We start from the raw sequence: 113395 nt of genomic DNA on the forward strand, positions 1-113395 counted from the left end.
CACACACACCTCTTCGCCCCTGAACTCGCAGTGACTCAAACCCTCAGCCACCTTGAGCACGGCCCCGCGTATCCCTCCGTCCCTCACCAGAAGGTTGGAACCGCGCCCGATTACACTCCAAGGAATTTCATGACGATGGATCATTTGCAAAGCTGCCTGCAAGGAGTCTTTATCCTTGGGCTGGATTAACAAGTCAGCAGGACCCCCGATCCGCCAAGTCGTATGATTGGCGAGAGGTTCATCGGTCCACACTTTGTCGATACCCGCTTGCAACAGCTCATCTGCGATTTGTTTCATCTGTGAACCTCCTGATACACATGCTTGCTAGGTCGGACCTAGTTCTTATCACGTGTTTGCTCCATACTATGCGCCCGCCCAGAGCGGCGTGACAATCGCCCATCTGTTCATTTTTTTCGAGCGATTGAACGCAGTTGTTCGACGATATCTGTTGCTGCTTTCGGCATCCCGAGTGACAAGGAGCTTTTTCGCATCTCTTCCCAGCGCTTTTGGTTATTCAAGAGCTCTGTCAACGCCTGGAGCAGAGATTGCCCATTCAGGTCACGCTCGACGATCACTTGCGCAGCCCCTGCACGTTCAAGTCCGCGCGCGTTCTTTTCCTGGTGGTTGTTGGTCACGTACGGGGACGGAATCAGAATCGAAGGTACCCCGAGCGCCGTTACCTCTGCCAGTGTCGACGCGCCTGCGCGGCTTACCAGCACATGCGTCGCTGCCAAAACATCCGGCATATTGTGGACGAAAGAAAGAACGGAAAGGTTGCCGGGAAGGCTTTCCATTTCCTTCAAGGAAGTCGAGATTTTTTCGTAATGAACGTCCCCCGTCACATACACGAAATGCGTATCGGGAAAAGCAGACATGTGCTCGACCATGGCCAATACGGCCTCATTGATGGCACGAGCCCCCCGACTGCCGCCGAAGATCAGCACGATTTTTTTGCTGGCATCCACACCTAAAAAGCGGCGTCCAGCCTCTGCGTTCCCATGCATGACCTCTGTCGCGCGAGGATTTCCCGTCAGCACGGTTTTCCCAGCAGGAAAGAAGGCGAGTGACTCGGAGAACGACACGGCAACCTTGCTTGCTGATCGAGACAAAAATTTGTTCGTCAATCCGGGAACCACGTTTTGCTCGTGAACGAGTGTAGGAATCCCCAGCTTGGCTGCAGCATAAACGACCGGCCCGCAGACGTAGCCGCCCGTACCGATGACGACATCCGGCTGGAACTCGCGAAGCATGCGCTTGGCGTCTGAAACCGCGCGGATAAACTTCCATACGGTTTTCACATTATCGAGACTGAGCTTTCTTTTCAGCCCACTGATTTCGACAGATTGAAAAGGAATATCAGCCCTCGGAACCAACTGGGCTTCCAACCCTTGCTTACTACCGATATACAAAAAGGCAGCCTGCGGATTTTGGCGAGAAACCTCCCTCGCCACCGCAAGCGCCGGATAAATATGTCCACCTGTGCCACCGCCTGTTAGGACGACGCGCATATCTACTCACATCCTTATCTAGAAAAACGGGAAATGTTCAACAGGACTCCCACGCCTGTCAGCATCAACGTAAGAGAGGAACCCCCGTAGCTTAAAAATGGTAGTGTAATTCCGGTAACGGGAAACATCCCTGTCACAACGCCGATGTTGATGATTACCTGGATGGCGATCATTCCGATGATCCCCAGTGCCAGCAAGCTGCCGAACAAATCTGGTGCCGTAATGGCTGTTCTCATTCCTCTCCACAAGAGCAAGAGGAACAGCAGCAGAATCAGTGTCCCGCCAATAAAGCCCAATTCTTCTGCCACGATGGAGAAGATGAAATCGTTGTAAGGCTCAGGGAGGTACAAGTGCTTTTGTCTGCTTTGTCCCAGCCCCAGTCCGAGCAGACCACCAGGTCCAATCGCGTAGAGGGACTGGATGATTTGATAGCCTGTATTCAATGGGTCGGACCAAGGATCCAGGAAGGAAGTGATCCGCTTGATCCGGTAAGGGGCTGAAAGGATCAACCCGATGAATCCAGCTACGCCAACCATCCCAAGTGCTGCAAAATGACTGATTCTTGCACCAGCTGCAAAAATCATGACGATCGCAGTGCCGGTCAAAACCGTACCTGTCCCCAAGTCAGGCTGCAGCATGATCAATCCGAAGCAAGCCATCGGGATAGCCAGCGCTGGAACGAGACCTTTTCGGAACAAGACAATCTGCTTTTGGTTGTCCGAGAGCCAGCGGGCCAAAAATGCGACGACACCCAGCTTGGCAAACTCTCCGGGCTGAATACCGAACGCGCCAAATCCAAGCCAGCTCTTGGAACCGTTGACCTCAATCCCTATGATCAATACGAGAATGAGCAAGCCGATGCTTGCATAGAATCCCGGCTTGGCCCATTGCTTCCAGACCCAGTAATCGATATTCATCGTGACATACATGGCTGTGATACCGAGCAGCGCAAAAATCAGCTGCCGTTTGGCAAAGAAGTAAGGGTCGTTGAATGGCGCTTTTTGCGCGACTATCGCACTCGCACTATACACCATCACGATGCCAATTCCTAATAAAAAAAGTGTTGCAAAAATAATTACGAAGTCGGGAGCTGAGCGAACCTTGCTCATAGTGCCAGGTCATCCTTTCTCACGCGTCCCGCTCTTCGCTTTCCGTTCTACCTGTTGTGCGGGGACGATATGCTAGGCTTGTTTACAGTCTATGCACGCCGTCCTTAAACATGCTCCCCCGCACTTCAAACGAAGGAAACATGTCCCAGCTCGCACACGCCGGGCTGAGCAAAACCACATCTCCCGCGTCAGCAAACTGCGAAGCAGCAAGAACGGCTGCCTCCACAGTATCGACACGGATTCCCTCGTTAATCCCTGCTTCTTTCGCTCGCTCGAGCAAAATTGGCGCCGTCTCCCCTAGAGCAACTACCGCTTTCACGCGGCCGCGGATGACAGGAACCAGCTCCTGAAAATCGATTCCCCGATCCAGCCCTCCGCAGATCCAGACAATCGGCTCCTTGCACGCCTGCAGCGCTCTGGATGCCGCTTCCGGATTCGTCGCCTTGGAATCGTTAAAGTACTTTACCCCGTTTTTGACAGCGACAAACTCCATCCGATGCTCCACGCCAGGGAACGTGGAAAGAACCTGCGCGATGGATTGCTTGTCCGCACCCGCCAGCATCGTCACGATGACTGCCGCCAGGGCATTGTCCACATGAGGTACGGTTATGTCATCGGCTGCGATGATTTCTTCCCGATTCCCTTCACCATCCACGAAGACGATCATGCCTTGATCCACAAACGCTCCGCGCGGCACCTCCGACGTCTTGCTAAAGTAGTACGTGCGTGCACTGGGATTGCATTTCTCCCGCACTTCCAGTTGATCATAAGGCAAAATCGCTGCATCCTCTGCTGTTTGATTGGCAAACAGCTTACCTTTAGCCGCGAGGTATTCATCCATCGTGTGGTGGTAATCCAGATGGGCAGGGTACAGGTTCAGCAGGACGCCGATGCGCGGTCGAAACTCCCGGGTCCCCATCAATTGAAAGCTGCTCAGCTCCGCAACCAGCCATTGATCGGGCTCGGCCACTTCGGCCAATCCGCACAGGACGGTGCCGATGTTCCCCCCTACCATTGCGTCAATCCCAGCTTCTTTCAGGATCAGTCCAACCAGCGTCGTGGTGGTCGTCTTCCCGTTGGAACCGGTAATCCCAATGATCGGAGCCTTGGCGATTTGATAGGCCAGCTCGACCTCGGTTACGACCGGAATGCCAAGCTCCACTGCTTTGGCTACCGGAGGAGCCTCGTAGGGAATGCCCGGATTTTTGACGACCAGAGATACCCCGGAATGAATCAGATCATCGGGGTGGTATCCACAAATGACAGGAATTCCGAGCGCCTCCAGCTCCTCTGCACCCGAAGCCTCTTCCCTTGGCTTTTTATCATTCACGACGACATTCGCACCAAAGCGGTGGAGCAGTTTTGCCACTGCCACACCGCTTTTCGCCATTCCTATTACTACCACATGTTTATGCTGATAGCGATTCATCTGATTGTCACCACCTCGAGGTATACACCCAGTCCGGCAAAGAACATGCCTACGAGCCAGAACGTCACGACTACTCGCCACTCTGACCAGCCTGTCAGTTCAAAGTGGTGGTGAAGCGGACTCATCCGGAAAATGCGTTTGCCTCTGGTTTTAAAGGAAACGACTTGCATGATGACGGAGAGCGTCTCGACGACGAAGACTCCGCCGATGATCGCGAGCAACAGCTCTGTTTTTGTCATGATGGCGATCCCCGCCAAGGCACCGCCCAATCCCAGCGATCCCGTATCCCCCATGAATACGCGCGCAGGGTGAGCATTGAAAACGAGGAAGCCGAGAACAGCGCCGACGACAGCTGCGCTGAAGATGGCGGTGTCATAGTCCTGACCGAACCAAGCGATGATGGCATACGCACCAAACGCGATGGCTCCCGTGCCTGCCAAGAGGCCGTCCAGCCCGTCTGTCAGGTTGACGGCATTCGTCGTTCCCACCAGCAGGAACAAGAGGAACGGGAAGTAGAAGTAGCCAAGCTCCAGCTTCCAAGGAGTTCCTGGCAAATGCAAGGAAGTATCATGCCCCATAAGAATCAGCAGGATGTACGCCCCTACCGCCAGGAGAATTTGCCCTGCAAACTTTTGCCTTGCAGTCAGTCCCAAATTTCGCTTCTTTTTGATTTTGATAAAGTCATCCAGGAAACCAATCAGTCCGTATCCAAGCGTCACCAGTAAGAGGAAGTAAATTTCCATGTTAGCATTGGCAAACTTTAACACGGTAAAAATGAGTGCCAAAAGAATGATGGTTCCGCCCATGGTAGGGGTACCCGCCTTCTTTTGATGGGAATTCGGCCCTTCTTCCCGAATCGCCTGCCCAAATTTGAGGCGGCGAAGTACCGGGATAAAGAGCGGACCAATGAGTACGGCAATGAGAAACGCGGCGACGATCGTGACGATGAGTACGTTGTCAGCGAACATGCCCGAACCTCCTTTCTCCGATGCTACTTAATCGCATCTGTCTCTATTCTTGGTTGTACGTGGCGATCGCTTCCCGCGCAACTTCACGGTCGTCAAACGGCAGTACTTGATCTTTGATGATTTGATACGTTTCGTGTCCTTTTCCTGCGATCAGTATGACATCGCCTGGTTTTGCCTCTGAAACCGCGTAGTTGATGGCTTCACGCCTGTCAGCTATGGCGATATAGCGATCTTTTGACACTGCTGCGAGGCCGGCAAGCATGTCATCCAGGATGGCTTGCGGCTCCTCGGAGCGTGGGTTATCTGACGTTAAGACGGTCCGATCTGCATATCTCGTTGCAATCTGAGCCATAATCGGGCGCTTGGTCCGATCCCGGTCCCCGCCGCAGCCCACGATGCAAAAAGTACGCTGCTTCGCAAATTCCTTTACCGTCATGAGCGCATTTTCCAGACTGTCTGGTGTATGCGAATAATCGACGAGAACGGCAAACGGCTGTCCCGCATCTACAGCTTCGAAGCGTCCGTTTACCCCTGCGACTTCCTCCAGGCTGTTTTTAATTTCTTCCAGCGAAATACCTTCCGCCAGCGCTACCGCTGTCGCAGCCAGCGCATTGTACACGTTGAACTTGCCCATCAGCTTGAGGTTCATCCGGACATTGCCCGCAAAGGTCTCCACGGTAAAAGAGGTCCCTCTGCTGGTGATTTCGATGTCCGTCGCATGAACGTCTGCCGCACGATCGATTCCGTAAGTCAGGATTCGAGCGGGGGTCACCGTCGCGTACAGCTCGGAAGCTTCGTCATCTGCATTCAAAACTGCCGTTTTCAGCCGATCCGGTTCATAGCTATTGCCCAATTGGGAAAACAGCAGGGATTTGGCATAGCGGTAGTTTTCCATCGTCTTGTGATAGTCCAGATGATCTTGCGTCAAATTGGTGAAGACTGCGGTATGTACATTGCAGCCACGTACGCGCCCCATTTCCAGCGCGTGGGAAGAAACCTCGATGATCGCGTATTCCGTATTTACATCACGCATCCGGCGAAAGCTCTTCTGCAGATCCAGCGCATCGGGCGTCGTGTTTTTGACGTCTTCTGTGACATCGCCGATCCGCATGTGAATCGTGCCGATCAGTCCGGTCTGCTTGCTTTGGTCGCGCAAAATCTTGTCGATCAAGTGCGTGGTGGTTGTCTTGCCGTTCGTCCCCGTCACACCGATCAGCTTCAGTTCACGCGTGGGAGAGCCGTAAAAACGGTCAGCCAGCATGGCCATTGCCCTCCGGGTATCCGGAACTTTGACAATAGTCGCTGGCACGTCCAAATCTTTTTCGGATAGTACGGCAACGGCTCCTCTTTGAACCGCTTGGGCCGCAAACGAATGTCCATCCACGGTATATCCAGTCAGACAAACAAACAAATAGCCGGGTTTTACCTGGCGCGAGTCTGCTGTCAAACCTGTAATCTCCATGCTGTCATCCCCTGCAATCGTAACCGGCAGCAGAGGCATGAGCAGATCCCGTAGAAACATGAAACAGGCACCCCATTCTCCAACTAGTATAGACAAAAATTTGGTGATTTGTACAAAGGCGGAGGCAGAGTGCTCGTAGTGAAGCCTACTCCCCTCCGCCTTCGAAATCTCATTTTATAGCTAATTGCTCAATTTGTCACCAAGGTAGATGCGAATTTTTCCGCCGTCATCGATTTTCACACCAGGTGCCGGTGACTGCTGGATGACGTACTTTCCTTTGCCTGAAACAACTAGTGGCAAGGTCTCATAAGTGGTCGCGACATCCTGCATCGTTTGACCTACCATGTTAGGCACCTCAATCGGACTTTTTTCACCTAGAGCCTTGTTGAGTTCTTTTGGAATCCCATCTTTTCGTTTCGGAACCCCCAAATGCTGCAGCGACGATTCGATAATGCTCCTCACGCTCGGCGCTGCAATCAGACCGCCGAATGCCAAGGCTTTGGGGTTGTCGACCGCGAAGTACACGACGATTTGCGGATCGTCTGCCGGAGCAAACCCGATGAAGGATACGATGTACTCTCCATCCATGTAACGCCCGTCCTTGACCTTTTGGGCTGTCCCTGTCTTTCCGCCTACCCTGTATCCTTCGATGTACGCCTTGTTCCCCGTCCCCTGTGCCACGACACTCTCCAGCGCATAACGGACTTTTGCGGAAGTCTCCGGTGTAATGACTTGGCGGACCTCAGTCGGGAGCGTCCTGCCCACTACATCATGGGTCACGCTGTCCCGCCATTCTTTGGCAACGTAGGGCTTCATCAGTTTGCCGCCGTTGATCGCAGCGGAGACTGCCGCCATTTGCTGGATGGGCGTAACCGATACGCCCTGGCCAAATGAAGTCGTCCCCAGCTCAACAGGACCTACCCGATTGAGGTTGAACAGCAGGCCGTTCTCCTCACCGATCAAATCCACGCCAGTCTTTTGCCCGAAGCCGAATTTCTTGATGTAATCAAACAGTCTCTCTTTTTGCAGCCTCTGACCCATCGTCACAAACCCGGGGTTGCAGGAGTTCTCCACGACTTCCAGCATCGTTTCCTGGCCGTGCCCCTGGCGCTTCCAGCAGCGCAGACGTTTTCCGGCAACGGTGATGTAGCCCGGATCGTAAAACCCTTCATTCAGGTTGACTACCCCTTCATTGAGCGCTGCTGCCAGAGTAACAATCTTGAAAGTGGACCCTGGCTCGTATGTTTTCCAGATGGGAAGATTGCGGTTGTACACCTCGGATGGGTAGTCCCTGTACTGGTCAGGCTGAAACGTCGGCCTGCTTCCCATCCCTAATATTTCTCCCGTTTTTGGATTCATCGCAATAGCCAAGACGTCATCCGGCTGATAGGCGACTACTGCCTGATCCAGCTCTCTTTCGATAAACGATTGGATGCCGCTGTCCAGTGTCAGATACATGTCCATTCCATTCACCGGTGCCACATATTCCTCTGATCCGCCAGGCATCACTCGGCCCTTTGCATCAGAAGGGAAGGAAATATGTCCCTCCGTTCCTTTCAAAAAGGGATCGTAGATGCGCTCCAGCCCTGTCAGCCCTTGATTATCAATCCCCGTGAAGCCGAGGATGTGCGCTGCCATCGTCCCGTTCGGATAAAAGCGCTTGGTATCTCCTGCCAAGTATATGCCTGGCAAATTCAACTCTTGAACCTTCTTGGCCTTTTCCGGTGAAATCTTTTTGCCGCCAGGGATCTGGTCATTGCTCATCCCTTTTTTCGTGATCGCTTTAAAGACTGCTTCTTCCGGCTGCTCTAAAATGACCGCAAGCTTCTTGGCTGTCTCACGCGGATCCTTCAGCTGTGCCGGAACAGCAACGATCGTAGGTACGCTGACATTGGTGACAAGCTCGTTTCCTTCGCGGTCGAGAATCCGTCCCCGATTTGGCTTGAACTTGATTTCGCGATCCAATAAATTGTCTGCCATCTGCGCCAGCTTGGGACCCTCTATCAATTGCACATACCCGAGTCGGGTGATAAGAGCGCAGTACATCACGATGCCGATAATCAGTGCGACGAAGATACGACGACGAACAGTTGCATTGGATACCCGCAAAGCGAGTCCCCCCTCGAATAGGTTGTCTCTTTTACCCTATTCGTCGGGGGGACGACTTAGAACTATGGACTTGTACTCGCACCGGACTGGCTAGATTGGTTAGACTGGTAGGATTCGCCAGTCTGTCCCATTCCGTTGTCATTCGGAGTTCCTGTCGGATTTACAGGCGTGGAAGATCCTCCAGTCGTTCCTGCTCCTCCGGAAGCCCCTCCCGCGGGGGTGTTTGCGGTTGTCCCTGCTGGGTTCGTAGTGCCAGGGGGCACCATGCCTCCCTGCCCCTCCCCCGTACCCGATTGGCTTGTGGATGATGCAGGCGGCTCTGATTCGGAACGCAGGGTAACTTGCAGTTTTTCTGATCCTGTGAGGACTGTCCCTGCCGGAATGCTCTGCGAGGCGACGAAGCCTGCACCTGTTGCTCTGACCGGGATGTTCACCAGCGAGCTGAATTCCATCACATCACGCAGCGACTTGCCTGTGAAATCCGGCATTTTGGAGCCTTTGACGCGATCCGTCACCAGAACGACCTGACTTCCTGACACTACCTTTTCATAGGGAGCCGGGTATTGCTCGACAATTTTGGTTCCCGTACCGATGACAGACACGGTCAGCTTGTCCTGCTTCGCCCGGAGTTGAGCTGCCGTATTGGACATCCCCACAAACTTCGGCAGGGTCACTTCCTGAACGGGTTGCGATGCCTGTGCTGCTACTTGCGCTTTTCCTTTATTCGACGATGCCGATTTGGCAGCTTGAATGTCCGGCTGCTGCTGCAGGTACTGCAGACTGCGCTCCATGACGGATTTGAAGATCGGAGCGATGATCGTTTTCCCCCAAGTCCCGTACCATTCATCGGTTGTCGGGTCATCCACCACAACGTAAACCAGCAGTCTCGGATTGTCTTTCGGAGCGAAACCGATAAAGGAAGCGAGGTAATGACCTTCCATGATCTTGCCCGTATTGGGGTCGTATTTTTGCGCGGTACCCGTTTTCCCCGCCACATGATAACCCTCGATCTGGTAGGATTTCCCTGTACCGGCATCCCCTGATACGACTGTCTCCAGAATGTCCCGCGTCTGCTTGGCGGTCGCTTCGCTTACAACGCGGCGCACTACCTCACGTTCTGTTCGTTTTACGACGGCGCCGGTATGCGGATCGCGCAATTCTTTCACAATGTGAGGCTTGAGCAGTTCACCGCCATTTGCGATCGCCCCTACTGCCGCAATCTGCTGAATGGCCGTCACGGTTACACCCTGTCCGAACGTAGTAACCGCCCAGTCACGCGGAGACTGCGGTTTTTCGAGGTTGATCAGGTTTCCTTTTTTCTCGTAAGGAAGCTCGATGCCCGTCAAAGCCCCAATTCCAAATTTTGAGAAGTATTCCTTTAGCTTCTCAAGCTTTAATTTTTCGTAACCGAGAATCACAAAGATAACGTTACTGGAGCGCTGCACGCCTTCCAGGTAGCTGATGCGGCCCCACCCTTGCCCATTGTTGTGGTCACGGATCGGAATCTGCCCTTTGATCGTGTATGTACCGGAATTGTACGTATCATTCGGATTGAACAAGCCTTCTTCGATCGCCGCGGCCAGCGTGATGATCTTAAAGGTCGAACCCGGCTCAAACATCGACGTAACGGCGTGGTTCGTATAGTTCGTAATCCCGTTGTAGTACGTATTCGGATTGAACTGGGAGCGGTTGCCCATCGCCAAGATCTCACCCGTCTGCGGATCGGACACCACGACCGTCAGTCCTTTTGGCTTGAAATCTCGCTCTGCTTTGTCCAGCGCTTGCTCTACGTAATCCTGGATCTGGCGGTCAATGGTCAGATAGACGTTATCGCCATCCTTTGCCGGCTTGTACTTCCTCTCGCCATCTGGCAGCTGGTAGCCTGCACCGTCCGTCATGACCTCCATCTCCCCTTTTTCACCGCGCAATTCCTTGTCTAGCTGAAGCTCGATCCCCATTTTCGGCTGTTCATCCAAGTCCAGGTAACCGAGAACATGTGCGGCGAAGCTGTTGTTGGGATAGAAGCGGCGAGTCGTTTCCGTCAAGTAAATCCCCGGCAGCTGATTGTTTTCCACCTGTTCCCCGCTTGGAAGCTTCGGAAACTGAGCATCCTGAATCAGCTTTTTCTGCTCTTCCGTAATCTTGCTGCCGTATCGGCCGAGCAGTACCACTTTGGAGTTTTGCTTGGTCAGCGGCTTCAGCAGCTCGTCTACGGGAGCATTCAAAATTTTGGCCAAGGTTGTAGCCGTATAATAAGGATCTTTCACAAAATCCTGATCCTTATCATTTTGCGGCTTTAGCCGTGCGTTCACGGTATACGCCTTACCTTCGTAGGCGAGAATTTCACCATTGCGGTCCATGATGGCTCCGCGCTTAGGCTTGAGCGTTTTGGCCCAATCCCACTGCCCGCTCGCGTAATCCATGATCTTGGCTGCATCTACAGTCTGGATCCACCAGACGCGAAAGCTCAACCCGGAGAATACCAGGATCAAACACAGGGCAAAGATGAGAATTCGCCAGTTCACGCGTCGTTTCGCTTCCATGCTACCTCACTCCATCACGACTATGATCGTCGCTCATTGCTTGCGACTTCACTTCTTTAACTATCATCGGTAAATATGCCCTTCCCGATGGAGGGGATAGTAAGAAAAAATGTTACCGCGATTGACGCTAGTAACATTATGGTAATGGTTGTTTCGATTGTGTAGAAGGAAGGGAGCTCGCTTTCACTTTTTCCCCACTCTTGGCCTGGCCGATGACGTGGACGGCATCAGGATTGAACACCATCCCTTGTCGTTCCGCCTCGCTCTGAATGCGATCCCGATTGCTCATTTGCTCAATTTGCAGCTTCACCGCCGCATTTTTTTCTCCCAAAAGCCGATTCTCTTTTTTCGTACTCTGAATGTCGTAGTTGTATTGAGAAATTTGGGAGTAACGCACTCCCACCAGACCCAGACCAATGACAGTCAATGAGATAAAGAGCAAATACAACAGCTTTTCTCCCGTCGGAATCGTCGGCTTGATCCGGATGGTTCGTTTGGTTTTCGTTACGGTTCGCGATTTCTGTTCCAATTCCACAGCAAGATTACCGCGGTAGTAATAGCTCATCGCCTTTTCTCTCTCCTTTTCCCGTTAGTGCCGCCTGCTTATAGCTTTTCCGCTACTCGTAGCTTTGCGGATCGCGCACGCGGGTTCGCTTCCAGCTCTTCTTCTGAAGGCAAAATTGGCTTGCGTGTAATGACTTTCACTGTGGCCTCATTTCCGCACGCGCAGATCGGAAAGGACGGCGGGCAAGTGCAGCCTTTGGACAGTTCCTGATAGACTTGCTTGCAGATCCGGTCTTCTAATGAATGGAAGGTGATGACGCTCACTCTGCCTTCCGGACGGAGAACACTGATGGCATCAGCGACCGCTTCCTTGAAAGCATTCAATTCATCATTCACTGCGATACGGATCGCTTGAAAAGTTCGTTTGGCAGGATGAGGTCCTGTGCGCCGCGCAGCCGCAGGAATTCCTTCCTTGATCAGCTCTACCAGCTCACCCGTTGTCTCAACAGGCTTTTTGGCACGGTATTGAACGATTTGCCGGGCAATTCGCCGGGAAAATTTCTCTTCACCGTACTCCCAGATGATCTTGGCAATCTCTTCTTCGTCCCATTCATTGATGATGTCGTAGGCGGTCAGTGGAGCCTGCTGATCCATTCGCATGTCCAGCGGTGCATCGGCATTGTAGCTGAATCCACGCTCTCCCTCATCCAGCTGCGGGGAAGAAACACCCAAGTCAAACAGGATCCCGTCTACTCCATCCAATCCCAAATCACTAACGATATCCTTGATATGGCGAAAATTGCTCTTCACCAGCGTGACTCTATCCATCACAGAAGACAAGCGATCGCGTGCGTTGTTCAAAGCCCAATCGTCCTGATCGATCGCAATCAGTCTTCCGCCTTCCGTCAGTTGGGAAGCGATCAGGCTGCTGTGCCCTGCTCCACCCAACGTACAATCCACGTATATTCCGCCTGGCCGAATGTTCAGTCCGGCGACAGCTTCGTCCCGTAATACGGTTACATGATGAAACGACAAGATCGTCACTCCCGTTCTTCTAGCTGCTACAAATCAAAATCAACCAGCTTCTCGGCAATATCGCCGAAAGAGCCCTCAGACTGGGCGAAGTAATCCTCCCAGCGCTCTTTGCTCCATACCTCCACACGATTGGATACCCCGATGACGACGCATTCCTTTTGCACGCCAGCGTGATCGCGCAGATTCTGTGGTATATTTACCCTTCCCTGCTTGTCCCACTCGCATTCGGTCGCACCAGAAAAGAAGAAACGTGTGAAAGCACGTGCATCCGCCTTGGTAAAGGGAAGTGTTTTGAGTCGTTCCTCGAGCTGCTTCCATTCTTCCATAGGGTAGGCAAACAAACACTGGTCCAAACCGCGGGTCATCACGAAGGTAGTTCCAAGCCCTTCACGGAATTTGGCTGGGATCGTCAGGCGGCCTTTTTCGTCGATGCTATGCTGGTATTCCCCCATGAACACGCCCTAGTCCCCCACTTTCCTACCGAGTGGCTCCACTTTCCCCCACTTTTCCCCACTTTGATGCCTACTTGTTATTATAAAAAAAAATCCTGCATTTGTAAGCAGGATTTTTTCGTTTATTTTTTTTCCGGGAAAGGACGGTTTTCGCGGTCTATTCGACCCAGCTGTCCAGGTACGCTTTTTGTTCGTCGGTCAATTTGTCGATGCCGATTCCAAGCGCTTCCAGTTTGTATTGTGCCACCATCGCATCCAGCTCGTACGGCACATTCAGAACTTGCTTCCCGATTGCTTTGTATTGCTCGTTCACATAAGCCAAGGAAACGGCTTGCAGGGCAAACGTCATATCCATGATTTCAGCAGGGTGACCGTCGCCAGCAGCCAGGTTAACCAGGCGGCCTTCTGCCAGGAGGTACACTTTTCGACCATCTGCCATGACAAATTCTTCGATGTCTTTGCGCACGATTCGGCGGGATGTCGACAAAGCTTCGAGTTCCACTTTGTTTACTTCGACATCAAAGTGGCCAGCATTGGACAGGATCGCACCATCTTTCATGACTTCAAAGTGCTCTTTGCGGATCACGTCGCGGTTTCCGGTAACCGTCACAAAGTAGTCGCCGTGTTTTGCCGCTTCGCTCATCGGCATGACTTCAAAGCCGTCCATGTATGCTTCTACCGCTTTGATCGCGTCGATCTCGGTAACGATGACTTTCGCTCCCAGACCTTTTGCACGCATAGCTACACCCTTACCGCACCAGCCGTATCCAACCACGACAACGGTTTTTCCGGCTACTACCAGGTTTGTTGTGCGGTTGATGCCATCCCATACGGATTGGCCAGTACCGTAGCGGTTGTCAAACAAGTATTTGCAGAACGCATCGTTTACGGCGACCATCGGGAATTCCAGCTTGCCTTCTTTTTCCAAAGCTTTCAAGCGCAGAATGCCGGTTGTCGTTTCTTCTGCCCCGCCACGAACTTGGGAGAGCAGGTCGCGACGCTCGCTGTGGAGGATCGTTACCAGATCGCCGCCGTCATCGATGATCAGGTCAGGACGGGTTTCCAAGGTTTTGATCATGTGCTCTTTGTATTCAGCAGGATCCGGGTTGTACTTCGCGAATACGCGGATGCCATCTTCCACGAGCGCTGCGCACACATCATCCTGTGTAGACAGCGGATTGGAGCCTGTAATGGTTACTTCTGCGCCGCCCGCTTGCACGACTTTCGCCAAGTAAGCTGTTTTAGCTTCCAGGTGAAGGGAGATCGCCACTTTCAGACCAGCAAACGGCTGCTCTTTTTCAAAGCGCTCACGGATGCGGTTTAGCACAGGCATGTGCTCTTTTACCCAGTCAATTTTCAGATGGCCGTTGTGAGCCAACGCCATATCTTTTACGATGCTTTCAGAAACCATGTTCATGTACGGATGGACCTCCTTCATCTTTAGAAAAACTTGGCATACACCCAAGTCCTCATTGCGAAAGCCTTATTTTTTCTTGTACTTTCATCTTCTTTCTCGGAATGAGAAAGTACAGAAAAACCACTCAGACTTCATCATATCATACGCAAGTACAACCATCATCTGTTTTTCCTGTTCAACCCATATTCTCTACATTTTGAGCCTTCCATTCCTTATTTTTTTCGTAATTGTCGTTTGTCAGCAGCTCCAAAAAATGGAGCAGGGCTTGCGACATCCACTTCTTTTTATGATAAATCAGCTGTCGATAAACGCGTACTTCCGGATGGGAGAAGGGCAAAATGGCCAGCGTTCCGTTTTTTGCTTCCTCCGCGACCGCAATGTAGGGAACGAGCGCAATGCCGAGCCCGTAGGCGACACACTGCTTGATCGCTTCGAGGCTGCCGAACTCCAGAGCCATGTCGATCGTCGCCTCCGCATCTCGCAAGACCGCTTCCATCATCGATCGATAGCTGCAGCCCGCCTCGGTGAAAATCCAGCTTTCTCCAGAAAAGTCTTTCGCCTCGACTCTCTTCTTTTTCGTCAATGGATGATGGGGCGCGGCGACAACCACCACTTTTTCTTCGCCGAGATTGACGCTGGTCAGGTCAGGGTGATCCTGCAGCCAATCGAGTACGAACGCAAAATCGTACTTGCCTTCCTTAACTCCCAGACGCAGATCATGGCAGATGCCGGGATGCAGCTGCATCCGCATCCGCGGATGTTCTCTGCGGAACTTTTGCAAATGCGGCGGCAAATAAAAAGCCGCCAACGACTCTACCGTCCCGATGCTGAGCGTCCCAGCCATTTGCGCTTGCTCGGACAGATTGCCTTTGGCTTCCTCCAGAATCGCCAGGACCTGATCACTGTATGCCAAGAGCGACTCTCCGGCGTGCGTTAGCCTGATTTTTCTTCCCCACCGCTCAAAGAGAGTGACCCCAAACTCCGTCTCCAAATTCTGAATCTGCGTCGTCACACTGGATTGCGCATATCCCAACACTTCCGCCGCTCTGGTAAAGCTTTGGCATTTGGCCACCTCACGAAAAGTCTGCAGATAGCGGGTATCCATTCTCCCATCCCCTTTTCAATCGTTTTTTCCGATTTCCTTTATCTAATATTATAGATAACTCCGATCATTAAGTCTATGCTACACTACCCCTATCACATTATTTGCTTGCATAAAGAGAGGGATTTTTCATGGGGAAAATAACAGCTCGGCCGCATGGTCTTCACAAAACCTTGGGATTGCCGCAAATCGTCGCCTTATACGTAGGGGCAGTAATCGGATCGGGTGTTTTGCTCATCCCCGGACTGGCTGCTGAAAAAGCGGGGCCCGCTTCCATCCTGGCTTGGCTCCTGATGTCCATCCTGGTCGTTCCGATGGCCATTACGATGGGGCTGTTGTCCGCCCGCTATCCTAGCGCGGGAGGCGTGTCTACGTTTGTGCGAAATGCGTACGGCGATCGGTTCGGGAATATGGTGGGCTGGTTTTTTCTCTTATCCGTGCCGATGGGTGCTCCGATCTTGAGTGTAACCGGAGCCAATTATCTCGCTGTCCTGATGAACTGGGGCGATACCCAGACGTATGCTGCAGCTGCCCTCATTCTCATTACGGTTCTGTCCATGAATGTACTCGGCATGCATGTCGCAGCGCGTGTCCAAACAGTTGTCGTATCTTTGATCATTACCATATTAATACTCGCTGTAGTGGCTGCCATGCCGCATGCTTCTACCGCCAGCTTTGTGCCTTTTGCACCTAACGGCTGGCTCAGTGTCATACAGGCTGCCGGCTTGCTGTTTTGGTGTTTTATCGGCTGGGAGGCTGTGACCCATTTGTCGGAAGAGTTTGTGGATCCCGCCAAAAATGCCGTCCGCGGAGTCCTTTGGAGTGCGGGTATTGTCGCTCTTCTCTACTTTTCCGTAGCCTTCATGACGGTGGCTACGCACAGTTACGGCATCGGTATCTCGGCCGCTTCTCTGAGCGTCATGATCCAGCTGACGCTTGGCCCCGTCGGCGGATGGATCGTCGCGGTTACCGCCCTGTTCATTTGCATCGCGGCAGCCAATGCGTACGTCGGAGCAGCATCAAGGATTGCGTACGCTCTCGCGCAGGAGGGTGTCGCGCCTCGCTGGTTTGGGATCCTGCACCCCAAATACCGCACCCCAGTCGGAGGACTTCTCTTTTTAGCCATTTGCTTCACGGTGGTCCTCGGCATCCTGTATTTCGGCTGGATTGATCTGTCCCGACTCATCGAACTGCCAAACGCCTCCTTTATCGCCACTTACATCGGCGGATGTTTGGCAGGGGTTCGACTCCTCCGCGACAGCAGGATCGGACGGATCGCATCCTGGACTTCCCTGCTTTTCACCATGGGTCTTTACCCGTTTCTCGGATGGTCCGCACTCTACCCCGTCGTGATTGTCGGAATCTCTCTCTTATGGGAGCGCCGCAAGAGTGCAACAGCTGCCAAAGGATAATAAGGAAGGCAGGTCCACCCCTTTCATGAGGAGGTGCCTGTCTTTTTTATTTCAAGGAACGGGAAAAAAGCAGCCTACAGTTTACTTGTTGTCATAACCAGCTTCTATCTGCTAGAATTGGCGCAATACCAATCATCCGATGTTTGGAGGTTTACGATATGTCTTTGCAAAAAACGGTTCGTTCCTCGCTGGTCAAACAGATCGTCGAGCAACTGGCCAAGCGGATTGAAGCCGGCGATTGGAAGGTAGGCGAACGCATACCTCCTGAGCCCGAGCTCGTAGAGCAGCTCGGCGTCAGTCGCAACACTCTGCGAGAAGCCGTCCAGGCGTTGACTCATACAGGAATGCTCGAGGCGCGCCAAGGAGACGGCACGTACGTCCGCTCTTCCAGTGAATTCGGCGCTGCCATGCATCGCCGTCTGCAACGGTCTGCGGTCATGGAAATCTTGGAGGTGCGGTACGGACTTGAGCGAGAGGTGGCCCGTCTGGCTGCACAGCGGCGCACGATGGAGGATTTGATCCATATTCGCGAGAAGCTGGAGTATGCCTATCGCGTGTGCAAGGATCCCAAATCGTATACAGAAGCCGACGTAGCCTTTCATATGGCCATCGTGGAAGCAACCAAAAACAGTGTCATGATCGATCTGTACAAGCACATGACAGAATCGGTTCTCTACTCCGTAACGAGTACGCTGGATATTTCCGGCCTCAAGGACACACAGTACAAAACCCATGCCGAGCTGGTAGAAGCGATCGCAAACCAAGATTGCGATTCGGCAGAAACGGCTGTGAGCAAAATGATTGAGGCCAGCAAATCGGCCTTAGCCCAGTTGATTCAGGAAGGAGGCAGCCCATCATGACTAATCCCGTACTCGCTGCCGCAAAGACAAAGGCGGAGCCGGTCACTCCGAACCCTCTTCTCATCATCGCGGGGATCATTCTCATTACGTTTGCCATGCGCTCACCCTTGACCTCCGTTGGCCCTCTCGTCGGAGACATACGGGCTGATCTCGGGCTCTCTAATGGAATGTCGGGGATGTTGACCACTGTTCCACTGCTCGCATTTGCCTTGTTTTCTCCCATGATCCCATCCCTCGGTTACCGCTTCGGCGTGGAACGAACCTTGTTTGCCGGACTTTTGATCCTGCTGATCGGAATTCCCCTGCGCTCGACCGGGATGATCTTCACCCTGTTTGCAGGGACAGCGCTGATTGGAGCTGGCATCGCGATATTCAACGTCCTGCTGCCTGGTTTGGTCAAACAACGCTTTCCCCAAAAAGCCGGACTCATGACCAGCGTGTATACCACCGCCATGTCTTTATGCGCAGCGCTGGCCTCAGGGGTAAGCATCCCGCTTGCTCATGGGGCAGCGTTTGGCTGGAAGGGCTCCCTCGCTTTCTGGACCATCATGGTCGTCGTCGCTCTCGTCTGCTGGATTCCGCAGCTGCGTGCACAAGCGAATACCACTGTGGCAGCTGCATCAAAGCCATCCACAAACAAGCTGTGGCGCTCAGCGCTTGCTTGGCAAGTCACCTTTTTCATGGGCCTGCAATCCTTTATCTTTTACTGCACCATATCTTGGCTGCCCGCCATTTTGCAGCAGCACGGCGTCGATCTCGCGACGGCAGGCTGGCTTTTGTCTCTCGTGCAGGTAATCAGTCTTCCTGCCAGCTTCTTCGCTCCTGTCCTGGCTGGTCGATTCACTGATCAACGCCTCATGACAGTCGTCATCGGAACCATCTCCGTCCTTGGGTTTGCCGGCCTGCTCATGGGTGGAGATCTCCCCTTGATGCTCAGCAGCCTGTTCCTTTTGGGAATTGCGCAAGGGGCCAGCATCAGCCTCGCTCTCACCTTGATCGTGATCCGTGCTTCCCACGTTCAGGAGGCAGCCAAATTGTCAGGCATGGCGCAGTCCGTCGGTTATTTGCTGGCAGCCATCGGTCCCATGTTCATCGGGTTTCTCTTTGATCTGACGCACTCTTGGACCATTCCTATATGGACGCTGATCATCGTCAGTATCTTGATGATCGGCTCCGGTCTAGGTGCAGGACGCAATCGGACCGTATGAGACTCCTGCGGATCGTAAAAAGGCGTGCCCACTTGTGGCTCGCCTTTTCTTTTGCTTCTATTCATCTTTTCCAATCAATCGGAACGTTTTGCCATCGGCGGACGACAGGTAAAAGGTCTTATCGACGCTCCCCCCAGCTCACCGGAGTAATATTGCACGGTCATCCGATATTTGCTGCTGCCGATTTTCGCGTAATAGGTCAACTCATTGAAACGCGGGAAGCGAATATAATCGTATACCTCGTATTGCATAAACGAAAAGTGCTCACGTAGGAACGATTCCGTCACGGGCGATTCATTCTTTTTCACATAAGCAAGCAGCTCGTCATAGCGACGAATTTTCTCCTTATCCATCACATTCCCAATGAACGTAGAGACAGCTTGTGCCATCGCTTTTTTCTCAGCGTCCGTGACCGCCCCCGGATACAGCTCCAGGATTTGTTTCTCCAGACGATTCAAAAGCACGACAGCCTGTGCCCGGCTGATTTTCTCTGCAGGACGGAAGGTTCCGTCCGGAAATCCCGCCATGATCCCCATTTTGTAAGCAGGGTAGGCAATCATTACCTGTGATTCGTTATCGGTAGAAAGATCTGAAAAAAAACGAGCTTTCGTTCCCCGGTATTTTTCGCCCTCTGACTGATGCCCCAAAGCTGCCAGCAGGATCCTAGTAGCCTCCAGGCGCGTCATCGGATCAGTCGGCTTACCCGTCGGCATGATTCCTGCTGCAGCCAGATGCGTGTATGTTTTTTCGGACCAGCGCCCCGCTGCTTTCGATAAATACGAGTCTCGAATAAAGGCATCGGGTTCATGACCCGGAAAGGATGGCAGCACCCGCTCGATCAATGACAAAAATTGCTCTTGTGTGACGGTTTGTTCCGGTTGAAAGCTCCCATCTGGAAAGCCTTGGATCAACCCGCTTTTCGCTGCCGTCGCAATCTCTTTTGCCGCCCAATGGCCTGTCGTGTCTGTGAACGAAACGGTAGTCGGTACTTCCCCTTCTCGTGCGTCCGCCTGCTGAACACCCAAACCGCAAGTGGCTGTGCCCGTTATGACAAAGGTCAGGGCGAGCGCCATCGCAGCAGATTTTTTTCTCCATTGTCGCAAATAGTCCTGCATCTAAGTGACCACCTTTCTACCACGCACTTGCCTTATTCGTATGACGCAAAATTTGTCGGAAATGTTTCGGCATATTCGCAAGAAATGATTTCCAGCAATCAAACCAAATCTGGGGGAACAAGGAAAAAGCCAAACGATCGACATTCCCCCGATCATTTGGCTTTCGACATTTTTGCTTTCTTTTCCTGTCAAACGTAATAAATCTGATGAGTACCGTCATGGGCAAAAGGAGCTTCGACCAGACGATCCAGAAGTCCCAAGCCATATTTGTTGGCAAACGGCAAAAACGTGAGCTTTCTTTCCTGCAAGCCACCCTCTGGCAGGAGGAACGCCTCGATACGGCGCAAACGCGTGTGCGCAACATCGTCTCGCTGCTGAAGTGCGCGAACCAGGCGCTTTTCAAGAAACGCTACCTGGGCAAGTAACAGCTCGGCATTTTTGTCCGCCAGATGCCGCAATCCTGCGTCCAGTCGTACCACCTCTTCTACCAGTGGACGATACGCCGTCTGAATGGTCTCACGTGCCTGGGCGAATTGCTGTTGCAAGGGATGAGGTTCTTGCCGCTCCATCCACTCTTCCTTCCAGGTCCCAAATCGCGTCAAAACATCCTCGACAGTAAGCTCAAACTCCTCCAGAAGCCTTTCTTTTGCCCCCTCCATCAACGTGATGGACATCCGCGGCAGCACGATTGGCATCCGCATTCCAAACAGCTCGAAGACCTCCCGATAATACGCCCAATACGCGACTTCGCCCGGTCCTCCGATGAAAGCGAGGGAAGGGAAAAGATGCTCTTGCATCAAACCGCGCGTCACGACATTCGCACTGAAGCGCTCCGGATGCTCTGCTGCTAATTTCAACAGCTCCTCACGACTGTAGGCGGCTTTTCGGTTCACAAAGCGGTCTTTTTGCCGCTCCAACAGCAATCGGTCTTTTCCTTCGTACAAAAAGAGGTTCGCCTGGTGCTCTTCTACCTGCAGCTGCAAAGGATAACCCGCCGTAGCAATGCGATCCGCTGCCTTCAGCAAAAGATCCGCGATTTGCTCGTTCTTTTCGATCACCGTGTGGAAAATCGGGCTTTCCAGCTCTCTTACAAACGGCAGTGAAGATTCCACCAAAATCAGTCCATGCTTGCCAAACAGCTGCGCCATCAGGCGAGCGAACCACTCTGCAACATTTTCTGATGCAGCGGCTGTCGTTTCGACCAGCTCGCGAATCGACGCTGTTTCCCCTGTCTCCGTTTGTCCGTGGAAAAACTGCGCGAGAAACTGTTGACAGGCTTCCTCGTCCAACGGCAGACTGCTGGCAGACATGCGTCCTTTTTTATTCAAGTTCAGCCGTTCCTTGTGCAGGCGAGTCTCTCTGTCAGCCAGCCAATAGACGTGGTCGATTTCATCGATGTCGTGGTCTTCTCCTGCGATCCAGAAGACTGGCACGACATTCACATTCAGTTCCTGGGACAGCTTTTTAGCCGATTGAATCAAATGAATCGCTTTGTGGATGGTATAAAGAGGCCCAGTCAATACGCCTGCCTGCTGTCCGCCGATGACGACATACGTATCCGGACGTCTGAGCAGCTCAATCTGACTCAGCGCCTCCTCCTTATTCCCGATCTTTTTATTATACGTATATAAGCCTTCCGTCAACTTTTCCCGATGCTGGATGCTACGACCGCGAAGCCACTCCAAACGTTCCTGATACGCCTGCATCTCATATGGATGATAAGCAAAAAATTGCAGCGCGGAAGCATTCCCCTGCTGGTATTCGTGCGCCAGCCGATTCGCCAACGGAAGCGCTAGACATTCAACATTCATGCAAGCTCACCTTTCTTAGGGCCATGGTCACTGCAAATTATACCATGCTCCTCTCCTACAAAAAACAAGACAACCCGCATTTATGGGTTGTCAAAGTGTAGGGACGAGTTTTTCCGACCGAATCGGATCGGAAAACCTTCGCTGGATCTATACTCTCATGCGCGTGTTGACCATTCGAAGTCGCTTTAAAATTGTGGGGGGTAACGGTCCAGATGAGCAAAGCTTCATCCTCACCGGTATTTTCAACCGAATGATTCTTGCTGCTGTCGAAAGAGATGCTATCTCCTTGCTCCAGCAAGTGCTCCTCATCATTAAACCGAGCAGTCACTTTGCCGGTGACGACAGTGAAGCATTCTTCCCCTCAGACTGGACAAATTTGTCCACCACCATTTCACCTGGTGCGAGGCGAACCTCCAGCATGCCGAGCTTTGCGCTTCCCCCATCGAAAGCAGCGAGTACGTGCCTGTCGATTCAGGAAAAACCAATTGACGACGTTTTTGCAAGCGAGTCACGTGCACCTGTTTCTGATCGATATCTTCAAAAAAATGAATGATGGGTGATTCCAGCGCTTTGGTAATTTTCCACAGGGAATCCAGTGACGGCTGTGAAATTCCGCGCTCTACCTGACTGAGCAGCCCTTTACTGAGTCCTGTCTTGCTGGCCATGATCTCCAGAGTAAAGCCGCGCTCTTTCCGAATCATTCTAATCTTATGGCCGATGGTCTCGATGGGAAGTCGCATAGTTCCAACCTTCTTTCTTATCGGAATAAATACGATATGTATCAACAGCGCTCTATACGACACCCATCGTCTTGACTATACCGGTCGTAAACAGCACTATGTAGACAATTCCAAACCAGAGAAACGACAGACGCCATGCAGAAAATCCAACCTTTTTCAGGGAAAGCCTTCCTCTAAACTTCACTTGTACCCATCCGAGCAAAGCGATCGTGACGAGGAAGAAGCAAACCACCCACCACCAGGCTGACAACGCCTGCGGCCAGATGACACTATAAGCGGCTACGACTGAACGAATCAACAAAAAATTCGTGATATTCACCGCCCAACGGCCCGCCAAACGCTTGTCCCGCTTCCATCCATACACAATCAGAAAAGCAAGCGGAAAACCGAGAAATGGCACAACCGTCAGCGTACCCCAAAAATAGGCCCAGACATTTGCGAGCATGGTCATTTCCTGTCGCCCCCCTCCTTCCCTATTCCCACGTCTGTTTTCAGAAGAACCAGGCGGAGCAGCACGTCATGCAAAGGGGTGGGAATCCCGGCTTCTCGCCCTCTTTTGACGAGGTAACCGTTGATTGCTTCCACTTCCGTTTGCTTCTGCCGCTTCACATCCTGCAGCATGGAGGAAAGATTTCGGGAAGTATTTCGGCATATGGTGACAATTTCCTGCCAATCTGTCTCCTTCATTTTTTGTCCGTGTGCAGATGCGACTGCAGATGCTTCTAAAAAGAGCTCTCGCATTAGCTGCAACGTTTGCGGATTCTCGAGGAGCGCACCATTGGGGATGTCAAAAAGTGCCGTCAAAGGGTTAATCAATGCGTTTGCCATGAGCTTGCGCCAAGCGTAGGGCTTGATCGATGCTTCGAGCTGAGCGTTCACGCCTGCCTCCTGCAAGGCATCCACGAATGCCTGCATCACAGCATCGGCTTGCATTCCACTCTCCCAAGGACCCATCCGCAAAAGGCCGCTGCCCGTATGCATCACTTCTGTCGCAGACAACCTTCTCGCCCCTTCTGTATTGATCGCGAAAAAGCATTGTCGCTGCGGCAAAATTTGTGCGAGCAGCTCCTGATGCCCCATACCGTTTTGCAAGGCAACCACTCGTGCTTTCGCAGGCAGATCCTTCAGCGGCGGTAATAAGTCAGGCAAATCTGTCTGTTTTACACTCAACAAGTAAACATCAGCATGGGGGAGCCCCATCTCAATGGGCTGGGCAACAATCGATACGACAGACTTTTCTCCATCCAGCTGCTGATAGCAGAGCCCATTTTGCATCAATTGATTTGATTGGAGTGAACTGCGCGTGACGATCGTAACCGCCTGTCCACTTCTAGCGAGCCTAGCCGCATACAGCAGCCCGACAGAGCCGCCGCCAACCACAACGATTTGCAAAGTGTCCTTTTCAAGCTGCATTTGTTCACCTACATTAATCAATACTTATTTTAAAGAATAACAGAGTTTAGGAGATTGTTCAATTGATTGGCGCAAAAAAGATCGGAATTGTCGAAAAATTTTTTCTGAAAATCCGTTTCATGAAACAAAAAGACTGCCTCCCACAGAAGGGAAGACAGTCTATGTGACTCTTTACACTGGATATACCGGATGCTTTCGGTCGGAAAATTGTTGTCTTTTTCCTTTGTACACTTCATAGCGCTGGATCAATTCCTTGCGCAGATCACTCGGCGGAATGATCGCATCCACAATCAGATTGGAAGCCAACAGGTAGAGGTCGATATCTTCCTGATATTCCTTGCGCTTCTCCAAGATGAAATTTTGACGCTCCTGCGGGTCTTCGATGGCTTGAATTTTGTTGCTGTACACTGCATTTACAGCCGCTTCCGGACCCATTACGGCGATCTGAGCTCCCGGCAGCGCCAGGCAGGCATCCGGCTCAAATGCAGAGCTTGCCATGGCATACAAGCCTGCTCCATACGCTTTGCGGACGATGACGGAAATCTTGGGAACAGTGGCCTCTGCCATCGCCGAGATCATTTTCGCTCCATGTCGGATGATTCCAGCTCTCTCCACCGCAGTCCCAATCATGAAGCCAGGTACGTCAGCCAGGAACAATAGCGGGATCTGAAACGCATCGCATAGGGTAATGAAACGCGCCGCTTTGTCAGCCGAATCGACGAACAGCACCCCGCCTTTTACTCGCGGCTGGTTGGCTATGATTCCCACCGGCTTGCCGTCGAGGCGAGCAAGTCCGGTAATCAGCTCCTGCGCGAACAGCTTCTTCATTTCGTAGAAGGAGCCTTCGTCCACCAATGCTGCAATCAGATCATGCATGTTGAATGCCGCATTTTGGTTTTCCGGCACGATGGCGGAGATTTCTTTGGCTGTCTCTATTGGAGCCTTGGCTCCTGCCACTGGCGGCTCCACGGTGTAATTCGCGGGGAAGAAGCCCAGATAACGGCGAGCAGACTGGATCGCTTCCTCTTCATTGGCTGCAAGCACATCCCCGCACCCGCTGACAGAGCAGTGCATGCGCGCGCCGCCGAGCTCCTCCAGCGTCACCTTTTCCCCGATGACCATTTCAGCCATGCGCGGGGAGCCGAGGTACATGCTCGCATTCTTGTCGACCATGATGACGATATCGCAAAACGCAGGAATGTATGCCCCACCCGCTGCGGATGGCCCAAACAGAATGCACACCTGCGGGATTTTCCCCGATAGCTTTACCTGGTTGTAAAAAATTCGCCCCGCGCCGCGTCGTCCCGGGAACATCTCCAGCTGATCCGTAATGCGAGCACCAGCCGAGTCCACCAGATAAATCAACGGAACACGCATTTTTTCGGCCGTTTCCTGAATGCGGATGATTTTTTCTACAGTTCGCGAGCCCCAGGATCCTGCTTTGACTGTCGAATCATTTGCCATCACGCAAACCGTCTGTCCATGGATTTTTCCGATTGCCGTCACGACGCCGTCTGCTGGCAAATCGCCTGCCATCACATTCGCGAACAAGCCATCCTCGACCATGAATTCGCCGTCGAACAAGAGCTTCAGCCGATCCCTTACAAACAGCTTGTTTTGCTCTTTCAGCTTCTCATGGTATTTGGCGTCGCCCCCCTTTTCCACCTGGGCGATTTTTTCACGCAGCGTCTCTTCCCATTGCTTGCTCATAGGCGTCCCCCTTGTTCACTCTCCGCGATATGCCGGTTTTCGTTTTTGTTGAAATGCTTCCAGACCTTCCAATCGGTCTTTGGTGGGTATAAGCAGCTGGTAGGCATTGCTCTCCACTTGCAAGCCGGAAGCCAGATCCACTTCCAGTCCGCAATCGATGGCGAATTTAGCCTGTGCCAGCGCGAGAGGTGCATTGGCAGCGATCTCCTCTGCCAGCTCGTACGCATTTTCCATCAGCTTTTCAGCAGCCACGACCCGATTGACCAGCCCGATTCTCCAAGCTTCATCCGGAAGAACACGCCGGGCGCTGAAAATCAGTTCCTTGGCGATTCCTTTTCCCACCAGGCGCGGCAATCTCTGCGTCCCTCCAGCGCCTGGAATGATTCCCAGCGCAGTCTCCGTCAGACCCATCTGGGCATTCTCGCTCATGATGCGAAGATCGCAAGCCAGGGCAAGCTCGGTACCTCCGCCAAGCGCCAAGCCATTGATTGCCGCAATCACCGGCTTTGGCAGCTTCTCCAGCTCCGTAAAGGTATCCCGAATGGTGCGGATATACACCTGTACCTGCTGGGGAGACATGTTCCTGCGCTCTTTGAGGTCCGCTCCCGTGCAAAATGCCTTGTCGCCTGATCCAGTCACAATCACTGCGCGAATGTCCCGGTCCAGCGCAATATCGGCGATCCGTCCACGCAGCGTCACGAGCGTATCCAGATTGAGGCAGTTGAAAACGTCTGGCCTTTCTAATGTAAGGACACCAACGAAGCCTTCTTTTCGCAGTGTAACGGTCATCATTCACCCTCCTGCAAAGAATTGTCAGTTATGCTTTTACGGCAGCCAGGTGAGCTTTGAGCACTTTGGAGGGCAGCTCCCTTCCCAGCTCCTCCTGAATGAAGGCGCCTGCCTCAAGCAGCCGCTCGAGGTTCACTCCGGTATCCCAGTCCATCCCGTTTAGCATGTATACCAGATCTTCCGTCGAGATATTCCCCGCCGCGCCTGGTGCGTACGGACAACCACCAAGACCGCCTATCGAGCTGTCAAACGTCCTTATTCCCACATCCAGAGCCGCCGCTACGTTGGCCAGACCCGTTCCCCGCGTATCGTGAAAGTGACCGGCCAAGCGCTCGGTCGCAGTGTCTTTCACAATCTTCTCCATGACCTCTCGTACCTGTTTGGGAGTAGCCACTCCGATCGTATCTCCGAGGGAAACTTCAAACACACCCATTTCGAGCAGCTCGTGTGTAACCCGGCGACTATTGTCTATGGGCACTGCGCCTTCATACGGGCAGCCAAATACCGTTGATACATATCCGCGCACCCGCATTCCCAAGGCCAAGGCCTCGCGTGCCACCTCTCGAAGGACCGGGAATGTCTCCTCCATCGTCTTGTTTATATTTTTCTTGTTGTGGGTCTCGGAGGCAGACATGAAGAGTGCGATTTCCGTCAAGCCACTGGCCTTTGCCCTCTCCATTCCGCGGACATTGGGCACGAGAGCGCTGTAAGTGACATCACTGCTCCAAGTGATTCCTTTGAGGACCTCCTCTGCATCTGCGAGCTGCGGGATCCATTTGGGATTGACGAACGAGCTCGCCTCTACGCGATGTAGTCCAGCCGCCACTAGCTTGTCGATCAACTGGATTTTTGCCGCAGTAGAGACATGTTCCTTTTCATTTTGCAAGCCGTCTCTTGGGCCGACCTCTACGATTTGCACCTTCATCCCGTACGCCCCCTTTTCGCCTAGCGACCGCTCAGTTTGAGATGAAAAAGAAAAGCTATTCAAGGACTACGAGGATATCACCGTCATTGACAAAATCACCGATGTTGGCTTTGATCTCCACGACTTTACCGGTGGCCTCCGCTGGAATCGGCACTTCCATTTTCATGGATTCCAAAACAAGCACATCCTGTCCCTCGCTCACTTCGTCGCCGACTTGTACGAGTACATGAATGACCGTCCCTGCCATGTTCGCTGCTACTTGTTTCATTTTCCTTCGCTCCTTTAGTTGTTCGATTTTGCGGCTCGCTCTTGTACAAACCAAGTCGTGTATTCGCCTTCGCAGAATCGCTCATCTGCCAGCACTTCCTGCAAAAACGGAATGTTCGTTTTAATTCCGGTAATCTGAAAGTTCTGCATGGCCTCTCTCGCTCGCTCAACAGCTTCCGTCCGCGACGCTCCCGATATGATCACTTTGGCTATCATCGGATCGTAAAAAGGAGTCACCTGTGTGCCGCTCTCGACGCCGTCATCAATGCGGACTTGCTCCATGGCGGGCGGCTGGTAAAAGGTGATGGTGCCTGGAGACGGCAAGAACGTCACCGGATCTTCCGCGTACACACGAAGCTCGATGGCATGGCGCAGTGCTTTCACATCTTCCTGTTTGACGGGCAGAGGCTCACCATCGGCAATCGTCAGCTGCATGGCGACCAGGTCCAGACCAGTCATTTCTTCGGTAACGGGATGTTCGACCTGCAGACGCGTATTCATCTCCAGAAAGTAAAAATTCTTGGAATCGTCGACGATGAATTCTACCGTACCCACACCCGTGTATCCGACTGCTTTCGCCGCTTGTACGGCGGATTGGCAGAGCAGCTCTCGCGTAGCCGGATCCAAAAATGGAGACGGGCTTTCCTCCAGCACCTTCTGATGGCGGCGCTGGATGGAGCATTCTCTCTCCAACAGATGCACGACATTTCCGTGCTGATCTCCCGCGATTTGCACCTCGATGTGATGCGGACGCTCCACGTATTTCTCTACGTACATCGCGTCATTGCCAAAGTAAGCTTTTGCACGTCCGCGCAAGGATTGGTAAGCCTGCCGAAGACTGCTCTCGTCCCGGCAAATCTGCATGCCGATTCCTCCGCCGCCTGCGCTTGCTTTGAGCATCACCGGGTATCCGATGGTCTGTGCGACCTGTGCGGCTTCGTCCACGGTCTCCGCTGGATCTTCGCAGCCGGGTACGACAGGTACGCCAGCTTGCTGCATGATCTTTCGCGCGGTGAGTTTGTCACCCATCTGTCCGATGACTTCAGGACTTGGGCCGATAAACACGATTCCTTCCTCTTGGACGCGGCGGGCGAAAGCCTCGTTTTCGGAGAGCAGGCCGTAGCCTGGGTGGATCGCATCTGCACCTGATCTCTTCGCAGCACCGATGATGGCTTCCACGTTCAAATAGCTGTGAGGAACTGGAGGCGGTCCTATGTGCACTGCTTCATCTGCTTCTCTGACGAACGGCAAATCACGATCGGCATCCGAATACACAGCAACCGTCGCTACTCCCTGCGATCTGCACGTGCGAATGATACGCCTGGCAATTTCACCGCGGTTCGCAATTAATACCTTACGCATGGCAACGCTCCTTTCTCACCAAACCGAATCTGACTGAAAGCGTTTCCAATACAGAATTTCGGATTGTTCATGTGACGCTACTTCCTATTTTGCCATGAGAGAGGACATATATCTAGAACGAAATCTTAAAATTTCCAAGGAAGCGAATTCATTTCCTGACAATCCCTCTCCCCGTCGAAGAAAAATTCCACGACTTTCGCTATTTTGGTGTATAATAGAGAGAAAGGCCATAGTGGCTGAAGGTAAAGAGCTGTGAGAGGAGTGGCTGACCAATGTTTGAAGTAAAACGTTTACAAATCAATTATAAGACACTCGAGGAATTCCAGAAGTTTCGCGAATTTGGCCTGGAGGAACTTTCGATGAAGGAAGACCTGGAGGCGAACATCGTGGAAAACGATTCGGAGTCTCCCTTCTATGGCATTTACGACAATGACCTTTTGGTAGCACGCATGAGCCTCTACAAAATCGACGGGAAATACGACCGCTATTTCCAACCTGCACAGGACTATTATGAGCTGTGGAAGCTGGAAGTGCTGCCGGATTACCGCGATAAGGATTACGGTACAGCTCTGGTAAACCACGCGAAAAGCTTCGGTGCCCCCATCAAGACAAATTCCCGCTGCCGAGCTGATCAATTCTGGCTGAAAATGAACTTTACGCCTGTCAAGTACAACCCTATGCGTGACCGCGGTGAAAATCCTTACGTATGGTTGCCTGAAAACGTTGATCTGCAAGACTAGCTTATCCTTATACGAAAATAAAAAAGAAGCGGTTTGCATACCGCTTCTTTTTTATTTGGAAAGCCTTAGAAAAACATAGCAACACTCGTGTCCTTTAGGTGCTTAGCCTTTCTTTATTGGACTTGGCGAAAAGCCAAGCTTTTCTCAATTTCTGCGCGTGGCTTACTTCTCCACCCGTTCCAAATTCCCATTTTCATCCATCTTAAAAATCGCCTTGGTCGACTCTTCTTCTTGTAAAAAGGCAAGCTTTCGGGCACGCTCCATGATCTGTACGAGTGCGCGGTAATCCTCATTGACTCCTTGCACTTGATCGAGCTCTTTCTTAGCCCGCTCGTTGGCTTCTGTCAATTCTTTTATTTCTAATTCTTTTCCTTCTAATTCTCGTTCCAGCTGCTTGACACGACGAGACAACTCTTTTTGGTTCATAAGAAAACGAATGACGGATTCGATTTGCTGTTCTTCGTCTTCCTCGTGATTGACGACCTCAACTGGTGTCGGCATTTGACGCTTTGGAGGAGCCGTGACTTGATCCACCTCTGCAGCAACCGGCGGCACTGAGATTCTTCCCATTTTCTTCAACTGCTGTCGCTGGCTCTTCGCGATGGAAATGGCGGCATCGTATCGTTTGCGGACGCAGCTATTCCAACGGAAGCCGCACGCAGCAGCTGTCCTTCCCAACCTTTGACCCACTTCTTCAAATGCGGCTAATTGAGTACCGCCTTCGCGAATGTGGCGCAAGGTGACTTCCGCCAACACCAGATCGTCATCTTCCGTCCATGCGTCTTGTCTGGAAGCTACCATATGAGTCCCTCCCGTTACCTTTAAAAAGGATGATGTAGTTCATCCTATGCTTTTCCCTACTCTTGTAGAATCGCTTTCTACTAGAAAAAGTATGTCCAAGCAAATAAATGTTTAAACGGAAGGAACCTTCTCCTCTCACTGTCTGCCTCTTACTGTTTCCTCAAAAATTTTTGGACCACGGATACATGCGCGTCACTTCCCCATATTTCCGCACATTGATCCACTTCACGCCTTATCCTTTGCGCTTGGCTGACCCCTTCCCGTTTCCATCTCAAGATCCGCATGTAGGCTTCGATGCCGACTAAGGGCTGGGCAGCAATCTTGCGAGCAAACCGCTCCACTTCTTCTTGCAGCCTGTCAGCAGGATAGATTTCGTCCACGAATCCGTAGGCTTTTGCTTCCTCGGCTCGCATTCGCTCTCCGGTAAGCAGAAGGGACAGCGCCTTGGCTTCCGGGAGCTTGTCCAGCAAGCGGCTGGCCCCGCCCCATCCCGTGGTGATGTGCATCCCGATTTGAACAAATCCGAAGAGAGCCTGATCGCTTGCGAAGCGGAAGTGACAAGCACCTGCAAATTCACAGCCTCCGCCGATAGCCGCCCCGTTGATCATCGCAATCACCGGCTTGGAAAAGTGATCGATCGCGGAGAGCAGCTCTGCTACTTTATGTAATAGCGGGAATGCCTGTTCATGTCCACGGACCGCGATGAACTGATTCAAATCCCCTCCGGAAACAAAGCTTTTTCCGGTTCCGGTGATGATGAGGACCTTTACCTTCTCGTCAGCACGGCATTCTTCCAGCACGCTTGTCAGCTCATCCACCAGCTCCATGCTGATGGCATTATGTACTTCTGGCCGATTCAATGTAATGGTGGCCACGCCATCCTGTTTGACCCATTGTATGGTTTCCATCTTCATTCCCATCCTTTTCTGGCGCTCATCGCTTCTATTTTACCTCCACCCTGCACAAAATCCTATGGAGAATCAAAAAGAAGAGGAGGCTGCGCGCCCCCTCTTTTTCACACGATATCCAGTTGTTAGGAAAGCAAATTTTTCATTGCGGAGGAGTTAAAGCCTACGATCAGATTCTCCCCGTCCGTCAGAATCGGACGCTTCAGCAGCTGTGGCTCTTCGCTCAACATCTCCAGAAGCTCTTTCACGGACATGTCATTGATGTCCACATCCAGGTTCTTGAAACGTTGGCTTCTGGTGGAAAGGATCTCGTCCAGTCCATTCGACGTCATTTTAATGATATCAAGTAGCTCTTCAGCTGTCGGCGGGTTTTTAAACAGGTGACGCTCTTCGTAATTCACACCATTCTCTGCCAGCCACGCTTTGGCTTTGCGACAGGATGTGCAGCTCGGATACGTGAAAAACGTTAATTTACCAGTATGTGTACGTTCAGCAACTGCCATCGGTTACCCCTCCATCTCATCTATGCGGTTCTTGCCTTTTATTACAAGTTTTGCGGCGGTTGCTCCATAACATGGAAACAACACTTGCAAAAAGTAAGCTAATAAAAAAACCTTCCTTACTTTGGATTATAAATGTGTTATTAACACTATGTCAATAGTAGTTAATCTAAAAACTAGGCAAGAAATTGGGGGATGTGCTGCTCTTGCACACTCAATCCTTAACAATTGGCCTGAAATCGGATACACGTATGGTGATTTGCTTATGAAGGGGGTAACAGCATGGATTGCGATGCTCAAAAGTTAACCAGTGCTTTAGCTGACCCCACCCGTTTTTCCATTTACCAATATGTCGCTTACAGCAAAGACCCGATTACTGTTCAGGACGTGGCCGATCACTTTTCGATTCATCCGAATGTGGCACGGTTGCACTTAACGAAGTTGGAGGACGTTCATTTGCTTTCTGCCGTTACGGACAAAAGCGGCAGAGGGGGACGGCCAAGCCGATTGTACTCGCTGTCGGACCAAGTGGTAAGCCTGCAGTTCCCGCCCCGCGACTATCAGCTACTGGCTGACATTGCGATCGAAACCTTGCTTTCACTCGGTGAAGTTGGTCAATCCGCTTTGATCAAAATGGGACACCGCATGGGTACTGAGATGGCAAAACGGGCGGTAGCCAAAAGTGACTTGAAGCTTTCGACCGCTACTTTAGAAGAAAAACTTGCCCACATTCAGCGATTGGTGGTGGCGCAAGGACTGAAACCGGAAATTGAACCACTCGCAAATGGCACTCTTCGTTTTCGTGTAAACAATTGCACGTTCTCGGATACCGCCAAGAAACATCCCAGCTCCGTTTGTCAAATGCATAACGCCCTCTTGATGGGCATATTTGAAACGTACTTGGGGAACATTGAATTACGTGAGGACGAATCCATGATTGGTGGATGCAATTCGTGTAATTATACAGTGATACAATATTGAAAAACCGTACCCTGTATTTTCCTATCTGCCAAAAAACCGTCATACCTTTCCGTTTACACGCCTTCGCCCGTCCTATATAATGGGGAAGGAATCTTGTAAATCTTACCGTTCTATGCAAAAAGGGGGGACACAGATGGATCGTATGTACCGCGTTCTTGGTTTTTGGACCATCGTTATTGCGCTGATGTCTTTCTGGGGCGGCTTGTACCCAATGGCGCTTATTTTCTTCGGTCTGACCGCATTCTTTGTAGCTTTGAGCTATATGGCTCTGACGGAAAGAGTGTACCTGAACATCTTCTTTGGATTTATGTTCCTGTCTTTCGTAGGATTCACGTACTACACGTTCTTCGTCATGCCATTAGGCGGCGGCGAACACGCAATGATGCTCCAAAACTTGCTGTAATGAAAAAAGATGCTCATCTTCGAGCATCTTTTTTGTATGCCTTTACACAGTACTCTTCTAGAAACGAAAGGCTGGTTGAACAAAACGCAAGCCCTCGTGATGGTCGATCCCCTTGGCCTGTACCATGACCCGAAAACGCCCGCCCAGACCAGCCGGGTCCACCAATTGCTGGATGGCTCGATTCCGCTTCATCGCCACACTCGTAAACGGGTCTCTGTCCATATGCGCCACAGCCTTATGCAGCAGGCCGCTGCGCATTAAAAATTGATCTTGCCTCATGTATGCAACCTCGCCAAGCCCCACCTGCTCCCCATACTCACGCCACGCGGTAAAATTGACATGCGCCGTTATGTCTTCCTCACCCGGATGCGCGAATGGATCGTCATGCGCTTGATGTTTGTAATAACACATGAGGGTCCCGTTTTTGCGGCTGGGATGGTACAGCTCCTCTTCCTGATCACCGTAGTCAATCGTCAAGACGTAGCCTCTTTTTAGAAGCCGCGAAACATTTTTTGCAGCCTGGCTGAGCCCCAGGTTTATTTCCAGTCGCATTCCGTTTGATCCTTTCAGATTGCGCTCCGCAAGATAATCTGCGAGCCCCGGTGTCAGGTCCCCCAACTTCTCTCGGAGCCTCCCCTCTTCCTCTGCTACCCATACCTCTTGCCAGCCAGAAGCTGACTTTTCCACTACGTGGACAGGAAAGGCATCCAGCCACTCGTTGGATAAAATGACCCCTTCGATTTGCTCATGCAAAACCGCCTCTTCCAGAGAGGAATACCACACTTTTTTTACATCATGTGCAAGAATGGCGTCCTGCTGCAGCTTTCGATGATAAGGGCTCGATTCAATGAGCATCACGGTCATGTCTTGATACAGCTCAGGTGCAGCTTCCTTCAAGCGGTCCAGCATATTCCGGCAAAGCGAGCCTGTTCCCCCTCCGATCTCAACCAGAACAGGAGCCTCTGCCTTCCCTGCCCGCCACATTTCCACCACGGCATCCGCAATGGTCTCACCGAAGACCGGATGTACAGATGCACTCGTGAAAAAATCTCCTCCTTTTCCTACTTTGGGCTTGTCTGACATATAGTAGCCATAGGCGGGATGGTACAAAGCCAGCTCCATGTACCGTGAAAAGGGGATTGCCTTTTCCGGCCGTTTCGCCATTTCCTCTCGGATCACTGTGTATAGATTCATTGGGCTCTTCTCCTGCTATCCAAATTCATCCGTATAAGGCTATAATACGAAAAGAAGTCATACAATGTGGAGAGAAAAGGTGCGACACCGGGTACACCGCTTCCCATCACGAAACAAAAGGTGAAATCATGCGCAAATTTCTGCTCATCCTGTTCCTTCTTGTATGTCCACTGACGGTATTCGCCGAGGAAGAGAAGCCCGTTTCTTTGGAGCAGCTGATTTTGCAGCAGCATTTTACTCAAAAAGAACTGGAGCGCACTCTCACTCTCATCAAGGCGGAAGAGACAAGGACACAAGGGGATATCGCTCAGCTAGAGCTGGATCTGAAGCGTCAAAAGCTGGTCATCGAAGCCATGCATCGTCATGCAGGAGAAGTGGCGAGAGCTTACTATACCGGCGAGCGCGCCAATCTTCTGACTCTGCTCTTAAATGCGGAAAATTTCAATGAGTTCTTATTGATGTTCGATTTTATTCAAATTCTCTATGAGCGGGATATGGATCGCCTGGAATCGTACCAGGCAGAGCGAACAAAACTTTTCTCCATGCAGCAGGATGAGCATAACCGCCTCGCACAGCTAAAGGATTTGCGAAAAAAGTACGAGACGCAATTGGCTGAGATGCTTGCCGTGCAAGCGGAAAAGGAGAAAAACGTACAAAAGCTGGACGACCCCACAGCTGTTGAGGCGCTCATGGATAACCTCATTGTGGATTGGCAAAAACGGGGGCTTCCTGCGTTCCAGACGTTTTTCGGACTCTTGGCAGACGTCATGGTACAGGTACCTGAGCTCGCCACTCCCGATCGCATTCAGTCAGATGGACTTTTTTCACACACGCTGACGATCAAGCAAGATGAGTTTAACCAGTTTCTCATGAACAAAGATGAATTATTCAAGCAGTCGCACTTTTCCTTCGATGACAACAAGCTGATAGTCGATGGGACTTATGATCACATGCAGCTGCGTCTCGTCGGCGGCTACGAGCTCGTTTCCCCCGTCCAGCTCAAGTTTCATATTTCCGAGCTCTATTTCGACGGATTCGCCCTCCCGGCATCCACTGTGGAGGAAATGGAGAAAATGTACGATCTCGGCTTCTATCCGGGACTCATCTCGCCCAATATTCAAGTGGAGGGCATCACCATGTTGAACGAAGAGCTCAAGCTTCGTTTGCGCTTGAATCTGCCGTTTGGTTTTGGAAAGAAATAAGGCCAGCTTATTCAGCTGGCTTTTTTCGTGGAAACAAAGGTGCCCACGTGCACGGCCATTTCATTTTCCAGACGCTTCATATACGCAATCGCGTCTTTGGTCAAAGTCGGATATTTCTCCCCATTTTGCAGCTTGGCCAACGTTTGCGGCACAGGATAAATGACATAATTGCGTTTGCCTGACTTGCGAAAGAAATGTACATATGTCGGAATCATCTCGGCGCTCTCAATGCTGGCTGCACCTGACGCGTCTTTTTTTAGAGTAAGCTTGAGAATGGCACCTACGTCTTTGTAATCCCAGCGCTGGGCGGAAATGAAATTCCCCAATGAGTAGGTGATCAGACCTTTGTGCTCTCGGCCGTCCTCTAGGGTCACCGTCTTCCATTCGTACGGCTGAACCACGTGCGGATGAGCCCCCAAAATCAGATCTGCTCCATCCCGAATGACCTGCTCCGCCGTCTTTTTTTGCGCCTCGTTCGGCATTCGCTGGTACTCGACTCCGAAGTGCAAGGCTACGGCCACTAAATCTGCTCCCTTTTCGCGGGCATGGGCAATGTCTTTCTTTATGAGCGCGGGGTCAATCAGATTGATCATGTAGGGCTTGCCTTCCGGGATCGGAATGCCATTTGTCCCGTACGTATACGATAGCAGTGCCAGAGTAAAGCCATTTTTCTTCAGCAAGAGTGGCTCATCGCGTTCTTCTGGACTGGCAAAGGTTCCCGTATGCAGCAGCCCTGCTTCGTCGAGATGCTTGATTGTCTGCAGGATGCCGGGCCCCTTTCGATCCAGCGAGTGATTGTTTGCCGTAGATACGGCTGTGAAACCGACTTCCTTGAGGGTGTGGCCCAGCTCAGCCGGGGAATTGAACATGGGGTAGCCCGAATATCCGGCTGCACTGCCGCTCATGGTAGTCTCCAGGTTGCCGATGACCCAATCCGCTTCTTGGAACAGTGGGACGACGTTCGTAAAAAACGAATGAAAATCATATTTCTTGGTCGCTGGATTCCACGCCGCATCCAATTGCTCCTGGTGCATCATAATATCCCCCACAGCCATCAGGGACAGGCGCTGCTCAGGGAAACGCGAGGCAGCTTGCTCTTGGGCTGGTGCGGGTTCCTCACTGGATGGCACGTCCGACGAAGGTGCGGCAGGAAGGGTCTGGGATGCCGACTCAGCTGGAGCAGTGGCGGGCTTTTCCTGATTGGCGACAGGCGGGACACAACCCGTAATACTCATACAGCCAATAGCAAGAATGGCGACCCAACGACACCATTTTACATTCATGCTTCCTTCTCCTTTTTCCTTGTGACCCTACCCATTTCGCCGGCTTTCCCTAAATTCCTCCAAAAATACGGATGCGATTCCCGACTTCCCTTCTTTATCGTAACAACCCTGTCACGAATGGATTGAAGGTTTTTTCTGAGTCAATCGTCGTTTTCGGTCCGTGTCCCGGATAGACGATCGTATCATCGTCCAGCTCAAACAGCTTATCCTGAATGCTGATCATCAACGTTTCATAATCGCCACCAGGCAAATCCGTGCGCCCGATGCTCTGAGCGAACAACACATCTCCACCGAAGCAATGTCTGCCGATTACAAATGAGCAGCTTCCAGGAGAATGGCCCGGAGTATGCATGACTTGAATCGAAAATCCGGCGATTTGAAGCGTCTGCCCATCTTCCAGCTCATATTCAGCACGCTCGCACACAATCGGCTCAGGCAGATTCCATCGACTGGATCCGTTCAAGTCAGGATTCGTCAGCCATTCCTGCTCCAGTGGATGAATGTAGACAGGCGCCTTGGTCAATGCACAGACCTCATTTAATCCACCGATATGGTCTAGGTGGGCATGCGTCAGCAGGACGGCTACTACGTTTTTCTGTCGGATGGCCTGCAATAAGGCAGCCGGCTCCATTCCCGGATCGATGACAATCGTCTCGCCGGTGCCAGTATGGGTCAGCACATAGGCATTGGTCTGGAATGCGCCCAATGGAAAAGTCTGAATGGAGAGTTGTTGTTCGCTCATAGGAACCTCCTCGATTTTTTGATACGATAGGATAAATGGCAAAGATGTGAGGTGAAAGGTATGCGCCACATGTACGGCGTAGAAATTCAGGTGCCCGATGGCAAATTGCCGGGCTTCTATGCTCAAGTCATACATAAAATTGGTGACGATGTCAATGTCTTTGACCGAGACAAACTGCTTTTCGTCGTAGAGGGCGAGGAGGATCGAGACAAGCTAGAGGCGATACTCGCCAGGCCCAACATGTTAGGCGATGTATTCTCACTCCTCCTGCTTCCCGAAGCCATCGAAATGGCATCGCTGGAGGACATAGGCTTCCTCTCACAAAACGGTCATCTGTATCTGTACGCAGAGCGGGTGGCATTGTTCACGCTGTCCGACGACAAAGGGAGCGAAAAGGATCGCTGGGCAGCCGAGGAACAGCTTCGCGAGCATGTGCATGGCCAATTTTCTGATCCCTCTACGTTCTCTACGGTATTCATCATCGACAGCTCCCTTCCAGACCTCGTAGAAGGTATTGCACGAGCGTACCAGCTCTCTGTCAGATGGGTCCATCGCGGCGATCACGTTTGAACGGCTCAAAAAAAGGGAAGAGCGTACATCTTCTGCACGCCCTTCCCTTTCGCTCATAAGCTGTCGAATCGCATCCATGCCACTTTATTTTCTGCAATCCCAAAGTTAGCCTTGTACTGCTTTCCCTGGTAGACAATCTCCTTGTCTCCCGTGCCTTCGCCGTAGAGCTTTTTCAGTTGTTCAGCCGAGTCATACATGGTCAGTCCGCGCGCTGTTTTGAACTTCTGTGCGTCTTCCTGCGGAACTCCTCCCAACATGATGGACACGACCTTCCCCGCATTCACCTTCAGAATGAGCTGAGTCCGATCCAGCAGCAGCATCCCCATCACTGCTTCTCCCGCGCCTTGAGCCATCTGATCGACAGTGTAGGTCTGCCTCGATACCATGTCCATAAAATCTGCCTTGGTCGGCTTTAGGATATCCATTGCCTCTTTGATGTTTTGTCCTAAGTAAACTCCATTGATGCCGTACTCTTTTGGATTCTCCGCATCAAAGGCGTTGGAAGAGCAAGCCTGCAGCAAAACGGCCACCAGCATCACGATTGCAACGATTCGGAATGAATGAATCAAATTCATGGCGCCCACCTTTTTTCAGCCGGTTTTTACATCGCTATCTTACCGCACCCGCTGAAAACGAGCAAGGTGCACACCTACTCCCTCGGCCCCGTCACTTTTTGCCTTGGTCGATTTGGCGGCAGATTGTTGTTTACGCTTTGCTTGAAGCCCTCAACGATCTTCAGTAGGGACGCAAAAAAGGGAGATCCAAACACAGCGACGATTCCCCACAGCCACGTCCCCACCTCCCAGGAGTCCTCCACGTAGACCTTCTCTGCACCGGTCAGTATCAGCGCAGGATCCAGTCCCATTACGCCAAAAATAACACCTGCAGCAACCACTGAGATCAGCAAGTTGAAAAAACGCTTGTAATGGTTGAGCCGTGCAGCGTGATTATGGTCCTCCCAGCAGTCATTCCTTGCCTCGTAATCGGTCGCAAGAAAGGGTATCACCGATTTGCATGCTTCTGTCACGCCGGCTGCTGCACTGGAAACCGCTGTGATATAAATGAGAAAAGCGATAGATGAATCCAGATTGACCATATGATTCCTCCCCTCATTCCTATTTGTATGGAGGAATGCGGACAACTTGCAAAATAATCATGTGCGAAACCGTTTCCGTTTGCCCCATTTTGCGGTAACATGGACCCATACCACCAATTTAAGGAAAAGGGGGAATTTCCATGTCCAACCAATCTTACATCTGGGATACTTACGATTTGGTACGCAGCCTCACCCTTGGTGCACTGAACCATACAAAAGAAGAGGTAGCAGACATCATTCCTGAAGGTCTCAGCAACAACATTCGCTGGAACTTTGGACACATTCTGATGACTCAGGATTTCTTCATGTACGGCCCAAGCTGTCCTCACTTGCCAGCATCCTATCCTGCCCTGTTTTCTCCAGGTACCAAGCCTGCGAACTGGGAAGGAGATATTCCTTCGCTGGCAACTTTGGCTGCCCAATTGGAGGAGCAAAAGGCCCGCATCAAGGAAACGTTTGCAGATCGTTTGGACGAAAAGCTCCCTCAGCCTTTCCAGCTCGGCAATAAAGGAACGATGCACACCTTTGGAGAGATGTTTGCATTTACCCTCTTCCATGAAGGCATGCATATGAATGCGCTTGCCACACTCAACAAATTCATATCTGCCAGCAAGTAAGCTGTTCGATCCATCAAAAATCAGCCCGGTGCGTCCCACCGGGCTTTTCCGCGTATATAGAGAAAACCGTTCCCAAGAAGGGAACGGTCCTTGTCGAGCCCAATTGCTTATGGGGTTTTACCGATTATTCTCTTTGGCACTTCAACCTCCATTACAGAGACTTTCGTTACCTAAAGAATTTGGGTTCCACCAATCCGACTTTCGCCGACTGCTTGTTCATGTGTATCCACGGATCTTCGCCTCCTGCAAGGCTTTGCGCCGTCTTACCATGAATCATCGGGCTCGACAAAACTTATTATGTCCGCTCCCTTTGAAGCTATACACCGTTTTATAAAATATCTGCAGCCAGCTGTGCCAGTACGCTTCGTTCTCCTTTTTCCAGCTTGATATGCCCAGCCAGCTTCTGATCTTTGAAGAGCTCAACCACATACGTCAGTCCGTTATTGCTCTCATCCAGGTACGGATGGTCAATTTGCTCCGGGTCACCCATCAATACGATTTTGGATCCGTCGCCTACACGGGTCAGAATCGTTTTCACTTCATGCTTCGTCAAGTTCTGCGCCTCGTCTATGATGATAAACTGCCCAGGAATGGAACGCCCGCGAATGTAGGTCAGCGCTTCCACTTGGAGGCTCCCCATGCCAGCCAAAATCTTATCCAAATCTCCAGGACGTTTTGTGTTGAACAAATATTCCAGATTATCGTAAATCGGCTGCATCCACGGCCTCAGTTTTTCTTCCTTTTCGCCGGGCAGGTAGCCGATGTCTTTTCCGAGTGGAACGATAGGCCTTGCTACCAAAAGCTTTTTGTATTTTTGCAGATCTTCAATTTGCAGTAATCCTGCTGCGAGAGCCAGCAGGGTTTTTCCCGTTCCGGCCTTGCCAGTCATGGTGACCAGCGGAATATCATCGCGAAGCAGCAGTTCTGTCGCCATCCTTTGCTGAACGTTCCGGGCTCGTATCCCCCATATCGGGTCGTCATCAGAAATAAGCATCTCTAACGTCTTGCCATCCGGATCGACCTTTCCGATGGCCGATATGGATGGGTTGATCTCATCCTTCAATACAAGAAATTGATGAGGGTAGAAGCGATACTTTGGAAAACAGGTAGCCAAATGCAGCTTTCTCGTGGCGTAATACGACTTGATGATTTCGGAGGCGACCATCATCTTCTGATACCCCGTGTAAATGCTGGAAAATTCACCAACGACCCGATCTGACAAAAAATCCTCGGCTGTCAGATTGAGGGCATCTGCTTTCACACGCATCAGGGCATCTTTGCTGACCAGAATGACTGGCCGAGGCTGGTCGGATAAATTTTCTTCTTCCTGCAGGTTTAAAGCAACAGCTAGAATCCGGTTGTCATTGGTCATTTCCGTGAACTGCTTTTGCAGCTGATGAAGAGATGAATGGTTCAGCTCCACCCGGAATAACCCACCCGTTTCCAGCGTAATTCCCGTATGAAGATGCCCAAGCTCTCTAAAGCTGTCAAACAGTCGCGATACGTACCGAGCATTGCGACCGATTTCATCCATGTACCGCTTTTTGGAATCGATTTCTTCCAACACCACTGCCGGTATGACAATTTCGTTGTCGGCGAAGGAAAACATCGCCCGTGGATCTTGCAGGAGTACGTTGGTGTCCAGTACGTAGATTTTCTTCAAAATCTCGCCTCCTATTACCCTTCTTATATAAGCTATGCATTTTTTGGAGGGATGCTCTGGTGCGGCGACGTGATGTACTACAGTTTATGTCGAGCCAGACACAGATAGACGGACCATTCCCAGAATGAAAACAAGCTCACAGGACAAAATACTCATAACCGCTGGGAAAGGGAGAATGCCTGTGAAACGGACCGCTACCATCTGCCTTGGTATCTGCTTATTGCTCACTGCCTGCATGTCAGGCAATAAACCGCCGGCCAACCAGGCTGCACCGCAGCCCAACCAACAAGTGCCGCATACCCAACGCGTGCAGCAAACGGCTCCGCAGCCTACCTATAACCAATCTTCGCAGGCGACTGCGGATCGTCTCGTCCAGCTGGCAACACGCGTAAAAAAGGTAAATGGAGCGACTGCTGTCGTCATCGGAAAAATGGCGGTGGTCGGTATCAATGTTGATCCACATCTGGATCGCCCGGAAGTGGGAGTCATCAAATACTCTGTTGCCGAAGCCTTGAAGGAAGATCCCCAAGGCGCAACTGCCATCGTGACAGCCGACCCTGATATCGTGCAGCGCCTCCGTGAAATGACGGCTGACATCCGCAGAGGCCATCCTGTATCCGGCTTCGCCGAGGAGCTCGCGGATATCGTGGGGCGTATCATGCCACAGCTGCCGCGTGATGTGAGAAAACGGGAAGAGACACCTTCGCAAGAAAATGAACAGCGCATCAATAAAAGCAACAAATCTACGCCACGGGGAAATCAGGGCATCAACGTGAATCGCACCGGCGCGCCATAAAGAAGGCAGCGCTGGCATTAGAACGAAACGAAAAAGAGGCATTCGCCCGGAGCTACGCCCGAGAGAATGCCTCTTTTTTATTTTGGACTTCTACGGTTACAGGAGGCAATGCTTCCAAAGCCTGCTGCAAGTCCTGAATCAAATCATCCACATCTTCCAGTCCAGCCGATAGCCGGATCAAGCCGTCCGTAATCCCGCGGATCTCTCTTTCCGCTGCCGGCATAGACGCGTGGGACATGGCAGCCGGATAGGAAAGAATGGTTTCCACCGCTCCCAGACTTACCGCAACGATCGGCAGCCTTACCCGGTCAAACAACGCTTTGGCCCGTTCTCTGCTCCCTACATCAAAAGACAGAACGGCACCATGTCCGCTCGCTTGCGCTACCTGGATTCCGTGGCCTGGGTGATCAGGCAATCCGGTGTAGTAGACACGGCTGACAGCAGGATGGTCGTTCAGCCAATTGGCGATTTTCTCGGCAGTCCGTGTGCTGACATCGAGCCTCGCCTTCAATGTCTTCAAACCGCGCATCACCAGCCAGCAGTCCTGTACACCTAAGATGGCCCCCATCCCATTTTGGATAAAGTAGAGCTGCTCCCCCAAAGCCGCATCTTTGGTTACCGCCAGCCCTGCCACGACGTCACTGTGTCCCCCAATGAACTTCGTGGCGCTATGGATCACGATATCGGCACCCAATTCCAAGGGACGCTGGTAATATGGCGTCAAGAATGTATTGTCCACAATGACCAACAAATCATGCTCTTTTCCGATTTGACAGACTGCTGCGAGATCTGTCACTTTCAAAGTAGGGTTTGAAGGTGTCTCCAGATAAATACCACGTGTCGATGGCTGAATGGCCGCCCTGACTTCTTCCAGTTTGGTCGCGTCTACAAACGTCACGGTAATCCCCATCCGAGACAATACTCTCGTCAAGAAGCGGAATGTCCCTCCGTACACGTCCTCTGCCACGACTACATGATCCCCCGCCGAGAAAAGCATGAACACGCTGGAGATCGCTGCCATGCCGGATGCAAAAGCGAAACCGCGCTCTCCCCCCTCCAATCCGGCAATGGCGTCCTCCAAGGCTTGACGGGTAGGGTTTCCGGATCTGGCGTAATCAAACGTAGTCGGGCGGTCCAAATCAGCCTGATGAAAGGTGGACGCCTGATAGATCGGAACGGACGACGCGCCTGTGACCGAATCAAAGCACGATGTTCCATGCAGCACTTTTGTAGCAAAATTCATCGCACATTCCCTCCAACCGTCAGGCTCGCATCCAACGCCTCGCACAAATCCGCGATGAGGTCGTCTGGATGTTCAATCCCTACGGAGAGGCGGAGCAGCCGGTCACAGACACCTACGTACTCCCGAATCTCAGCCGGGATATCGGCGTGTGTCTGCGTCGCCGGGTATGTACACAGCGATTCTACGCCACCCAGACTTTCCGCAAACGAAACGATGCGCAGGTTTTTCAGGAAAGGCTTTACTTGATCAGCTGATCGTACACGGAAGGAAACCATCCCGCTGTAACCATTCGATTGCTTTTGCTGAATATCATGACCTGGGTGCTCAGACAGGCCCGGGTAAAAGACTTCTGTTACAGCAGGATGCTCACGCAGCTTGGCTGCGACAGCAAATGCATTCGCTTGATGGCGCTCCATGCGCAGTGCCAGCGTCTTCATCCCGCGCAAGAGAAGCCAGCAGTCTTGCGGCCCCAATACGGCCCCGATCGAATTGTGCAAAAAACGGATTTTTTCCGATAACTCTTGTCCTTTTGTCACGATCAAACCGGCAAGCACGTCATTATGTCCACCCAGATATTTGGTGGCGCTGTGCAGGACGATATCTGCTCCGAGCTCAAGTGGGCGTTGACAATACGGGGTCATGAAGGTATTGTCTACAATCGTCAGCAGGCCATGACTCTTTGCGATCTTCGCCACGCCGGCGATGTCGGTAATTTGGATCAGCGGATTCGTCGGAGTCTCCACGAGTATGGCTTTGGTCTGTGGCTTCACTGCCTGCTCCACCAATTCCAGATCACGCAGATCGACATAGCTAAACGAAAGTCCATAACGGGACAATACCTGCTCGAACAGCCGGTAGGTTCCCCCGTACAGGTCCAGTGAGACAATCAGATGATCTCCTTGGGAAAACAGCCCCATGACCGTATGGATAGCAGCCATGCCTGACGCACACGCGAACCCTCCGTCCCCCGCTTCCGCGCTCGCGATCGTCTCTTCCAAGACCGTGCGCGTCGGATTCGCAGTCCGAGTGTAATCAAATCCTGTGCTTTCCCCCAAAGTAGGATGGCGATAAGCTGTTGAGTAGTAGACCGGAAAGTTAACGGCCCCTGTTGTTTCGTCTTTTCCCACGCCCGCCTGAACTAGTTTCGTCTCCAAATGCATCTGATTTCTCTCCCTCCATAGTGTACGAGGGGCATGAAAAAAGCCCCCTTTCGTCTGAAAGAAGGCTTTGTTTACGTCGCCGTAAGCAAGACCTTCTCATCTTTCAGAGTTTGATAACTCTGCAGGAATTAGCACCATTATCTCCCTGTAACGTAAACCGTACAGGTGATTGGTTGCCGGGCATCATCGGGCCAGTCCCTCCGCCTCTCTGGATAAGAAGATTGCTATTCAATTTGATTGATCCTAATACTAATGGATGGATCACTGCCTTGTCAACAAGATTTTCCACTGGGAAGACATCCGCATCAATTTGCGTTTCTCAAGGCTTCCATCACTTGATTGTCGAGCTTGGCCGCTGCATTCTTGTCGTACGTTTTTTCATACTGCGGCTCAACGGAAATGCGGGAGCCGTAAAACATGATGTCCCGGACCGCTTCGATCTTGATTTCGACCATCGCCAGCTTCAGCGGCACACCCTCCAGCCGCTCTGTTTTTACCGCGGCACGACCGTTGATGGCAAAGGACGAACCCGCACCGATCAGATGCAATACCACCTGCGGCTCCTTGGCAATATTGGCCAGAATCCGCGAGCGATTATCGACAGCAAAACGAATGGTATCAACGGTTGCCGCATACGTCCACGACAAGGAACTGAGCGCTGGAGAGCCCGATTCATGATCGATCGTTCCCAGGGTAACAAAGCGCTCTTTCTGCAAAAGCTCAAACAATTCTTCCGACAGGGATTGGGAAACGGTTTCTGCCATTCCGATGCCTCCTCGAGTACGATTTGTACGTATATTGTACCCCCCTGCTGGGCGATAGGCAACGCTTCCGGTTCCTTGCTTCTCATTTCTTTTTTCCCTAAACTGGGTAATAGAGATAAACTTGATCCGAAACGGAGGTTTGTCGTGTGTCCCCTACTGACCGCCTGTTGGTCCAAATGGAGCAGTTGATGAAAGAAATCGAAGAAGTCCGCAAGCTCAATGAACGCATGGATAAAATCGCCATGTTCATGGAAGATATTCGTTTAGCCGATATCGTGCAAAATTACACAGCCCCGCGCAAGCTGCTCTGGATTAATTTCCTCGCAGGTCTTGCCCGGGGTCTGGGCCTTACTATTGGGACTGCTCTCGTGCTTGCCTTGCTTGGTTCGCTTTTAACTCAATTTTTATCCATACCGATCATTGGAGACTACATAAAGGAGCTCGTGGATTACGTGCAGCCCTATAATCAGCCGTAACGATCCTTAGTTGTCTTCGTCCTCGTCGTGGTCATCACGGTCATTGTCGTCGTCATCATCTTGGCCGTGTTGATTCCACTCCCCTTGCTTTTTCCAATATCCGTACGCGTTCCCGTTTGGTACGTGCTTCTCTTTTACTTTTTTGTCTTTTTTATCTTTCTTGTCTTTTTTATCATCGTCTTCGTCTTTGTTCGCTTGGTTCTCCATTGCCTCTGTGATGGCCTTTTTGATGCTTTCCGTCATGTCAGCCTGTTTGACCAGCTTGTCATCTACATACAGCTCGAGGCGAACCGCTTGCGCATCGAAAGAACCCTGCTTGATAGACAGCTTCAGGGAGTATTCCCCTTTGTCATTTGGCTTCACTTCTTGCTTTTTGCCATCCAGTGTTGTAACGAACAGCTTAACACCCTTATTCTTGGACCAGCCCACTACGGTTCCTTTGAGCTGAATGCTCTTGTTTTTCGGGTCGAGGGCAGCTGTTCCTGAGATTGCGTACGTTTTTACCGCTTCTTTGTCTGGAGCGTTTACGACTTCTACTGCGATAGAGTCAGAGTCGAGCTTTTCGCCGTTCTCATATACCTCGATCGTGGCTTTACCAGTCGTGGACTTGACTTCTTTCAATGTAACGCTGAAGCTGCCCACACCATCCCACAGCTTCTTCACCTTTGCATCGGCTTTTACTCCGTTGTACGTCACCGTCACTTTGTCTGCATCCAGCTTCACGATTCCCTTGACTTTCAGCTCTCCTTTTTTCGCATCGAGCACAGCCAGGTTATGTATGATCATATCCGCTTCTTCTTCGGCTTGCGGGATGACCTTTACCTTTTCGCTGTCGACGAGGGCAGTGCCAGCATAAGCGCTAACCGTCACGTATTGCTCCGTTGAGACGTCCAGGGAAGGGAAGGTCACCGTAAAGGAGTGCTCACTGGTAGGGACCACCTCGATATTATCGCCGTTCGGCTTTTTCACGACGATTTTGGTGACATCCTCGGTCACAATCCCTTTGACGTACACTTTTTTGCTCTGGGTTTGAGCGCTGACACTGACAATTTCCTCTTTTTCATCTGCGAACCGGACTTCCAGCCAAATGTCGCTGTAGTATTGGTTGTAGATCCGCTCCCACTCATCTTTGTTCTCTTCCATGTATGTTTGCAGCTTTGTGTTTAGCTTGATTTCATCCACAATAATGTACAAGTGGTCGGCCTGCGTCTTGAGCAGCAAGTTCAGCGTCTCGGGATCATTTTTGGCCAACTCTTTCAAGTTGTATCGGGTAACTTGCTTCCCTTCCTCGTTCATGACCACTTTTGTCGCACTCGGCGACCCAAACGAACTGGCATTCGCAAGGATCGGAGTAACTCCCCCAATGATGCCTACTGCAGCAACAACCGCTAGTACGGGCCTTTTCATGATTATTTTTTTCATCCTAGTTCCCCCTCTTCATTGCACAATCATCCCCTGTTGACTGGGGCATAGTTACTGACGACATTTTTCGCAGATAGGTTGCACGGATGGCAAAACCACAACTTTGTACCTAGTAACATCTAGACAAACGAAAAGCTCCACCTAGCGACTCCGAGGAAATCGGAGGCCGGGTAGAGCCTTTTTCTTTACTGATTGTATTTAGGTTCACTTTCAATGGCCTGCAGCAAGGATTCCACAACCTCCGCCGAATATCTTCCTTGCCATTCTTCGCCTGCTGACTGACCGTACAGGATATACCAGGGACCTTCGAGGCGATAACCAAGCCCCGTCATCTGATGGTCCTCACGCAAAAGCTCTGCAAAAAAGGACGCTGTCTCCTGTGCCGAGCGATCATCAGGCCGCGCGTCAGCAACCACTTGTATCTGTATCCAATTAAAGAGGGCGTCATCACGCTTCATTAGGGACCCTCACTTTCTTTGGGTTTGTTCAGGCTTGATTCGCAGCTTTACGATGACAAGAATCAAAATCGCCACCAACATCGCACTCTTTACAGGAAGCTGAACATCCAGAATGGCGAAAATCAAGGCACCCGCAAACAGCAGTATGTACAATAATATCGTCTTGAGAATCGGCATGCGAATGCGAGTAGCAAATCCGAGATAGTAGACCAAAACTAATTGAACGAATAAAATCCATGCCCGATTGTGATCGGCCCACATCCGGAAGCTATCAAAGGCAGAGAGTTGTTCCGGGTTGGTGGGGACATAAGTTGAAGCGAGTTGAATCCAATCCATTATGATAATTCCTCCTGTTTCGCACGCGGCATCTGGTGCCGACGCACAAGCCGTGGAGGGAAGCTTCTCCCCGGCGTCATTCTTTTCGATTCACTGGCAGGTGCTGGTCATGCTTGTACCAAAATCTATCCATTTTACTTTATCAGGTGGCGTATTTCCTGTCAAAACTTGATATTCATCGGGCAACGTGTACCTCGGTCACTAGCTTGCTTATGGATCAGCATGATATGATGAATGCATGGAAATGAGAAAAGGTGGGGATATGATGAGCTTTTATGACATATCGGTAAGAACCATTTCAGGAGAAGAGACCACTCTCGCCGCGTATAAAGGCCAGGTTCTTCTCATCGTCAATACCGCCAGCAAGTGCGGACTTACCCCTCAATACAAAGGACTTCAAGCCTTGTATGAGCGCTATCGGAATCAAGGATTGGTCGTGCTGGGGTTTCCGTGCAACCAGTTCGCTGGTCAAGAACCTGGCACGGAAGAAGAAATCGCTCAGTTCTGTGATCTGAATTACGGTGTCACCTTCCCTCTGTTCGCCAAGATCGACGTCAACGGACCCCATACTCATCCTTTGTATCAATACTTGAAAGCGAACGCCCCGGAAGGAAACGGAGAAGACATTGAATGGAACTTTGCAAAATTTCTCGTGGACAAAAATGGACAAGTCTCCAAACGGATCGGGGCACGTGTCCAGCCCGAAGAATTGACTTCCGACATCGAATCGCTGCTGAAAGCTTAATTTCATGAAAGGCTCCAAGCCCTCGCCCTTTAAAGCGGGGGCTTTTTTGGTGAAAAAAAAAGCCGTTTCATCCTCACAGATGAACGGCTCTCTCTTTGTTTTATGCTTGCGGTTGTGCTTCCCAACGTCTTTGCTTTTCATAACGCTCACGATCGGATTTGTTCAGGTACTTTTTACGGAGACGAACAGATTGAGGAGTAACTTCGCACAGCTCGTCGTCGTTCAAATACTCCAGCGCCTCTTCCAGCGTCAAGATACGTGGGGCTTTCATTTTAACAGTCTCGTCCTTCGTCGCGGAACGGACGTTGGTCGCATGCTTTTCCTTACATACGTTTACGGTCAGGTCATTGTCGCGGTTGTGTTCTCCCACGATCATGCCTTCGTACACTTCCGTACCCGGGTGAATGAACATGATGCCACGGTCTTCCACAGACATCAGTCCGTACGTTGTCGCTGTACCGGTTTCGTGGGAAATCAGAACACCTGCATGGCGTCCTCCTACTGCACCTTGTACCAGTGGACGATAGCTGTCAAAGGAATGGTTCAAGATACCATAACCGCGAGTAATGGTCATAAACTCGGTACGGTATCCGATCAGTCCGCGGGAAGGAATAATGAACTCCAGACGAACTTGTCCAAATCCGTTGTTCACCATGTTTACCATTTCCGCTTTGCGCTGTCCGAGCGTTTCCATGACTGGGCCTGTGTATTCCTCTGGCACGTCAATCACCAGCATCTCTGCAGGCTCCATCTTTTGACCATCGATCATGCGGACGATAACTTCTGGCTTGGATACGCCCAGCTCAAAGCCTTCGCGACGCATGTTTTCTACCAGGATAGACAGGTGCAATTCACCGCGGCCAGATACGACGAAAGCATCTGGAGAATCCGTTTCTTCCACACGAAGAGATACATCTGTCTCGAGCTCTGCCATCAAACGGTCACGCAGCTTGCGGGAAGTCACGTGCTTTCCTTCGCGGCCGGCAAACGGGCTGTTGTTCACGAGGAAAGTCATTTGCAGTGTAGGCTCATCAATTTTCAGGAATGGCAATGGATCTGGACGATCGACGTCACACACGGTTTCCCCTACGTTGATGTCATCCAAACCTGCGATCGCGACGATATCCCCCGCTTTCGCAGTTTTTTGCTCCACGCGCTGCAAGCCGGAGAAGCCGAACAGCTTTTGAATGCGCATTTTTTTCAAAACGCCTTCGCGAGTCGTCACGGATACCATGTCGTTCACGTTCATCGTACCGCGATAGATGCGACCAATCCCGATGCGGCCCAGGAAGTCGTTGTAGTCCAGCATGGTTACTTGCATTTGCAAGGGAGCATTTTCATCAGCGTCTGGAGCTGGCATATGCTCGATGATGGTGTCAAACAGCGGACGCAGGTCTCCTTCGAGCTTATCCGGTTCCATACCGGCAATACCTTGCAAGCCGGACGCGTATACGATCGGGAAGTCCAATTGTTCTTCTGTCGCATCCAGGTCAATGAACAGGTCGTACACTTCATTGATCACTTCTTGCGGACGGGCATTGTCACGGTCTACTTTGTTCACCACGACGATAGGCGTTACTTTTGCTTCCAGCGCTTTTTTCAAAACAAAGCGGGTTTGTGGCATACAGCCTTCAAATGCATCCACGATCAGAAGAACGCCGTCTACCATGCTCATGATGCGTTCAACCTCGCCACCGAAGTCGGCATGGCCAGGCGTGTCCAGGATGTTGATCGTAAACTCTTTGTATTTAACGGACGTTGTTTTTGCAAGAATGGTAATCCCGCGCTCCCGCTCCAGGTCGTTGGAGTCCATCATTCTCTCCTCTACCTGCTGGTTGCTGCGGAACGTGCCCGATTGAATCAAAAGCTTGTCAACCAGCGTGGTTTTCCCGTGGTCAACGTGGGCAATAATAGCGATGTTGCGTATGTCAAGACGCTTCATGTGAACCTCCTCTGTTATGCATACCTTCCATATTAGCAGTTCGTGAAACTCGGCACAATGGGGAGTTTTTTACGGAAATCCCTTCCTGAGTAGGAGACGCTCTTTTCGTCATACTAAGGAATGGAGGTGGCTCCCCATGAACAAAAATTGGTCTATTGCCATTGCAGGTGTTCTCGCGCTTTCATCATTGGCCGGTTGCGCCAGCTCCAGCGCTGGTCCTAACCAGAGTGGCACACATGCGCAAAATACGGCGAACCAAAAGCCAGCGCACATGCGCAACAGCCTTGCACACAGTCCGAATGCGTACACTCAGAGTACCAATGCAAATCATTACCGCAACGGCTATACTGTCAACGGCTTCGATCAAAACATGGCCGAGCGTCTCACCAAAGTCGCGGATGATGTGCCTGGAGTAGACCGCGCCACAGTTGTCGTAAGCGGAAAGGATGCTGTGATTGGTGTTCGCATTCGTGATAACCTAGCCCCTGAGCAGCAAAAAGTGATCGAGCAAAAGGTTCACTCAGCTGCGAGAGCTGTTTCTCCCACCATGAACATTCGTGTGACGGCTGAGCCTGCCATGTTTACTCGCATCAGGGTCATCAACGACTCGATCTACAACGAGGCACAGCAGCGCACACATAACGTCTCTCAGGTTCCCCATAGTATGGCTCACAACATGAGCAACACTGCAAATGATTTTGGGATCTTGCTCAAAGACTTAGGCCGCACGGTTACCGCTCCCTTTCGCTAACCATGTTTGACCACATATCTCACGTAAAAGAGGTGCGGACCACATCCGCACCTCTTGAATACATCCATTTGTTACTTGCTTACCAATTCAGTCGCTTTCATTTCAGGCTCGACAACTTGCAGTTCACCTGTGCCGCGAACGAGTTTCTTCGCGTAGGTTTTCTCCGGCTTCAGCACGGATACCAAGTAATCGATAGCAACTTGCGGGTCAACCGTCTCACCGCACGTGTAGCAATCAAGAGCGGCAAATCCGCGCTCTGGATACGTGTGAATGGACAGGTGGCTTTCCGAGAGAAGAACCAGAACGGTAGCACCCTGAGGAGAAAACTGCTTAGCTTGCACGCTCAGTACCGTAGCACCGCATGCCTCAGCAGCTTCAATCATTTCTTTTTTCAAAAATTCTGCGTCGTTCAACAAGTCAAACTGAACTCCCCATGTGTCAACAGCAACGTGTCTTCCGAAAGTCGAGTATTCCATCTTTCGGTTCCCCCTTCCTAGCAGTGTGTAATGTTAAACATCGCTAGGACCTGCGTCATTCACTAACGGGGGCGGTTTCCCTCTTGTTATCCACCCTTTAAAGTGAATCCTGGTTCCTAATCCTGTTTCCAACGAAAACAACAATACCACGCTTTTGCCTAATTTGACAATACCCTTTTTGAGAAAAATACAGGAAATAAAAAAATGGGCGCGATAGCACCCATTTCTTGGTTTTTTAAGCTTCCAGTTCAAACATACGTTTCGATAAAGTGGCTAATCGGCAGTCAATTGCAGTCAGCTTTTCGGGAGCATTGCTTCTTGCCCAATTTCGCAGATCCAGCCATCGGTCAGTCTCTTGATATAGGGACTCAATCTCCCGTTCGCTGCCATCTTGTTGGAACAACGCCTCCAACTCATTGGCCACGCTCGGTGAAGTATTTTCAAAGATGGACACTTCTTCGTCACCTGATAGTTCATGGATGCTCACAACCGAGCCTTGGTCGTAATGATATACGACGGTAAAGCCATCATAAATCCGATGGACAATTCCATAGCCCCGAAACGTTTTCATCGCTTTTCGCATCACGTTCGCCAACTGTCGATCTCGAATCAGATACGAACTGTCACACGAGTAACGATTGCCAGATCGAGCGAAACTCAATTGAATTTCACCGCTGTTGTCTGTCAGAATCACGTCCCGGTCGCCATTGTCACAAACTTTGACATCGACTGAAATGTGTTCGTTGGTGAAGAGCGAGACGAATTGGTTCAGCTCTTCTTCATTCACCGTAAAATAGGCCTTGGCGTAATTAGTCGCTAAACGCTGTGCCATAATATCTCCTCAATTCTTTTGGTTTGCATGGCCATAGATCGACCGAACAATCATCCGAATAAAGGAGCTACGCTAAGTGTCAACGAAGGAACGCTGTAGAACCTGGCCTTGCCCCGCGAATCGAAAATCGATTTGGGTAATGAAGGCGGATCACCTACTTTTTGTATTTACGAAAAAACCATCCTTGACTTCTCTTATTATACAACAGGCAATGTGAAAAGTCTTGATCCAAAAGGTGATGAATTTTCGCAAAAAAACGGATTATGCGCGTTCAGACGCTGAGAAACGAAAAGAACTCTCTGATTCATTCATATGCTTACCATTTCTGAGAAATACGGAAGGTTTACGCTCCCACAGGCGGATTCATCGCTTTTTTTATGACAGCTTGTTCCTCCTCTGACAGCGAGTACAGCGAGCTGCCTCCCTCCAATGGTTTTGCGTATACACGCGATTCTTCCCGTCCAAAAATGCTCGTGATCACAACGCCATTTTGTGCGTCATCGAGGATCGCCATCGAGAAGCTGAGATCACTCCCAACATCCCCAAACGCATTATACCGGATGACCGCTACGTTCCCAAACTGCGAAGCCATTCTCTGTGACAGTCGATTGATCATGAATTGCTGATCGCTGTGCACCTTTTTCACTTCGTCTACTTGATCCAGCAGCCGATGCATCCCTTCCTCCAGATTCGCTCCGCCTACCCCCGTCATAAGCCTGTTGATTGATTTGCGCAGCCTGCTCACCCGTACGGATTGCCTGATGCAGACTATCAGCAGGATGAGGTTGAGTGCGATGACGACCAGGAGCAGGATCCCTGCATTCGGGATTTGTGATAGGAATGGTTCCATGAAACGTTTTCTTCCTTTCTGGTGCATAGGGTGCCAAAATCCTTTTCTATTGTAACGCCGTATCGTCAGTCATTCAAACATAGTCTGCCGAAATTCACGAATTGCTAACAGGTTACTTGCTGCCAGCAGGAACGAAACGCGAAGGGAGCATAAAATGGCACCAAAAAAAGCGACACCCTCGTTTTTCGAGATGCCGCTTTTTTTATTCCCTATGCTTATGTTTCAAGCTCATCGTTCGCCTAATATCCTCCAGTCTACCTTACGCTTCCAAGAGCAGCATCTCTCGCCGGAGCTGCTTCAAGCGTTCTTTGGATTCCCTCACCTGTCCTTTGTCCGCTGCTTTGATTGCGTCGTACAAAGTGGCAAGCTCGTAATCCAGCTCCAGTCTCAATACCGGAATGCGTTCTTCAGAATCACGTCGTTTCAACGCGGCAATCACCTGGTCCATCGTCACATTGCAAGATTTTTCGTAGATCACTTTTTTCTCAGCTCCTTTTATTTCCACTATTCTGACGGCTTCACCGTACCGGATGTACTTCATCAGGAAACTGTCTTCCAACCGAATTCTGATGATGGCATGCCCTTTAGCTTTCTCGACAAAGTGGTACAAAACAGCCGCCACCCGTGAGTCTGACACGGGGATACCAGCAAGCTGCAGCTTGTAAGATCCGTTTACCCGCTGCATCTTCCAGTCAGATTTACCGTCTGTGGTGTTCACGAGGAGGTGAAACTGCTCGGGAGACTCTTTCCACGTGACGCTCACCCCTTCTTCCACCAGGGCCTGCACCATCGCGTGTAGCGTCCTTCGATCAAACCAGACAGCCAGATTGAAATACTCCAACTCAATGCCGAGATTCATCAGGGCCCCTCCCTTTTACAGAATACTCAGACAACACTTTCGCTGTAAGGGAGTGAGTGGTATATCATATTATTCAGGCGACGGTTTTGCTATTCATATCCCGGCATGTATTTTTTTCCTACGTGGTATGATATCATATGGAGGATTCCAAGCTCCCTTGACAGGGACGTTCGCCCTTTTCTTACGGTGGCGTGCGATGAAGTTGATTAAAGAGGTGTTGGCCCCCGTGTCTACGTTTACAGGTTTTCAGCAAGAAGATTTTGATGTTTTCAACATCGATGGCCTCGATCAGCGAATGGACGCGATCAAGACAATCATTCGGCCAAAACTGGAGGCGCTCGGTCAGCATTTTGCCCCTGCCCTCTCTGTCGCGACTGGATCTGAGATGTTTTTTCATGTTGCGAAGCATGCTCGAAGAACAGTAAATCCACCAGTTGACACCTGGGTCGCCTGGGCTGCTGACAAGCGCGGATACAAAAAACACCCGCACTTTCAAATTGGCTTGTGGGGCACTCATCTGTTTGTCTGGTATGCAGTGATATACGAGGCGCCGGCCAAAAGTGAGATCAGCCAAGCGCTGAGCACACATCTCGATGAGGTTCTGGCATTGGTCCCAAATGAGTTTCGTTGGTCTGGCGATCATACGCTTCCCGATAGTACTCCACATGAGGCGCTTGGAAAAGCAGGTGTCCAAAAACTGGTGGACAGGCTTGCCCAGGTCAAAAAAGCGGAACTGCTTTGCGGGATCACCATCGATAGGCACGATCCTGTACTCGCGGATAAAGACGCTTTGCTCTCTCGCCTGGAACAGACCTTTGACGTTCTGACCCGGCTGTACAATTTCAATCGTTCTGGTGCATAAACCGCCTCCCGATCTTTTTGTATAAGTTATATATGCAAAAGAACAGGTCCGCTTTCACTCGAAAAGCGCATGCCTGTTCTTTTGTTTTTTATGGACGACGGGGAACACTACACAGGGATATGGCTATTCACCTTTGTACCCTTTCAAGCGCTCCAGCATGACATCCAAATCTTTAAACATTCGTTCAAACAGTTCCTGAACATACGGCACATCCCGAATCAGGCCAATGACTTGCCCGGCCCACCCAAAGCCTTGCTGTTCATTTCCTTCATAAATAAAGTTGCGGTTGTTTTCTCCGCTGATCCAAGGTTTTAATTGCTCGTATACTGCGCCCTCTTTTTCCATTTCCAAGATGTGGTCGGAACCAGGCGTCCGAACCACGCGGGCAGGTGCACCCAGCGTTCGCTTGATCACAGCAGTATCATGCTCCGTCCCTTTGAGGAGAGCTTCTTTGTAAGCCGCGTGAGCATGGACGCACTCCTTCGTAGCAATGAATCGGGTACCCATCTCTACCCCATCCGCTCCCAGCGCCAACGCGGCCAGGATTCCACGACCGTCGCCAATCCCTCCGCTGGCCAAGACGGGGATCTGTACCGAATCCGTCACACGAGGGATGAGAACGAAAGTCCCGATATCATCTCTTCCCAGATGACCGCCGCCTTCCTGACCGACAGCCATGACTGCGTCAGCCCCTATGGACTCGGCTTTCTGGGCTTGTCGCACCGAAGCCACCAACACCAGCTTTTTGATGTCGTGACCATCGAGCTTCCGGATGAGCGGTTCCGGATTGCCACCTGTCACGGAAATGACTTTGACGCCTTCTTCCATGGCTACATCGACATAGGGCTCGTATGATTGATTGTACTGGCCAATCGCAAAGTTAACCCCGAATGGCCGTTCCGTTTTCAGACGGACTTTGCGGATTTCTTCGCGCAAGGCTTCCGGGGACGGCAGTGACATCGCGGTAATTTGGCCCAATCCCCCGGCATTTGACACCGCTGCAGCCAGATCTGCGTATGCTAAATAGGCCAATCCGCCTTGAACAATCGGATAATCAATTTGCAACAGTTCTGTTACTCTTGTTTTCATCTCATCACCCCATTTAGGTACAACTTCTCGGATGATGCTTGGAACTCCTGCCACGCGCTAGGATTATGAATAAAAATTCGCTTGCTTTCCCCCCCTTTTTTGCTATACTCAATTTGTTTGTTTTTACCCTTTGATTCTTTATTCGTAAAGTGAGGCGATCGTAGTGAGACAAATGAAAACTCCTTTGTTCAGCGGGTTGTTGGAGCACGCCAACCGGAACCCGATTCAATTTCACATTCCGGGCCATAAAAAGGGTATGGGCATGCATCCGGCATTTCGCGAGTTCATCGGGGAGAATGCTCTCTCGATAGACCTCATCAACATTGCGCCACTGGATGACTTGCATCATCCCAAGGCGATGATCAAGGATGCTCAAGAACTCGCAGCCGAAGCGTTCGGCGCTGACCATACATTTTTTTCTGTGCAAGGGACGAGCGGTGCCATCATGGCCATGATCATGGCCACTTGCAGCCCTGGTGACAAAATCATCGTTCCGCGCAACGTGCATAAGTCTGTCATGTCTGCGATTATTTTTGCAGGAGCCGTTCCAATCTTTATCCACCCAGCGATGGACGAGAGATTGGGTATTTCTCACGGGATTACAGTGAAAGCCGTGCAAAAAGCACTGGAAGCCCACCCGGACGCAGCCGCTTTGCTCGTCATCAATCCAACGTACTTCGGCATTGCTGGCGATTTGCGCGAGATCGTACGAACTGCGCATAATTATGAAATTCCTGTGCTGGTGGATGAAGCGCATGGCGTGCACATTCATTTCCATGAGGAGCTGCCGATTTCTGCGATGCAGGCAGGAGCTGATATGGCGGCGACCAGCGTCCACAAATTGGGTGGTTCTTTGACGCAAACCTCTATTTTGAACGTACGGGAAGGGCTCGTCGACGTAGACCGCGTGAAAACCGTCATGAGTATGCTGACGACCACCTCCACTTCATACATTTTCCTGGCATCGCTCGATATGGCACGCCAACACCTGGCTCTCAATGGACGCCTGTTGACCGAGCAAGCCATGAAGCTGGCTGACAAGGCGCGAAACATGATTAATGATATCCCACGCATTTACTGCGTAGGTCGCGAAATTCTCGGCAAGCCTGCTACCTTTGCCATGGATCCGACGAAGCTCTTGATCCATGTGCGGGACCTGGGCATTACGGGCTGGGAAGTAGAAAACTGGCTTCGGGATAAGTACAACATCGAAGTGGAAATGAGCGATTTGTACAATGTCCTTTGCTTTGTAACGGCCGGAGATACGGATGAGACGATTCAAGCCTTAGTGAATGCCCTGCGCGATTTGTCTGTGGAATTTGCGCATGTGCAGGCGGAAGAAAAGCCAACCATTTCCCTGCCGAACATCCCGATGCTATCGACTACTCCCCGCGACGCCTTCTATGCGGAGACTGAGACGGTTCCCCTCAATGAGGCGGCGGGAAGAGTCATCACGGAATTCATCATGGTCTATCCACCAGGCATTCCGATCTTTCTCCCGGGTGAAGTCATTACGGAAGAAAACATCGCGTACATCCGAGAAAATATCCGTGTCGGTCTCCCTGTTCAAGGACCTGAGGATGAGACTCTGAAAACCATCAAAGTCGTCAAACGCCAAACAGCGATTTCCGGCTAAAAAAATAGGTAGCTCGTCCAAGCTGTTGCCTGCAAAATGGCAGCAGCTTTTTTTGCATTCCGATCGTTCGGAGAGTCGGTACTTTTTGATTAGAAAACTTGGCTACGCCAAGCCTTTTCACCCAAAGGGCACACGTCTCGCTTTCTCACTTCGTTCAAAGTCTCGCTATGTTACACTATACTGGGTAAGAAACGTATAAATTCTTAACTGTATAAAATAGACGTGAATCTAACCGGAAGAGGTGAAGGCACGTGCCTGACTGGTCGTACCGCACATTATTTCGCCCTCTACTCTTTCTCCTGTCCCCTAAAAGCGCGAGAGAGATCACCCTGCAGGCCATCGGCACACTTGCAAATTGCCCGGGAGGTCCCTCGATCATCGAACTGATGGGTCACATGAAGCCCCCTGCTGAATTGTCACGGCCTTTGGCAGGCATAACCTTTCCTACCCCTGTCGGATTGGGAGCTGGTCTCTCTCCTCAAGCGACAGGCATCGATGCGCTTTCCCGTTTTGGAGTGGGCTACATCGAGCTCGGTCCAGTGACAGTCGATCCGATCTTATCTGCCAATGCGCTGGAGCGTAATCCCCATGAACATTCGATTACCTACCCAGATACGGAGTGCTTCGTCAACCCGGGTGTTCAGGAGCTGCTGAAAAAGGTGGAGGCGATGGATCCAATCAGCGTTCCTGTAGGAGCAAGAATCGCTGCCCGGCCCGGGGCTGCCATTCGTGAAGCGACCGACAATCTGCTCTTTCTCATGGATAGCTTAGCTGATTGCTGCCAGTTCTTTTCCATCGATACCCGCATGCCTCTGGCAGAATCGTGGAACCAGGACGCGTGGCGATCGCACCTGCGGGAGCTCCGTGCCGCCACTGGGCATCCGCTTTTCCTGCTCCTTCCCCCCGACATTCCCAAGGAAAACGCTATCGCGCTATTTGAGCCAGCCTGGGAGGTGGGATTTTCAGGCGTACTCGTGGCAGGAGGCATCCAAACTGATCAAGCAGCAGCTGCTCGGGTGACAGGCAGACCCACTAAGGAAGAAAGCCAGCGATTTGTTCAATGGGCGAGATCGCAGTGGCCGCATGCAGTCATCATCGGCTCAGGCGGGATTCACGAGCCGGCAGATGCCCTCATTATGATCCATGCAGGCGCTGACCTCGTCCAGCTGCATAGCGGGCTGGTCTACTCCGGTCCAGGTCTCCCCAAACGAATCAACGAAGCGATCCTGCAAACATTCACGGAGAATACCGGTTCCGCTGTCGCTCCACCTGCTGCTTCGCAATCGCATTCCCTATGGAGTTGGGGAATGCTCCTGGGGATCGGAATGATGATCGGAGGCGCCTTAGCCTGGCTCATTGCCGCAACGAGTGTCATCCTCCCTTACGACGAACACTTTCTCGGAATGAGTGCTACGGAGCTGATGGTTCTCAATGAACGACTGCTTCTTTTTATGTCACACGATCGGATCAGCCTCGCAGGAACGATGATCTCCATTGGCGTCATCTACTATCAGCTGTCTCGTCACGGTCTTTTGCGCGGATCTCGCACAGCCCGAAAGATTTTTCTCATCTCCGGCTCAATCGGGTTTTCCAGTTTCTTTCTGTTCATCGGTTATGGCTATTTTGATTATTTGCACGCAATCCTGGCTGCCGTTTTGCTCCCTGCTTTTTTATTCGCCTTGCGCGCTCCCTGTCCGGTTCATCTTCCCCTTCTCCCCGCACAGCTGCGGAACGATCGTGCGTGGAAGCAGGCCCTGTGGGGACAACTCTTTTTCGTCATCATCGGATTTGGACTGACTGCAGCAGGCATCATCATTTCGCTTATCGGCGTGACCGGCGTTTTTGTTCCCTCAGACCTCATTTACCTCTGCGCGGCTCCTGACGTGCTTATGGCGTATAACGAGAGGTTGATTCCCCTCATCGCGCACGATCGGGCAGGATTTGGCGGAGCGCTCATCTCAGACGGAATCGCGATCCTTCTGCTCAGCCTATGGTCCTTCAGACAAGGAGAAAGCTGGCTTTGGTGGACATACCTCTATGCTGGCGTTCCTGGATTCGTCGCCGGGATTGGGGTGCATTTTGCCGTCGGATATGTGGATGTCATTCATCTGCTCCCTGCTTTTGTGGCAATGGTCCTGTTTTTGCTCGGACTGGTGCTGTCACGACCGTATTTGACTGCTCGATGCTAGCCTTGAATAAAAAAACAGACAGTGAGCAGATGACTCCACTCCTGTCTGTTTCTCTTTATTTGTAGATGCGAATGTTAATTTTGTCCAAGCCTGCTTGCTCAAACAAGTCCGCCATGCGGTCCATATCATCGAAAGCCTCAGAGAGCGACATGCTTACCTCATTGCTTTTGCCTGCAAAGAACACCATGACGAAGTTTTTAAAACCAGCTTCGTTCATTTTGTCAGTCAGTGTACCATCTGTCATCAATTCCAGAATGGTATATTCCTTGTAATCACCCGGCTCTGGTTCCGGTTCTGGAGTCGGTTCATTGTCGTCATCATCGTCATCTTTTGGTTGAGCAAACGCGAGTGTGTACACATACGGCGTGTCTTCCCGGTTGTCAATCCAGACGAGGCGATTACCGCCAATGCGGGCTTCTTCTACGTCCGCATCGTCATCCCAAGAGTAATCACTGTAGGTACCATCTTCGACATCGTAAAGCTCGTGGTAGAAATCCTTTTTATTCGGAGACAGACGATTATCCTCAAAGAAGACCATATTGCGGGAGGTTTGCGGATTGATCTGGTCACGATCGCTGTAGCGCAGCAAGGAAGCCGTCTTACCGCGGTCGATGTCATAAGAATACAAATCCCAGCTTGGTTTTGAGGAGTCAGTATATTCACTCCATACGACAAAATTATCTCCGAGCTTCGCTTCTTTTACTTGAACATTTTTGCGAATTTCAGTTTCATCCTCTTCGTCCATATCGTACAGGAACACGCTCGCTTTGTTTGTGCTTTGCTCCTGAACCCACGAAATGTAATTTCCGTAGATGTCGATGCTCAGAGGATCTTTCTTTAACCTAGCGATCTCTGTAGATTTGTTGGTAGACAGATCGGTTACAACCAGCTCAGGCTTACCGTCTACATTCAGCCACAGCAGGTTCTCCCCATCGAGCTCATACAGTTTATCATCCGGAGCTTGATCGTCATCCTCGTCAGTCACTTGCTTCGTTACACCCTTTTTAATGTCGTAGGAAACGAGAGCATCCTTGGAGCTATCGTACCAGACGACATATCGGTTGCTTACAAGAGGACGGGAAGGTTCATCGTCAGCTTTCGTAAGGGACTTGCTGGTACCATTATCCACATCATAGAGGATCACGGAATCACTCTTGTTCCCTTCCGAAATGTAAACCACGTATCGGTCGCTACCGTCAGGCTGGCTCGGGTCACCTGCCACCGAACCGAGCGGCAAAGATTCCTTTTCATCTACGTCGTACAGGTTGAGACGCAGCTTCTTGTCATTATCCGTTTTCGCGTACAATACATAATCCCCGTATACCCGCGGGGCCAATTTATCGTAAACGAAGCTCTTGATTTGATTTGAACCTGACTTATTTACATCGCCGTATGACAGATCGCCATCATCAAGAAACACATATGTATTTTTGTAGATATGCGGCGATTTCTTATCGCTAGAATCATCCGTCAGCTTCTTGGCTTTGTCTTTGCTGATGGTGTACAGGCCTATTTGGCTATAATCCGAGCTATTGTCTTCATAGATGATTTGATCTCCGGAGATCGAAGGGTTCAATTGGTCGCCGCGCGTCGTCACCGCTGCTTTTTCACTCTCTGATTTGAGGTCGTAATAGTAGATGTCAGCGTTGCCACTGCGCCCATCTTGCCATGCAATATATGTATCACCGGCAGTCGGATTGCTGGCCTTTCCACTCGTACTGATTTGCTCAGTCTCGCCTGTGGAAGTGTTGTACAGGAAGATATCCGTACCGCCCTCGCTCTTGTCGTCCCATACTACGTTTTTCCCAGCTATGTCCACATGGGAAACTTTAGCTGAACCGCTTGTCAGAAGAGTCTCTTTTTTCTTGGAAATATCGTACAGGTACACGTCAGATCCGCCGTCACGGGAATCGATCCATACGACGAAATCGCCGTCTACGCGAGGGTTATTCTTTGTGGAAGTCTTGCTGCCGATTTTCACTTCCGAACTGTTGTCCAAGTCATAAAGAGTGATGGTCTTGTCTCCCTCTACCATCCACACTGCATAATCCTTAGAAATGTCGAAACCGGTCTTAGCTATCTCAGGTTGGCTTACGTCTAGTTTGATTTCGTCGCCAATGCTGTAGGCAAACGCCGGCGTCCCGCTCCACAGAGAGGTGACCAAGATTGCTGCGGCCAGCCAACCCTGCTTGGGTGTAAGCTTCATGAAACAATTCCTCCTCTTGCAACGATTTTTACTCTTCCTATTATCCCCCATGTTGGAAAGGTTGTCAAAAAAAACAGGCCTTGCATAATGGGCCTGTGGTAATTAAACTATTCTCTTTCTTGTTTTTCATGCTGCTGGCAATCACAGCTGCAGACCGCATAAAGCGTTTTCACCGAATTGCATTCGAAATGTTCAATAATCGTTCCGCACGTTTGGCATACGATTGTTCCCATTTATATTCCCCTCCGCTTTCACATTGCCCAAAAGCACTGTGAGTGATGGTCATATCATCGTCAATGTGATGTTATATACATCTTAATATGACACACCATTAGGAGTCAATACGGTAATTTAACACATTTATAATTAATTAGTATGTCACATTCAGGGCGCTTGTCGATTCATCCATGCCTCTACCTGAAACATCACTTGTTCTTTTTCCGGTTCATTCAGCACTTCATGACGCAATCCGTTCCACCTGTGGTATTCCACTTCGGAATGGATACCCGCTGCGAAGCGCTCAATCGCATCCGGGTCGATCAGCGAATCATCACCTGCCTGCAGGACGAGGACGGGGACGATAATACGCTCCCGATCTTTCCACGCCTGATCCATCGCCCGATGCAGCTCCTGAAACCACCGCACACTCACCTTGGCATAATTAAGCGGATCGCTCTGATATGCCGCTTGAACTACCGGATCCCGCGACACCATGTCAGGCGTGATGCCATTCGGCATGGCCAAAGTAGGCCAAACGCTGTCCAGCCAGTGAGCAAGCTTGACCTTCCAAGGGGGAACGGCCAACTTCAATGCAAGGCAAGGCGATGTCAAAATAAGTCCCGCAAATTCCTGCTTGCTTTGCTCATAGCATTGGATGTACCGAGTAGCGATTAGCCCTCCCAGACTATGACCGAGTATGTAGATTGGATGTCCATCTCCCGCTGCTTCCCGGGCTGCCCTCCTCCATTCATCTACCGCCTCCAGGTATTCCTCAAAGGCTTTGATGTGACCCTTGCGTCCTGGTGCCCTCCCCCAACCTGGCAAATCGCCTGTAAACACGCTCCAACCCCGCTCGTTCAAATAGGCCGCCACGTGCTCATATCGACCATAATGCTCCCCTGTACCATGCACAAGGACGACCGCTCCTTTTTGTTCGGCAGCCAGCCATTTATGTTGAATCATTCCTCTTCTCCTCTCCGCTCGTCCGACTGGGTGCAGAGCTTACGTCTTTTTCAGCCTTTTCTTACTCATATCTTCGATCGTACATGAAAAACGAGCAGAAGAAAATCTTCTGCTCGCCTGCTAGTACTGATTTTCTTCAAATGGCATAGTAGGTAGATACTCTTGGAGAAATTGGGCAAGGGCTTCCGCTTCGCTCTCAGAATCCAGCCGGAAGATTTTTTGCAGGTAACCAGGATTTACGGCATCCTCTGAACTGAGAAGGGTCGATTGCCCCGTCTGCATACAGATCACCAATGGCTTCCCGTAAAACTTGTGAGTAAAAACAATCCCGAAATCATGGCGAGTTCCCTCCGAGACAAATCCCAGAAAACGTACATTGGCGTTCTCCGACTCCTCGTATAGGTGGTCGTAGTGCTCCATCAGCAATCCCTCCTCATTTGAAGTATGGCTCCGAATCATTGTTGAATAAATATTCGGAGTATTTCTTAGTATACGCGAAAACCCACTTTTTGCCACTCCTGCCACTTAACTGATCAAATGCCTGGAATTGGGAAGCCGATCCTCGCCTTCCTGAATCCATCGCACCTTTTCAGCACCGTGCAATGATTGAGCGACAAAGGACAAACATTCAAAGAATAATTCTACCACCGCTGTACTGTAGCGTTCCTCCATTTTCTCCAATGCATACGTCAAACGAAAAATAGATGGCACGCTTCGACGGCTGGCTTCGATCACTTCTTTTCCTTTTTCCGTTGGATACACATGCACGACACGGCCATCCAACTCCGACTTTTCGATGGTTACCATCCCTTTTTCCATCAACTTCTTGATATGAATCACGATCGATGAGGGGTGCCAGAAGGTCCAGTCGGCAATTTGTGTGACCCGCACGCCTTCGTAACAGTAAATGATCCAGAGAATGTTTAATTGCACGGAGGAATCCAGTTCGGCTTCCTTCGCTGCCTTCTCCCAATCCTCTTTATTCACCACATCGATGGCGCGCATTGTGTTAAGCGCTTCGAAAACGTTTCTGATTGAGACCTCCTGCATAGGATCTATCCTCCATGAGATTCTGATCTTCTTTCATCCACTATATAAATAGTAACTATATTTTACACTTTTCAGAAAAGACACGCAATTATTTTTGGTCAGGAATTGCCGCATTGTCAAAGAGTGGAAGCAATGCTACACTAAACGCAGACATTCTCGGTACTAGGAGTGAGTGCAATCGTGAAACTTCAATCAGCCTACATTTATTTCGTAGAAGGCTCTACTGCCACCAAAGCAGACATTGAAGACGTGAAGGCAAAGTTTTCCCGATATATCGACATGACGACCAAGACCGGCCAACAGCTTGGTTGGTCGTACGCAGATGCAGCCTTTCCATACACGCTGGAGGAACGGGAGGAAGGCAAAGGCTCCTGGTTCCTGCTCAAAGGAAAAGACCCGAATATGTACAAGGCCATCATCGTCGGTGTCGGCTCCGCCGAATCGAATGGACAAGAAAAGCACTACATTCAACTGTCGTTACCAGAATCCGCTACGCATGGCGATAAAAACAAAGCAAATGAGTACTGCCGCTATCTGGCCCGTGATTACAAGGCGGAGCTTCACTTATTCAACAAGAGAATTCAGTATTTTCAGCCTCGAAAGCCATAACGATCCATCCCCAAAAAGAAGCAGCCGACGCCCTCGGCTGTTTTTTATTGACTTGGGCTAGCTCCACCGCTCGATCATAGCCATAAGGTAGTTACTGAGCGAATCGGATGCTATGAGAGAGGTGTTATCCTATGGAGACTCAAGTGTTTATCGAGCTGATGGCTGGCTCGGCCAGACAAACCTATTTGACTCATCACATTTTCCCCTCGATTACCATCGCCCAGGCCATCCTGGAGTCAGGCTGGGGAAAGAAAGTACCGGTCGACCCGGCTACAGGGCGTTCCTCTTACAATTTATTTGGCATCAAAGGAACAGGGCCTGCTGGGTCTGTCAGCGTCGAAAGCAAGGAAGTGGAGAACGGCCAGACTGTTTCGCGCACCTCCCACTTCAAGGCGTATTACAATTACCAGCAGTCCATTGACGATCATGCCGACTTTTTGCTCAAGCCAAATTATAAAAAAGTGATCACAGCCGCCACCCCACAAGAGGCTGCCCATGCTTTGGAAAAGGCGGGCTATGCGACCGACCCGCAATATGCGGAAAAACTGACAGCGTTAATCAAAAATTACAATCTGAGTCAATACGATCAATTTTCTACGGAGGAGCCCATCGTCTATCCCCCATGGAAGCTCGATTTAGGAACACGCGCCTTAAAAGAAGGACTGCTCACGTCTCCTGAGTGGCTCAGCAAGCTGGATGAACCTATGCCGGTTTGGGCCGTCCTCGCCGTTGCCCTGCGCTTGCTCGACAAGCAGCGGCAAATGCCGTAAGAAACAACAAAAGACCCTCTTTCCAGAGGGTCTTCCTTTATCCATGAGCACGTTGATCAAATCATTTGAGATCTCGATAGCGAAAAGAACCTTCCATCCACCATTCGAATGCCTAAATCAACACAATATTCCAATCCTTGCGTAACTCCGTAAAGAATCCACTCGGATGAACGGTGGTTGATATCAAAATCAGTGTAAAGGTCTGTGCCATCATCGCGGATCTCTTTGCGGTCAGTCACATCGAAAAGGCGTAGGACAAAAGGCAGCTCAGCAAAAGGGATCGCAAACTTCTTCTCCACTTCCTGCTTGAACTCCTTTGTCATGTTCCACTCTGCCCGGATAGAATGATCATCCTGCCAGGCGATGCGTATACTCGGGCCTTCTACGTCTGTGGATGATCGCGGGGGATTTGTCTCCATTCGCTCCCATCGTTCCTTTCTTTCATGTACTCGCTTTCACCATGTATATCGGCTTTTCTACCTATTATACCATGTGAATTAGCATCGTGGGAACGCAAACAAGCCATTATTTTATCGGCCAACTGTAAAGGTGTTCTCGCCTACAACCACATAAGACTTGAATTGCTCAGACTTCATCCGTACCTGGATCTTGTAGGTCCCATAACTTCCAAGCTTGGTGGAAACAAATGGTTCAGAGAAATAAAAGCTGTTTGCTTTCTCAGTGGAGTACTTCCACTCTTTCCCTTTATCAATTTCTTTTCCTTCCGGCGAAATCAAAACCAGCTGCATTCTCAGGTCTTTTGCTACAGGCGCTTCATCGACTTCTACAAACACGTTAAAGGTGCGTGGTACATTTTTATCACTATATCCTTTAATCGGGTTGCTAAACACGACCGTCTTGTTTCTCGTTTGCTGAATCCCTTCCAATACAAGGATATTCACATTCGGCTTAATAATTTCCAATTTTCCGGAGTTTTGGTCATATTCTACAAAGCCACCCATTTTATTGACGAGATCTTCCACAGAATTCGCGTTGGATGACCCCATGCTGCTTACGACTCGTTCGCCACCCATGAATACCCGCATCGCCCCCTCACCCAAGGCGGTGCTTCCTACTCCAGCCATGACAGCTGTTGCCAACAAGGCCGACAACCATGCTTTTTTCATGTCATAATCCTCCTGTATGTGTGCGCTGCAGCGCTTGTTATTCCGAATTTGTTCTTATAAGTTTATACGCCTAAACAAGCAAATAGTTGTGGTCCTCCGCTAACTTTTTTCAACACTATCCACACTATCCACAGCCCTAGATAATCAGGAAGAAAGACTTATTCACAGGGTGTTTACCTAGTCATGCAGCACTGCTGACCAGAAGGAGAAAGGATATGAAAAAGGAGCAGCCAGTGAGTAGCTGCTCCCAAGTCCTATGATCGAATGAATCAACGCTCCGACAATTTCGTGAAGTAACCGCTGACGACCTTGATCGCAACTTCGATCGCGTCTTCGTTCGGCTCGATTTTCGAGTGATGCAATCCGTACGGCGTATTGACTCCCAGCCAAAACAAAAATCCGGGAATCTCGCTGAGGAAATAGCCAAAATCCTCTCCCGTCATCGCTTCCTTGCAATGAATGAGGGTAACCTCCGGGCATTCCTCGTCCACCCATGCCATGAAATCCTCTGTCAGTGCCTCTTCGTTGTACACCTGGCAGTATCCACAGCCGTAATCGATCGTGGCCGTGCATTCAAAGCCAGCCTCTACCCCTTTGACCAAGGCCTCGATGCGACTTTTCACCCGTGCCATCGATTCCATGGAAAACGTGCGGATGGTTCCTTCGAGACGAGCACGCTCGGCGATGATGTTTTGCTTGGTTCCACCTTCGATTTTGCCAATCGTGATGACTGCGGAATCCAGTGGGTCGATATTCCTCGCGACAATGGATTGAAGCTGGGTCACCAAGTGGCTGCCTGCGACGACCATGTCGTTGGATTGATGGGGAAATGCAGCATGGCCCCCTTTTCCGACCAGATCCACAAACAATTCCGAAGTGTTGGCAAAAAGAATGCCGGGCTTGGTAGCAATGTGACCGACAGGATACTCCGGTGCGATGTGCAGGGCAAAGATGCAATCAGGACGCCACGCGGCAAACGCTTCGCTTTCCATCATTGGCAAAGCCCCACCCGGTCCTTCTTCGGCAGGTTGAAACAGAAACAACAAGTCATCGGCAATCGGATGCTCCACAAAATGAGTCAGGAGCCCGAGCGCGATTGCCATGTGCATGTCATGTCCACACGCATGCATGAAGCCTTCGTGCAAGGAACGGAAAGGATAGGACGTCTCCTCTGCGATCGGGAGACCATCCATGTCCGTGCGCCAGGCGATTGTTCGTTTTGGATCGGTCCCTGGAACGCGGACGAGAATTCCCGTGCGCCACGTTTGAACCTGGAGTCGCTCAGAAGGGAGCGTCTCCAGATAACGCAGAAGGTACTGTTGCGTCTTTACTTCCTGAAAGCCGGGTTCCGGAATTTGATGGAGATCTCTGCGTATTTGCACAAACGTGGAAACGCTCATCTACAGCGCCTCCTTTGCTGAAATGGCCGCAGTCAGCTGACGGGTAAACACTTCGAGGAAGCGATCCACATCGCCCTTCGTGAGTGTCAATGGCGGAAGTAATCGAACGATCGTTTTTTGCGTGACATCGACGAGGATCCCCTCTGCAAGCAATTCACTTTGCAAACGGCTCGTTTCATCAGGCGTGACGCTCAGCGGAATACCCACCATCATGCCCTTTCCTCGCAAAGCCTGCAGCTGCTCTGGCATGCGTGCACGCAAGGCTTCCAGTCCTGCCCACAGGTATTCGATCACCTCGTTTACCCCAGCGGCAAAGCCCGGTTCGAGCAATTCATCCAGCACGGCATTCCCAAGGGCTGCGGACAAAGGAGATGGGGCAAAGGTGGTTCCGTGATCACCCGGCTTAAACTGGTTCATCAGCTTTGTACCAGCGATCACGCCCCCAAGAGGCAAGCCTCCCCCTACGCCTTTTGCAAACAAGATCAGATCAGGCGACACACCTGCATGCTGATAGGCAAACAGTTTACCCGTGCGTCCCATCCCGGTCTGAATCTCGTCCATTGCGAAAAGCATGCCTTCTTCCTGGCAAACGGCTTCCACCTCACGCAGAAACGCCTCCGTCAGAGGCACAACCCCGCCTGAACCGAGCACTGGCTCCATCAAAACCGCTGCAGGCTTGGCGCTTTGGCATATTGCACGCAGGCCTTCCGAATCTTCAGCGTCCAGCTCATAGACGGGAAATGCCGGCTGCGGAAAATCCTGATACACATGGGCTTGTCTGGTCAATCGCACAGCTCCCAGCGTACGGCCGTGGAAGCTGTTGCGCAGAACGACGATACCCTCGCGGCCCGCACCTTCCGCTTTTGTCCACTTGTGAATCAGCTTGATCGCCGCCTCCGTCGCCTCAGCACCGGAATTGGTGAAAAACACTTTTCCCGTAATGGTCTGTTCAACCAACCGCTGTGCCAAACGAATGGCAGGCTGGTTGAGAAACACATTGGAGATGTGCAGAAACTGCTCACCTTGCTCATGCAGGGCCTTCAGAATACGCGGATGCGAATGTCCCAGCACATTGACTGCGAGTCCGGTAAACAGATCGAGGTAGCTTTTGCCATTCGTGTCGTACAAGTAGTTGCCTTCCCCTTTGGCAATGGCAATCGGCAACCGTTTGTATGTGGAAACGATGTATTGTTCATCAAGCGAGCGCCAGTCCATGTTCGTACACCCCTTAGAGTTGACGTAGCTCCTGCTTGATCTCGGTCTTGGAACGAGTTTTTTCGTCGATTTGTTTGATGACGCGAGCAGGAGTACCTGCTACCACTGTATATGGAGGAACATCCTCAATGACGACAGCACCCGCAGCGACTACCGCACCTTTTCCTACGCGAATGCCTTCCAGAATCACCGCATTCGCACCGATCAGTACGTCATCCTCGACTACTACTGGTTGAGCGGATGGTGGCTCGATTACGCCTGCGATCACAGAACCAGCGCCGATATGGCAGTTCTTCCCGATCGTTCCACGGCCGCCTACCACTACGTTCATGTCGATCATGGTGCCCTCTCCAATGACCGCACCGATGTTGATGGAAGCACCCATCATGATCACCGCGTTGTTGCCGATGGTCACTTGGTCACGAATGATTGCGCCTGGCTCGATGCGAGCTTGAATTCCTTTGGTGTCGAGCAGCGGAATGGCGGAGTTGCGGCGGTCGCTTTCCACTACGTAGTCTTCGATTTTGTCAGCGTTTTGCGCCAGAACTGGCTCGATCTCTTTCCATTCGCCAAACACGACGCCTGTATTGCCATTGATGAAAGCTTTGGCGTTCGCACCAAAATCGATGCCTTCCAGGTTTCCTTTCACATATAGTTTTACTGGAGTTTTCTTTTCGCTTTTTTGAATAAAAGAGATAATTTCATTTGCATCCATCATGTTCACAGGTAAATCCTCCTTTTAGTCAACAGCATTTCGAATGAAATAAGAAAACCTCAGTCGAAGTCTGCCCAAACATAAAAAAAGCAATGAGTGCATGCGCTAACTCATTGCTTTCGATACATCGGCAGCAAATCGTAAATAGCGCTCCACAAGAAAGACTCTTTCTTGTGACAGGATGATCATTATTCATGGGCACCCCAACCTTTGCCACTCAGGGGATGGCAATCGGCTTCGGCGCTTTAGCCTTTCCTCCTTTTCCTGCCCCCCGGCAGATCTCGAAAAGATGTACTCATCTTCGGCGCACCTCTATTTAGACTTTCTTATCATAATTTCATTTAACTCTACCAAAATCAACACCGTGTGGCAACAGCTTTCTTGTAAAGAAACACCGCTGGAGGGTCTGAAAACCGGGCTTGCCCCTACTCCAAAAGATGCGGAGGCGCGCAAAGCATTCGGCGTTGGGGAAAATCGAGTATTCATACGCTTCTCACTAGAGGGCGCATGTGATAGAATGTCTATCCCACTTTCTTTTCCAAGGAGGATTTGACGTGCGACTACATACGGACGCCCTATACTTGCGCCCTCTGCAAAAGGAAGACGCAGCCGAGCTGCTGGAGCTGAGGCTGCGCAATCACGATTTTTTGCAACCTTTTGAACCGATACGCCCTGCCTCGCACTTCACACTGGAAGGACAGCAGGAGCAGATCGCCCAAGCCCAGCGAGATTTTGCCAATCAAGCCGCTTTTGCATTCGGTGTCTTCCTTCCAGAAAACGACCGGATGATCGGGAGAGTCGCGCTATCCAATGTGGCCCGTGGTGCTTGGCAGAATGCTACCTTGGGATATTTCCTCGACAAGGAGTTCAATGGAAAGGGATATACGACGCAGGCGGTCAAGCTCGTCTTGCAGTTCGCGTTTACGGAAGCGCAGCTCCATCGGGTGCAGGCAGGAGTCATGCCGCATAACCTCGGCTCCATCCGCGTGCTGGAAAAGAACGGCTTCCGCTACGAAGGGCGATCCCTGCGTTACCTCCTCATAAACGGGGCATGGGAAGACCACGACATGTACGCCATCACGGCTGAGGAGTGGACGAAATAGCTTCGATTGGCTCTTCTGATTGTCTCAGCCGCTCCAGGATTCGCCGTTTGCGGTACAGCATCATGCCGGCTTCGGCGACATCCTGCACGGTTGAACGATTTAAGTAGGCACCGAACAGGATCCCGGCAATCGGGACCATCTGGAAAAGCTTTTTCCATCCGAAGTTTTCAGTGTAAGTCACCACGACTTCGCGCCAGCCCTGCAATTGGGCCATCACGTCCCGCTGTGCAGCCGGGCTGTCAAACTGGGACAGCTCCTCTAAAATCGCTTTTTTCCCCACGATATCGGACGATGCAAACTGCAAGCACTTCACCACAAAGAGACGCTCCCGTTTTTCCTGTGGACGATACCCATAGCACAGCGCCATCTCCTGCAATACCTTCAGCGAGGTTCCCAGCAAAAGCGGGATATCCAATGCCAAGGTAAAAATCCCTCCGATCCCTGTCGTAGCTCCCTGGACCGTGGCAAACGTGGCTCTCGATTCTCTCATTTCCTTCGCCACCTCATTCATGACGGTCAAAGGAACCTCTGCGGCCTCTTGTGCCACCATGACTTGTTCTTGCCCCATTTTCGTGCGGATTCGGCTGTACACGGCTTCATCTTGCACCAAGTAAGTACCACCGTTTTCTAGAAATGCGGCCATTTCATCCACGGCAGTTCCCAGCTTCTCTCGAACGAATTTAGGTGTGATACGATCCAGCAATACAAATGGAAGTCGTCCGAGTTTTTCCCAAAACCACAAATCATTTTGTTCCTTTTCCCACGCCACCACTTCTTTCAACCCTAGAAGCAAGGACTCCTTTGACTCTCTTGTCATCAAGTGCCTCCTTTGCGGTGTATCTTATCCATCTTTCTGACGTTTCCACAGACATTGATTGCGGAGCAGCTGCTTGACGTACTCCTGCAATTGTTCAGGGGAGGTAATACCTGCAAACTCCTCTTTTTCTCTTACGATTCCCAGTTTGAAATGTTTCACTTGCTCGCCTTCTACTTGAAAGCCGAACTTCATTAATACGGTCTTTTGCTCTTCCGTCACAGCGCATTCCTCCATCCGAAAAGAACCCCCTGCCGTGGCAGAGGGTTCTTCTGTAATCTCTATTGTACTTCAATCGTTATTGTCATGGACTGCTGTTTTTCTAGCATGTCCGTGTTTTTCGTGTAATCCTTCGAACTGTATACAACTTCACACGTACGATAGCCCATGACATTCGTCACTTCTATCGTGTACACTCCTGGCTTGCCATCCTGAAAATCAATGAATTTCTTGAAGTCCAACGATTTGACGCCATCCGTATCCGATTTGTCTTCTTCTTGATCTGTATGTCTCGGTTTGATGGTCATCAAAGTATCATCGTTGTACTTGATTTTCACCACATTGCTGGACTCAATGGTGCCACTGCCGTACTCTTGCTTTGACCCCAGCAACGTTTCGCCGTCCTCCCAGATCAAATCGGGAACATGAACATAGCTTCGTTCCGTTTTGCTGCTTTTATTCAAGATGATTCGTTTGGTCCCCTGGTATGCTACATGAGTGGACATGAGCACCAGTTCCTTCAAATCATTCAGGTCGCTCTGGGAATCTACTACGATTCGATCGCCATCCCGATACTCTTTCCCACTCTTGGTCACGAAGCGCATCGGGGTCGGATAAGGGACTGTTCCCACATCGCCCGGATCACAGACCGGTGAAGAGGAGATTGGCGGAACGTCCTCAATAACCTGTACATATCCGCACCATGACTGACGAGGCTCGCGCTTGCTGTAGTAATTCACTTTGTAGCGTCCTGGTTTGAAGCTGGACAGCGCCAGCGCGGTATGATCCCAATTGAGCTTGGCAGCGTCCACGACCTTATTGTCAACCGCCCACACGCCTGGACCCTCATCGTCATCTGCCTCACTGCCAAATTCGACATGATCAGCGGCTGTAGTCAACCATATGAGGTGAACCGGGTTCTGGTACAGCTTGACGGTAACATCCGATGAGTACAGATTACTCCGCTCGAGCATCAGGGAAGACTTTTCATTTCTCTGCATCAAAACATCCATCGTGGCTGTAGCCGTGCTCGGCCCGCATGCTTCCGGCGTACCCGGAACCTGGATTTGAAGCGTGGTCGAGGTATCCATCCACGCTGTAGTCGTATCCGCCGGCTGGTTCGGCTCAAACGTTACACTGATCGTCATTCCCGCCAGCATTTCAGGAATGGCCACTTCAATGCTCTGCGAATTCGTCAGAGTCTGACCTGTGCCGTTTACCCACCATCGACCTGCGAACGGCGAGAACAGCTTAACCGTGCTCGGAGCTTTCTCCGCTGTGATCACTTGATTTTGCGTAAGCTTCTGGCCGGTTGCATCCGTTCCCATATAAATCTCTGCTAACCCTACCTGGATCGTAGTCATCCACGGAGATTGACTGCTGTCATCAGGCGTAAATACGAGATCGTATTGACCTGTTTTCAGGGAGCCTGATGTAAAGACCAAGCCCGACACGGAGCGCATTTCCGTATTCGTCGCCTTGTTCGTCAGCCTCCACGTACCGGGTACTTTGCTGGAAAAGCTTCTGGACCCGAACAACCCGAAGATGGCACTGGTGCTCCCGGATGGTACGGACGCACCTATAGCCTTTTCTCCCTCATAGATGTAAGGATAGTTCTGCGCTTCTACCTGAAAACGCACATTCACCGTACTTTTCTGACCTTTTGCATCCGTCACGACCAACGTCATCGTATGCTGGCCTGCAGATAATTGAGAGGAAGGGATGGAGAATCGAGGTACTTGCCATTTCAACGTGGCTTGTGTGGACTTCGTTTCTCCTCCGAGGGCCGTGAGTTCCACGCCATCGAGAAAGACCTCGTGTCTGTTCACGTTCGTACCGCTTCCGTACGTGGTTTGCGTTAGATCGACATCGAGCGGAGTATCCGGCGGGAGAATAAACTCGTCATTTTTCACCCAGTTCCAGCCCCCAGCAGTCAAGCCGACGACCTGGTAATCATTAAAAACAACCATATCATGAATCGGTTTATGTACGGGCTGTGACACCTGACTATTCCGCTTCATCGGTGTAGTCGCCCCCATGGCTGGCGAGACAGACAGACCGGACAGCAGGCTTCCGGTAGCCAGACACACTAAAAGCGCTGATACAACCCATTTTTTCACTTGATGTCCTCTCACTTTCTCTTCTTCATCATTCACTTGTTCCTAATTCGACAAAATCAGCGTTGACTCCTTTTTATTTCCTGACAGGAAAATGTTCCCTCGTTTTTTTCCTGCTGCTGGTGGCAGTGAAATGCATATAGGTAAAAACTATCAAAATGATAATTTATATAGATTTGACGAATAGTGATTGAGCTGGTAAAACAAGGGTAAGGAGGGATGGACATGAATCAAACCAAACAGTGGGACGCGAGCCACTATGACGAAAAAATGAACTTCGTTTCCCAGTATGGCAGAGGATTGATTGACTGGCTACAGCCTGTTTCAGGTGAACGCATATTGGATCTCGGCTGCGGAACCGGCGATCTCACCGCCCAGCTGGCAGAAAGCGGAGCCCATGTCGTCGGCTGTGATTTTTCACCGGACATGATCGATGCCGCGCGAAGCAAATACCCGCATCTGTCATTCTCAATCGCTGATGCCCATACGTACCGTTCGAGCGAGCCCTTTGATGCGATCTTTTCAAATGCCGCCCTGCACTGGATGAAGCAGCCTGAACAAGTGGCGGAAACCATCTGGCTCGCTCTCGTGCCAGGAGGAAGATTGGTCGCTGAATTCGGAGGAAAAGGCAACTGCGGTCAGGTGATCGAAGCTCTGCGTGCCACCTTGGCGCATCGAGGTATTTCCGCTGACGAGCGAAATCCCTGGTACTTCCCCAGCATCGGAGAATACGCGTCCTTATTGGAGCGTCAAGGCTTTCGGGTAGTGCTGTCCTCGCATTTTGACCGCTTGACGCTGATGCCTGACGGTGATGGCGGCCTGCGGCACTGGCTCGATTCTTTTTGCAGTCCCTTTTTCAACGGGTTGTCTGCAAGCGAAATTGACGAAATCTGCTCGGATGTCAATGAACGCCTGCGACCATCCTTGTACCGAGATGGTCAATGGTACGTGGACTACAAGCGTATCCGCGTCATTGCTCGAAAAGAAGAACGGGCTGCCAGAACGGAGGCGAAGCCATGACTCAAATCGCTTGTTTGCACGGTCATCACTCGAACATCGGATTGATGGATGTGACGTTTGCACCCTGGGCAGTCGAGATCACCCACTATGTCGATCCCGGGTTGCTTTTGCAAAACAAAGGAAAATGTCCACCTACACAAGAACAGGTCCAGGACAGGCTGAGGAGCCAGCTCGATTGGATGAAAGCCGGTATGCCGGATGCCATCCTCATCACCTGCACGCAATATGCTGCTTGCCTGTCAGCGGAAATGGAAGCTGCCTTTCCACTGCCGATTCTTACCATTGACGGCCCTTTCTTTGACGAAGTGGCCAAACGCCCCGGCCCACAGGTGTTGCTCTTCTCCAATCCCGCTACCGTGACACCGACCATGAATCGTTTATGGGAGCATGCTGCAGCCTGCAGGTTTCAACCACAGGTCGAGATTCATGTGGCGGAGGGTGCCTTCGACCTCATTATGACGAATCAGCAGCAGGCCTACCACGATGCGATCTGGTCCTCTCTGCAGTCACTTCATGACAGCCATCCATCCTCTTTCCTGTCCGTAGCCCAGCTGTCCATGGTGCCGATCGCACGTGACTTCGCATGCAAAAAAGGCATTCCGGTTTCTCACCCTCTGCAAAGTCTGACGGAGCGGATGGTCCAAACGCTTCACCTCGTTGAAAAATAAAGCACTCCCTGCCCAAAAAGAAATCCCCGGCTTCCATGCGTTCCATACTGCATGCAAACTGGGGATGTTTTTCTTTCATTTTTCAGTAGCAGATCTAGGCGTTGGTCACCAGAACTTCAGCGCCTTCGTCCAAACCGCCTTTGATTTCGATGAACTCCGTACCCTCTACTCCGATCTCCACCTGTTTGGGCGTCGGCTCGCCTGTTCCAGGGTCTTTGACCATGACGGTACCCTTGCCTTCTTCCATAACCTCGACGGCATTCAGCGGGAGTCGCTTGACGTTGTCCTTTTGCTCCACGTAAATATCGCAGTCGCCCGTCATCCCGTGCTTCATTTCGGAGGTCTCACTCAGCTCCACCTTCACGGCAAAGCGAACGGCCTTGTCCTCTTTCGTCCCTTCCTTGGGAATCTCGATAACCTTTCCTTTGAAGGGGCGGTTCCCAAAAGCAGTCACGTAGACATCCACACTCTGTCCCAGCTTGATAGCCGGAATATCGATTTCGTCTACCGCCGCCATGAAGTACACTGAAGTTGTGTCCATGATGACGACTGCCGGTTCTCCTCCATTCGGCGTTTCTCCTTCTTTTACATTCAGCTTGGTGATAACGCCGCTGATCGGTGCTTCTACCTGCTTTTTCGCGATTTCACGCTTCTTTTGCTCCATGGTTAAGAGCGATTCTTTCAAAGCCAGTTCTTTTTCCCGCAGCTCCAAATCCGATGCGGTCATATCCATTTTAAACAGCTGCTGTCCTGCTTTGACTTCGTCGTCTTTCTCGACGTCTACTTTGCCGATCTTCCCGTGGGTTCCCGCCAGCAGCTCCATCTCGTCCGGCAGCTCAAACGGAGTGGCCATCTGACTCGCGTACAGCACGCCCTTGGCATCCGTAAACTGCACTTCCCCCATGTCTCCTACGTAGAGTGCGCCGGGCTTTTTCACTTGCACTTCGACATTGTGCACGCCTCCGACCCCTTTTTCCTTTTGACCGACCAGGTCGATCTTCGTAATGGTGCCGTCTACGTAGTAGAGAGAAGCCGTAATGAAAACCTTCACGTTTTGCCCGACGCGGAACCGCTCTGCTTCATAAGCGCTAAACTTGCCCGTAATTTTCAAATAGTCCGTATTGGTCAGCTTCGCCACGACGGAATCCGGTGTGACCGTATCCCCTTCCTTGACGAGCACTTCCTTGACCTTCCCCGTTTTGTCAGCCAGGATCCGATCCTTCTTGTTCTTCAGCTCATCCAGTTCTTTTTGGGCGCGCAGGATACCGAGCTCCTGCTTCTGCATTTCCAGCTGGGCGTCCGTACTGTCGACGGTAAAAAGTATGTCTCCCTTTTTCACCGTTTGCCCTTCCTTCACGAGCAGCCGCTCTACCTTGCCGCTGATTTCCGGCTTTACTTCTTCCCTGGCTTTTGCCTCGACGGAGCCGGAGGAAAAGATCGTCTTTTTTACTTCGCCCACATCGACAGCTGCCGTCGGAAAGGATGGCTGTTCGGCTGGCTGCTCTTCGACTGCGACGTTCTTTGCTTTCCAGGTCGAATAGCCGTAATAGCCTCCCCCTCCCAAAACGACCACAGCTGTCGCTAGAATGATCCACTTTTTCTTGTTCATGTCTCGTTCCTCACATTTCCTTATTCAGATCGGATCGCCTGCAGGGCACTCAAGCGCGAAGCTCGAATCGCAGGGAAAATGCCTGCCAATAAACCGATGACAAAGGAGAACCCGATGGCAAACAACGCCAGCCAGCTAGGAATGACCGCGAGCTTCGCTGCCGCCTCCCCTTCTCCTCCTCGTCCATATCCCATATTCAAGCTGTCCATGAGTCCGCCCGCTGAACCGAAGTAGTTCACAAGCTCGACTGCTCCCCAGGCGAGTCCAAGCCCGGTTAATCCACCGATGAGCCCAATAAAGCCGGATTCCATTAAAAACAGCCAGCGTATATTAAACACGGTCGCTCCAATTACTTTCATGATGCCGATTTCCTTTGTCCGCTCTAAAATGGACATGATCATCGTGTTGACGATTCCGATCGTTGCGACCAGCAGGGAGATTGCGGCGATTCCGCCCAGTACGATCTGGATGACGAAGAAGAATTTGTTGATCGTTTCCAGCTCACGGGCGGGGGACCAGACTTCATAGCCCTTTTCTTTGAGAGCTTTCACCACGCTCTCCACTTGTTCGCGCGACTCGACTTTGACCGTCATTTGGTCGAATTCAAAGCGGTCCTGTTTGGCTTGCTCGCGTGTGCGTCGCCCGGAGCCATCGGATGCTTCGTCTCCTCTGCTCCGGTTGACCCACTCGTTCAGCTCCTTCACGACACTGATCGGCACATAGACCGCCGTAGAATAACGATGGTTTTCCGATTTCTGCAGCTGACCGACAACTCGGACGCGCAGTTCCTTCTTTTCATACTTCGGTTCGTCGTCGACGCGGTACTCCCTGCTCAAAACGATCGTCGCTGCCTTATCCACCAGATTCAGCGGTGCTGGGGCTCCGCCTCCCATGTCAGGGGGCGGCATGGGAGCTTGGCCCCTGCCTCTCGCATCGACGTTGCTTCGGCGCGCTTCTCTCTTCTCTTTCTCGACGTCGCGCATTTCCCGCGGAACATCAGACGCGATGACGATTTCTTGCGGAGAGCCGGAAAGGTAGCTCCCTTTGTCGATTTCATTTTTACGATAGGCAGCCGATTCATTGACATCAACGCCGATCAGCTCCACGTACCCTTCCCTTCTGCCCACCTTCAGCTTTGCTTGCTCCTGGAGCCGTTTGACGGGCATGACTGCAGCGATGCCGGGTATTTTCTTCAGCTCCTGAACAGCCTCCATGTTCAGCTTTTTCCGCTCGTCGTCCGGAATCACACGATCTTCCTCGGGAATGTAGTACATGGGCTCTACATCCATCTCCGTCAAATTCCCGAAGTTCTCCAGACTCTTCACTGCGTTTTCCTTCAATCCAAGACTGAGTGCGATCATGGCGACAATCGCAGCCGTCCCGATCATGACCCCGACTGATGTAAGCGCCGTGCGCAGTTTCATCCGCCAAAGATTTCGCCATACAATGCGAAAAGAATCCAATACTTTCACAAACGTTCACCTCATACCCGCAGCTACGCTGGTCTTGTCCTTTTTTGCACGATTCTTCCGTCTTGTAAATAAATGACCCGGTCTGATTGCTCAGCTACCTCTTGCTCATGGGTAACGATGATGAACGTCGTTCCATTTTCCTTGTTCATTTGCCGCATGAGGTTCAGAATCTCTTGTTCCGTCTTGCTGTCCAGATTGCCCGTCGGCTCATCCGCCAAAATGATGCTCGGCTGGTTGACCAGAGCCCGCGCGATACTGACACGCTGCTGCTGCCCGCCGCTAAGCTCGTTCGGCCTGTGGTCGATTCGGCCCGTAAGTCCGACGCGCTCGAGAATTTCAGTCGCCCTGACTCGCCGCTTGCGCACGCTTTCTCCAGCGAAAATCAAAGGGAGCTCCACATTTTCCAAAGCGGTCAAATTCGGTAACAAATTGTACGACTGAAAGATAAATCCCATCCTTTTGCGGCGAAAGAGGCACAGCTCGTTTTCGTTATAACGCGAAATCTCTTCACCGCTGACCATCACACTGCCTTCGTCTGGCCTGGTCAACCCTGCGAGAAGATTCAACAGAGTCGACTTGCCCGACCCTGATGACCCGCAAAGAGCCACAAACTCGCCCTGATGAATGTGCAGGTTGATGTCAAACAGCACGGGCACCTTGATTTTTCCTGTACCATAGCTGTGGTTGACCCCCGTCACCGTCAGCTCTCCTGTTGCATTTGCCATCGCTACTACGCACCTCTTCATTTGGTCAAAATGGAAATTTTGGGTACTCCACACTCTATAGACGAAGCAGGAGGAAAAATGTAACAGCTTCATGGAAACATTTTTCACGTTCACACAGATGCAACATGTTCTTCAAAATTATGTAACAAACCTATAACCTTCTTCGTCTTTACCATTGATACAATAACAGTGTAAGAAAACGATGCCGAGTCCACAGCTATCGAAGAGCTGCCGCGTTTACGAGGAAAGCTTTTGCCGAAGATTTGCCAGATGCGGATGCTGAGGTACTCTTTCCAAAAGCTCTTACACGTTAAAGAAAATACGAGAGGGCAGATCAAGATGACCATGACCATGTATCGCTTTTTATTCGAAACGGCTACAAAAAAATGGGTAGAAATCATTAAGGCACCAAGCATGTTTGAAGCAGCCAAGCAAGCCAAGCAGCTCGCATCCAAACGCGCCAAGTCCATGTCTACGTCGATCCATTTCTCCTTTCAACACGCCGCTTCACGCTAAAACATAGAGCTGCTGACAGCCGCTACTCCTTCACAAGGAGTGCGGTTTTTTATATGTTCGGAAAGAGGCGTATCCGTTCAACACAGCTGCGGTTTCCCCAAAAAATTTGGTACTGCCGAGTTTTCAAACATTTACGGGGGATATTATTGACACCGCCGTAATTTTCCTTTCTAATAGAGGTAGTGCAATACAGTGCAGTACAGTACATGAATCCCCATCCTATCGGGTGCGGTACATTCCTATACGACCACAAAGGGAGATAATGACCATGACTATTCGCAAAGCACTCACGATCGCCGGTTCAGATACAAGCGGCGGCGCCGGCCTCCAGGCTGACCTCAAAACCTTCCAGGAGCTCGGCGTCTTCGGCATGACCGCCCTCACCGTTATCGTCGCGCAGGATCCGCACAACGGCTGGTTCCACGAAGTGTTTCCGATTGATGTAGCCGTCTTGGAAAAGCAGCTGGAAACGGTTCTCACTGGCATTGGCGTAGACGCGACCAAAACAGGCATGCTGGGAACGACTGAGCTTGTGGAACTGGCAGCCCGCAAAATTGAGCAATTCCAATTGAAAAACGTCGTTGTCGACCCTGTCATGATCTGCAAAGGTGCCGACGAAGCTCTGCACCCGGAAATCGCGATCAGCTTGCGAGAAGTCCTGTTGCCCCGTGCGACTGTGGCGACACCAAACCTGTTCGAAGCAGGCATCCTGAGCGGTATCGGCGCACTGAAGAGCGTAGACGATATGAAAGAAGCCGCAAAACGCATCCATGATTTCGGCACTTCCTATGTAGTGGTAAAGGGCGGAAGCAAGCTGCAGCATGACCATGCCGTAGACGTATTCTTCGACGGTCAATCTGTAGAGGTACTGGAATCGGAGCGTTTTGACACAAGCTTTACCCATGGTGCAGGCTGCACTTACTCTGCTGCGATCTGTGCGGAACTGGCAAAAGGCAATTCCGTTCGCGGGGCAGTTTCCGTAGCCAAAGATTTCATTACAGAAGCGATCCGGCACTCCTTTGCCCTCAATCAATACGTAGGGCCGACCAACCACGGAGCTTACCGCCGCTCCAAGCAAGCCTAAATGTAAATGCAAAAAAACTCCTGACCATCTCGTCAGGAGTTTTCTTTTTCTTAAGCTATGCTTGTTTTTTGATGACTACCTCCGAATTCATCGGAACTGACACTGCTTTCTTTCTCATCGAGCTGATGGTAAAGACGACCAGCGCCCCCCAGATCAAGGAGAAGCTGACCAGATGCGTCATGGTGAATTTTTCGCCGAACAAGAAGATCGCGCTCAGCAGCTGAATCGTCGGAGATAAATACTGGATAAAGCCGAGCGTTGACAGCGGCAAGCGCTTGGTCGCCTGTGCGAACCAATAAAGCGGCATGGCCGTCCCCACACCAGCCAGCATGAGCATGGCGAGCTTCCACCCTTCCAGATTCAGAGCGGTCCCCGTTCCATTCGCTTCGATCACGATCATATAGATCAATGCAATCGGAGCCACAAAAACCGTCTCCCAGACCAGGCCGATCATCGCCTCGAGATTGACCACTTTTTTCGCCAACCCGTAAAAAGCAAAAGACAAGGCAAGCGACAGGGCAATCCATGGCATCTGGCCGTATTGGACGGTGATGTAGAGAACACCGAGGGCAGCCATTCCCAATGCAACCCATTGCCCCATGCGAAGCTTTTCCTTGAGAAACACCACGCCCAAAAGCACGCTGATCAATGGATTCATGTAGTACCCGAGACTAGTCTCCATCACCTGGTTGCTATTTACCGCCCAGATATAGAGCAGCCAGTTTGCGCTGATCAAGAGCGAGCATACCAGCAGCGCACCTTTCATTTTCAATCCGGGAGCTGCCGCCCACAGCTTGGTCCATCGCTTCGTAATGATGATGATGATAAGGACAAAAACGAGCGACCACACAATGCGATGCGCGAGAATTTCCCACGCTCCCACGCTTTGAAAAAGCTTCCAGTAAACAGGAAGCAATCCCCAAGCCAAATACGCGATAATCCCGTACAGGACTCCTTGTTTCATCTCTTTTGCCTCCAGCACTCTCCCCGACTTATGGTAGTAGTGTAACGGAATTCCTTGCGATCCGCTATGTATTAACAGCGAGAATACGTCATCTGCACATTTTAGTCCGCTGCTATGGTAATAGTGCACCAGAGCATTTTGCTACCATAGCAGCACAGTAAAGCAAACCACAAAATTTCATTGTATCAATAATTGGCCTATAGTACAATAGGCATTATTCACCTGAGTTCACTATCAAGGAAAGGATTTTCACCTATGACATACTGGAAATCAGTGCTATTGGTTTTACTCGGGGCATGCAGCTACGGAATCCTCTCGTTGTTTATGAAGAAATCCTTCCATTATGGGTTTACTCCCATTGAAATGAGTAGCAACCAGCTGATTTTTGGCGGATTGATCATGTCCATTATGGCTTTTTTCTTTTCCAAGCAGCGATTCCGTATGAAATACGTGCTGACGCTGATTCCGGTCAGCTTGATGATGGCATCCTCCAGCTTTTTCTATCACCAAGCCGTCAGCAAGATGTCTGCTTCGCTCGCCATCGTCTTTTTCTTTCAATTCACGTGGATCGGTGTCCTGCTTGAATCGATCGCTCAGCGCAGGTGGCCTTCCCCTGCCAAATGGGTATCGATCGTGATGCTCGGGGTCGGAACGGTTTTTGCTAGCGGTCTGGGGGAGACAGGCATGCAAAGCATCAGTCTGGCCGGACTTTTATGCGGACTCTTGTCTGGTGCGACCTTTGCGTTCGTCATCTTCTTTAGCGGTCGTATTCTCGCGGAATTAAATCCGTATTTGCGAAGTGCGATTTCCATTAGCTTGGCAGCCATCATGATTGCTGTTGTGTATCCACCAACCTTTCTGATCAACGGCCGCTTGTGGGACGGGCTGTTGCCTTTCGGGCTGCTTGTGGCATTATTCGGCTCCGTCATCCCGATCTTCTGCTTGTCTGTGGGAGTGCCACGCATCGGAAACGGTCTTGCTACCATTCTCAGCGCGGCAGAGCTCCCTGCGGTCGTACTCTTGTCCAGCTTTGTTCTGAACGAGACTGTCACCCTGACGCAATGGGGCGGCGTCCTGATGATTCTCGCAGCGATCGGCGTACCGCAGATCAAGTGGAAGCAGCTGCTGGTCCCCTCTCAACCCGTTCACAAAAAAAGTGCATGATGATGAAAAGGCGTGTGGAACCGGATGTTCCGACACGCCTTTTCTTCGTTTCTGCTCATTTCCGTACCCGGCAGGAAGGACAAGACCCTGAAGCCCAACGTATTGCCTGGAAAGCTCAAAGCTGTACCAATTTATCTTTTTACTTTTGTGCGATTGTAAATGGCAGCTAGAACACTGCCCAAGACCATCGGCAAGTGAAAAAATCTATTTATTGACGGGGTATTGACCAACTCGTTCCTATCCGCTTACCTTTCTAGCGAAGCTGCTGCCGTATTAGAGTGAGGAGAGTGCGTTTCTCCTCATCTGGAACACTCTCACCCAGTCGCGCCGCCATTAGCGGAAGCTCCCACTTAACAAGCTCCTCCCTGCTGAGACCGGTCATTTCTAGATATGTGTCCTCGTACGTTTGTAGCAATAAGGTTCGTAGCTGAGCAAACGCTTGGATAACGACCTCGGGAAGTTCCGCCGGCAAGACCGCGTGCCGAAGTATCATAATCGTCCTGGCTACATCGGCTTGAGCCGGACCACATGCTGCAGTCATCCAGTCTATGACGACAGGCCCCTTCAGACTTAATAGCACATTGCCAGGATGGAAGTCACCGTGACAAAGATGATCCCCATCGGGAAGCTCGGACAGAAGGCTAACGATCGCCTCTCGTAAGGGCTCGAAACCTGAGTGACGAATACCGCTAATCGTATAAGCCAGGCGGCTTTTAATGGAATGCAGTCGTCCGGTTGCCCTGACGCTGTGCACCTTGACGTGAATCTGGGCCAGCTGCCGACCGTATTCAGCAGCTATTTCCGGCTTACTCATCAGTATTTCTAGCATAGAAGGTCCCGGGATCCTCTCATAAGCAAGTCCGGTAAGACCGTCCGTTTCTACAACACCATAAAATGTCGGGGCACCTACCGCCAACTCCTCAATAACTATGCTGTTCCCCCGCTCCAGGTCCAGCAGTTTCGGGTCGTGAAATACTTTAAGGACCTGTTCTGACCCTAGTACATAAATATCCGCGGTGTTGCCTCTGCCAATCCTTTCTCCCAGTCCCATGAAAAACACTCCTAATCCTAGAATAATAATCTTAAGAATTACTATATTCGAATGAGGGATTTAGAAAAATCGGCAATTTCCTTAACCTCCCCCGTTCAATCTAGCAAATAGTAATGTTGTATCGGTGAGGTTTTTTGTGTTTGACTATGGAGGTGGTCATATTGATTAAATAAATACCATTCTAATTTAAGCATGTCCCAAAAAGGTATGGTCCGGTTCATATTAAGTTCACAAAAGAACTTTATTATATCAATTGTCTTTAGAACTTACGTGCTCACTAATATAGAAAAAATTCGGAGGGTGATATATATGAAAAAAATGGGTCTGATGTTAGTAGGAATATTAGGTTCACTCTTGATCCTAGGAGGCACACCTAGCTTTGCGGACAGTGCTTTTGAAAATAAGAAAAATAGTGTTTCTACAGAGGAAACAAAGCAACTTGAACCTCAATATGCAATCGATAAACCAATGGGGAATGGTAATGTTAAACTTGTTGTAGACATTAATTTTCCGTTTGGAAAGGGTTACTATTTGGAGGATAATGGGAAGTACTTGCAGATTCCTAACTCAGGAGATACGATCATTAGCGAGATTACACCATTTCTCTATTTAACAGCTTTTGGATATCCACACGACTTCTTGGTTATTGAGCGCGATAAGAAAGTCAAATCAATCATGTATATTAGCGTATATAACTATTTCCAAGGTCAATTGACGAAAGTTACTTCCTTTAAAACTGAGCAAGCAAAAGATCCTGATATAGATGTCCATGTAGCTCATGAAAAGGGATTTAATGTCTACATTAATGAGCACAAAAATCACGAATTTATATCATCAACCGCTTACGAATTTGATTCTGAAGCGAAATCTTATAAAAAAGTAGGAATTCTTTCAAAATAATTAAGTTTTTAAAGTCGAAATACATAACGAACCTCGTACACAAAGTGACGAGGTTTTTAATTTGCCCGGGTGGCTTTTTTTCTGTGCCTTCTTTGGTATCTTATTAGACGTAAAAAAGCGATTTGCTTACAGTGTTTCATAAAAAAATTCAGTTAACGAAAAAAAGAGCAGAAAGCCGAGGCCTCTGCTCTTACTCGTCACTACGATTTCTTCCACAGTAGGTACAAAAAATAAGGCGCGCCAATCAAGGCAACCATGATCCCGGCCGGAATGCCATCCGGATCGGCGAGATTTCTGCCGATGGTGTCTGCCACGAGCAGCAGCCAGCCACCCAGCACGATCGCTACCGGCACACTCAGCTGATGGCGCGGTCCCACCAGCGCTTTGGCCAGATGCGGTGCCAACAGACCGATGAATGCAATCGCTCCCGTCACCGAGACAGCAGCAGCGGCCAAAGCGACTGCAGCCAGCAGCAGCACGAGCCTTTCTTTCTCGACTGCAAGGCCTACACCTATCGCTACCGGTTCATCTAAGGCAAGCAGATTCAGACGATTCGCTTTATAAATGGAGAAGGGAATGAGAACGAGAAGCCAAGGCAATATCGCCCAAATAAACGGCCAGTCCGCTCCCCAAATATTTCCCGCCAGCCATTTGGCGATAAAGTCCACTTTTGCGCGCTCCGCTGACGATATAAGCACAATCATCACTCCGGAGAGCGCCATGGAAAAGCCGATGCCGATCAGGACCACCCTCACCGGCTGCAATCCGGAGCTTTTGCTGTAGGAGAAGAGATAAATGCATACTGCCGTCAAAACAGCCCCTGCAAATGCAACGAGAGGAAGCAGATAGGCAAAGGCCCCTGCATCGATCGGGATGAATAAAAAGAACAGCGCGATGGCCACCCCTGCACCTGAGTTGATCCCAATGACACCCGGCTCAGCGAGGTCATTTCTCGTCACTCCTTGGAGTATGATCCCTGACAGCGCGAGTGCCATTCCTGCCAGCCACGTGATGAGCAATCGCGGTAAGCGAACCTGAAACAAGACAAACTCTTCTTTGAACGTCCCTTCTCCCAGTAAGGTAGGGATCAAGCGATTGTAGGATAAGGACGAGTACCCCATCCCCATTCCAATCACGATGACTGCGGCGGTCAATCCCAGCAGCACGAGAAGAATGATCCGTTGTTTTCTGATCATAGCCGGATGAATCATAGGAATGACTTCCCCCTTTTGCGCACGATCAACAGGAAGAAGGGCAGTCCCAGCATCGCCACTAGTGCCGCTACGGGAGTCTCATAAGGTGCGTTGATGGTCCTACCGAGTGTATCCGCCAAGAGCATAAAAGCAGCTCCCGCCACAGCAGACATGGGAAGGATGAAACGGTAATCCGTCCCGACCAAAGGACGTACCAGATGCGGAATCATGAGACCGATGAAGGCCATATTCCCGACTAGCGCGACGGATGCTCCTGCAAGCAAGATGATGACGAGAAACAGTACCGTTTTGACCAGCATCGTTTTTTGTCCGAGCCCCACGGCGACCTCTTCGCTCAGGCTGAGCATGGTCAGCTGTCTGGATAAAATCAGAGCTATGATCATTCCGACCGTGATGCATGGAATGATGATTTGCAGCTGGCTCCAGGAGGCTCCGATGGCGCCACCGGCGGTCCACATCGAGACATCCTTTGAAATTTTGAAATGAAGGGCCACCCCTTCTGCAATGGCGTACAAAAATGCAGAAACCGCTGCACCTGCCAGCACCATGCGAAGAGGCGAAAATCCGCCTTTTTTTAAGGAGCCCATGCCGAATACGAGCAAGGCACCCACAGCAGCCCCGATGAAGCATGCGATCATCGTCCCCAAATAATTGACAGACGGCAAGAGAGCGATCGTCACGGCCAGGGCCGCATTCGCCCCTGCCGTCAGGCCGAGTAAGCCGGGATCGGCCAGGGGGTTTCTCGTCATCCCTTGCATAATCGCGCCTGCCACAGACAGGGCTGCTCCTACAAACAAGACTGACACCTCCCGCGGCAAACGGATCTCGCGAAGAAGCGATATCTTTTCTCCTTCCGCCTGCGTCGCGAGTGCCAGCCACACGTCCCATAAAGTGGTGTTCGCTGCCCCAAGCACCATCGACACGGCAAACATCGCGAAAAGGACAACAAGCATAACGACCAGTTTCTGTCCAAAGCGAAAACGACGATTATCATTTGTCATTGGTCTTCTCACTTTTCTTTTCTAAAGGCGTAACCCTTATTTTTTTCCAAGGAAATGATCCTTGAAGAATTCCAGTTGGTACTCGAGCGTAAGCGGATCATTAAAGTAAAATTCATTCATGTTCGCTTCAAACACACGATTGTTTTTCACGGCAGGGATGTTTTTATAGGTATCCGTCTCCTGAAAGGAATTATCCGTGTCTTTGCTTTTGCTCAGGATCAAATAATCTCCCGCGAACTCGGGCATAACCTCCAGAGACAAGGCGTAGTAGCCTTCTTTCTTCGCCGTTTCCTTCACTTTCTCGGGCATGTTCAGCTTCATTTCCTGATAAAGAATCTCCGTTCCGCGCCCCCAGTTGTCCCCGTACACGTAAAGCTGCTTATCGAAGTTCTCAATCACGGATACGGTCGCGGTTTCTCCGATCTTGGCTTTAATCTCTTTACCTGCCTCTTGTGCACGCTTCTTGAAGTCATCCATCCATGCCTTCGCTTCCTTCTCTTTGCCCAGCACTTTGCCAATCTCGATTTGTTGGGTCAGGTAGTCCACCTTCCCGTATGTAAACGTCACTGTTGGAGCGATTTGTTTGAGCTTGTCGAGGTTCTTCACATTCGACAGGCCCAGGATCAGATCCGGCTCCAGCTCGATGATCTTCTCGATATTTTCATCCGATACTTCTGCTACGTCTTTCAGCACATCTCCAAAACGCGGGTTCTTCTTTGTCCAGGAGTCGACGCCGACCAGATTCACATGCAGCGCCATGACACTGCCAGCAAATGACGAAAGCACCACAACCCGTTTGGGGTCGGCAGGCACTTCGATCGGCCCTGATTCGGATTGATAGGTAATGGTTCCGGGTTTCGCTTCCTGCGCGGGTGACCCAGAGGAAGGAGATGCTTGCTGCTGCTGACCACCGCACGCACTGAGGAAGAGCATGAAGACCAACAGGAATGGGAGCGACATTTTTTTCATGTTGTTATTCTCCTTTAGCCAAGTTGTATGTGACACACATCGGTTTGCTTGTTCTCGGATCGCGGCCGATCTCTGCATCAATCTGAAACACTTTTTTCAGCACGTCCGGTTTCATCACTTCTTCGCAGCCTCCAGCTTTGACGACCTGGCCGTCTTTTAAAGCAATCATGTAGTCTGCAAATCGGGCGGCCTGATTCAAGTCGTGAAGCACCATCACAATCGTCCGCTCCTGCTCGATATTCAGCTTTTGCAAGAGCTCCAATACTTCGAGCTGGTGCGCCAAATCGAGATACGTGGTAGGCTCATCCAGGAAGATGATTTCCGTCTCTTGTGCGAGAGCCATCGCAATCCAAACCCGCTGGCGTTGACCACCTGACAGTGCATCGACAGGACGGTATTTGAAGTCTTTTGTGCCTGTGACTTCGAGTGCCCAATCGATCGCTTCATAGTCTTTTTTCGTCAAACGGCCCAGCCCACTCTGATAAGGGAACCTTCCGTACGACACGAGCTCCCCTACTGTAAGTCCACTTGCACTTTGCGGCGTCTGCGGGAGGATCGCCATTTTTTTGGCAAGCACTTTCGTATTCTCTTTGGCTATGCTCTCGCCATCCAAAATGACGGTCCCCGACTGATGGGAAATAATGCGCGTCATTGCTTTCAGCAGGGTCGATTTCCCACAGCCGTTTGAGCCAATGATCGTCGTGATTCTTTTATCCGGTATTTGTACGCTGAGTGCTTTTACAATCAGTCGTTCACCATAGCCAATATTCAGTGCCTCCGTATATAGGCGGACCATGTATGTACCCTCCATTTGCTGAAGAAATAGATAAGGAGTTTCCTTGTGATAATGATTATCAATTTCGTTATTTACTATAAGGGGGTCCTTTTTTTCTGTCAATAGGCAAATGTGGTTGCGAATGGAAGGCAACTCCTATATAATTTGCTGAGAATGAGAATCAGTTACATACATGAATCCAGGAGTGAATGGACATGGATCAACATGAATTGTTTGATGTGACGATCATTGGAGGGGGGCCAGCTGGTCTCTACTCTAGTTTTTATAGCGGGCTTCGCGAGATGAAGACGAAGCTGATCGAATTTCAGCCTCATCTCGGTGGAAAAATTCACGTGTATCCGGAGAAATTGATCTGGGATGTAGGTGGTCAGACACCCATTACGGGAGCAAAGCTTATCGAGCAGGTGGTCGCCCAAGGATTGACTTTTCATCCGGAAGTCGTCTTGAACGAAAAAGTCTCATCCATTTCTCGCAATGAGGACGGAATTTTTGTTTTGCGCGCCGAGTCTGGGAACCTCCATTATTCCAAGACCGTCATCGTTGCCGTCGGTGGTGGAATTCTCACTCCGCAAAAACTGGATGTGGAAGGTGCCGAGAAATTCGAAGTATCCAACCTGCACTACACGGTAAAGTCCATGCATTACTTTCAGGGCAAGACCATCCTCATCTCCGGGGGTGGGAACTCGGCAATCGATTGGGCCAATGAATTGGAGCCTATTGCGGGGAAGGTGTACCTCACGTACCGGAAGGAATCGCCTTCTGCTCATGAAGCGCAAGTCTCCCAGCTCCTGAAAAGCTCTGCCAGCTGCTTTTTCCAGACGACGATTACCCGCTTGGTCGCCTCCTCCACTCGCGAAACGGTCGAGTATGTGGAATTGACGAACCATGAAACCGGAGAGGTCACTACACTGGCTGTCGACGAGGTGATCATCAACCACGGGTACGAGCGGGACTCCAGCCTTTTGAAAAATAGTGAACTGGACATTGCTCTGGTCGATGACTTTTACGTGGAAGCGACTCCAAGCGGCGAGTCCTCCATACCTGGCTTGTACGCTGCCGGTGATATCGTCAAATACAACGGCAAGCTCCATTTGATCGCCGGCGCATTTCAGGATGCTGCCAATGCGGTCAACAAGGCGAAGCAATACATCACGCCCGAGGCAAATTCCTACGCGATGGTCTCTTCCCACAACGAAGTCTTCAAGCAGCGAAATCGCGAATTGGTCAAACAGATGCTGCAAAAATCATGATTCGGACAGCAAAACAGCCCAGCGAGGAGACCTGATCAGGAATCTCCCGGCTGGGCTGTTTTCGTATGTACAAAAAAAGAGTGCCGTAACCGACACTCATTCTCTACCTGTTTATGGGGCGATCGATGGGACTTGAACCCACGAATGCCGGAGCCACAATCCGGTGCGTTAACCCCTTCGCCACGACCGCCATATGAATTGTGAATTGGTAGCGGCGGAGGGAATCGAACCCCCGACCTTTCGGGTATGAACCGAACGCTCTAACCAGCTGAGCTACACCGCCAAAAATGAAAGCTTGCACTATGTCAGCAAAAAAAGATGGAGCGGACGAAGGGTCTCGAACCCTCGACCTTCGCCTTGGCAAGGCGACGCTCTACCAATTGAGCTACGTCCGCATGTAATTTTGAAGTTAGGGATATTGTTTGGTGCGGTCGAGAGGACTTGAACCTCCACGGTGTTGCCACCACTAGAACCTGAATCTAGCGCGTCTGCCAATTCCGCCACGACCGCGTAATGTATGGTGGAGGCTGACGGGATCGCTTCCTACTTGCGCCGCTGCATCGAATCGCTGCGCTGCCAAGCAAGATCAGGTGTACCCGAGCAAATCTCCTGAGTGCTTACTCCGAGGGTGAACCGGTACGGTGAGTTCCCGAGCCGGAACCAATACGAAGTAAATGGTGGAGGCTGACGGGATCGAACCGCCGACCCTCTGCTTGTAAGGCAGATGCTCTCCCAGCTGAGCTAAGCCTCCAGTGTTCCCCAACTAGCGTTGGGTCCCGACACATGTTGTCGGTGTTTTATGGTGACCCGTAGGGGATTCGAACCCCTGTATGACAGCGTGAAAGGCTGCTGTGTTAAACCGCTTCACCAACGGGCCATGATGGCGGATGGAGTGGGATTTGAACCCACGAGACGGGTCGACCCCGCCTACACGATTTCCAATCGTGCTCCTTCGGCCGCTCGGACATCCATCCATTTTTGATTTCCGATATGCTCGGCAAGAATTAATCTATCATATCTTCACTATGTTTTCAAGTGCTATTTCAAAAGTATTTCACTGTTGAAATCTAGCAATTTTAGACGCGCTACCTTTCTTATTGCAGCGAGCAATTAGAAAGCTCGGCAACCTCTAGTATGCGGTTTGCCGAGCCTTCTCCCTAGTCTCAGGCCACCTGTTTCCCTAAATCAGGCGCTCCCCCATGCTTTTTCACGAAATAAGGGCATGCTGCCTAAAGCAATCCAGCTCACACCCCAATACGCTAACAGTAACTCTAAATGGCGTGGTGAAGACGAATGGGCAAACGTAATAAGCAAGGGATAAAATTTCCCTGTTTGTATGGGAACTGGTGCGGCCCAGGATGCTCAGGACCGGGGGCGCCCATCGACGACATTGACCGCTGCTGCAAAAGGCATGATCGCTGCTACGAAAAACGAGGCTATTTTTCCTGCAGCTGTGACCGTGAACTGCTGCGATGCCTTTCCAGCAGAAAGCATGATCTTGGATCCGATAAAGAGCGGGTAGCTGCCATGATTTCCTCTTATTTTTCTCGCAGCAAATGCATTCCTGACAACAGATAAAGCCTTTTGCCAGAATAGTTCCTTTAGTTAATTTTCATACAAAAATTGGTAACATCTTGGACATGATACTGCCACAAATGGTACACAATTCCCAGTATAAATTTGGTACTCTATTGTATGTCCAAGGAGGGTACACACCGTGGAATTGCACTTACGCACAGAAGCCAGCATGGCATTGGCGTTAAAGAGAGAAATCATATGTCATGGAATTTCTCAGTTCTATTTACTTCCGTTTGAAAATGATCAGGTAGAATTCATATTCCTAGCCCTTTCGGAACACCAGAAGAAGCTGCTGTCATTTAGTTTGAGAAACTACAGCTACTCCCTAACATATCTAGCCTAGCGCACGATCATTTTCTCCCCGCTTTGGGGGGATTTTTTTTGCCTTCTGCCAAAGATGCGGTTATTCTGCCAGCTCCAGGATTCCACTCCGGCGAACATCGTCCGGCGTGATGCCAGCCAGCTCATTCAAGAATTGGATCTGAAAGCTTCCCGGACCATCGTTCGCAGCTTTTTTCGCGGCTTGCTCGGCCGCAACACCGTAGCACACCAAAGCGGAGGCTCCTGCGAAGAGAATGTCTTCCTCTACAGCCGCAAATGCGCCCATGACAGAAGTAAGCAAGCAGCCTGTCCCTGTCACTTTGGTCAAAATGGGATGTCCGTTTCGGATCAGATAGGAGCGCTCTCCGTCTGTAATGACGTCGACCTTCCCTGTGATGGCTACGATCGTGCCTAATTTTTTCGCTGCCATCTTGGCCAGAGCGACAACGTCTCCCTTTCCTTCCCCGGCATCGACGCCTTTGATCTGCCATGCCTCCCCGATCACATGGGAAATCTCCGCAGCATTGCCGCGAACAATCGCTGTCGCTACTTGCTTGACAATGCTCTGCGCAGTCTCTGTCCGGTAAGGAGTGGCCCCCGCCCCAACAGGATCAAACAGCACTGGAACCCCTTGATCATTCGCCGACTTGCCTGCGATCAGCATCGCTTCCACGATATGCTCGTCCAACGTCCCCATGTTCAATACCAGCGCACCGGCAATACGTGCCATGTACGCCACTTCCTGTTTGGCGTACGCCATTACCGGTGATGCACCCAACGCCAGAAGACCGTTTGCCGTAAAATTGGTCACAACCACGTTCGTTATGTTATGTATCAATGGGTTTCCTTCTCGAACCTTTTCCAGTACTTGACCGACTCTCTCCATGTTCACAAAAAATGCCCCTTTCTCCAGCTGCGTTAGGACTCGGGTATCATTTTATGTATTTCCAAAACTTCTCCCAGCTCTGGATGATCCCGCTTCACCCCTATGATGATATAGGATCCGTCCACGACAGGCAATTGCCGCGTGCTTCCCGTGACCGCAGTGGACTGCCCATCTTCCCCCATGACTCGAGCGTAAAAATACGGCAGGCCATCTCCCTCATGGATAATCTCGCAGGTTTTCAGCACTCCGTTTATTTTCGTCCGTTCCTCCTCATGCTTGATCTTGTTTTCTTCTACCCACTTCTCCTTAAGCTCCTCTACGGAAAGCTTCTTCCATCTATCCAGAAACGCCCAGTCGTTGGAATGAGGAAAGAGATGCTTTGTTTCCTCTAAAAATTCATTGTATTCCGTATGTAATTGGTCCACGTAATCGTCTACCTCTTCGGAAATGACTCGAATGGAGTCCTCGCCGCAGGTTCGAATGTGGTGCGCAAGGAATTTGAAGGACTCGATCATATCGAAGCTCCCCCATCCCCAGGCCTGTTCGCCGAATACGCCCCCTCGGGTTCGACATTTTTGGCATGTAAAGTAATAGTACGTAGGCATAAGTTCCCCTATCTCCCTTTTTTGTCTCTCTTCTGGTATCGGTAGTTGCTGCGATGGGATTTATGTTACATTCGGACCTATTTTTCTTCCTCTACTGCCAGATTCGCCCTCACCAATGTATCTCCCTGCATCTCATTCCCTATATTTTCTACAAACAAATCAGGATGAATTGCCTAATTCGTAAGATGCTCAGAAGTTCGCGGCTCGTATTTTTCCATCGTATAGGTAAAGAGGCGACGCTCGAACTTTCCTTTTCCCCCGATCAGCTGGTACCACATTTCTCCGATCAGAAGATCTGTAGAAAAGTCCTTGTCCAAGAACGTGCGGATCTTGTCCCTTACGGCTTGCTCTTCTTGTTTCATGTCCTTCCACGAGAGGGCCAGGACGAAATACGTTTTTCCATCAACCAGTTCCAATACTTCCAGCCGGAGCAGGTTTTTCTTTTTCGCATTGAGCTCCGCCACCACCTTTTTCAAGCTGTTCTCCACGTTCACATGGTACTTGAGCGCTTCTGTCCAGCTCGAAATGCAGGAATCATACAAAGAGAACGTGAGGATGAAATGGATTGCATAATCCTCGGGAACAAAATCTTCTTCCAGCCCTTCCTTGCTTTCTTCCTTGGGGACGACCACAAATTCCTTGTATTGACCAAAGAAATTTTCGCTCATAGCAGTTCCTTTCTGTTGCCTGTATCGATCGGTTAGACTTATTTGATAGTATCTGCCGGACGCGCTCATTCTACGGTGCCAATATTTGTACAAAAAGACCTTGCCAGCTGCATCAGGCAAGGTCTTTCGCGTTCGCTTTCTATTTACATGTTCTTCAACATTGCTCTTCATTATCTGTGCGTCATGGATACGTTGCCATGCCCATGACCCTCTTCACTGATCTCGACAGCCGCTCCCGATTCAACCGTCCACGTGATCACACGGCTGGAAATGACAACTGCCAAAATGGTGAACATCATTTCTTTCACAGGTACATACCAGAACGACAGCGTCAGTACCAAAGCATCAAACAACAGGAAAATGGTACCGATCGACAGTCCGGTGTACTTGCTAAGTAAAAGAGACAAGATATCGTCTCCTCCAGTTGCGGCCCCATAGCGCAGAACCAGTCCCGTACCCAATCCGGTGAGAACACCTGACAGAATCGATGCGACCGGCATCATTCGGCTAAGGTCAATGACGATGGGGGAAAATCGCTCAAACAGATCGTAAAAAACAGTAAACGATAAAGATGCAAAAATCGTATCCCAGATAAACTGACGTCCTCTCACCAGCCATGCCACCAAAAACAGTGGGATATCCAGCAAGAGCATCATGGTCGCCGGGGACAGGTCAAACGCGTATTTTGCTATCAGACCCAGACCGACGAAACCACCTTCAGACAAGTGGTTTTGAAAATTAATGTGAAAATACGTGAAAGCTAACAATAATGCTCCAAACAAAATCAAACTGTATCGTCGTGTTACCTGCAGCGCTCTCCTCATCTTGAATTCCTCGCAATTTTGTCGATTTTGGCACAGACGGCCAACCGACTAAGGAGGAAATTCGCAAGTATAAGTCGCTACTCATACAAAAGACCTCGCTTCCGTAGTAGGTTGGTCGTCAAAGTGACGAGCGACTACTACGAAGCTAGATGTAGGAGAGGTCATAACGTTTCCAGATCGTCCTGTGGGGACGCATGGTATCCTGATCCCTTCCATTGCTTTTCTTACATTATATCATTAGAAAGCGTGAATATGCCAACCTTTTTGGCAAGGTTGCCCGCCTCTTACATCTTGAACTCCCTGCTTTTCAATTCGATCGGAATGCCTGCCGTGACGAGGAACACACGGTCACTCACAGCCGCCATCCGCTGATTCATGACGCCTGCGAGATCCCGAAAAATACGACCCAGCGGATATTCTGGCACGATTCCATAGCCGACTTCATTTGTGACCAACAGCAGCGTCCCAGGGAATGTCAGAAGAGTCTGCTCCAAACGATCGAGCTGCACCAAAATCCGCTGCACGGCATCGTGCTGGCCGCAACGCATGAGCCAATTTGACAGCCACAAAATCAAGCAATCCACAAGCACGACCGTGTCCGCAAGCTCGTTATCATCGGCCAGCTTTTTTAACACTGCATCCAGCTCGAATTCCTCCTCGATCGTTTCCCATCGAATCGAGGACATTTCCCTGCGCTGCTGGTGCTCCAGAACCCTCGCCTGCAGCTCATCATCGAATACGGGGGACGTTGCGATGTAGATGCCTGCTGAGCCGAGCTTGGCAGCGTACCTTTCTGCAAACGTGCTTTTTCCGCTTTTGGCGCCGCCTGTAATCAGCACAACCATTTTTGCATGCCCTCCTTGGACTAGGTACCGGATTGCAGGATGATTTGAGGGAGCTGATGAACGGGGTGCTCCATTACGATCGGTCGCGTCCCGTATACTTGTTCAATCAAGCTGCTTTGCAGGATGTCGCGAGGATCTCCTACACGGATCTGATTGCCTTTATGCACCATCAGGATGCGATCACAGTAAAGGGAAGCGAGATTCAAGTCGTGCAGCACGGCCACCACGGTGACCTGTGTATTCTTTTGCCAGCTGCGCACGATATCCATCAGCTGGATTTGATAGCCGATATCGAGATACGTCGTCGGCTCATCGAGCAGGAGCAGCATCGGCTTTTGCACGAGGGATTTCCCAAGGGCAACACGCTGCTTTTCTCCTCCGCTCAGCTGGTCGAGCGTCCGATCCTCCAGCTCTGCCAGTCCGAGCATGCCTACAATTTCATCAATCAGTGGAGTGGGATCCTCTGCTTCTTCGCCCAGCCAATTTTGATAAGGAAAACGTCCCATCTCCAATACTTCACGCACACGAAAGCCGACCGGGGGGAGCGCTTCTTGCTCGAGAACCGCCAGAAGACGGGCAAGAGCTTTGCGCGAATAGGAGCCGATCGGCTTTTCCGCTATCAAAATCTCTCCTCCATCGGGCGAAATGACGCCGGAAATCATTTTCATCAGCGTCGATTTGCCGCTGCCATTTGGTCCGATGATGCCAAAAAACTCTCCTCGCTCCACCGCGAAGCTCACGTCTGTCACAACGGATTTCCCGTGAAAAGACTTGTGCAAGGCTTTGACCTCGATCATCCGGCTACCTCCCCCCTGTTCGTTTGTTCTTTTTCAGCAAGTATGCAAAAAACGGAGCTCCCAAAAACGCGGTGACTACGCCAAGCGGTATCTCCGTCGGAACGAGAAGCATTCTCGCAAGCGTATCGGCCCAGAGCACATAAATCCCGCCAAAGATCGTCGCCATCGGTATCAGGATACGATAGTCCGGCCCCACCAGCATGCGGACCAAATGAGGAACGACCAGACCGACGAAGCCGATGATGCCTGAAATGGATACCGCAGCAGCCGTAACCAAAGTCGAGACAACCAGCACGATCAGCTTCGTCCGATCGACATTCACGCCCAAATGCGCAGCCTGCCTTTCTCCCAGCGCAAACAGGTTGAGCGCACGAGAGTATGCAATCAAAATGACGAAACTGACGATCAGATACGGCAGCAGGACATAGGTAAAGGACCAGCCGCGAAATGACAGGCTACCCATCAGCCAGAACACGATCTCGTTGACCGTCTGATCGGACAGCGAAACCATAAAGGATACCAATGAGCCCAAAAAAGCCTGTACGACGACCCCAGACAAGAGCAATGTCTCTGTCTGCAGCTTGCCCTGCGTGTTGGCCAGCCTCATGACAATCCAGAGGCTGAAAAAGCCAGTGAGAAATGCCAAGACAGGGGTGCTCCATTCACCAAGGAAGGGGATCTGCAGTCCAAACAGAATCAAAAAGGCAGCCCCAACAGCCGAACCGGAGGCGACTCCCATGGTGTAAGGATCAGCCAAGGAATTGCGCAGGACTCCCTGAAACCCTGCTCCAGCCAAGGACAGACACGCTCCGACCAATACAGCCAGGACAACCCGGGGAAAACGAACCTTCATCACGATCTGTTCGGCTGATTCCGGCCAACTCCCTGCACCCATGTTTGAAAAACCGGGAATCTGGTGCAGCAGAATCAGCCACACCTGAGAGAGCGGCAGATTGGCTGCCCCTAGGGAAATGCTGATGATGACAGATGCGAGCAACAGCAGGAAGCCCGCCCCTATCCAAGCAATCAGTCTTCCCCTCATGCTATTTCACCAAATCGGGATAAATGGCCTTGGCTACCTCTATCAGTCCTTCTGTGATGCGTGGACCTGGGCGTGACAGCGTATTTTGATCCATCCCGAAGATCTGTTGGTCGCGAATCGCCTTCATCTTTTCCCATCCGCTGCGGTTTTTTATGATATCTTCCAGTTGCTTGCCCGTTTTGTCATCCGTGATGCCTTTGGCGTATAGAATCACATCCGGATCGTCCTTGACGATTTTTTCTTCGCTGATCGGGTTCCACCCTTCGGTATCCGCCGCAATGTTTGTCGCCCCTGCCATGGTGATCAGCTCATCCATGAATTCCCCTTTTCCGACCGTCCAACCCGGTGAAAATTCGAGGTACACCTTTTTTCTGTCTTCCGGCTTCACATTTTTCACGGCATCTTTCACCCGTGCAATATCGTTCTTCATTTGAGCAACCAATTTCTCCGCTTGCTCTTGTCGATTCGTAATCGTTCCCATCACCAGAATGTTCGCCATAATGTCGTCCACTTTTTTCGGCTGGGTCACATAGACAGGCATGCCTAATGTTTTCAGCTTCTCTGCCACCGGCTTTTCCATGGAGATGCCGCCGATCACGAGATCAGGGCTCTGCGACAGGATAGCTTCTTCATTCGGCTTCACGACTCCGCCGACCTTCGGCTTTGACTTGGCTGCCTCTGGATAATCATCGTAATCGGACACTCCGGCAATCTGCTCATCCAAGCCGAGGGCAAACAGGATCTCGGTCTCGGCCGGGGAAGTGGAGACGATCCGTGAAGGTGCTTTGGCGATCGTCACCTCTTTTCCAGTTGCGTCTTTGACCGTAAGCGGATAGGTAGTCTGTTTAGCTGCAGTCCCGGCGGCAGTATCCGTGGCTGACTGTTGCTCGGCCGCAGGTTTCTCAGGCTGTGCTGGCTGACTGTTGCTGCAGCCAATCAGACTCAAGGTTGCCAAAACTGGAAAGGCCAGCTTCCAAAATCGATTCACTTTCATTCCCTACTTCTTCCTTTCTTCACTCGTACGCCCATTGATAAGCTCGGCTACGCGAGGCCTTTGGCAGACTGGATAAGAATCCGCCGCATGTAAAAAACCCTTCGCTCCCACTACAGAAGCGAAGGGTCGGTTTCAGGTCCCAAATGGCGTACGTACATGCTTTTCCATTTGCACGAGACAATCGTTCCGGCCGCTCCTTTCCGCGAAGGAACACAGCGCGCAAGCAAACAGGCAGGTCTCCTGGCTATCGGGGCATCGAAATCGACATGAACCCGTTTACAGTGGCGGGACCGCGCCGGACTTGCACCGGCTTCCCTTTTCACCCTGCCCCCAAAAGGGGCGATAGGCACCTGTTCACAACTACTGTTATGTAATTGTCCACCTGCTCATACTCCCCCATCATATTAGCATTCCTTCCTCAAAAAAAGAAGAACCAATGCCCCCTTTGCGAGTGCCGGCCCTTCTTTCCCTGAACATGAAACTAGCGGCTTTTCTTTTGCAAATAATCGACAATCCCCATCGAACAGACAGACAGGTCCAGCGAGATGACCTCGTATACCTCATGATCTTCCGGGACGTTTCGCAACTGCAAACTGGCTTTTACCCGATTCAGAAGCCGCTCGGCCAGATCGTCATGCGAGAGTCCTTTTGCCAAGACCTCTTTCCCTTCACGTACAAATACCGGGAGCCACTCGGTGATTTGGCTGTATACATCCGCTACCTTCTCCGTCGCGCCGAAGTGACCGAAGTAGATGCGGCTTAAGTCCCGCGCTCTGTAACGCTCAATGGAGCCAAGCATTTCATCCGGATCAAACTGGTTGGGTGAAGTAGATGGCAAGAAGAGATCGATCCCGTCTCTGCGCAGCTGCGGGTAATGCACACCTACCGTATCTCCTGTAAACATGCCGTTGCTGACTGGATCGTATATGCTGAAATGATGCTTCGCGTGCCCGGGAGAATCCATGAATTCCAGCACGCAATCCGGTCCGATACGGAGGGTCTCCCCATCCGCTTTGGTAATCAAGCGATTCTGTGGAACGGGCACGATCGGCTCGAACAGGGAATCAAACTGTTCTCCGTAGACCGCTCGCGCACCATCTATGAGGCGGCTCGGGTCTACAAGATGTCGCGCTCCCTTTGGATGAACCACGATCGCTGCATTCGGACAATCGCGCAAAAACAATCCAGCGCCACCCGCATGGTCCAAATGAATGTGGGTGACGATGATGTATTTGACTTGCTCCGTCGTGTAGCCCAGCTTCGCTAATCCTTCTCGAATATAGGGAACAGACACACTGGGGCCAGTTTCGACCAAAGTCAATTCCCTTTCTTGGATGACATAAGTACCTGTGCGTTCCTTCCAGCCCATGTCATGACCGTCGATCAGATGGATGCGGTTCCCCAAGTCGAGTGGTTCTGCCTGCTGCATACCTAATCTTGCCTCCTTTGGATCGGTGCTTGCTTTGTCCTATTGCTCGAATATTTCCACTTTACCACAACACGGCCAGGTTTTGTTTGAATGGCTCTCGAATGGCCCTCAGCACTCGTTCAACAGGCTTTTGGCGTACGCTTCCAGCCGTTCGGCAATCAAGGCGTCGGTCAATCCCGTGACCCCGAGCGCTGTCCAGCCCGCATAGACTTGCGGCTCTCCAAAGAGAATGTCGGTCAAGGATAATAAATCCCAGTATGGATCATAGTGAAAGCTCGGTCCCGCATAGCTTTGATAAGCAGCTAAGAACGAATCGGCTGTCGCAACATCGAATAACTGGGCGAGATTGACCCGGCAATGTCCGATATCGATTCCGGCAGGTCCACGGCAGGCATTTACCCAGTCCACCACTCCACTTACGGCGTGACAGTCCCATAGCACGTTATTCGGGTGATAATCTCTGTGGATAAAACAAGGCTCGAATTCGGGAAACGGCCGTCTGACATATTCGATCACATCTTTCCACACCTTGGGATTCCGTGTCCAATCAGGGGTCGCCAGCTTCTGCACATCGTTGTAGGAATAGTAGGCCCACGGGAAGTCTGCAGCTGGGGTGGCATGAATCTGCACAAGCGCTTTGGCGAGCCCATTTAACCAACCAGCTTCGTCTTGGGGCTGCAAAACGACAGCGCCCTCCAGCTTGGACATCAGCACGGTGGGTACGCCGCATTTTTCTCCATGCGGGTCGCTTGCGAAATACTGTGGCACCGGCAGGCCTGTCCCGTCCGCCAAGCGTAGGCTCTCTGCTTCATGCACGGCCAGGTCCGGTTCGGCACGCAGCCATTCCTGATTGTCAAACTGGCGGAGAACATAGTCCTTCACGACCCCATCCACTCGAAGGGAGACCGTGTGAATGATCGATGATACTCCGCCGTACAGCCGAGTAATGGAATGCACTTGTGCCGATGGACTGACAGAATCCGTCACCCATCGGAGGATTCGATCCGGCACTCTATTTTCAGACTGAAACGTCAATTCCTTCTCCCTCATTTCGATGGATTCACGTGAATGCATACATGTACCGGCTGCCACGATGGGGCTCATAGAACAAAGGGATACCCAATGCTTGCGACGAACTCTTCTTTTATAAAAGAATCCATACGATTTCGATGGCAGGGAGTGTTTGAGTTGGGGAAACTTTTTTCGGAGATTTTGCCTGAACACGCAGCCTTCATTCAGAAACAACGCATATTTTTTGTAGGATCTGCTCCTCTGGATGCGGATGGGCACGTCAATTTGTCCCCAAAAGGATATGATGTGCTGCGAATCCTGTCCCCCACTGAGGTCGCCTATCTCGACTTGACGGGAAGCGGAAATGAAACGAGTGCCCATGTCGATGAGAACGGACGGATTACCCTGATGTTTATGGCTTTTGAAGGGCCGCCCATGATCCTGCGCTTGTACGGGAGAGGCCGTGTCGTACTCCCTGGCACGGATGAATGGGAGCAGATGGCTGGCCATTTTGAGCTTCTTCCAGGTGCCCGCCAGATTATTGCCGTGACCTTGCATGCTGTCAAAACCTCATGCGGCTACTCCGTTCCGTTCTATTCCTACACCGGCGAACGGGACACCCTTCAAAAATGGGCAGAAGTAAAAGGGGACGATGGGCTGCTCGCTTACCATCGCGAGAAAAATGCACAGAGCATGGACGGGGTGCTGACTCCGATTGGACGTCGTCTTGCCGAGCGATCAGACGCTGCTGACTAACAGCCTATCTGCGATATCAAAACGGGCATGCGCTCATCACGCATGCTTTTCTTTTATTTTTTCCAGGACCGCTTCCCAATGCATCTTCATTTCTTCCCGCACTCGCAGATCACTCAGATTCTCTTGGTGAAAGCTGATCGTCGTTTTGCCCGCTGTTTTGCTCAAAAAGCGTATCTGCAAGGTGCTTGGCTTTTGCCACTCTTTCTTTTTCCACGTCAAACGTATTTGCTGAAACGGCTTCACAATGCGCAACTCACCCGAAATTCCTTCCGCCGATTCAAAACAATGCTTAGGTTCGATCGAAACAGTGGCGAGCGTTCCCAGCCATAGTCGCAATCCCGACTCTGACATCAGACTGTTCCAGGCATCTTCTGGTGAGAGCGAAAGCGTTCTTCGCACTCCGATTTGAACTCCCACCGATGCCGTTTGTCCTACTGCTTTCTTCTCCATATTCGCTTACTCCCCTCCTGATTCATGTCACTTACCTGCGCAAAAATCCTCCCTCTGAATTGATGACTTGTCCCGTGATCCACCCGCCTTCTTCGCTGGCTAAAAAGACTGCCAAGCGCGCTGCATCCTCTGGCTGTCCCATGCGACCCAGCAAAAATTGAGGGAAGAGCCGCTCTTCCAGCTCGGGTGACATCCAGCCTGTATCGGTAGGGCCGGGGTTAATCGCATTCACCGTGATTCCCAGTGGAGCCACCTCGGCAGACAACGACAGGGTAAAAGCCGAAATCGCCCCTTTGCTCGCCACATACGCCAATTCGCCTATCATAGGCCCTTGTCCCTGACCAGAAGTGAGGTTGATGATCCTCCCTTTTTTCAGATCGGCCTGACTGAGGCGCCGGGCGAATACCACACTCAGAAGGCAGGTCGCTCTCACATTGACGGCGTAATGGGCATCCAACATATCCGCATCCAACAGCTCATAGCCGTCGCGCGTCGAATAGGCCGCGTTGTTCACCAGGATGGTCGGCTCGCCGATTTGTTCAGCAGCTGCGTCTAGCAATTGCACAGGTACTGCCGGGTCGGCCAAGTCAAATGACATCCCTGCACATCGAACCCCATATTCTTCTATTTCCTTTTGAAAACCCAAAGCCCAGTCCGGCTCTGCCTGCCAATGGGTGAAAAAAATATTCGCTCCTTCCGCGGCAAATGCACGGGCAATTGCTGCACCAATGCCTTTTTTATGGCTGACACCGGTGATCACCGCGTTACTCCCTTTGAGCCTCATCATAGATTCACTCCTCGGGTGTCCGACTTATTCTCCTAGTCTATTTAGCCTAGCGGTTGTCCTTTTCCTGTTTTTTCAAATCAAGATTTTCTTGGCAAAAGGGATGTACTACAATGGATAAAAATCGCTTGGAAGACAAATGAGGAGGATGAACCGTGGATCCATTCGTCCATCAATCACAGCAGCTACGCTCACCGAAATCATTAACGGCCGCACAGACTTTCGCCTTGCAGTTTGTCCACACTCAATCCGTGGAGCTGCAAAAGCGAATGCGTGAACAAGCAGCTTCCATCCTTCAACATGCTGGAGTCGACTTTGCGACGGTGGAGGATTTGCTGGCAAACATCCGACAGCATGCTCGTGTCACACTCAACTTTCATCCAGACCGAATCCTTCCCGGCGGCATCTCCGTGGTAGAGGGGCTTTTCGCGGCTGGCAGCTATCAAAGCCAATTTGAGACCGGCGTCACCAACGGTAGCCGTACCGCCTTTCCCGGTGGAGATCGTGATCGCTGGGAGGAGAAATTATTCGGGGGCGCCTACCAGTCATCGACCGACAGGGGGAAGGAACGGCCCAAATACGGTGCTCTCAACCTCATGAATTATGCGGATGGCGCGTCCCCGCGATTTGGCTCTTGCTATATTCAGCTGCGACCTGAACTGCTGCAGCGTTGCACGTTCACTTTTGGCGACAGCCATACCGGACCGGAGCATTTCGGGACGCTGGATTCTTTCGACGCTATTCTTGCTGCTCTACTGCACAGCGCCGATACCGGTAAAGAAGCGCTCGGCTCACCGAACATGGATGTACCTGCTGTGGTCCATCAGCTGCTAACTCCACGGACAAAGGATTTTCAAGAGGCAAATCACCGAGTCGGCCGCGCATTGGACGATTATATCGAAGCCCAAATCCACGGGGATATCGACCTCCGTACAGATGTCGAGGCGTTGTTTGCAGATCCATCCTACCGGGACACGGACATGGAGAGTTTGCTCCAGCAGCTGTGTAACCGCTACGGAATCGAGCTCATTTGGCATCCGGGCTTTGCTCTCCCCGTGCGAGAGGTGCCCGTAGACTTTCGAGGGCCAGCGATGCCGCCTCTCGCAGCGAGAGTGGATCAACAGTACGGTTCATCATCCGGTGTGCTGGATGCCGCCACGATCGGCAAAGCGGCCGCCGACTTTTCTCATCATCCGGACAGCTGGAATGACTGGGGCACACCTGAAGAAACGTGGCAGCATCTGAAGCAGATCTGGCACGTGCTGGTGCGGTATGGCACGCAAACACGCTGAACTCCCAAAAGCTGCCCTCACAGCAAGGGCGGCTTTTTCTTTGCCTCCAATCCATAAATATATTTATGAATACATCATGAAAACATAATTTGTTTTATGGGAAAGTCGACCTTAGAATAGCCAGTGTGACAAATCATACATTCACGGGAGGCTAAATAGATGGCGAAAAAAATCTTGATGATCGTTACGAATCACACTGACATTCACGAAGGAAAGCAGACGGGTATCTGGCTATCCGAATTTGCGGAAGCCTATCTTGGTTTCACTGCAGCAGGATATGAAGTAACCGTAGCAAGCCCGCTCGGGGGAAAAGGCCCCATCGATCCGGGAAGCGTGGATGACAATACCCCAAAGGAAACCCTGGACGCAGCCGCGTACCTGGAAAGCACGCTCAAGCTGCAGGATTTAAATGCAACTCATTTTAATGCGATATTCTTGCCTGGCGGGCACGGAACCATGTTTGATCTGCCAGAAAACGCAAAGCTGCAGGAATTGCTGCGGGAATTCTTTGAAGCTGGCAAAATTGTTGCGGCAGTCTGCCACGGGCCTGCCGGACTTGTCGGCGCGACTCTGTCCAGTGGTCAGCCGCTCGTTGCGGGCAAACGTGTAAATGCCTTTACCGACCGAGAAGAGGCAGAAACCGGACTCGGCTCTTCCCTTCCGTTTTTGCTGGAAAGGAGATTGCGGGAACTCGGAGCTATTTTTGTCGCAGCACCCAACTGGTCCGAGCATTGCGAAGTGGACGGCAACCTCATCACGGGACAAAATCCGCAGTCTACCGTTGCCGTGACGAAAGCCGTCATTGAAAAATTGGGCAGCTAACAGGGAATCATTTAGAAAAGCAGCTTCCGAGGCCATTTTGAATGGAATGGCCTCGGTTTTCATTCCAGCTTACCTGGCCACCCCTGCCCCGGCACCCATATCCTAGGAGGTATTGTCATGAATACTGGCAGCGTCGCTCATCGCGCTGACGATGCAGCAGCTTCCTCAAAACGATCAACGATTGCCTTGTACGCCCTCACACTCGGAGCTTTTGCCATTGGAATGACCGAATTCATCATCATGGGCTTGCTTCCCGAAGTAGCCGCCAATCTGCAGGTATCCATCCCGATGGTCGGGCTGCTGATTACCGGCTACGCGCTGGGAGTAGCAATAGGGGCTCCATTCATTACGATTGCCACCCATCGTCTGCCGCGAAAGGCGCTCCTGCTCCTGCTCATGGTGATTTTCATAGCGGGAAACGCTCTTGCAGCCCTCGCACCGAACTATTCAGTCCTGATGCTTGCCCGTATTTTAGCAGCCCTTACCCACGGATCCTTTTTTGGCGTAGGCTCCGTCATCGCGTCGCAGCTGGTCCCGAAAGAAAAGCGCGCTGGCGCCATTGCGATTATGTTTACAGGACTGACCTTGGCGAACATTCTGGGTGTGCCTATCGGGACCTTTTTCGGCCAGGCTTACGGTTGGCGTTCTACATTTTGGCTCATTACCGTGATCGGGATCATCGCTTTGATTGGAATTATCGTACTCGTCCCCAAGGTCAAATCCGCATCCTCCAGTCTGAACCAAGAGCTCGGTGTGCTGCGCCGTCCTACTGTGCATGTAGCCTTATTGATGACCGTGTTCGGCTTTGGAGGAGTATTTACTGCCTTTACCTACATTGCGCCCATATTAGTCGATATTACGGGCTTTTCACCCGGCTCGGTCTCTTACATCCTTGTGTTGTTCGGCGTGGGGATCACATTGGGAAATATTTATGGAGGAAAGCTCGCCGATCGCTCCTTGTTGCCTTCCCTGCTCGGCATTCTGCTCCTGCTTGCTGTGGTGCTTGCCCTTTTCAGCTTGACGGACCAAAATAAGATGCTGGCACTGATTACGATATTCATTTTGGGTGTTGCGGCTTTCGGTACGGTGCCAGGGTTGCAGCTCCACATGCTGAATATGGCAAAGGAAGCTCCTACCCTCGCCTCCACGCTCAATATTGCCGCCTTTAATCTCGGAAACGCGATGGGAGCCTATATCGGAGGTGTCGTCATTGATGCTGGAATCGGCGGCGGCCTTCCCGCGGTTCCTTGGGTCGCTTCTCTGGTGACCGTCATCGGCATTCTGTTTACCCTGTGGGGCGCGCATCAACAAAAGCAAAAGCTCCGCGCATGAAATCGAGGGGCAAGCATCACGCTTGTCCCTTCTTACCTATCAGATCTACGTTCGCTTGAGAGGAGCTATGAAAATGGATTTTGAATGGTTTCGGAGCTTTATCAGCATTTACAAGCACGGCTCTGTTTCAGAGGCAGCCAAGACGCGGATGATGACCCAGCCCGCCATGAGTCAGCACCTTGCTGCTCTCGAAGCAGAAGTCGGGGAACCGTTGTTTTCCCGAACCCCGCGAAAAATGGTCCCTACCGAGAGAGGAAAAGAGCTCTATACCCGTGTAGTCCCACTCATTGAAGGTTTAGAAGAGACGACGCAAAGCTTCAAAACATTGTCCTCGCCTTCCCTTCCCGTAGTAAAAATCGGGGCTGCACACGAGTTTTTCCGCGAAATGATCGCACCCTACGTGGTGGATTTTCCGATGCGTGTCGTGGCCCATTACGGGATCGCATCCGTCCTTCTCGATCTGCTCCTGGAAGAAAAGGTGGATGTGATTGTTACCTCGCAAAAACTGTCGGCTCCGGGTGTCGAGTACCTCCCCTACCTGCAAGAGGATTTCGTCATTGTGGCTCCCCACGACTTTCCCGAGCCTGCCTTTGACGATCCCAGGAAGTGGGAATCATGGCTGTCCTCCCAGCCTTGGATCAGTTATGGATTGGAGCTTCCCATCATTCGCAGGTATTGGCGTGAGTATTTTCAAAAACGCCCCCAATTGCAGCTAGCGCACGTCCTGCCGGATTTGCACGCCATACTCAGCGCGATCGAACACGGTGCAGGTCTCAGTCTCCTGCCGACTTTTATGCTGGCGGAATCCTTGCAGGCAGGCAAGGCCAAAACCATTTACAGTACCTGCCAAGTCCACAATCAATTGTACCTGGCCTATTTGATCAAAAATCGGAATGCGCCCCATCTGAAAACGGCGATCGAATCCCTTCGCAGCACGCTGAAAAAGTGAAAGGCCGCTATCAATGGATAGCAGCCTCTCCCCCTTACTCCTTCCCTGCATACACCGCGACAGCCTCCTTCAGAAAAGCAGCCACTCCCGGTTGATCCTTGTCATAGTAAGCGGTGAAGCGCGGGTCATCTACGTACATTTGAGCGAGCCCCAAGTGCGCTTCCTTGCTATACTCCGGCCAATAAAAGCAAAGCCACTCGCGATGCAGCTCGACAGCCTTTTGCGCCAGCTCCCCGGCAGGATCTTTTGATTCAAAAGCTTTGGCCAGTGTCGCGTGGATCGCCTTCTCCAGCTCTTTGACCTTCGCGTATTCCTCCTCTGACATCCCTTTGAGCTTCTCATTCGATCGGTTGACTTGCTCGTCTCCGTATTTGGAGCGAATCTCCTCGCCGTACAGCTTTTCGTTCTCGTCTATCAGCTTTTGCTTGAAACCTTCGAATTTTTGCTTGTCACTCATAGATTGTTTCCCCTCTCTTTGCGCTAGCGTCTGATCGACATTGGCGATCAAGGCATCCAGCTGCGCTCGTTTTTCCAGGAGCTTTTTCCGATGCTCCCGCAGTGCCGCTTCGGCGTCAAAGGTCGGTGACGTGATGATTTCCTTGATTTCCTCCAAGCTCACACCCAGCTCTCGGTAAAAAAGGATTTGCTGCAAGCGATCGACCTCTGGCTGTCCGTAGATGCGATACCCAGACGAATTGATCCTCGCCGGCTTGAGAATCCCGATCTCGTCGTAGTATCGGAGCGTCCGGGTGCTGACACCCGCCAGGAGCCCCAGTTTTTGCACTGTATATTCCATGGTCATCCCTCCTGACGAATTCATCGTACACATTTACGGACCGTCAATGTCAATGCATTTATTTTCCTCTACCAGTAGTGTTGGGCAGGCAGAAAAAGACTCATACCCAGTGCCGGGAATGAGTCTTTGGTTCGTTTTAGGTTGTAGGCGCTCTCAGGCTCATTCGCCGTTTTTTCCACTCCCACACGTTTACAAGGACGAGAATTCCCACCGGGTACAAACCCGACCAGCCGAGGAAGGGATACAGCCCTAGCGAAACGACCAAGGAAATCCACGCGCACAGATGCCCCAACCGCGAATCACGCAGCAGCCGAACACCTGCCAGGCACCCTCCGATATAGGTGGCAAAAAAGGTAGCGTTCGGCAGTTGAATCAACTGGGAAAATGAAATCAGCCCGCTTGCCAGGACATAAAGCACCACGATGAACGAAATGGTGATAAAAGCGAGGCCGCCTATCGGGGTTTGGTATCGCGGATGCAGGAGCCCAAACCATTTCGGGGCGATCCCCTCCTGTGACAAGGCATATGCGATACGGGAAGCAGCACTCACGTACGCATTGGCAGACGCAATGCAGATAAATAGAGCTGTTACAGCGACGATCCAGCCCCCGATCGGGCCTAACGTTAGCTGTACCATGACGCTGAGGGATGCCCCCGATATCTGCTGTCCGTAGCTGTGTGTGCCGACAGTCAGAAACGCTACGCCAAAGTAAAGCAAAGCCACGACACCTGCACTCCACAAGACCCCGCGAATGGCATTTTTCTGCGGATTGACGAATTCCTGCGAAAGATGCGTGACCGCTTCCCATCCGATAAAGCACCAAAAAAGCAAAACCGCTGTCTGCATGACACTGAGCCAACCGTTCGGCATGAATGGGGAAAAGTTCTTCGCGTCGAAGTGAGGGATTGCAGTGCCAATTGCAAGCAAGATGATGGCCATGATGAGCGAAACGACTACGGTCTGCACCTTGCCAGCCACATGCAGGCCAAACACATTCATACCGAGCACGATGAAAAAGATGAGTGCCGCAACCGCAATGGTCTGAACTTCTCCCCAGTTCATCAAAATGGCGAAATACTTGGCCCCGGTTACAGCCAAGATCGGACCACCAATCGGCACAGCCAGAAGAAAAAACCAGCCGACCGCATTCCCGAAGCGATCCCCAAAGGCGAGCCTGACAAAATGGGAAACGCCACCAGAATGCGGATGTCGTGCAGATAACAACCCCATCGTAATGGCCATCGGGATCACCAGGATGGACATGACCAGCCAAGCCACGATGGACGCCGGACCAGCTATATCAGCCGTCAGTCCCGGAATGAGCAGAATTCCCGATCCGACTACCGCACCAATGTAGAGCGCCACAATCTGCGGCAACGAAAGCGTCTGGCGAAAAGCAGATTTCGTAGAATCTTGGTTCAACACGATCCCTCGTTTCTTCCTTTAACGAATGGTTTTGATCCTCTTTGGTCTGCTGACTAGCTCGCCGCCGCAGTTGGGACAAATCCCTTCCATTTCATTTGTACATGTCGGGCAAAACGTGCACTCGTAACTGCAGATGAATGCAGCCTGATCCATCTCGAGATGCTTTTCACATCTTTCACAACTCGTTCTCATTTCCAATGCCATCAGATAAGTCCTCCCTTGTATAACCGCTACTTTCATCTTAATGATTTACTGCCCCTCTAAAAGGGGCAGTTTTCGATACTTTCATGAGGTCAGTTCGTTAGCTTGCTAATTGAACGTCTTTCCCATCTTCTGCTACGATGGAAGTTGACCAAAACTTTCAAATACGCTCCCACACATCGATCACGAATCCCCTAGGAGGAAGACCCATGACCGAAAAGCATTCCCCGGAGAAAATCGTGCAGCTTCAGTTAGATTACTATAACCAGCAGGATATAGACGGTTTTGTCTCCACCTATACACCCGATGTTCTCATCACGGAGCATCCGAGCGGAAACGTGCTTGTCCGCGGTGCTGAGGCATTGCGCGAAAGGTACGCAAAAATGTTCGCAGCCAACCCTGACAATCATGCCAAACTCGTCAATCGCATCACCTTTGGCCCATTTGTGATCGATCTGGAAGAAGTGAGCGGCCGTGATCAGCGGGAACCCTTTCAGGCTGTTGCCATCTATGAGGTGAGAAATCAGCTGATCAGCAGCGTGACCTTTCTGGAAAAGCGAGAAGAATAAGCCGGACTCCCGGCAGAAAAAACAAATGCACCCAAATGGAGGGTGCATTTTTCGCAGGGCATTTATTTAATCTTGATCCGATATGTATAATCTTCCGACATCAGCTTCGTCACCTGTTCTCGATTAGTCTGAACCGGGTAGGGAAGGCGGATGGAATCACCGAGAATGTAGTCTTTAAAGGTACCTTTCGTCTTTTTCAGGAGCTTGGTCGAGCTCGCCAGTACGGTCTGATCTTTGTTCAACATTTCTACGACGAGAACTGGCTCCCTTGGAAGATCCTTTTCGATCACGTAGACAAAGTCTAGATTGATGCCTCCCAGCAGCCTGCTGCTATCCAGTGACGTCATGATGTTATACTTCGGCTCAACCGATACAAATTGAGCGGATTCGTTTAGGATCAACGGATACTTGGCATTCGCTACAGACAGATGGTAGGTTGCATTTTTCGCATCCCATTTCACTTCGTATCCGAGCGACTGCGCCAAAAGCTGAAGGGATACGTATGGCTGATTGTTGTGCATGATCACTGGCGATGAAGTCGTGTCAATCAGCCTGCCTTCTTCCTCGACGGTAATCTTGGGTGCGGCGGTCGCTGCAGCTGCAGGACTAGCCAAGGAGACGAGAAGGGCGAGGATTACAGGAATCTTTCCTTTCATAAGAAACCTCCCATACAATTATCAATATTTTCCATATTTTAATTATTATCTACTCTCTCTTTGGAAAACAAGGGAAAAAACTCCTGATTTGGAAGAATGAAACAGAAAGGGAAACAGGCATGGATTCGATTACGCATACCTTGTTTGGATTGGCGCTGTACGGGGCAAAAAAGACAGGATCATGCCAATCTTTACTCGCTTTTCCACGGCAATCCAAAAGCACAGGCTCTCTATGAATGGGCGCCCTTTGTCGTCGTCATCGATAACGAAGAAACGCTGGGCATCTATGATCCTCGCTTTTATCGAAATCGCGAGTCATTCCTCCATGAATCCATCTCAAAAAAATAGAGCGGAGATCTCTCCGCTCATTGGCTTGCATGAAGTTCTCGCTTTCCTAATCACGCAGGACTTTCCAGTACTCGTAGGAATGTACGGCAATACCACCGTAGGAGGAGTGGTTTGCCATCAGCTCTGAAAGCTTGTCGATTTCTTGATTCATGTACTGTGTTCCTTCTTCGTAAAAGGAAACGTAATTGCCTTCACCGCTTTGCTTGGTTTCCACGCCGAGCAAGATTTTTTTCCCCAGCTCATCGGCC

General features: G+C 51.0%; 118 protein-coding genes, 7 tRNA genes and 3 riboswitches (2 of these 128 only partly in view). Of the genes, 33 read left to right on the forward strand and 92 right to left on the reverse strand.

The annotated features are described in order from the left end of the window. From murB to JNE38_RS19520, 13 genes are all read right to left on the reverse strand, one after another. Positions 1-297 carry the beginning of a UDP-N-acetylmuramate dehydrogenase gene (gene murB / locus JNE38_RS19460; protein ID WP_203255265.1) on the reverse strand. It extends 609 nt beyond the left edge of the window, so 297 of the gene's 906 nt are visible here — the first part of the coding sequence; its start codon is at positions 295-297; its stop codon lies beyond the left edge, outside the window. 107 nt (positions 298-404) lie between these two features. Beyond that, complete coding sequence (gene murG / locus JNE38_RS19465; protein WP_203255266.1) at positions 405-1508, reverse strand: undecaprenyldiphospho-muramoylpentapeptide beta-N-acetylglucosaminyltransferase; 1104 nt, start codon at positions 1506-1508, stop codon at positions 405-407. 14 nt (positions 1509-1522) lie between these two features. Next, positions 1523-2617, reverse strand: a complete 1095-nt coding sequence (spoVE, locus tag JNE38_RS19470; RefSeq protein WP_203255267.1) for a stage V sporulation protein E — start codon at positions 2615-2617, stop codon at positions 1523-1525. Between the two features lie 82 nt (positions 2618-2699). Further along, positions 2700-4046: a UDP-N-acetylmuramoyl-L-alanine--D-glutamate ligase gene (murD, locus tag JNE38_RS19475; protein WP_203255268.1), complete on the reverse strand. Its 1347-nt coding sequence runs from the start codon at positions 4044-4046 to the stop codon at positions 2700-2702. Beyond that, entirely contained in the window at positions 4043-5014 is a 972-nt protein-coding gene (gene mraY / locus JNE38_RS19480) for a phospho-N-acetylmuramoyl-pentapeptide-transferase (RefSeq protein WP_203255269.1), read from the reverse strand. The genes murD and mraY overlap by 4 nt, the downstream gene beginning before the upstream one ends. Positions 5015-5057: 43 nt before the next feature. Further along, a complete protein-coding gene (locus tag JNE38_RS19485; RefSeq protein WP_203255270.1) occupies positions 5058-6536 on the reverse strand; it encodes a UDP-N-acetylmuramoyl-L-alanyl-D-glutamate--2,6-diaminopimelate ligase in 1479 nt (492 codons plus the stop codon). 120 nt (positions 6537-6656) lie between these two features. Beyond that, on the reverse strand, positions 6657-8585 hold the full coding sequence (locus tag JNE38_RS19490) for a stage V sporulation protein D (protein WP_203255271.1): 1929 nt from the start codon (positions 8583-8585) through the stop codon (positions 6657-6659). Positions 8586-8647: 62 nt separating this feature from the next. After that, a complete protein-coding gene (locus JNE38_RS19495) occupies positions 8648-11128 on the reverse strand; it encodes a penicillin-binding protein (protein ID WP_203255272.1) in 2481 nt (826 codons plus the stop codon). 136 nt (positions 11129-11264) lie between these two features. Further along, positions 11265-11693, reverse strand: a complete 429-nt coding sequence (locus tag JNE38_RS19500; RefSeq protein ID WP_203255273.1) for a cell division protein FtsL — start codon at positions 11691-11693, stop codon at positions 11265-11267. Between the two features lie 38 nt (positions 11694-11731). Then, a complete protein-coding gene (gene rsmH, locus JNE38_RS19505; protein ID WP_203255274.1) occupies positions 11732-12676 on the reverse strand; it encodes a 16S rRNA (cytosine(1402)-N(4))-methyltransferase RsmH in 945 nt (314 codons plus the stop codon). Positions 12677-12693: 17 nt separating this feature from the next. Then, on the reverse strand, positions 12694-13125 hold the full coding sequence (gene mraZ / locus JNE38_RS19510) for a division/cell wall cluster transcriptional repressor MraZ (protein WP_203255275.1): 432 nt from the start codon (positions 13123-13125) through the stop codon (positions 12694-12696). A gap of 151 nt (positions 13126-13276) precedes the next feature. Beyond that, entirely contained in the window at positions 13277-14536 is a 1260-nt protein-coding gene (locus tag JNE38_RS19515; RefSeq protein ID WP_203255276.1) for an adenosylhomocysteinase, read from the reverse strand. Between the two features lie 175 nt (positions 14537-14711). Continuing rightward, positions 14712-15641, reverse strand: coding sequence for a LysR family transcriptional regulator (locus tag JNE38_RS19520; RefSeq protein ID WP_203255277.1), 930 nt, complete (start codon positions 15639-15641; stop codon positions 14712-14714). A gap of 128 nt (positions 15642-15769) precedes the next feature. On the opposite strand from JNE38_RS19520, the gene JNE38_RS19525 reads away from it, so the two are divergent. The 3 genes from JNE38_RS19525 (at position 15770) to JNE38_RS19535 (ending at position 19118) form a co-directional block, all read left to right on the forward strand. Further along, entirely contained in the window at positions 15770-17050 is a 1281-nt protein-coding gene (locus tag JNE38_RS19525) for an APC family permease (protein ID WP_203255278.1), read from the forward strand. 158 nt (positions 17051-17208) lie between these two features. After that, positions 17209-17910 (forward strand): FadR/GntR family transcriptional regulator, encoded by a 702-nt coding sequence (locus tag JNE38_RS19530; protein ID WP_203255279.1) that lies wholly within the window; start codon positions 17209-17211, stop codon positions 17908-17910. Then, positions 17907-19118 (forward strand): CynX/NimT family MFS transporter, encoded by a 1212-nt coding sequence (locus tag JNE38_RS19535; protein WP_203255280.1) that lies wholly within the window; start codon positions 17907-17909, stop codon positions 19116-19118. The genes JNE38_RS19530 and JNE38_RS19535 overlap by 4 nt, the downstream gene beginning before the upstream one ends. A 74-nt stretch (positions 19119-19192) precedes the next feature. Here JNE38_RS19535 and JNE38_RS19540 read toward each other — a convergent pair whose 3' ends face one another. From JNE38_RS19540 to JNE38_RS19585, 11 genes are all read right to left on the reverse strand, one after another. Continuing rightward, positions 19193-20233: an S-layer homology domain-containing protein gene (locus JNE38_RS19540; protein WP_238933381.1), complete on the reverse strand. Its 1041-nt coding sequence runs from the start codon at positions 20231-20233 to the stop codon at positions 19193-19195. 188 nt (positions 20234-20421) lie between these two features. Beyond that, complete coding sequence (gene bshC / locus JNE38_RS19545) at positions 20422-22044, reverse strand: bacillithiol biosynthesis cysteine-adding enzyme BshC (protein WP_203255281.1); 1623 nt, start codon at positions 22042-22044, stop codon at positions 20422-20424. A 55-nt stretch (positions 22045-22099) separates the two neighbouring features. Next, on the reverse strand, positions 22100-22372 hold the full coding sequence (locus JNE38_RS30735) for a cupin domain-containing protein (RefSeq protein WP_238933382.1): 273 nt from the start codon (positions 22370-22372) through the stop codon (positions 22100-22102). After that, positions 22356-22784, reverse strand: coding sequence for a helix-turn-helix domain-containing protein (locus tag JNE38_RS30740; protein ID WP_238933383.1), 429 nt, complete (start codon positions 22782-22784; stop codon positions 22356-22358). Before JNE38_RS30740 ends, JNE38_RS30735 begins: the two co-directional genes overlap by 17 nt. 52 nt (positions 22785-22836) lie before the next feature. Next, positions 22837-23235 (reverse strand): DUF3397 domain-containing protein, encoded by a 399-nt coding sequence (locus JNE38_RS19555; protein WP_203255282.1) that lies wholly within the window; start codon positions 23233-23235, stop codon positions 22837-22839. Further along, positions 23232-24197 carry a ketopantoate reductase family protein gene (locus JNE38_RS19560; RefSeq protein WP_203255283.1) on the reverse strand — a complete coding sequence of 322 codons (966 nt, stop codon included), beginning with the start codon at positions 24195-24197 and terminating at the stop codon, positions 23232-23234. The genes JNE38_RS19555 and JNE38_RS19560 overlap by 4 nt, the downstream gene beginning before the upstream one ends. 171 nt (positions 24198-24368) lie before the next feature. Continuing rightward, positions 24369-25907: an acyl-CoA carboxylase subunit beta gene (locus tag JNE38_RS19565; RefSeq protein ID WP_203255284.1), complete on the reverse strand. Its 1539-nt coding sequence runs from the start codon at positions 25905-25907 to the stop codon at positions 24369-24371. A gap of 15 nt (positions 25908-25922) precedes the next feature. Then, complete coding sequence (locus JNE38_RS19570) at positions 25923-26696, reverse strand: enoyl-CoA hydratase-related protein (protein ID WP_203357650.1); 774 nt, start codon at positions 26694-26696, stop codon at positions 25923-25925. Positions 26697-26724: 28 nt separating this feature from the next. Next, complete coding sequence (locus JNE38_RS19575) at positions 26725-27621, reverse strand: hydroxymethylglutaryl-CoA lyase (RefSeq protein WP_203255285.1); 897 nt, start codon at positions 27619-27621, stop codon at positions 26725-26727. 55 nt (positions 27622-27676) lie between these two features. Beyond that, a complete protein-coding gene (locus JNE38_RS19580; protein WP_203255286.1) occupies positions 27677-27889 on the reverse strand; it encodes an acetyl-CoA carboxylase biotin carboxyl carrier protein subunit in 213 nt (70 codons plus the stop codon). Between the two features lie 14 nt (positions 27890-27903). After that, positions 27904-29250 carry an acetyl-CoA carboxylase biotin carboxylase subunit gene (locus JNE38_RS19585; protein WP_203255287.1) on the reverse strand — a complete coding sequence of 449 codons (1347 nt, stop codon included), beginning with the start codon at positions 29248-29250 and terminating at the stop codon, positions 27904-27906. 272 nt (positions 29251-29522) lie between these two features. Here JNE38_RS19585 and JNE38_RS19590 point away from each other — a divergent pair, with 272 nt between their 5' ends. Continuing rightward, a complete protein-coding gene (locus JNE38_RS19590) occupies positions 29523-29990 on the forward strand; it encodes an N-acetyltransferase (protein WP_203255288.1) in 468 nt (155 codons plus the stop codon). 162 nt (positions 29991-30152) lie between these two features. Here the strand turns inward: JNE38_RS19590 and JNE38_RS19595 are convergent, their stop codons facing one another. The 3 genes from JNE38_RS19595 to JNE38_RS19605 all read right to left on the reverse strand — a co-directional run bounded on the left by JNE38_RS19595 (position 30153) and on the right by JNE38_RS19605 (position 32202). After that, the gene (locus tag JNE38_RS19595) at positions 30153-30791 is read right to left on the reverse strand and encodes an RsfA family transcriptional regulator (RefSeq protein ID WP_203255289.1); all 639 of its coding nucleotides are present in this window, start codon (positions 30789-30791) and stop codon (positions 30153-30155) included. Between the two features lie 149 nt (positions 30792-30940). Beyond that, complete coding sequence (locus JNE38_RS19600; RefSeq protein WP_203255290.1) at positions 30941-31699, reverse strand: enoyl-CoA hydratase/isomerase family protein; 759 nt, start codon at positions 31697-31699, stop codon at positions 30941-30943. A 125-nt stretch (positions 31700-31824) separates the two neighbouring features. After that, positions 31825-32202: a Spx/MgsR family RNA polymerase-binding regulatory protein gene (locus tag JNE38_RS19605; protein WP_203255291.1), complete on the reverse strand. Its 378-nt coding sequence runs from the start codon at positions 32200-32202 to the stop codon at positions 31825-31827. A 279-nt stretch (positions 32203-32481) separates the two neighbouring features. Here JNE38_RS19605 and JNE38_RS19610 point away from each other — a divergent pair, with 279 nt between their 5' ends. Both JNE38_RS19610 and JNE38_RS19615 read left to right on the forward strand, forming a co-directional pair. Continuing rightward, positions 32482-33180, forward strand: a complete 699-nt coding sequence (locus JNE38_RS19610) for a helix-turn-helix transcriptional regulator (RefSeq protein WP_203255292.1) — start codon at positions 32482-32484, stop codon at positions 33178-33180. A gap of 133 nt (positions 33181-33313) precedes the next feature. Further along, positions 33314-33583, forward strand: coding sequence for a DUF2626 domain-containing protein (locus tag JNE38_RS19615; RefSeq protein WP_203255293.1), 270 nt, complete (start codon positions 33314-33316; stop codon positions 33581-33583). Between the two features lie 57 nt (positions 33584-33640). Here the strand turns inward: JNE38_RS19615 and JNE38_RS19620 are convergent, their stop codons facing one another. Then, on the reverse strand, positions 33641-34777 hold the full coding sequence (locus tag JNE38_RS19620; RefSeq protein WP_203255294.1) for a class I SAM-dependent methyltransferase: 1137 nt from the start codon (positions 34775-34777) through the stop codon (positions 33641-33643). Positions 34778-34905: 128 nt separating this feature from the next. Between JNE38_RS19620 and JNE38_RS19625 the strand changes: the two genes are divergently transcribed. Continuing rightward, positions 34906-35979, forward strand: coding sequence for a coiled-coil domain-containing protein (locus JNE38_RS19625; RefSeq protein WP_203255295.1), 1074 nt, complete (start codon positions 34906-34908; stop codon positions 35977-35979). 11 nt (positions 35980-35990) lie between these two features. Here the strand turns inward: JNE38_RS19625 and JNE38_RS19630 are convergent, their stop codons facing one another. Together JNE38_RS19630 and JNE38_RS19635 are read right to left on the reverse strand one after the other, a co-directional pair. Further along, positions 35991-37262, reverse strand: coding sequence for a CapA family protein (locus tag JNE38_RS19630; protein ID WP_203255296.1), 1272 nt, complete (start codon positions 37260-37262; stop codon positions 35991-35993). Positions 37263-37356: 94 nt separating this feature from the next. Continuing rightward, positions 37357-38004, reverse strand: a complete 648-nt coding sequence (locus JNE38_RS19635) for an MBL fold metallo-hydrolase (RefSeq protein WP_203255297.1) — start codon at positions 38002-38004, stop codon at positions 37357-37359. A 60-nt stretch (positions 38005-38064) separates the two neighbouring features. Between JNE38_RS19635 and JNE38_RS19640 the strand changes: the two genes are divergently transcribed. Next, positions 38065-38574, forward strand: a complete 510-nt coding sequence (locus JNE38_RS19640) for a hypothetical protein (RefSeq protein WP_203255298.1) — start codon at positions 38065-38067, stop codon at positions 38572-38574. Positions 38575-38627: 53 nt separating this feature from the next. On the opposite strand, the gene JNE38_RS19645 is transcribed toward JNE38_RS19640, so the two are convergent. Together JNE38_RS19645 and JNE38_RS19650 are read right to left on the reverse strand one after the other, a co-directional pair. After that, the gene (locus JNE38_RS19645; protein WP_203255299.1) at positions 38628-39149 is read right to left on the reverse strand and encodes a hypothetical protein; all 522 of its coding nucleotides are present in this window, start codon (positions 39147-39149) and stop codon (positions 38628-38630) included. Positions 39150-39223: 74 nt separating this feature from the next. Next, positions 39224-39670 (reverse strand): hypothetical protein, encoded by a 447-nt coding sequence (locus JNE38_RS19650; RefSeq protein WP_203255300.1) that lies wholly within the window; start codon positions 39668-39670, stop codon positions 39224-39226. Positions 39671-39810: 140 nt separating this feature from the next. Between JNE38_RS19650 and JNE38_RS19655 the strand changes: the two genes are divergently transcribed. After that, positions 39811-40287: a DinB family protein gene (locus tag JNE38_RS19655; protein ID WP_203255301.1), complete on the forward strand. Its 477-nt coding sequence runs from the start codon at positions 39811-39813 to the stop codon at positions 40285-40287. A 328-nt stretch (positions 40288-40615) separates the two neighbouring features. Here the strand turns inward: JNE38_RS19655 and JNE38_RS19660 are convergent, their stop codons facing one another. Beyond that, positions 40616-41950: a PhoH family protein gene (locus tag JNE38_RS19660; RefSeq protein ID WP_203255302.1), complete on the reverse strand. Its 1335-nt coding sequence runs from the start codon at positions 41948-41950 to the stop codon at positions 40616-40618. A 175-nt stretch (positions 41951-42125) separates the two neighbouring features. On the opposite strand from JNE38_RS19660, the gene JNE38_RS19665 reads away from it, so the two are divergent. Further along, positions 42126-42746, forward strand: coding sequence for a YhcN/YlaJ family sporulation lipoprotein (locus JNE38_RS19665; protein ID WP_203255303.1), 621 nt, complete (start codon positions 42126-42128; stop codon positions 42744-42746). 52 nt (positions 42747-42798) lie between these two features. Here JNE38_RS19665 and JNE38_RS19670 read toward each other — a convergent pair whose 3' ends face one another. The 3 genes from JNE38_RS19670 to JNE38_RS19680 all read right to left on the reverse strand — a co-directional run bounded on the left by JNE38_RS19670 (position 42799) and on the right by JNE38_RS19680 (position 45913). Further along, complete coding sequence (locus tag JNE38_RS19670) at positions 42799-43989, reverse strand: trans-sulfuration enzyme family protein (protein WP_203255304.1); 1191 nt, start codon at positions 43987-43989, stop codon at positions 42799-42801. Beyond that, positions 43986-45149, reverse strand: coding sequence for an aminotransferase class I/II-fold pyridoxal phosphate-dependent enzyme (locus tag JNE38_RS19675; RefSeq protein WP_203255305.1), 1164 nt, complete (start codon positions 45147-45149; stop codon positions 43986-43988). Before JNE38_RS19675 ends, JNE38_RS19670 begins: the two co-directional genes overlap by 4 nt. Before the next feature lie 93 nt (positions 45150-45242). After that, positions 45243-45368, reverse strand: a riboswitch (SAM riboswitch). 86 nt (positions 45369-45454) lie between these two features. After that, complete coding sequence (locus tag JNE38_RS19680) at positions 45455-45913, reverse strand: pyridoxamine 5'-phosphate oxidase family protein (protein ID WP_203255306.1); 459 nt, start codon at positions 45911-45913, stop codon at positions 45455-45457. A 176-nt stretch (positions 45914-46089) separates the two neighbouring features. Here JNE38_RS19680 and JNE38_RS19685 point away from each other — a divergent pair, with 176 nt between their 5' ends. Then, on the forward strand, positions 46090-46389 hold the full coding sequence (locus JNE38_RS19685) for a DUF5665 domain-containing protein (protein WP_203357651.1): 300 nt from the start codon (positions 46090-46092) through the stop codon (positions 46387-46389). A 6-nt stretch (positions 46390-46395) separates the two neighbouring features. Here the strand turns inward: JNE38_RS19685 and JNE38_RS19690 are convergent, their stop codons facing one another. From JNE38_RS19690 to JNE38_RS19700, 3 genes are all read right to left on the reverse strand, one after another. Beyond that, on the reverse strand, positions 46396-47811 hold the full coding sequence (locus JNE38_RS19690; protein WP_203255307.1) for a hypothetical protein: 1416 nt from the start codon (positions 47809-47811) through the stop codon (positions 46396-46398). 185 nt (positions 47812-47996) lie between these two features. Beyond that, complete coding sequence (locus JNE38_RS19695; protein ID WP_203255308.1) at positions 47997-48269, reverse strand: hypothetical protein; 273 nt, start codon at positions 48267-48269, stop codon at positions 47997-47999. 9 nt (positions 48270-48278) lie between these two features. Next, positions 48279-48605 (reverse strand): YlaH-like family protein, encoded by a 327-nt coding sequence (locus JNE38_RS19700; protein WP_203255309.1) that lies wholly within the window; start codon positions 48603-48605, stop codon positions 48279-48281. A gap of 265 nt (positions 48606-48870) precedes the next feature. On the opposite strand from JNE38_RS19700, the gene JNE38_RS19705 reads away from it, so the two are divergent. Next, positions 48871-49350 (forward strand): glutathione peroxidase, encoded by a 480-nt coding sequence (locus JNE38_RS19705; RefSeq protein ID WP_203357652.1) that lies wholly within the window; start codon positions 48871-48873, stop codon positions 49348-49350. Positions 49351-49450: 100 nt separating this feature from the next. Here JNE38_RS19705 and typA read toward each other — a convergent pair whose 3' ends face one another. Continuing rightward, the gene (gene typA / locus JNE38_RS19710) at positions 49451-51292 is read right to left on the reverse strand and encodes a translational GTPase TypA (protein ID WP_203255310.1); all 1842 of its coding nucleotides are present in this window, start codon (positions 51290-51292) and stop codon (positions 49451-49453) included. Between the two features lie 136 nt (positions 51293-51428). Between typA and JNE38_RS19715 the strand changes: the two genes are divergently transcribed. Beyond that, positions 51429-52043, forward strand: a complete 615-nt coding sequence (locus JNE38_RS19715; RefSeq protein ID WP_203255311.1) for a YhcN/YlaJ family sporulation lipoprotein — start codon at positions 51429-51431, stop codon at positions 52041-52043. Between the two features lie 71 nt (positions 52044-52114). On the opposite strand, the gene speD is transcribed toward JNE38_RS19715, so the two are convergent. The 4 genes from speD to JNE38_RS19735 all read right to left on the reverse strand — a co-directional run bounded on the left by speD (position 52115) and on the right by JNE38_RS19735 (position 55060). Beyond that, positions 52115-52519 carry an adenosylmethionine decarboxylase gene (speD, locus tag JNE38_RS19720; protein WP_203255312.1) on the reverse strand — a complete coding sequence of 135 codons (405 nt, stop codon included), beginning with the start codon at positions 52517-52519 and terminating at the stop codon, positions 52115-52117. Between the two features lie 235 nt (positions 52520-52754). After that, a complete protein-coding gene (locus tag JNE38_RS19725; RefSeq protein ID WP_203255313.1) occupies positions 52755-53351 on the reverse strand; it encodes a hypothetical protein in 597 nt (198 codons plus the stop codon). A gap of 343 nt (positions 53352-53694) precedes the next feature. Beyond that, on the reverse strand, positions 53695-54201 hold the full coding sequence (locus JNE38_RS19730) for a DUF4446 family protein (protein ID WP_203255314.1): 507 nt from the start codon (positions 54199-54201) through the stop codon (positions 53695-53697). A gap of 259 nt (positions 54202-54460) precedes the next feature. Beyond that, positions 54461-55060, reverse strand: coding sequence for a hypothetical protein (locus tag JNE38_RS19735; RefSeq protein ID WP_203255315.1), 600 nt, complete (start codon positions 55058-55060; stop codon positions 54461-54463). A gap of 226 nt (positions 55061-55286) precedes the next feature. Between JNE38_RS19735 and JNE38_RS19740 the strand changes: the two genes are divergently transcribed. Further along, the gene (locus tag JNE38_RS19740) at positions 55287-55922 is read left to right on the forward strand and encodes a YktB family protein (RefSeq protein WP_203357653.1); all 636 of its coding nucleotides are present in this window, start codon (positions 55287-55289) and stop codon (positions 55920-55922) included. Between the two features lie 123 nt (positions 55923-56045). On the opposite strand, the gene JNE38_RS19745 is transcribed toward JNE38_RS19740, so the two are convergent. Next, the gene (locus JNE38_RS19745; RefSeq protein WP_275296725.1) at positions 56046-57044 is read right to left on the reverse strand and encodes an NAD(P)H-dependent flavin oxidoreductase; all 999 of its coding nucleotides are present in this window, start codon (positions 57042-57044) and stop codon (positions 56046-56048) included. A gap of 130 nt (positions 57045-57174) precedes the next feature. Between JNE38_RS19745 and JNE38_RS19750 the strand changes: the two genes are divergently transcribed. Continuing rightward, a complete protein-coding gene (locus JNE38_RS19750) occupies positions 57175-58647 on the forward strand; it encodes an aminotransferase class I/II-fold pyridoxal phosphate-dependent enzyme (protein ID WP_203255317.1) in 1473 nt (490 codons plus the stop codon). A 251-nt stretch (positions 58648-58898) separates the two neighbouring features. Continuing rightward, on the forward strand, positions 58899-60836 hold the full coding sequence (locus tag JNE38_RS19755) for a dihydroorotate dehydrogenase (protein ID WP_203255318.1): 1938 nt from the start codon (positions 58899-58901) through the stop codon (positions 60834-60836). A 55-nt stretch (positions 60837-60891) separates the two neighbouring features. Here the strand turns inward: JNE38_RS19755 and JNE38_RS19760 are convergent, their stop codons facing one another. The 5 genes from JNE38_RS19760 to JNE38_RS19780 form a co-directional block, all read right to left on the reverse strand. Continuing rightward, on the reverse strand, positions 60892-63042 hold the full coding sequence (locus JNE38_RS19760; RefSeq protein WP_203255319.1) for a TolB-like translocation protein: 2151 nt from the start codon (positions 63040-63042) through the stop codon (positions 60892-60894). A gap of 107 nt (positions 63043-63149) precedes the next feature. Next, complete coding sequence (locus tag JNE38_RS19765) at positions 63150-63275, reverse strand: GapA-binding peptide SR1P (RefSeq protein ID WP_203255320.1); 126 nt, start codon at positions 63273-63275, stop codon at positions 63150-63152. Between the two features lie 151 nt (positions 63276-63426). Then, entirely contained in the window at positions 63427-64224 is a 798-nt protein-coding gene (locus tag JNE38_RS19770) for an alpha/beta hydrolase (RefSeq protein ID WP_203255321.1), read from the reverse strand. A 120-nt stretch (positions 64225-64344) separates the two neighbouring features. After that, positions 64345-64644: a DUF3055 domain-containing protein gene (locus tag JNE38_RS19775; RefSeq protein ID WP_203255322.1), complete on the reverse strand. Its 300-nt coding sequence runs from the start codon at positions 64642-64644 to the stop codon at positions 64345-64347. Positions 64645-64749: 105 nt separating this feature from the next. Beyond that, entirely contained in the window at positions 64750-65274 is a 525-nt protein-coding gene (locus JNE38_RS19780; RefSeq protein ID WP_203255323.1) for a MarR family winged helix-turn-helix transcriptional regulator, read from the reverse strand. Positions 65275-65454: 180 nt separating this feature from the next. Here JNE38_RS19780 and JNE38_RS19785 point away from each other — a divergent pair, with 180 nt between their 5' ends. Together JNE38_RS19785 and JNE38_RS19790 are read left to right on the forward strand one after the other, a co-directional pair. After that, on the forward strand, positions 65455-65883 hold the full coding sequence (locus JNE38_RS19785) for a DUF1885 family protein (protein ID WP_203255324.1): 429 nt from the start codon (positions 65455-65457) through the stop codon (positions 65881-65883). Positions 65884-66014: 131 nt separating this feature from the next. After that, positions 66015-66653: a glycoside hydrolase family 73 protein gene (locus JNE38_RS19790; RefSeq protein ID WP_203255325.1), complete on the forward strand. Its 639-nt coding sequence runs from the start codon at positions 66015-66017 to the stop codon at positions 66651-66653. A 56-nt stretch (positions 66654-66709) separates the two neighbouring features. On the opposite strand, the gene JNE38_RS19795 is transcribed toward JNE38_RS19790, so the two are convergent. The 5 genes from JNE38_RS19795 to dapD form a co-directional block, all read right to left on the reverse strand. Continuing rightward, positions 66710-67072, reverse strand: a complete 363-nt coding sequence (locus tag JNE38_RS19795; RefSeq protein WP_203255326.1) for a DUF4912 domain-containing protein — start codon at positions 67070-67072, stop codon at positions 66710-66712. A 111-nt stretch (positions 67073-67183) separates the two neighbouring features. After that, on the reverse strand, positions 67184-67780 hold the full coding sequence (locus JNE38_RS19800; RefSeq protein ID WP_203255327.1) for a hypothetical protein: 597 nt from the start codon (positions 67778-67780) through the stop codon (positions 67184-67186). Between the two features lie 269 nt (positions 67781-68049). After that, on the reverse strand, positions 68050-69180 hold the full coding sequence (locus JNE38_RS19805; protein ID WP_203255328.1) for an N-acetyldiaminopimelate deacetylase: 1131 nt from the start codon (positions 69178-69180) through the stop codon (positions 68050-68052). After that, complete coding sequence (locus tag JNE38_RS19810; protein WP_203255329.1) at positions 69181-70395, reverse strand: aspartate aminotransferase family protein; 1215 nt, start codon at positions 70393-70395, stop codon at positions 69181-69183. Between the two features lie 13 nt (positions 70396-70408). Then, positions 70409-71119 carry a 2,3,4,5-tetrahydropyridine-2,6-dicarboxylate N-acetyltransferase gene (gene dapD, locus JNE38_RS19815; RefSeq protein WP_203255330.1) on the reverse strand — a complete coding sequence of 237 codons (711 nt, stop codon included), beginning with the start codon at positions 71117-71119 and terminating at the stop codon, positions 70409-70411. Between the two features lie 128 nt (positions 71120-71247). Next, positions 71248-71433: riboswitch (Lysine riboswitch) on the reverse strand. Between the two features lie 231 nt (positions 71434-71664). On the opposite strand from dapD, the gene JNE38_RS19820 reads away from it, so the two are divergent. Next, entirely contained in the window at positions 71665-72213 is a 549-nt protein-coding gene (locus JNE38_RS19820) for a GNAT family N-acetyltransferase (RefSeq protein ID WP_203255331.1), read from the forward strand. On the opposite strand, the gene JNE38_RS19825 is transcribed toward JNE38_RS19820, so the two are convergent. The 3 genes from JNE38_RS19825 to JNE38_RS19835 are packed head-to-tail and all read right to left on the reverse strand — an operon-like array spanning position 72188 to position 75366. Beyond that, positions 72188-73030: an EcsC family protein gene (locus JNE38_RS19825; RefSeq protein ID WP_203255332.1), complete on the reverse strand. Its 843-nt coding sequence runs from the start codon at positions 73028-73030 to the stop codon at positions 72188-72190. The genes JNE38_RS19820 and JNE38_RS19825 overlap by 26 nt on opposite strands. A gap of 24 nt (positions 73031-73054) precedes the next feature. Beyond that, the gene (locus JNE38_RS19830) at positions 73055-73264 is read right to left on the reverse strand and encodes a hypothetical protein (protein ID WP_203255333.1); all 210 of its coding nucleotides are present in this window, start codon (positions 73262-73264) and stop codon (positions 73055-73057) included. A gap of 44 nt (positions 73265-73308) precedes the next feature. Then, the gene (locus JNE38_RS19835; protein WP_203255334.1) at positions 73309-75366 is read right to left on the reverse strand and encodes a hypothetical protein; all 2058 of its coding nucleotides are present in this window, start codon (positions 75364-75366) and stop codon (positions 73309-73311) included. Positions 75367-75588: 222 nt separating this feature from the next. Between JNE38_RS19835 and JNE38_RS19840 the strand changes: the two genes are divergently transcribed. Further along, the gene (locus JNE38_RS19840; RefSeq protein ID WP_203255335.1) at positions 75589-76383 is read left to right on the forward strand and encodes a class I SAM-dependent methyltransferase; all 795 of its coding nucleotides are present in this window, start codon (positions 75589-75591) and stop codon (positions 76381-76383) included. Next, positions 76380-77051: a hypothetical protein gene (locus JNE38_RS19845; RefSeq protein WP_203255336.1), complete on the forward strand. Its 672-nt coding sequence runs from the start codon at positions 76380-76382 to the stop codon at positions 77049-77051. The genes JNE38_RS19840 and JNE38_RS19845 overlap by 4 nt, the downstream gene beginning before the upstream one ends. Positions 77052-77145: 94 nt before the next feature. Here JNE38_RS19845 and JNE38_RS19850 read toward each other — a convergent pair whose 3' ends face one another. From JNE38_RS19850 to JNE38_RS19860, 3 genes are read right to left on the reverse strand one after another with little or no spacing between them, the layout of a single operon-like run. Further along, complete coding sequence (locus JNE38_RS19850) at positions 77146-78660, reverse strand: efflux RND transporter periplasmic adaptor subunit (protein ID WP_203255337.1); 1515 nt, start codon at positions 78658-78660, stop codon at positions 77146-77148. Positions 78661-78680: 20 nt separating this feature from the next. Then, a complete protein-coding gene (locus JNE38_RS19855; RefSeq protein WP_203255338.1) occupies positions 78681-80132 on the reverse strand; it encodes an ABC transporter permease in 1452 nt (483 codons plus the stop codon). A 23-nt stretch (positions 80133-80155) separates the two neighbouring features. Further along, positions 80156-80857: an ABC transporter ATP-binding protein gene (locus JNE38_RS19860; protein ID WP_203255339.1), complete on the reverse strand. Its 702-nt coding sequence runs from the start codon at positions 80855-80857 to the stop codon at positions 80156-80158. A gap of 339 nt (positions 80858-81196) precedes the next feature. Here JNE38_RS19860 and JNE38_RS19865 point away from each other — a divergent pair, with 339 nt between their 5' ends. Next, a complete protein-coding gene (locus JNE38_RS19865; protein WP_203357819.1) occupies positions 81197-81373 on the forward strand; it encodes a hypothetical protein in 177 nt (58 codons plus the stop codon). A gap of 268 nt (positions 81374-81641) precedes the next feature. Beyond that, entirely contained in the window at positions 81642-82457 is an 816-nt protein-coding gene (gene pdxK / locus JNE38_RS19870; RefSeq protein ID WP_203255340.1) for a pyridoxine/pyridoxal/pyridoxamine kinase, read from the forward strand. 55 nt (positions 82458-82512) lie between these two features. Here the strand turns inward: pdxK and rarD are convergent, their stop codons facing one another. Further along, positions 82513-83421 (reverse strand): EamA family transporter RarD, encoded by a 909-nt coding sequence (rarD, locus tag JNE38_RS19875; protein ID WP_203255341.1) that lies wholly within the window; start codon positions 83419-83421, stop codon positions 82513-82515. Positions 83422-83676: 255 nt separating this feature from the next. Between rarD and JNE38_RS19880 the strand changes: the two genes are divergently transcribed. Then, on the forward strand, positions 83677-84585 hold the full coding sequence (locus JNE38_RS19880) for an EamA family transporter (protein WP_203352909.1): 909 nt from the start codon (positions 83677-83679) through the stop codon (positions 84583-84585). 253 nt (positions 84586-84838) lie between these two features. Here the strand turns inward: JNE38_RS19880 and JNE38_RS19885 are convergent, their stop codons facing one another. Then, positions 84839-85636 carry a phosphotransferase family protein gene (locus tag JNE38_RS19885; RefSeq protein WP_203352910.1) on the reverse strand — a complete coding sequence of 266 codons (798 nt, stop codon included), beginning with the start codon at positions 85634-85636 and terminating at the stop codon, positions 84839-84841. Positions 85637-85945: 309 nt separating this feature from the next. On the opposite strand from JNE38_RS19885, the gene JNE38_RS19890 reads away from it, so the two are divergent. Further along, entirely contained in the window at positions 85946-86536 is a 591-nt protein-coding gene (locus JNE38_RS19890) for a hypothetical protein (protein WP_203352911.1), read from the forward strand. 200 nt (positions 86537-86736) lie between these two features. Here the strand turns inward: JNE38_RS19890 and JNE38_RS19895 are convergent, their stop codons facing one another. The 4 genes from JNE38_RS19895 to JNE38_RS19910 are packed head-to-tail and all read right to left on the reverse strand — an operon-like array spanning position 86737 to position 90516. Continuing rightward, a complete protein-coding gene (locus JNE38_RS19895; protein WP_203352912.1) occupies positions 86737-87747 on the reverse strand; it encodes a FecCD family ABC transporter permease in 1011 nt (336 codons plus the stop codon). Beyond that, entirely contained in the window at positions 87744-88751 is a 1008-nt protein-coding gene (locus JNE38_RS19900; protein ID WP_203352913.1) for a FecCD family ABC transporter permease, read from the reverse strand. Before JNE38_RS19900 ends, JNE38_RS19895 begins: the two co-directional genes overlap by 4 nt. A gap of 36 nt (positions 88752-88787) precedes the next feature. Then, positions 88788-89720, reverse strand: a complete 933-nt coding sequence (locus JNE38_RS19905; RefSeq protein ID WP_203352914.1) for an iron-hydroxamate ABC transporter substrate-binding protein — start codon at positions 89718-89720, stop codon at positions 88788-88790. Between the two features lie 4 nt (positions 89721-89724). Beyond that, positions 89725-90516, reverse strand: a complete 792-nt coding sequence (locus JNE38_RS19910) for an ABC transporter ATP-binding protein (RefSeq protein WP_203352915.1) — start codon at positions 90514-90516, stop codon at positions 89725-89727. 194 nt (positions 90517-90710) lie between these two features. Between JNE38_RS19910 and JNE38_RS19915 the strand changes: the two genes are divergently transcribed. Then, positions 90711-91766 (forward strand): NAD(P)/FAD-dependent oxidoreductase, encoded by a 1056-nt coding sequence (locus tag JNE38_RS19915; RefSeq protein ID WP_203352916.1) that lies wholly within the window; start codon positions 90711-90713, stop codon positions 91764-91766. Between the two features lie 114 nt (positions 91767-91880). Here the strand turns inward: JNE38_RS19915 and JNE38_RS19920 are convergent. From JNE38_RS19920 to JNE38_RS20005, 18 genes are all read right to left on the reverse strand, one after another. Next, a tRNA-His gene (locus JNE38_RS19920) sits at positions 91881-91956 on the reverse strand. Positions 91957-91972: 16 nt separating this feature from the next. Next, a tRNA-Met gene (locus JNE38_RS19925) sits at positions 91973-92049 on the reverse strand. A 36-nt stretch (positions 92050-92085) separates the two neighbouring features. After that, positions 92086-92161, reverse strand: a tRNA-Gly gene (locus tag JNE38_RS19930). 28 nt (positions 92162-92189) lie between these two features. Continuing rightward, positions 92190-92276, reverse strand: a tRNA-Leu gene (locus JNE38_RS19935). Positions 92277-92441: 165 nt separating this feature from the next. Next, positions 92442-92517, reverse strand: a tRNA-Val gene (locus JNE38_RS19940). A gap of 49 nt (positions 92518-92566) precedes the next feature. Next, positions 92567-92643: transfer RNA gene (locus JNE38_RS19945), tRNA-Glu, on the reverse strand. Between the two features lie 4 nt (positions 92644-92647). Then, positions 92648-92740: transfer RNA gene (locus JNE38_RS19950), tRNA-Ser, on the reverse strand. A 388-nt stretch (positions 92741-93128) separates the two neighbouring features. Beyond that, positions 93129-93260 (reverse strand): hypothetical protein, encoded by a 132-nt coding sequence (locus tag JNE38_RS31095; RefSeq protein ID WP_343071287.1) that lies wholly within the window; start codon positions 93258-93260, stop codon positions 93129-93131. A gap of 487 nt (positions 93261-93747) precedes the next feature. Further along, positions 93748-94557, reverse strand: a complete 810-nt coding sequence (thiM, locus tag JNE38_RS19960) for a hydroxyethylthiazole kinase (RefSeq protein WP_428993665.1) — start codon at positions 94555-94557, stop codon at positions 93748-93750. 26 nt (positions 94558-94583) lie between these two features. Continuing rightward, positions 94584-95066, reverse strand: coding sequence for a hypothetical protein (locus JNE38_RS19965; RefSeq protein ID WP_238933385.1), 483 nt, complete (start codon positions 95064-95066; stop codon positions 94584-94586). Between the two features lie 263 nt (positions 95067-95329). Then, on the reverse strand, positions 95330-95824 hold the full coding sequence (locus tag JNE38_RS19970) for a hypothetical protein (RefSeq protein ID WP_203352918.1): 495 nt from the start codon (positions 95822-95824) through the stop codon (positions 95330-95332). A gap of 170 nt (positions 95825-95994) precedes the next feature. Continuing rightward, complete coding sequence (locus JNE38_RS19975) at positions 95995-96648, reverse strand: YitT family protein (protein ID WP_203352919.1); 654 nt, start codon at positions 96646-96648, stop codon at positions 95995-95997. A gap of 284 nt (positions 96649-96932) precedes the next feature. Further along, entirely contained in the window at positions 96933-97493 is a 561-nt protein-coding gene (cobU, locus tag JNE38_RS19980; RefSeq protein ID WP_203352920.1) for a bifunctional adenosylcobinamide kinase/adenosylcobinamide-phosphate guanylyltransferase, read from the reverse strand. Positions 97494-97513: 20 nt separating this feature from the next. Next, complete coding sequence (locus tag JNE38_RS19985) at positions 97514-98290, reverse strand: ABC transporter ATP-binding protein (protein ID WP_203352921.1); 777 nt, start codon at positions 98288-98290, stop codon at positions 97514-97516. A gap of 4 nt (positions 98291-98294) precedes the next feature. Then, positions 98295-99332, reverse strand: a complete 1038-nt coding sequence (locus JNE38_RS19990; RefSeq protein WP_203352922.1) for a FecCD family ABC transporter permease — start codon at positions 99330-99332, stop codon at positions 98295-98297. 1 nt (position 99333) lies between these two features. Next, positions 99334-100326: an ABC transporter substrate-binding protein gene (locus JNE38_RS19995; RefSeq protein WP_203352923.1), complete on the reverse strand. Its 993-nt coding sequence runs from the start codon at positions 100324-100326 to the stop codon at positions 99334-99336. A 213-nt stretch (positions 100327-100539) separates the two neighbouring features. Continuing rightward, positions 100540-100695, reverse strand: a riboswitch (cobalamin riboswitch). A gap of 112 nt (positions 100696-100807) precedes the next feature. Next, the gene (locus tag JNE38_RS20000) at positions 100808-101755 is read right to left on the reverse strand and encodes an MBL fold metallo-hydrolase (protein WP_203352924.1); all 948 of its coding nucleotides are present in this window, start codon (positions 101753-101755) and stop codon (positions 100808-100810) included. A gap of 108 nt (positions 101756-101863) precedes the next feature. Continuing rightward, positions 101864-102790 carry a phosphotransferase family protein gene (locus JNE38_RS20005; protein ID WP_238933386.1) on the reverse strand — a complete coding sequence of 309 codons (927 nt, stop codon included), beginning with the start codon at positions 102788-102790 and terminating at the stop codon, positions 101864-101866. Positions 102791-102943: 153 nt separating this feature from the next. On the opposite strand from JNE38_RS20005, the gene JNE38_RS20010 reads away from it, so the two are divergent. Continuing rightward, entirely contained in the window at positions 102944-103522 is a 579-nt protein-coding gene (locus JNE38_RS20010) for a pyridoxamine 5'-phosphate oxidase family protein (protein ID WP_203352925.1), read from the forward strand. Positions 103523-103558: 36 nt separating this feature from the next. Here JNE38_RS20010 and JNE38_RS20015 read toward each other — a convergent pair whose 3' ends face one another. Then, entirely contained in the window at positions 103559-103972 is a 414-nt protein-coding gene (locus JNE38_RS20015; protein ID WP_203352926.1) for an SRPBCC family protein, read from the reverse strand. 31 nt (positions 103973-104003) lie between these two features. Further along, on the reverse strand, positions 104004-104759 hold the full coding sequence (locus JNE38_RS20020; protein ID WP_428993666.1) for an SDR family oxidoreductase: 756 nt from the start codon (positions 104757-104759) through the stop codon (positions 104004-104006). Positions 104760-104911: 152 nt separating this feature from the next. On the opposite strand from JNE38_RS20020, the gene JNE38_RS20025 reads away from it, so the two are divergent. From JNE38_RS20025 to JNE38_RS20040, 4 genes are all read left to right on the forward strand, one after another. Further along, entirely contained in the window at positions 104912-106048 is a 1137-nt protein-coding gene (locus JNE38_RS20025; protein WP_238933387.1) for a DUF3626 domain-containing protein, read from the forward strand. A 159-nt stretch (positions 106049-106207) separates the two neighbouring features. Next, positions 106208-106870 (forward strand): type 1 glutamine amidotransferase domain-containing protein, encoded by a 663-nt coding sequence (locus JNE38_RS20030; RefSeq protein WP_203352927.1) that lies wholly within the window; start codon positions 106208-106210, stop codon positions 106868-106870. A 117-nt stretch (positions 106871-106987) separates the two neighbouring features. Continuing rightward, entirely contained in the window at positions 106988-108202 is a 1215-nt protein-coding gene (locus tag JNE38_RS20035) for an MFS transporter (protein ID WP_203352928.1), read from the forward strand. Between the two features lie 73 nt (positions 108203-108275). After that, a complete protein-coding gene (locus tag JNE38_RS20040; protein ID WP_203352929.1) occupies positions 108276-109151 on the forward strand; it encodes a LysR family transcriptional regulator in 876 nt (291 codons plus the stop codon). A 34-nt stretch (positions 109152-109185) separates the two neighbouring features. Here the strand turns inward: JNE38_RS20040 and JNE38_RS20045 are convergent, their stop codons facing one another. The 3 genes from JNE38_RS20045 to JNE38_RS20055 all read right to left on the reverse strand — a co-directional run bounded on the left by JNE38_RS20045 (position 109186) and on the right by JNE38_RS20055 (position 111577). Next, entirely contained in the window at positions 109186-109947 is a 762-nt protein-coding gene (locus JNE38_RS20045; RefSeq protein WP_203352930.1) for a MerR family transcriptional regulator, read from the reverse strand. Positions 109948-110083: 136 nt separating this feature from the next. Continuing rightward, a complete protein-coding gene (locus JNE38_RS20050; RefSeq protein ID WP_428993667.1) occupies positions 110084-111373 on the reverse strand; it encodes an APC family permease in 1290 nt (429 codons plus the stop codon). 18 nt (positions 111374-111391) lie between these two features. After that, on the reverse strand, positions 111392-111577 hold the full coding sequence (locus tag JNE38_RS20055) for a DUF1272 domain-containing protein (protein ID WP_203352932.1): 186 nt from the start codon (positions 111575-111577) through the stop codon (positions 111392-111394). Positions 111578-111783: 206 nt separating this feature from the next. Here JNE38_RS20055 and JNE38_RS20060 point away from each other — a divergent pair, with 206 nt between their 5' ends. Beyond that, positions 111784-112143 carry a nuclear transport factor 2 family protein gene (locus JNE38_RS20060; protein ID WP_203352933.1) on the forward strand — a complete coding sequence of 120 codons (360 nt, stop codon included), beginning with the start codon at positions 111784-111786 and terminating at the stop codon, positions 112141-112143. A gap of 62 nt (positions 112144-112205) precedes the next feature. On the opposite strand, the gene JNE38_RS20065 is transcribed toward JNE38_RS20060, so the two are convergent. Further along, positions 112206-112799, reverse strand: a complete 594-nt coding sequence (locus JNE38_RS20065; RefSeq protein WP_203352934.1) for a stalk domain-containing protein — start codon at positions 112797-112799, stop codon at positions 112206-112208. 96 nt (positions 112800-112895) lie between these two features. On the opposite strand from JNE38_RS20065, the gene JNE38_RS20070 reads away from it, so the two are divergent. Then, a complete protein-coding gene (locus tag JNE38_RS20070) occupies positions 112896-113147 on the forward strand; it encodes a hypothetical protein (RefSeq protein WP_203352935.1) in 252 nt (83 codons plus the stop codon). A 46-nt stretch (positions 113148-113193) separates the two neighbouring features. On the opposite strand, the gene JNE38_RS20075 is transcribed toward JNE38_RS20070, so the two are convergent. Continuing rightward, positions 113194-113395 carry the end of a hypothetical protein gene (locus JNE38_RS20075; protein ID WP_203352936.1) on the reverse strand. The gene runs 683 nt beyond the window's last position, so 202 of the gene's 885 nt are visible here — the last part of the coding sequence; the start codon falls outside the window, past its right edge — the gene reads right to left on this strand; the stop codon is at positions 113194-113196.

The organism is Brevibacillus choshinensis (assembly GCF_016811915.1).
GTDB lineage: Bacteria > Bacillota > Bacilli > Brevibacillales > Brevibacillaceae > Brevibacillus > Brevibacillus choshinensis_A.

Coding starts and splice junctions, on each gene's coding strand:
- murG (WP_203255266.1), bottom strand. CDS start 1,508: ATGCGCGTCGTCCTAACAGGCGGTGGCACAGGTGGACATATTTATCCG.
- spoVE (WP_203255267.1), bottom strand. CDS start 2,617: ATGAGCAAGGTTCGCTCAGCTCCCGACTTCGTAATTATTTTTGCAACA.
- murD (WP_203255268.1), bottom strand. CDS start 4,046: ATGAATCGCTATCAGCATAAACATGTGGTAGTAATAGGAATGGCGAAA.
- mraY (WP_203255269.1), bottom strand. CDS start 5,014: ATGTTCGCTGACAACGTACTCATCGTCACGATCGTCGCCGCGTTTCTC.
- JNE38_RS19485 (WP_203255270.1), bottom strand. CDS start 6,536: ATGTTTCTACGGGATCTGCTCATGCCTCTGCTGCCGGTTACGATTGCA.
- JNE38_RS19495 (WP_203255272.1), bottom strand. CDS start 11,128: ATGGAAGCGAAACGACGCGTGAACTGGCGAATTCTCATCTTTGCCCTG.
- JNE38_RS19500 (WP_203255273.1), bottom strand. CDS start 11,693: ATGAGCTATTACTACCGCGGTAATCTTGCTGTGGAATTGGAACAGAAA.
- JNE38_RS19515 (WP_203255276.1), bottom strand. CDS start 14,536: ATGAACATGGTTTCTGAAAGCATCGTAAAAGATATGGCGTTGGCTCAC.
- JNE38_RS19520 (WP_203255277.1), bottom strand. CDS start 15,641: ATGGATACCCGCTATCTGCAGACTTTTCGTGAGGTGGCCAAATGCCAA.
- JNE38_RS19525 (WP_203255278.1), top strand. CDS start 15,770: ATGGGGAAAATAACAGCTCGGCCGCATGGTCTTCACAAAACCTTGGGA.
- JNE38_RS19530 (WP_203255279.1), top strand. CDS start 17,209: ATGTCTTTGCAAAAAACGGTTCGTTCCTCGCTGGTCAAACAGATCGTC.
- JNE38_RS19535 (WP_203255280.1), top strand. CDS start 17,907: ATGACTAATCCCGTACTCGCTGCCGCAAAGACAAAGGCGGAGCCGGTC.
- JNE38_RS19540 (WP_238933381.1), bottom strand. CDS start 20,233: ATGCAGGACTATTTGCGACAATGGAGAAAAAAATCTGCTGCGATGGCG.
- bshC (WP_203255281.1), bottom strand. CDS start 22,044: ATGAATGTTGAATGTCTAGCGCTTCCGTTGGCGAATCGGCTGGCGCAC.
- JNE38_RS30740 (WP_238933383.1), bottom strand. CDS start 22,784: ATGCGACTTCCCATCGAGACCATCGGCCATAAGATTAGAATGATTCGG.
- JNE38_RS19555 (WP_203255282.1), bottom strand. CDS start 23,235: ATGACCATGCTCGCAAATGTCTGGGCCTATTTTTGGGGTACGCTGACG.
- JNE38_RS19560 (WP_203255283.1), bottom strand. CDS start 24,197: ATGCAGCTTGAAAAGGACACTTTGCAAATCGTTGTGGTTGGCGGCGGC.
- JNE38_RS19565 (WP_203255284.1), bottom strand. CDS start 25,907: ATGAGCAAGCAATGGGAAGAGACGCTGCGTGAAAAAATCGCCCAGGTG.
- JNE38_RS19570 (WP_203357650.1), bottom strand. CDS start 26,696: ATGACCGTTACACTGCGAAAAGAAGGCTTCGTTGGTGTCCTTACATTA.
- JNE38_RS19575 (WP_203255285.1), bottom strand. CDS start 27,621: ATGAAGGTGCAAATCGTAGAGGTCGGCCCAAGAGACGGCTTGCAAAAT.
- JNE38_RS19580 (WP_203255286.1), bottom strand. CDS start 27,889: ATGAAACAAGTAGCAGCGAACATGGCAGGGACGGTCATTCATGTACTC.
- JNE38_RS19585 (WP_203255287.1), bottom strand. CDS start 29,250: ATGCGTAAGGTATTAATTGCGAACCGCGGTGAAATTGCCAGGCGTATC.
- JNE38_RS19590 (WP_203255288.1), top strand. CDS start 29,523: ATGTTTGAAGTAAAACGTTTACAAATCAATTATAAGACACTCGAGGAA.
- JNE38_RS19595 (WP_203255289.1), bottom strand. CDS start 30,791: ATGGTAGCTTCCAGACAAGACGCATGGACGGAAGATGACGATCTGGTG.
- JNE38_RS19600 (WP_203255290.1), bottom strand. CDS start 31,699: ATGGAAACCATACAATGGGTCAAACAGGATGGCGTGGCCACCATTACA.
- JNE38_RS19605 (WP_203255291.1), bottom strand. CDS start 32,202: ATGGCAGTTGCTGAACGTACACATACTGGTAAATTAACGTTTTTCACG.
- JNE38_RS19610 (WP_203255292.1), top strand. CDS start 32,482: ATGGATTGCGATGCTCAAAAGTTAACCAGTGCTTTAGCTGACCCCACC.
- JNE38_RS19615 (WP_203255293.1), top strand. CDS start 33,314: ATGGATCGTATGTACCGCGTTCTTGGTTTTTGGACCATCGTTATTGCG.
- JNE38_RS19620 (WP_203255294.1), bottom strand. CDS start 34,777: ATGAATCTATACACAGTGATCCGAGAGGAAATGGCGAAACGGCCGGAA.
- JNE38_RS19625 (WP_203255295.1), top strand. CDS start 34,906: ATGCGCAAATTTCTGCTCATCCTGTTCCTTCTTGTATGTCCACTGACG.
- JNE38_RS19630 (WP_203255296.1), bottom strand. CDS start 37,262: ATGAATGTAAAATGGTGTCGTTGGGTCGCCATTCTTGCTATTGGCTGT.
- JNE38_RS19635 (WP_203255297.1), bottom strand. CDS start 38,004: ATGAGCGAACAACAACTCTCCATTCAGACTTTTCCATTGGGCGCATTC.
- JNE38_RS19640 (WP_203255298.1), top strand. CDS start 38,065: ATGCGCCACATGTACGGCGTAGAAATTCAGGTGCCCGATGGCAAATTG.
- JNE38_RS19645 (WP_203255299.1), bottom strand. CDS start 39,149: ATGAATTTGATTCATTCATTCCGAATCGTTGCAATCGTGATGCTGGTG.
- JNE38_RS19650 (WP_203255300.1), bottom strand. CDS start 39,670: ATGGTCAATCTGGATTCATCTATCGCTTTTCTCATTTATATCACAGCG.
- JNE38_RS19655 (WP_203255301.1), top strand. CDS start 39,811: ATGTCCAACCAATCTTACATCTGGGATACTTACGATTTGGTACGCAGC.
- JNE38_RS19665 (WP_203255303.1), top strand. CDS start 42,126: ATGCCTGTGAAACGGACCGCTACCATCTGCCTTGGTATCTGCTTATTG.
- JNE38_RS19670 (WP_203255304.1), bottom strand. CDS start 43,989: ATGAATTTTGCTACAAAAGTGCTGCATGGAACATCGTGCTTTGATTCG.
- JNE38_RS19675 (WP_203255305.1), bottom strand. CDS start 45,149: ATGCATTTGGAGACGAAACTAGTTCAGGCGGGCGTGGGAAAAGACGAA.
- JNE38_RS19680 (WP_203255306.1), bottom strand. CDS start 45,913: ATGGCAGAAACCGTTTCCCAATCCCTGTCGGAAGAATTGTTTGAGCTT.
- JNE38_RS19685 (WP_203357651.1), top strand. CDS start 46,090: ATGGAGCAGTTGATGAAAGAAATCGAAGAAGTCCGCAAGCTCAATGAA.
- JNE38_RS19690 (WP_203255307.1), bottom strand. CDS start 47,811: ATGAAAAAAATAATCATGAAAAGGCCCGTACTAGCGGTTGTTGCTGCA.
- JNE38_RS19695 (WP_203255308.1), bottom strand. CDS start 48,269: ATGAAGCGTGATGACGCCCTCTTTAATTGGATACAGATACAAGTGGTT.
- JNE38_RS19700 (WP_203255309.1), bottom strand. CDS start 48,605: ATGGATTGGATTCAACTCGCTTCAACTTATGTCCCCACCAACCCGGAA.
- JNE38_RS19705 (WP_203357652.1), top strand. CDS start 48,871: ATGAGCTTTTATGACATATCGGTAAGAACCATTTCAGGAGAAGAGACC.
- typA (WP_203255310.1), bottom strand. CDS start 51,292: ATGAAGCGTCTTGACATACGCAACATCGCTATTATTGCCCACGTTGAC.
- JNE38_RS19715 (WP_203255311.1), top strand. CDS start 51,429: ATGAACAAAAATTGGTCTATTGCCATTGCAGGTGTTCTCGCGCTTTCA.
- speD (WP_203255312.1), bottom strand. CDS start 52,519: ATGGAATACTCGACTTTCGGAAGACACGTTGCTGTTGACACATGGGGA.
- JNE38_RS19725 (WP_203255313.1), bottom strand. CDS start 53,351: ATGGCACAGCGTTTAGCGACTAATTACGCCAAGGCCTATTTTACGGTG.
- JNE38_RS19730 (WP_203255314.1), bottom strand. CDS start 54,201: ATGGAACCATTCCTATCACAAATCCCGAATGCAGGGATCCTGCTCCTG.
- JNE38_RS19735 (WP_203255315.1), bottom strand. CDS start 55,060: ATGAATCTCGGCATTGAGTTGGAGTATTTCAATCTGGCTGTCTGGTTT.
- JNE38_RS19760 (WP_203255319.1), bottom strand. CDS start 63,042: ATGAAGCTTACACCCAAGCAGGGTTGGCTGGCCGCAGCAATCTTGGTC.
- JNE38_RS19765 (WP_203255320.1), bottom strand. CDS start 63,275: ATGGGAACAATCGTATGCCAAACGTGCGGAACGATTATTGAACATTTC.
- JNE38_RS19770 (WP_203255321.1), bottom strand. CDS start 64,224: ATGATTCAACATAAATGGCTGGCTGCCGAACAAAAAGGAGCGGTCGTC.
- JNE38_RS19775 (WP_203255322.1), bottom strand. CDS start 64,644: ATGGAGCACTACGACCACCTATACGAGGAGTCGGAGAACGCCAATGTA.
- JNE38_RS19780 (WP_203255323.1), bottom strand. CDS start 65,274: ATGCAGGAGGTCTCAATCAGAAACGTTTTCGAAGCGCTTAACACAATG.
- JNE38_RS19790 (WP_203255325.1), top strand. CDS start 66,015: ATGGAGACTCAAGTGTTTATCGAGCTGATGGCTGGCTCGGCCAGACAA.
- JNE38_RS19795 (WP_203255326.1), bottom strand. CDS start 67,072: ATGGAGACAAATCCCCCGCGATCATCCACAGACGTAGAAGGCCCGAGT.
- JNE38_RS19800 (WP_203255327.1), bottom strand. CDS start 67,780: ATGAAAAAAGCATGGTTGTCGGCCTTGTTGGCAACAGCTGTCATGGCT.
- JNE38_RS19805 (WP_203255328.1), bottom strand. CDS start 69,180: ATGAGCGTTTCCACGTTTGTGCAAATACGCAGAGATCTCCATCAAATT.
- JNE38_RS19810 (WP_203255329.1), bottom strand. CDS start 70,395: ATGGACTGGCGCTCGCTTGATGAACAATACATCGTTTCCACATACAAA.
- JNE38_RS19825 (WP_203255332.1), bottom strand. CDS start 73,030: ATGACAAGAGAGTCAAAGGAGTCCTTGCTTCTAGGGTTGAAAGAAGTG.
- JNE38_RS19830 (WP_203255333.1), bottom strand. CDS start 73,264: ATGGAGGAATGCGCTGTGACGGAAGAGCAAAAGACCGTATTAATGAAG.
- JNE38_RS19840 (WP_203255335.1), top strand. CDS start 75,589: ATGAATCAAACCAAACAGTGGGACGCGAGCCACTATGACGAAAAAATG.
- JNE38_RS19845 (WP_203255336.1), top strand. CDS start 76,380: ATGACTCAAATCGCTTGTTTGCACGGTCATCACTCGAACATCGGATTG.
- JNE38_RS19850 (WP_203255337.1), bottom strand. CDS start 78,660: ATGAACAAGAAAAAGTGGATCATTCTAGCGACAGCTGTGGTCGTTTTG.
- JNE38_RS19860 (WP_203255339.1), bottom strand. CDS start 80,857: ATGGCAAATGCAACAGGAGAGCTGACGGTGACGGGGGTCAACCACAGC.
- JNE38_RS19865 (WP_203357819.1), top strand. CDS start 81,197: ATGACCATGACCATGTATCGCTTTTTATTCGAAACGGCTACAAAAAAA.
- pdxK (WP_203255340.1), top strand. CDS start 81,642: ATGACTATTCGCAAAGCACTCACGATCGCCGGTTCAGATACAAGCGGC.
- rarD (WP_203255341.1), bottom strand. CDS start 83,421: ATGAAACAAGGAGTCCTGTACGGGATTATCGCGTATTTGGCTTGGGGA.
- JNE38_RS19880 (WP_203352909.1), top strand. CDS start 83,677: ATGACATACTGGAAATCAGTGCTATTGGTTTTACTCGGGGCATGCAGC.
- JNE38_RS19885 (WP_203352910.1), bottom strand. CDS start 85,636: ATGGGACTGGGAGAAAGGATTGGCAGAGGCAACACCGCGGATATTTAT.
- JNE38_RS19890 (WP_203352911.1), top strand. CDS start 85,946: ATGAAAAAAATGGGTCTGATGTTAGTAGGAATATTAGGTTCACTCTTG.
- JNE38_RS19895 (WP_203352912.1), bottom strand. CDS start 87,747: ATGATTCATCCGGCTATGATCAGAAAACAACGGATCATTCTTCTCGTG.
- JNE38_RS19900 (WP_203352913.1), bottom strand. CDS start 88,751: ATGACAAATGATAATCGTCGTTTTCGCTTTGGACAGAAACTGGTCGTT.
- JNE38_RS19905 (WP_203352914.1), bottom strand. CDS start 89,720: ATGAAAAAAATGTCGCTCCCATTCCTGTTGGTCTTCATGCTCTTCCTC.
- JNE38_RS19910 (WP_203352915.1), bottom strand. CDS start 90,516: ATGGTCCGCCTATATACGGAGGCACTGAATATTGGCTATGGTGAACGA.
- JNE38_RS19915 (WP_203352916.1), top strand. CDS start 90,711: ATGGATCAACATGAATTGTTTGATGTGACGATCATTGGAGGGGGGCCA.
- JNE38_RS31095 (WP_343071287.1), bottom strand. CDS start 93,260: ATGCTTTCTGCTGGAAAGGCATCGCAGCAGTTCACGGTCACAGCTGCA.
- JNE38_RS19965 (WP_238933385.1), bottom strand. CDS start 95,066: ATGATCGAGTCCTTCAAATTCCTTGCGCACCACATTCGAACCTGCGGC.
- JNE38_RS19970 (WP_203352918.1), bottom strand. CDS start 95,824: ATGAGCGAAAATTTCTTTGGTCAATACAAGGAATTTGTGGTCGTCCCC.
- JNE38_RS19975 (WP_203352919.1), bottom strand. CDS start 96,648: ATGAGGAGAGCGCTGCAGGTAACACGACGATACAGTTTGATTTTGTTT.
- cobU (WP_203352920.1), bottom strand. CDS start 97,493: ATGGTTGTGCTGATTACAGGCGGCGCCAAAAGCGGAAAAAGCACGTTT.
- JNE38_RS19985 (WP_203352921.1), bottom strand. CDS start 98,290: ATGATCGAGGTCAAAGCCTTGCACAAGTCTTTTCACGGGAAATCCGTT.
- JNE38_RS19990 (WP_203352922.1), bottom strand. CDS start 99,332: ATGAGGGGAAGACTGATTGCTTGGATAGGGGCGGGCTTCCTGCTGTTG.
- JNE38_RS19995 (WP_203352923.1), bottom strand. CDS start 100,326: ATGAAAGTGAATCGATTTTGGAAGCTGGCCTTTCCAGTTTTGGCAACC.
- JNE38_RS20000 (WP_203352924.1), bottom strand. CDS start 101,755: ATGCAGCAGGCAGAACCACTCGACTTGGGGAACCGCATCCATCTGATC.
- JNE38_RS20015 (WP_203352926.1), bottom strand. CDS start 103,972: ATGGAGAAGAAAGCAGTAGGACAAACGGCATCGGTGGGAGTTCAAATC.
- JNE38_RS20020 (WP_428993666.1), bottom strand. CDS start 104,759: ATGATGAGGCTCAAAGGGAGTAACGCGGTGATCACCGGTGTCAGCCAT.
- JNE38_RS20030 (WP_203352927.1), top strand. CDS start 106,208: ATGGCGAAAAAAATCTTGATGATCGTTACGAATCACACTGACATTCAC.
- JNE38_RS20035 (WP_203352928.1), top strand. CDS start 106,988: ATGAATACTGGCAGCGTCGCTCATCGCGCTGACGATGCAGCAGCTTCC.
- JNE38_RS20040 (WP_203352929.1), top strand. CDS start 108,276: ATGGATTTTGAATGGTTTCGGAGCTTTATCAGCATTTACAAGCACGGC.
- JNE38_RS20045 (WP_203352930.1), bottom strand. CDS start 109,947: ATGGAATATACAGTGCAAAAACTGGGGCTCCTGGCGGGTGTCAGCACC.
- JNE38_RS20055 (WP_203352932.1), bottom strand. CDS start 111,577: ATGGCATTGGAAATGAGAACGAGTTGTGAAAGATGTGAAAAGCATCTC.
- JNE38_RS20060 (WP_203352933.1), top strand. CDS start 111,784: ATGACCGAAAAGCATTCCCCGGAGAAAATCGTGCAGCTTCAGTTAGAT.
- JNE38_RS20065 (WP_203352934.1), bottom strand. CDS start 112,799: ATGAAAGGAAAGATTCCTGTAATCCTCGCCCTTCTCGTCTCCTTGGCT.
- JNE38_RS20070 (WP_203352935.1), top strand. CDS start 112,896: ATGAAACAGAAAGGGAAACAGGCATGGATTCGATTACGCATACCTTGT.